Annotated in this window: 118 protein-coding genes and 4 pseudogenes (2 of these 122 running past the window's edge); 71 read left to right on the top strand and 51 right to left on the bottom strand. The window is 62.5% G+C overall.

Features of this window, described 5'->3' with window-relative positions; all coding sequences use genetic code 11:
• The 6 genes from N2603_RS26145 to N2603_RS26120 form a co-directional block, all read left to right on the top strand.
• Positions 1-374: the end of a GMC family oxidoreductase gene (locus tag N2603_RS26145; RefSeq protein ID WP_341850457.1), read on the top strand. Its footprint begins 460 nt before the window's first position; the window shows 374 of its 834 coding nt (coding positions 461-834); its start codon lies off the left edge, out of view; it ends in the stop codon at positions 372-374.
• Positions 320-1,249 (top strand): GMC family oxidoreductase, encoded by a 930-nt coding sequence (locus N2603_RS44880; RefSeq protein WP_341850456.1) that lies wholly within the window; start codon positions 320-322, stop codon positions 1,247-1,249. The genes N2603_RS26145 and N2603_RS44880 overlap by 55 nt, the downstream gene beginning before the upstream one ends.
• A gap of 79 nt (positions 1,250-1,328) precedes the next feature.
• Positions 1,329-2,459: an efflux RND transporter periplasmic adaptor subunit gene (locus N2603_RS26135; RefSeq protein ID WP_260424260.1), complete on the top strand. Its 1,131-nt coding sequence runs from the start codon at positions 1,329-1,331 to the stop codon at positions 2,457-2,459.
• Positions 2,456-5,635, top strand: coding sequence for an efflux RND transporter permease subunit (locus tag N2603_RS26130; RefSeq protein WP_260384394.1), 3,180 nt, complete (start codon positions 2,456-2,458; stop codon positions 5,633-5,635). Before N2603_RS26135 ends, N2603_RS26130 begins: the two co-directional genes overlap by 4 nt.
• Positions 5,636-5,705: 70 nt before the next feature.
• Entirely contained in the window at positions 5,706-6,155 is a 450-nt protein-coding gene (locus tag N2603_RS26125; RefSeq protein ID WP_260384393.1) for a DUF983 domain-containing protein, read from the top strand.
• A 5-nt stretch (positions 6,156-6,160) separates the two neighbouring features.
• The gene (locus tag N2603_RS26120) at positions 6,161-7,885 is read left to right on the top strand and encodes a glutamine--tRNA ligase/YqeY domain fusion protein (protein ID WP_260384392.1); all 1,725 of its coding nucleotides are present in this window, start codon (positions 6,161-6,163) and stop codon (positions 7,883-7,885) included.
• Positions 7,886-7,994: 109 nt separating this feature from the next.
• On the opposite strand, the gene N2603_RS26115 is transcribed toward N2603_RS26120, so the two are convergent.
• The 12 genes from N2603_RS26115 to N2603_RS26060 form a co-directional block, all read right to left on the bottom strand.
• Positions 7,995-10,202: a xanthine dehydrogenase family protein molybdopterin-binding subunit gene (locus N2603_RS26115; protein ID WP_260384391.1), complete on the bottom strand. Its 2,208-nt coding sequence runs from the start codon at positions 10,200-10,202 to the stop codon at positions 7,995-7,997.
• A gap of 4 nt (positions 10,203-10,206) precedes the next feature.
• On the bottom strand, positions 10,207-10,662 hold the full coding sequence (locus N2603_RS26110) for a (2Fe-2S)-binding protein (protein WP_260384390.1): 456 nt from the start codon (positions 10,660-10,662) through the stop codon (positions 10,207-10,209).
• An 89-nt stretch (positions 10,663-10,751) separates the two neighbouring features.
• A complete protein-coding gene (locus N2603_RS26105) occupies positions 10,752-11,669 on the bottom strand; it encodes an NADP-dependent oxidoreductase (RefSeq protein WP_260384389.1) in 918 nt (305 codons plus the stop codon).
• A gap of 65 nt (positions 11,670-11,734) precedes the next feature.
• On the bottom strand, positions 11,735-12,652 hold the full coding sequence (locus tag N2603_RS26100) for an NADP-dependent oxidoreductase (RefSeq protein WP_260384388.1): 918 nt from the start codon (positions 12,650-12,652) through the stop codon (positions 11,735-11,737).
• A gap of 198 nt (positions 12,653-12,850) precedes the next feature.
• On the bottom strand, positions 12,851-13,345 hold the full coding sequence (locus N2603_RS26095) for a DUF3788 domain-containing protein (protein WP_259235066.1): 495 nt from the start codon (positions 13,343-13,345) through the stop codon (positions 12,851-12,853).
• A gap of 77 nt (positions 13,346-13,422) precedes the next feature.
• On the bottom strand, positions 13,423-14,124 hold the full coding sequence (locus N2603_RS26090) for an FMN-dependent NADH-azoreductase (protein ID WP_260384387.1): 702 nt from the start codon (positions 14,122-14,124) through the stop codon (positions 13,423-13,425).
• Positions 14,125-14,168: 44 nt separating this feature from the next.
• Positions 14,169-14,714 carry a carboxymuconolactone decarboxylase family protein gene (locus N2603_RS26085; RefSeq protein WP_260424259.1) on the bottom strand — a complete coding sequence of 182 codons (546 nt, stop codon included), beginning with the start codon at positions 14,712-14,714 and terminating at the stop codon, positions 14,169-14,171.
• 35 nt (positions 14,715-14,749) lie between these two features.
• Entirely contained in the window at positions 14,750-15,385 is a 636-nt protein-coding gene (locus tag N2603_RS26080; RefSeq protein WP_260384386.1) for a nitroreductase family protein, read from the bottom strand.
• A gap of 707 nt (positions 15,386-16,092) precedes the next feature.
• Entirely contained in the window at positions 16,093-16,434 is a 342-nt protein-coding gene (locus tag N2603_RS26075) for a c-type cytochrome (RefSeq protein WP_260384385.1), read from the bottom strand.
• A 60-nt stretch (positions 16,435-16,494) separates the two neighbouring features.
• Positions 16,495-18,255, bottom strand: a complete 1,761-nt coding sequence (locus N2603_RS26070) for a GMC family oxidoreductase (protein WP_260384384.1) — start codon at positions 18,253-18,255, stop codon at positions 16,495-16,497.
• 11 nt (positions 18,256-18,266) lie between these two features.
• The gene (locus N2603_RS26065) at positions 18,267-19,064 is read right to left on the bottom strand and encodes a gluconate 2-dehydrogenase subunit 3 family protein (protein WP_260384383.1); all 798 of its coding nucleotides are present in this window, start codon (positions 19,062-19,064) and stop codon (positions 18,267-18,269) included.
• A 486-nt stretch (positions 19,065-19,550) separates the two neighbouring features.
• Complete coding sequence (locus tag N2603_RS26060) at positions 19,551-19,751, bottom strand: ATP-binding protein (protein ID WP_260384382.1); 201 nt, start codon at positions 19,749-19,751, stop codon at positions 19,551-19,553.
• A gap of 717 nt (positions 19,752-20,468) precedes the next feature.
• Between N2603_RS26060 and N2603_RS26055 the strand changes: the two genes are divergently transcribed.
• Entirely contained in the window at positions 20,469-21,845 is a 1,377-nt protein-coding gene (locus N2603_RS26055) for a helix-turn-helix domain-containing protein (protein WP_260384381.1), read from the top strand.
• 279 nt (positions 21,846-22,124) lie between these two features.
• Here the strand turns inward: N2603_RS26055 and N2603_RS26050 are convergent, their stop codons facing one another.
• The 4 genes from N2603_RS26050 to msrB form a co-directional block, all read right to left on the bottom strand.
• Positions 22,125-23,153, bottom strand: coding sequence for a transaldolase (locus tag N2603_RS26050; protein WP_260384380.1), 1,029 nt, complete (start codon positions 23,151-23,153; stop codon positions 22,125-22,127).
• A gap of 122 nt (positions 23,154-23,275) precedes the next feature.
• Positions 23,276-23,530, bottom strand: a complete 255-nt coding sequence (locus N2603_RS26045; protein WP_212459323.1) for a DUF2171 domain-containing protein — start codon at positions 23,528-23,530, stop codon at positions 23,276-23,278.
• A gap of 163 nt (positions 23,531-23,693) precedes the next feature.
• The gene (gene msrA / locus N2603_RS26040) at positions 23,694-24,206 is read right to left on the bottom strand and encodes a peptide-methionine (S)-S-oxide reductase MsrA (RefSeq protein ID WP_260384379.1); all 513 of its coding nucleotides are present in this window, start codon (positions 24,204-24,206) and stop codon (positions 23,694-23,696) included.
• 2 nt (positions 24,207-24,208) lie between these two features.
• Positions 24,209-24,661, bottom strand: a complete 453-nt coding sequence (gene msrB, locus N2603_RS26035) for a peptide-methionine (R)-S-oxide reductase MsrB (protein ID WP_260384378.1) — start codon at positions 24,659-24,661, stop codon at positions 24,209-24,211.
• A gap of 325 nt (positions 24,662-24,986) precedes the next feature.
• Between msrB and N2603_RS26030 the strand changes: the two genes are divergently transcribed.
• The gene (locus N2603_RS26030) at positions 24,987-25,676 is read left to right on the top strand and encodes a redoxin domain-containing protein (RefSeq protein WP_260384377.1); all 690 of its coding nucleotides are present in this window, start codon (positions 24,987-24,989) and stop codon (positions 25,674-25,676) included.
• Between the two features lie 99 nt (positions 25,677-25,775).
• Here the strand turns inward: N2603_RS26030 and N2603_RS26025 are convergent, their stop codons facing one another.
• Positions 25,776-26,816 carry a LysR family transcriptional regulator gene (locus N2603_RS26025; protein WP_260384376.1) on the bottom strand — a complete coding sequence of 347 codons (1,041 nt, stop codon included), beginning with the start codon at positions 26,814-26,816 and terminating at the stop codon, positions 25,776-25,778.
• A gap of 480 nt (positions 26,817-27,296) precedes the next feature.
• On the opposite strand from N2603_RS26025, the gene N2603_RS26020 reads away from it, so the two are divergent.
• The 3 genes and pseudogenes from N2603_RS26020 to N2603_RS26010 all read left to right on the top strand — a co-directional run bounded on the left by N2603_RS26020 (position 27,297) and on the right by N2603_RS26010 (position 29,451).
• A complete protein-coding gene (locus N2603_RS26020; protein ID WP_260384375.1) occupies positions 27,297-28,301 on the top strand; it encodes a helix-turn-helix domain-containing protein in 1,005 nt (334 codons plus the stop codon).
• A gap of 199 nt (positions 28,302-28,500) precedes the next feature.
• Positions 28,501-29,046 carry a carboxymuconolactone decarboxylase family protein gene (locus N2603_RS26015; protein WP_260384374.1) on the top strand — a complete coding sequence of 182 codons (546 nt, stop codon included), beginning with the start codon at positions 28,501-28,503 and terminating at the stop codon, positions 29,044-29,046.
• Between the two features lie 43 nt (positions 29,047-29,089).
• A pseudogene (locus N2603_RS26010) lies at positions 29,090-29,451 on the top strand (DUF488 domain-containing protein).
• Here N2603_RS26010 and N2603_RS26005 read toward each other — a convergent pair.
• The 8 genes from N2603_RS26005 to N2603_RS25970 form a co-directional block, all read right to left on the bottom strand.
• On the bottom strand, positions 29,448-29,945 hold the full coding sequence (locus N2603_RS26005; RefSeq protein WP_260384373.1) for an OsmC family protein: 498 nt from the start codon (positions 29,943-29,945) through the stop codon (positions 29,448-29,450). The pseudogene N2603_RS26010 and the gene N2603_RS26005 overlap by 4 nt on opposite strands.
• Positions 29,942-30,652: an antibiotic biosynthesis monooxygenase family protein gene (locus N2603_RS26000; RefSeq protein ID WP_260384372.1), complete on the bottom strand. Its 711-nt coding sequence runs from the start codon at positions 30,650-30,652 to the stop codon at positions 29,942-29,944. The genes N2603_RS26005 and N2603_RS26000 overlap by 4 nt, the downstream gene beginning before the upstream one ends.
• Positions 30,653-30,893: 241 nt before the next feature.
• Positions 30,894-31,640, bottom strand: coding sequence for a ferredoxin reductase (locus tag N2603_RS25995; protein WP_260384371.1), 747 nt, complete (start codon positions 31,638-31,640; stop codon positions 30,894-30,896).
• Positions 31,633-32,238 carry a sulfite oxidase-like oxidoreductase gene (locus N2603_RS25990; RefSeq protein WP_260384370.1) on the bottom strand — a complete coding sequence of 202 codons (606 nt, stop codon included), beginning with the start codon at positions 32,236-32,238 and terminating at the stop codon, positions 31,633-31,635. The genes N2603_RS25995 and N2603_RS25990 overlap by 8 nt, the downstream gene beginning before the upstream one ends.
• Positions 32,239-32,351: 113 nt before the next feature.
• A complete protein-coding gene (locus tag N2603_RS25985; RefSeq protein ID WP_260384369.1) occupies positions 32,352-32,765 on the bottom strand; it encodes a cupin domain-containing protein in 414 nt (137 codons plus the stop codon).
• A gap of 410 nt (positions 32,766-33,175) precedes the next feature.
• A complete protein-coding gene (locus N2603_RS25980; RefSeq protein ID WP_260424258.1) occupies positions 33,176-33,235 on the bottom strand; it encodes a hypothetical protein in 60 nt (19 codons plus the stop codon).
• Between the two features lie 383 nt (positions 33,236-33,618).
• Positions 33,619-33,900 carry a DUF427 domain-containing protein gene (locus tag N2603_RS25975; protein WP_260384368.1) on the bottom strand — a complete coding sequence of 94 codons (282 nt, stop codon included), beginning with the start codon at positions 33,898-33,900 and terminating at the stop codon, positions 33,619-33,621.
• Positions 33,901-34,131: 231 nt separating this feature from the next.
• Entirely contained in the window at positions 34,132-35,016 is an 885-nt protein-coding gene (locus tag N2603_RS25970; protein WP_260384367.1) for a LysR family transcriptional regulator, read from the bottom strand.
• A 252-nt stretch (positions 35,017-35,268) separates the two neighbouring features.
• Between N2603_RS25970 and N2603_RS25965 the strand changes: the two genes are divergently transcribed.
• Positions 35,269-41,754 (top strand): AAA family ATPase, encoded by a 6,486-nt coding sequence (locus N2603_RS25965; protein ID WP_260384366.1) that lies wholly within the window; start codon positions 35,269-35,271, stop codon positions 41,752-41,754.
• Here the strand turns inward: N2603_RS25965 and N2603_RS25960 are convergent.
• Entirely contained in the window at positions 41,664-41,987 is a 324-nt protein-coding gene (locus N2603_RS25960; protein WP_260424257.1) for a response regulator transcription factor, read from the bottom strand. The two genes, N2603_RS25965 and N2603_RS25960, sit on opposite strands and share 91 nt — an antisense overlap.
• A 652-nt stretch (positions 41,988-42,639) precedes the next feature.
• On the opposite strand from N2603_RS25960, the gene N2603_RS25955 reads away from it, so the two are divergent.
• Positions 42,640-42,834 (top strand): hypothetical protein, encoded by a 195-nt coding sequence (locus N2603_RS25955; RefSeq protein WP_260384365.1) that lies wholly within the window; start codon positions 42,640-42,642, stop codon positions 42,832-42,834.
• A gap of 262 nt (positions 42,835-43,096) precedes the next feature.
• A complete protein-coding gene (locus tag N2603_RS25950) occupies positions 43,097-43,732 on the top strand; it encodes a response regulator transcription factor (RefSeq protein WP_260424256.1) in 636 nt (211 codons plus the stop codon).
• Between the two features lie 576 nt (positions 43,733-44,308).
• Here N2603_RS25950 and N2603_RS25945 read toward each other — a convergent pair.
• Positions 44,309-44,710 (bottom strand): hypothetical protein, encoded by a 402-nt coding sequence (locus N2603_RS25945; protein WP_260384364.1) that lies wholly within the window; start codon positions 44,708-44,710, stop codon positions 44,309-44,311.
• Here N2603_RS25945 and N2603_RS44970 point away from each other — a divergent pair.
• The 9 genes from N2603_RS44970 to N2603_RS25905 all read left to right on the top strand — a co-directional run bounded on the left by N2603_RS44970 (position 44,615) and on the right by N2603_RS25905 (position 51,674).
• A complete protein-coding gene (locus tag N2603_RS44970; RefSeq protein ID WP_425249007.1) occupies positions 44,615-44,830 on the top strand; it encodes a winged helix-turn-helix domain-containing protein in 216 nt (71 codons plus the stop codon). The two genes, N2603_RS25945 and N2603_RS44970, sit on opposite strands and share 96 nt — an antisense overlap.
• Before the next feature lie 853 nt (positions 44,831-45,683).
• Positions 45,684-45,872, top strand: coding sequence for a hypothetical protein (locus N2603_RS25940; RefSeq protein WP_260384363.1), 189 nt, complete (start codon positions 45,684-45,686; stop codon positions 45,870-45,872).
• On the top strand, positions 45,869-46,078 hold the full coding sequence (locus N2603_RS25935; protein ID WP_260384362.1) for a hypothetical protein: 210 nt from the start codon (positions 45,869-45,871) through the stop codon (positions 46,076-46,078). Before N2603_RS25940 ends, N2603_RS25935 begins: the two co-directional genes overlap by 4 nt.
• A gap of 729 nt (positions 46,079-46,807) precedes the next feature.
• Entirely contained in the window at positions 46,808-47,875 is a 1,068-nt protein-coding gene (locus tag N2603_RS25930; protein WP_260384361.1) for a two-component system sensor histidine kinase NtrB, read from the top strand.
• Between the two features lie 30 nt (positions 47,876-47,905).
• Positions 47,906-49,822 carry a Na+/H+ antiporter NhaA gene (gene nhaA, locus N2603_RS25925; protein WP_260384360.1) on the top strand — a complete coding sequence of 639 codons (1,917 nt, stop codon included), beginning with the start codon at positions 47,906-47,908 and terminating at the stop codon, positions 49,820-49,822.
• Entirely contained in the window at positions 49,819-50,217 is a 399-nt protein-coding gene (locus N2603_RS25920) for a baeRF12 domain-containing protein (RefSeq protein ID WP_260384359.1), read from the top strand. Before nhaA ends, N2603_RS25920 begins: the two co-directional genes overlap by 4 nt.
• A 255-nt stretch (positions 50,218-50,472) precedes the next feature.
• The gene (locus N2603_RS25915) at positions 50,473-50,598 is read left to right on the top strand and encodes a hypothetical protein (protein WP_260384358.1); all 126 of its coding nucleotides are present in this window, start codon (positions 50,473-50,475) and stop codon (positions 50,596-50,598) included.
• Between the two features lie 55 nt (positions 50,599-50,653).
• Complete coding sequence (locus N2603_RS25910) at positions 50,654-51,382, top strand: ATP-binding protein (RefSeq protein WP_260384357.1); 729 nt, start codon at positions 50,654-50,656, stop codon at positions 51,380-51,382.
• 28 nt (positions 51,383-51,410) lie between these two features.
• On the top strand, positions 51,411-51,674 hold the full coding sequence (locus N2603_RS25905; protein WP_260384356.1) for a DUF6894 family protein: 264 nt from the start codon (positions 51,411-51,413) through the stop codon (positions 51,672-51,674).
• A 591-nt stretch (positions 51,675-52,265) separates the two neighbouring features.
• Here the strand turns inward: N2603_RS25905 and N2603_RS25900 are convergent.
• The 3 genes from N2603_RS25900 to N2603_RS25890 form a co-directional block, all read right to left on the bottom strand.
• On the bottom strand, positions 52,266-53,012 hold the full coding sequence (locus tag N2603_RS25900) for an SDR family NAD(P)-dependent oxidoreductase (RefSeq protein WP_260384355.1): 747 nt from the start codon (positions 53,010-53,012) through the stop codon (positions 52,266-52,268).
• Positions 53,013-53,087: 75 nt separating this feature from the next.
• Complete coding sequence (locus tag N2603_RS25895; RefSeq protein WP_260384354.1) at positions 53,088-54,068, bottom strand: quinone oxidoreductase family protein; 981 nt, start codon at positions 54,066-54,068, stop codon at positions 53,088-53,090.
• Positions 54,069-54,080: 12 nt separating this feature from the next.
• Positions 54,081-54,629 (bottom strand): flavodoxin family protein, encoded by a 549-nt coding sequence (locus N2603_RS25890; RefSeq protein ID WP_260384353.1) that lies wholly within the window; start codon positions 54,627-54,629, stop codon positions 54,081-54,083.
• Between the two features lie 197 nt (positions 54,630-54,826).
• On the opposite strand from N2603_RS25890, the gene N2603_RS25885 reads away from it, so the two are divergent.
• The 10 genes and pseudogenes from N2603_RS25885 (at position 54,827) to N2603_RS25845 (ending at position 62,830) form a co-directional block, all read left to right on the top strand.
• The gene (locus N2603_RS25885; protein ID WP_260384352.1) at positions 54,827-55,735 is read left to right on the top strand and encodes a LysR family transcriptional regulator; all 909 of its coding nucleotides are present in this window, start codon (positions 54,827-54,829) and stop codon (positions 55,733-55,735) included.
• Positions 55,736-55,741: 6 nt separating this feature from the next.
• Positions 55,742-55,981, top strand: a pseudogene (locus N2603_RS25880) (HNH endonuclease); the annotation flags it as partial.
• A gap of 165 nt (positions 55,982-56,146) precedes the next feature.
• Positions 56,147-56,443: a hypothetical protein gene (locus N2603_RS25875; protein ID WP_018645797.1), complete on the top strand. Its 297-nt coding sequence runs from the start codon at positions 56,147-56,149 to the stop codon at positions 56,441-56,443.
• Between the two features lie 294 nt (positions 56,444-56,737).
• On the top strand, positions 56,738-58,987 hold the full coding sequence (locus N2603_RS25870; RefSeq protein ID WP_260384351.1) for a hypothetical protein: 2,250 nt from the start codon (positions 56,738-56,740) through the stop codon (positions 58,985-58,987).
• Between the two features lie 77 nt (positions 58,988-59,064).
• Positions 59,065-59,391, top strand: a pseudogene (locus N2603_RS44965) (hypothetical protein); the annotation flags it as partial.
• Positions 59,392-59,811: a hypothetical protein gene (locus tag N2603_RS25865; protein ID WP_260384350.1), complete on the top strand. Its 420-nt coding sequence runs from the start codon at positions 59,392-59,394 to the stop codon at positions 59,809-59,811.
• Between the two features lie 27 nt (positions 59,812-59,838).
• On the top strand, positions 59,839-60,081 hold the full coding sequence (locus tag N2603_RS25860; RefSeq protein WP_018645800.1) for a type II toxin-antitoxin system Phd/YefM family antitoxin: 243 nt from the start codon (positions 59,839-59,841) through the stop codon (positions 60,079-60,081).
• Between the two features lie 4 nt (positions 60,082-60,085).
• Positions 60,086-60,523, top strand: coding sequence for a type II toxin-antitoxin system VapC family toxin (locus tag N2603_RS25855; protein ID WP_260384349.1), 438 nt, complete (start codon positions 60,086-60,088; stop codon positions 60,521-60,523).
• An 86-nt stretch (positions 60,524-60,609) separates the two neighbouring features.
• Entirely contained in the window at positions 60,610-61,866 is a 1,257-nt protein-coding gene (locus N2603_RS25850; RefSeq protein WP_260384348.1) for a serine hydrolase domain-containing protein, read from the top strand.
• Positions 61,867-61,948: 82 nt separating this feature from the next.
• Positions 61,949-62,830, top strand: a complete 882-nt coding sequence (locus N2603_RS25845; RefSeq protein WP_260384347.1) for an AraC family transcriptional regulator — start codon at positions 61,949-61,951, stop codon at positions 62,828-62,830.
• Positions 62,831-62,848: 18 nt separating this feature from the next.
• Here N2603_RS25845 and N2603_RS25840 read toward each other — a convergent pair whose 3' ends face one another.
• A complete protein-coding gene (locus N2603_RS25840) occupies positions 62,849-63,199 on the bottom strand; it encodes a cupin domain-containing protein (protein ID WP_260384346.1) in 351 nt (116 codons plus the stop codon).
• A 182-nt stretch (positions 63,200-63,381) separates the two neighbouring features.
• Between N2603_RS25840 and N2603_RS25835 the strand changes: the two genes are divergently transcribed.
• On the top strand, positions 63,382-64,044 hold the full coding sequence (locus tag N2603_RS25835; protein WP_311741561.1) for an SRPBCC family protein: 663 nt from the start codon (positions 63,382-63,384) through the stop codon (positions 64,042-64,044).
• Positions 64,044-64,406 (top strand): ArsR/SmtB family transcription factor, encoded by a 363-nt coding sequence (locus tag N2603_RS25830; protein WP_260384344.1) that lies wholly within the window; start codon positions 64,044-64,046, stop codon positions 64,404-64,406. Before N2603_RS25835 ends, N2603_RS25830 begins: the two co-directional genes overlap by 1 nt.
• 140 nt (positions 64,407-64,546) lie before the next feature.
• On the opposite strand, the gene N2603_RS25825 is transcribed toward N2603_RS25830, so the two are convergent.
• Positions 64,547-65,689 carry an FAD-dependent oxidoreductase gene (locus N2603_RS25825; protein WP_260384343.1) on the bottom strand — a complete coding sequence of 381 codons (1,143 nt, stop codon included), beginning with the start codon at positions 65,687-65,689 and terminating at the stop codon, positions 64,547-64,549.
• A 79-nt stretch (positions 65,690-65,768) separates the two neighbouring features.
• Between N2603_RS25825 and N2603_RS25820 the strand changes: the two genes are divergently transcribed.
• Positions 65,769-66,452: a TetR/AcrR family transcriptional regulator gene (locus N2603_RS25820; RefSeq protein WP_311740514.1), complete on the top strand. Its 684-nt coding sequence runs from the start codon at positions 65,769-65,771 to the stop codon at positions 66,450-66,452.
• Between the two features lie 121 nt (positions 66,453-66,573).
• Here the strand turns inward: N2603_RS25820 and N2603_RS25815 are convergent, their stop codons facing one another.
• Positions 66,574-67,074 (bottom strand): peptide deformylase, encoded by a 501-nt coding sequence (locus tag N2603_RS25815; protein WP_260384342.1) that lies wholly within the window; start codon positions 67,072-67,074, stop codon positions 66,574-66,576.
• Positions 67,075-67,260: 186 nt separating this feature from the next.
• Between N2603_RS25815 and N2603_RS25810 the strand changes: the two genes are divergently transcribed.
• The 3 genes from N2603_RS25810 (at position 67,261) to N2603_RS25800 (ending at position 69,956) form a co-directional block, all read left to right on the top strand.
• The gene (locus N2603_RS25810; protein WP_260384341.1) at positions 67,261-68,532 is read left to right on the top strand and encodes a hypothetical protein; all 1,272 of its coding nucleotides are present in this window, start codon (positions 67,261-67,263) and stop codon (positions 68,530-68,532) included.
• A 160-nt stretch (positions 68,533-68,692) separates the two neighbouring features.
• Complete coding sequence (locus N2603_RS25805) at positions 68,693-69,277, top strand: TetR/AcrR family transcriptional regulator (protein WP_018645809.1); 585 nt, start codon at positions 68,693-68,695, stop codon at positions 69,275-69,277.
• A 97-nt stretch (positions 69,278-69,374) separates the two neighbouring features.
• Complete coding sequence (locus N2603_RS25800; RefSeq protein ID WP_260384340.1) at positions 69,375-69,956, top strand: DUF308 domain-containing protein; 582 nt, start codon at positions 69,375-69,377, stop codon at positions 69,954-69,956.
• A gap of 337 nt (positions 69,957-70,293) precedes the next feature.
• On the opposite strand, the gene N2603_RS25795 is transcribed toward N2603_RS25800, so the two are convergent.
• Complete coding sequence (locus N2603_RS25795) at positions 70,294-70,890, bottom strand: phasin family protein (RefSeq protein ID WP_260384339.1); 597 nt, start codon at positions 70,888-70,890, stop codon at positions 70,294-70,296.
• A 237-nt stretch (positions 70,891-71,127) separates the two neighbouring features.
• On the opposite strand from N2603_RS25795, the gene N2603_RS25790 reads away from it, so the two are divergent.
• On the top strand, positions 71,128-72,069 hold the full coding sequence (locus N2603_RS25790) for an alpha/beta fold hydrolase (protein WP_260384338.1): 942 nt from the start codon (positions 71,128-71,130) through the stop codon (positions 72,067-72,069).
• A 160-nt stretch (positions 72,070-72,229) separates the two neighbouring features.
• Here N2603_RS25790 and N2603_RS25785 read toward each other — a convergent pair whose 3' ends face one another.
• Positions 72,230-73,051 carry a phosphotransferase gene (locus N2603_RS25785; RefSeq protein WP_260384337.1) on the bottom strand — a complete coding sequence of 274 codons (822 nt, stop codon included), beginning with the start codon at positions 73,049-73,051 and terminating at the stop codon, positions 72,230-72,232.
• 465 nt (positions 73,052-73,516) lie between these two features.
• Here N2603_RS25785 and N2603_RS25780 point away from each other — a divergent pair, with 465 nt between their 5' ends.
• Complete coding sequence (locus N2603_RS25780; protein ID WP_260384336.1) at positions 73,517-75,304, top strand: vanadium-dependent haloperoxidase; 1,788 nt, start codon at positions 73,517-73,519, stop codon at positions 75,302-75,304.
• On the opposite strand, the gene N2603_RS25775 is transcribed toward N2603_RS25780, so the two are convergent.
• The gene (locus N2603_RS25775; protein ID WP_260424254.1) at positions 75,270-75,512 is read right to left on the bottom strand and encodes a YjiS-like domain-containing protein; all 243 of its coding nucleotides are present in this window, start codon (positions 75,510-75,512) and stop codon (positions 75,270-75,272) included. The genes N2603_RS25780 and N2603_RS25775 overlap by 35 nt on opposite strands.
• Before the next feature lie 231 nt (positions 75,513-75,743).
• Here N2603_RS25775 and N2603_RS25770 point away from each other — a divergent pair.
• The 5 genes and pseudogenes from N2603_RS25770 to N2603_RS25750 all read left to right on the top strand — a co-directional run.
• A pseudogene (locus tag N2603_RS25770) lies at positions 75,744-76,165 on the top strand (winged helix-turn-helix domain-containing protein); the annotation flags it as partial.
• A 145-nt stretch (positions 76,166-76,310) separates the two neighbouring features.
• The gene (locus tag N2603_RS25765) at positions 76,311-77,318 is read left to right on the top strand and encodes an acetylserotonin O-methyltransferase (protein ID WP_260384335.1); all 1,008 of its coding nucleotides are present in this window, start codon (positions 76,311-76,313) and stop codon (positions 77,316-77,318) included.
• A 285-nt stretch (positions 77,319-77,603) separates the two neighbouring features.
• Positions 77,604-79,070 (top strand): amidase family protein, encoded by a 1,467-nt coding sequence (locus tag N2603_RS25760; protein ID WP_018645818.1) that lies wholly within the window; start codon positions 77,604-77,606, stop codon positions 79,068-79,070.
• Positions 79,071-79,117: 47 nt separating this feature from the next.
• On the top strand, positions 79,118-79,699 hold the full coding sequence (locus N2603_RS25755; protein ID WP_260384334.1) for a TetR/AcrR family transcriptional regulator: 582 nt from the start codon (positions 79,118-79,120) through the stop codon (positions 79,697-79,699).
• 278 nt (positions 79,700-79,977) lie between these two features.
• Positions 79,978-81,348, top strand: a complete 1,371-nt coding sequence (locus tag N2603_RS25750; protein ID WP_260384333.1) for a heterodisulfide reductase-related iron-sulfur binding cluster — start codon at positions 79,978-79,980, stop codon at positions 81,346-81,348.
• A gap of 102 nt (positions 81,349-81,450) precedes the next feature.
• On the opposite strand, the gene N2603_RS25745 is transcribed toward N2603_RS25750, so the two are convergent.
• Complete coding sequence (locus tag N2603_RS25745; protein ID WP_260384332.1) at positions 81,451-81,909, bottom strand: cupin domain-containing protein; 459 nt, start codon at positions 81,907-81,909, stop codon at positions 81,451-81,453.
• 329 nt (positions 81,910-82,238) lie between these two features.
• On the opposite strand from N2603_RS25745, the gene N2603_RS25740 reads away from it, so the two are divergent.
• Positions 82,239-83,459: an MFS transporter gene (locus N2603_RS25740; protein ID WP_260384331.1), complete on the top strand. Its 1,221-nt coding sequence runs from the start codon at positions 82,239-82,241 to the stop codon at positions 83,457-83,459.
• Positions 83,460-83,480: 21 nt separating this feature from the next.
• On the opposite strand, the gene N2603_RS25735 is transcribed toward N2603_RS25740, so the two are convergent.
• Positions 83,481-83,867, bottom strand: a complete 387-nt coding sequence (locus N2603_RS25735) for an ester cyclase (RefSeq protein WP_260384330.1) — start codon at positions 83,865-83,867, stop codon at positions 83,481-83,483.
• A 16-nt stretch (positions 83,868-83,883) separates the two neighbouring features.
• The gene (locus tag N2603_RS25730) at positions 83,884-84,774 is read right to left on the bottom strand and encodes a LysR family transcriptional regulator (RefSeq protein ID WP_260384329.1); all 891 of its coding nucleotides are present in this window, start codon (positions 84,772-84,774) and stop codon (positions 83,884-83,886) included.
• A 101-nt stretch (positions 84,775-84,875) separates the two neighbouring features.
• Between N2603_RS25730 and N2603_RS25725 the strand changes: the two genes are divergently transcribed.
• Positions 84,876-85,601, top strand: coding sequence for an SDR family oxidoreductase (locus tag N2603_RS25725; protein WP_260384328.1), 726 nt, complete (start codon positions 84,876-84,878; stop codon positions 85,599-85,601).
• Here the strand turns inward: N2603_RS25725 and N2603_RS25720 are convergent.
• The 3 genes from N2603_RS25720 to N2603_RS25710 all read right to left on the bottom strand — a co-directional run bounded on the left by N2603_RS25720 (position 85,598) and on the right by N2603_RS25710 (position 87,414).
• Positions 85,598-86,470 (bottom strand): bifunctional helix-turn-helix transcriptional regulator/GNAT family N-acetyltransferase, encoded by an 873-nt coding sequence (locus N2603_RS25720; protein WP_260384327.1) that lies wholly within the window; start codon positions 86,468-86,470, stop codon positions 85,598-85,600. The two genes, N2603_RS25725 and N2603_RS25720, sit on opposite strands and share 4 nt — an antisense overlap.
• A gap of 51 nt (positions 86,471-86,521) precedes the next feature.
• Positions 86,522-86,935 carry a cupin domain-containing protein gene (locus N2603_RS25715; RefSeq protein ID WP_260384326.1) on the bottom strand — a complete coding sequence of 138 codons (414 nt, stop codon included), beginning with the start codon at positions 86,933-86,935 and terminating at the stop codon, positions 86,522-86,524.
• Between the two features lie 77 nt (positions 86,936-87,012).
• Complete coding sequence (locus N2603_RS25710) at positions 87,013-87,414, bottom strand: Ohr family peroxiredoxin (protein ID WP_211403111.1); 402 nt, start codon at positions 87,412-87,414, stop codon at positions 87,013-87,015.
• Between the two features lie 142 nt (positions 87,415-87,556).
• On the opposite strand from N2603_RS25710, the gene N2603_RS25705 reads away from it, so the two are divergent.
• Positions 87,557-88,015 (top strand): MarR family winged helix-turn-helix transcriptional regulator, encoded by a 459-nt coding sequence (locus N2603_RS25705; RefSeq protein WP_018646116.1) that lies wholly within the window; start codon positions 87,557-87,559, stop codon positions 88,013-88,015.
• 81 nt (positions 88,016-88,096) lie between these two features.
• The gene (locus N2603_RS25700) at positions 88,097-88,840 is read left to right on the top strand and encodes a 2-keto-4-pentenoate hydratase (protein WP_260384325.1); all 744 of its coding nucleotides are present in this window, start codon (positions 88,097-88,099) and stop codon (positions 88,838-88,840) included.
• A gap of 44 nt (positions 88,841-88,884) precedes the next feature.
• On the opposite strand, the gene N2603_RS25695 is transcribed toward N2603_RS25700, so the two are convergent.
• The 4 genes from N2603_RS25695 to N2603_RS25680 are packed head-to-tail and all read right to left on the bottom strand — an operon-like array spanning position 88,885 to position 92,265.
• On the bottom strand, positions 88,885-89,247 hold the full coding sequence (locus N2603_RS25695) for an MmcQ/YjbR family DNA-binding protein (protein WP_260384324.1): 363 nt from the start codon (positions 89,245-89,247) through the stop codon (positions 88,885-88,887).
• 44 nt (positions 89,248-89,291) lie between these two features.
• The gene (locus N2603_RS25690; protein ID WP_260384323.1) at positions 89,292-90,335 is read right to left on the bottom strand and encodes a threonine aldolase family protein; all 1,044 of its coding nucleotides are present in this window, start codon (positions 90,333-90,335) and stop codon (positions 89,292-89,294) included.
• Complete coding sequence (locus N2603_RS25685) at positions 90,335-91,585, bottom strand: dicarboxylate/amino acid:cation symporter (RefSeq protein ID WP_260384322.1); 1,251 nt, start codon at positions 91,583-91,585, stop codon at positions 90,335-90,337. Before N2603_RS25685 ends, N2603_RS25690 begins: the two co-directional genes overlap by 1 nt.
• Entirely contained in the window at positions 91,582-92,265 is a 684-nt protein-coding gene (locus N2603_RS25680; RefSeq protein ID WP_260384321.1) for a GntR family transcriptional regulator, read from the bottom strand. Before N2603_RS25680 ends, N2603_RS25685 begins: the two co-directional genes overlap by 4 nt.
• 153 nt (positions 92,266-92,418) lie before the next feature.
• Here N2603_RS25680 and N2603_RS25675 point away from each other — a divergent pair, with 153 nt between their 5' ends.
• The 12 genes from N2603_RS25675 (at position 92,419) to N2603_RS25620 (ending at position 101,171) form a co-directional block, all read left to right on the top strand.
• Positions 92,419-93,054: a PadR family transcriptional regulator gene (locus N2603_RS25675; RefSeq protein WP_260384320.1), complete on the top strand. Its 636-nt coding sequence runs from the start codon at positions 92,419-92,421 to the stop codon at positions 93,052-93,054.
• 15 nt (positions 93,055-93,069) lie between these two features.
• Positions 93,070-93,432, top strand: coding sequence for an O-methyltransferase (locus tag N2603_RS25670; protein ID WP_260384319.1), 363 nt, complete (start codon positions 93,070-93,072; stop codon positions 93,430-93,432).
• A gap of 373 nt (positions 93,433-93,805) precedes the next feature.
• On the top strand, positions 93,806-95,470 hold the full coding sequence (locus N2603_RS25665) for an acetolactate synthase large subunit (RefSeq protein WP_260384318.1): 1,665 nt from the start codon (positions 93,806-93,808) through the stop codon (positions 95,468-95,470).
• Positions 95,471-95,678: 208 nt separating this feature from the next.
• Complete coding sequence (locus N2603_RS25660; protein ID WP_260384317.1) at positions 95,679-96,026, top strand: Lin0512 family protein; 348 nt, start codon at positions 95,679-95,681, stop codon at positions 96,024-96,026.
• 4 nt (positions 96,027-96,030) lie between these two features.
• A complete protein-coding gene (locus N2603_RS25655; RefSeq protein ID WP_260384316.1) occupies positions 96,031-96,723 on the top strand; it encodes a GNAT family N-acetyltransferase in 693 nt (230 codons plus the stop codon).
• Between the two features lie 73 nt (positions 96,724-96,796).
• Complete coding sequence (locus N2603_RS25650) at positions 96,797-97,981, top strand: serine hydrolase domain-containing protein (RefSeq protein WP_260384315.1); 1,185 nt, start codon at positions 96,797-96,799, stop codon at positions 97,979-97,981.
• Positions 97,982-98,076: 95 nt separating this feature from the next.
• Positions 98,077-98,286: a YgaP family membrane protein gene (locus N2603_RS25645; RefSeq protein WP_026312472.1), complete on the top strand. Its 210-nt coding sequence runs from the start codon at positions 98,077-98,079 to the stop codon at positions 98,284-98,286.
• Complete coding sequence (locus N2603_RS25640; RefSeq protein WP_260384314.1) at positions 98,283-98,804, top strand: RNA polymerase sigma factor; 522 nt, start codon at positions 98,283-98,285, stop codon at positions 98,802-98,804. The genes N2603_RS25645 and N2603_RS25640 overlap by 4 nt, the downstream gene beginning before the upstream one ends.
• 3 nt (positions 98,805-98,807) lie before the next feature.
• Entirely contained in the window at positions 98,808-99,155 is a 348-nt protein-coding gene (locus N2603_RS25635) for a carboxymuconolactone decarboxylase family protein (RefSeq protein WP_260384313.1), read from the top strand.
• 30 nt (positions 99,156-99,185) lie between these two features.
• Entirely contained in the window at positions 99,186-99,851 is a 666-nt protein-coding gene (locus N2603_RS25630) for a DUF429 domain-containing protein (protein ID WP_260424253.1), read from the top strand.
• Between the two features lie 142 nt (positions 99,852-99,993).
• Positions 99,994-100,377, top strand: a complete 384-nt coding sequence (locus N2603_RS25625; protein WP_260384312.1) for a hypothetical protein — start codon at positions 99,994-99,996, stop codon at positions 100,375-100,377.
• A gap of 89 nt (positions 100,378-100,466) precedes the next feature.
• Positions 100,467-101,171, top strand: a complete 705-nt coding sequence (locus N2603_RS25620; RefSeq protein ID WP_260384311.1) for a glutathione S-transferase family protein — start codon at positions 100,467-100,469, stop codon at positions 101,169-101,171.
• A gap of 2 nt (positions 101,172-101,173) precedes the next feature.
• On the opposite strand, the gene N2603_RS25615 is transcribed toward N2603_RS25620, so the two are convergent.
• The 3 genes from N2603_RS25615 to N2603_RS25605 all read right to left on the bottom strand — a co-directional run bounded on the left by N2603_RS25615 (position 101,174) and on the right by N2603_RS25605 (position 103,182).
• Positions 101,174-101,956 carry a sulfite exporter TauE/SafE family protein gene (locus N2603_RS25615; RefSeq protein ID WP_260384310.1) on the bottom strand — a complete coding sequence of 261 codons (783 nt, stop codon included), beginning with the start codon at positions 101,954-101,956 and terminating at the stop codon, positions 101,174-101,176.
• Positions 101,957-101,959: 3 nt separating this feature from the next.
• On the bottom strand, positions 101,960-102,592 hold the full coding sequence (locus tag N2603_RS25610) for a TetR/AcrR family transcriptional regulator (protein ID WP_260384309.1): 633 nt from the start codon (positions 102,590-102,592) through the stop codon (positions 101,960-101,962).
• A gap of 218 nt (positions 102,593-102,810) precedes the next feature.
• Positions 102,811-103,182, bottom strand: coding sequence for a tRNA-binding protein (locus N2603_RS25605; protein WP_026312471.1), 372 nt, complete (start codon positions 103,180-103,182; stop codon positions 102,811-102,813).
• A 105-nt stretch (positions 103,183-103,287) separates the two neighbouring features.
• On the opposite strand from N2603_RS25605, the gene N2603_RS25600 reads away from it, so the two are divergent.
• Entirely contained in the window at positions 103,288-103,641 is a 354-nt protein-coding gene (locus tag N2603_RS25600) for an ArsC family reductase (protein ID WP_260384308.1), read from the top strand.
• Between the two features lie 22 nt (positions 103,642-103,663).
• On the opposite strand, the gene N2603_RS25595 is transcribed toward N2603_RS25600, so the two are convergent.
• Positions 103,664-104,305, bottom strand: coding sequence for a PAS domain-containing protein (locus N2603_RS25595; RefSeq protein ID WP_260384307.1), 642 nt, complete (start codon positions 104,303-104,305; stop codon positions 103,664-103,666).
• Positions 104,306-104,646: 341 nt separating this feature from the next.
• Between N2603_RS25595 and N2603_RS25590 the strand changes: the two genes are divergently transcribed.
• The 7 genes from N2603_RS25590 (at position 104,647) to N2603_RS25560 (ending at position 111,120) form a co-directional block, all read left to right on the top strand.
• Positions 104,647-105,402, top strand: coding sequence for an ABC transporter ATP-binding protein (locus N2603_RS25590; protein ID WP_008551999.1), 756 nt, complete (start codon positions 104,647-104,649; stop codon positions 105,400-105,402).
• Positions 105,395-106,141, top strand: a complete 747-nt coding sequence (locus N2603_RS25585; protein WP_260384306.1) for an ABC transporter ATP-binding protein — start codon at positions 105,395-105,397, stop codon at positions 106,139-106,141. Before N2603_RS25590 ends, N2603_RS25585 begins: the two co-directional genes overlap by 8 nt.
• Before the next feature lie 39 nt (positions 106,142-106,180).
• Positions 106,181-107,398, top strand: a complete 1,218-nt coding sequence (locus tag N2603_RS25580) for an ABC transporter substrate-binding protein (RefSeq protein ID WP_018646092.1) — start codon at positions 106,181-106,183, stop codon at positions 107,396-107,398.
• 67 nt (positions 107,399-107,465) lie between these two features.
• Positions 107,466-108,329 carry a branched-chain amino acid ABC transporter permease gene (locus N2603_RS25575; RefSeq protein ID WP_008551982.1) on the top strand — a complete coding sequence of 288 codons (864 nt, stop codon included), beginning with the start codon at positions 107,466-107,468 and terminating at the stop codon, positions 108,327-108,329.
• Between the two features lies 1 nt (position 108,330).
• Positions 108,331-109,299 (top strand): branched-chain amino acid ABC transporter permease, encoded by a 969-nt coding sequence (locus tag N2603_RS25570; protein ID WP_260384305.1) that lies wholly within the window; start codon positions 108,331-108,333, stop codon positions 109,297-109,299.
• Positions 109,300-109,455: 156 nt separating this feature from the next.
• Positions 109,456-110,100, top strand: a complete 645-nt coding sequence (locus tag N2603_RS25565; protein WP_018646090.1) for a DUF47 domain-containing protein — start codon at positions 109,456-109,458, stop codon at positions 110,098-110,100.
• Positions 110,101-110,112: 12 nt separating this feature from the next.
• Positions 110,113-111,120 carry an inorganic phosphate transporter gene (locus tag N2603_RS25560; protein ID WP_260384304.1) on the top strand — a complete coding sequence of 336 codons (1,008 nt, stop codon included), beginning with the start codon at positions 110,113-110,115 and terminating at the stop codon, positions 111,118-111,120.
• Here the strand turns inward: N2603_RS25560 and sugE are convergent.
• Positions 111,113-111,427: a quaternary ammonium compound efflux SMR transporter SugE gene (sugE, locus tag N2603_RS25555; protein ID WP_260384303.1), complete on the bottom strand. Its 315-nt coding sequence runs from the start codon at positions 111,425-111,427 to the stop codon at positions 111,113-111,115. The genes N2603_RS25560 and sugE overlap by 8 nt on opposite strands.
• A gap of 159 nt (positions 111,428-111,586) precedes the next feature.
• On the opposite strand from sugE, the gene N2603_RS25550 reads away from it, so the two are divergent.
• Positions 111,587-112,157, top strand: partial view of a peptide chain release factor 3 gene (locus N2603_RS25550; RefSeq protein WP_018646087.1) — the 5' end (the start) only. Its footprint extends 1,052 nt past the window's final position; 571 of the gene's 1,623 nt are visible here — the first part of the coding sequence; its start codon is at positions 111,587-111,589; its stop codon lies off the right edge, out of view.

Below are 112,157 nucleotides of genomic sequence, written 5' to 3'. Positions count from 1 at the left end.
AGCTGAACCAGTATTGCCTCAAGGCCTTCCAGGAATATGGGCTTCCCTATAACCCCGACTATAACGGCAAGAGCCAAGTCGGCGTCTCGCCGGTGCAGTCAACGGTCGGAAATCAGCGCCGGTGCAGCGCGGTCGACGCTTATCTGCGTTCGCACCTGGCCTCAGGCCGCATCACTCTTCTCACCGGCAAGACGGTCGCTCGCATCCTCGTCGAGAACAAGCGGGCTGTCGGCGTCGAGCTCATGGACAACGGCCTTGAGACGATCATGGCCGGCGAGGTTGCGCTGTCGGCCGGCACCGTCATAGCCCGAAGATCCTTATGCACTCGGGCATCGGGCCGGCCGAGCAGCTGCGCCAGCACGGTATCGCGGTGATCGTCGATTCTCCGGAGGTGGGCGAAAATCTCCACGACCACGCGATCGTGCCGGTCCGTGCCTACGTAAAGGGCGATCTCGGCTATCAGGCAGCCGCGCAGGGCCTCGGCAGCGTGAAGGCGGGCCTGCGCTATTTCGCCACCAAGGATGGCCCGGCGTCAGGCAACGGCATCGAGACGGTTTCCCACTGGAATCCGTCCGACTTCACTGCCGATCCTACGATCCAATGCTATCACGTGCCTATCATCGCGGCCGATGGAATCAGCCCGACGGGCGATCGATCCGGCATTACTTTCGAACTCGTGGTGCTTCAGCCCAAGAGCCGTGGCTGGGTGCGGCTGGCCGACAGCGACCCGACGTCGATGCCGCTCATCAACCCGAACTTCATGGGTGAGGAAGAAGACCTGAGGGCCGCGGTGGAATCGGTGCGCGCAATCCGCAAGGTCATGGCGCAGGAGTCGCTGGCGCCGGTGATCGCGGAAGAGATCGAGCCCGGCCCGCGCATCCAGTCGGACGCCGAGATCGGCGAATGGGTGAAGCGTGCCGTGACGACGATGTTTCATCCGGTCGGCACGTGCCGGATGGGCCAGGATGCGCGAGCGGTGGTTGACGCAAGGCTCAGGGTCCGCGGGGTCGATGGCCTCCGGGTGATTGACGCCTCGATCATGCCGAACATCACTAGCGGCAACACGAACGCCCCGACCCAGGCGCTCGCGCGCCACGCCGCGGCAATGCTGGTCGAGGATCTGAACCGGACTTGGGGAGCTCCGGCGCAAGCTGGCGACGGCGCTGGCAGCAGTCTCCCAGCCCGTCGATCTCTCCTTGTCAATTGCAACATTCTAGGTCCTTGGGGAGACGGAAGTGAGTGTGCCTGACAGAACGGAGTATCCGGCTCCGGCGACCCGGCTCGATCACGGTTCGTTTCGCCGCCTTGCACGATGCGGCGGCGCACCGATCGGTCTGCTGTTCGCGCTCGCGCTCGCTGGCTGCGACGAGAAGGCGCAATCGCAGGCGGCCGCGCCTCCGCCGCCGTCGGTGACGGTGGCACAACCGGTCAAACGGAGCGTCACCGACTGGGACGAGTTCACCGGCCGCTTCGAGGCGATCCAGGAGGTTCAGGTCCGTGCACGCGTCGGCGGCTTCGTCACCAATGTCGAGTTCAAGGACGGCGACGTGGTTCATGCCGGCGACCTCCTCTACATCATCGATCCGCGGCCGTTTGAGGCGGTGGCGGAGCAAGCCAATGGCCAGCTTGCCGACGCCCGGGCAAAGACGGAGCTTGCTAAGCGCGAGCTCGATCGCGGCCTGAAGCTTGTCCAGACCAGCGCAGTCTCCGAACAGGTCGTCGACCAGCGCCGCCAGGCCCTGCAGGCTGCGAACGCCGCTGACACCATCGCCGAGGGTGCGCTGAAGGCAGCCCAACTCAATGTCGAGTTCACGCATGTGGTGGCGCCGATCACCGGCCGCGTCAGCCGCCATCTCGTCAGTGTCGGCAATCTCGTCAGCGGCAGTGACAATGGCGCATCCACATTGCTGACCACCATCGTCTCAACGGATCCCATCTACATCTATTTCGATGTCGATGAGGCGACCTACCTGAAGAACAACAAACTGTGGTTCGAGGGCAAGAGGCCGAGTTCGCGCGACACGGCCAACCCCGTGCAGGTGACGCTTACCGCCGAGACGAAACCCTCGCATGAGGGCAAGATGGATTTCCTTGACAACCGGCTCGACGTGTCGACCGGCACGCTGCGCAGCCGCGCGATCATCCCCAACCACGATCTGTCCATTCTGCCCGGACAATTTGGTCGCGTGCGGCTGATCGGCTCCTCACCCTATGAAGCGTTGCTGTTGCCCGATACGGCGATCGCGACCGACCAGTCGCGCAAGATCGTATTCGTGGTGAAGGATGACGACACGGTGGAAGCGCGCGCGGTCGAGCTCGGGCCTTTGGATGAAGGCCTGCGCGTTGTCCGCACGGGCCTCAAGCCGAAAGATCGCGTTATCATCGACGGCATCCAGCGGGCCCGCGTCGGCGCCAAGGTCGCACCGAAGAAGGCCGAGAGCGGCGGCAAAAAGTCATGAATCTCGGGCGTCTTTCCATCAATCAGCCCATTTTGGCGATGGTGCTGTCGATCGTGCTCCTGATCGTGGGAGCGATCGCCTACAGAACGTTGCCCGTCGCAGAATATCCGGAAGTGGTGCCGCCGACCGTGGTAGTGACCGCGCAATATCCGGGCGCCTCCGCGCAGACCATCTCGGATACCGTCGCCGCTCCCATCGAGCAGCAGATCAATGGCGTCGAGGACATGCTGTACATGTACAGCCAGGCGACCTCGAATGGCCAGCTTACCATCACCATCACCTTCAAGCTCGGCACTGATCTCGACAAGGCGCAGGTGCTGGTGCAGAACCGCGTAGCAATCGCGCAGCCGCAATTGCCGGAGGAGGTGCAGCGCAATGGCGTCGTCACCAAGAAGGACTCGCCCGACATCCTCATGGTCGTGTTCATGCTGTCGCTCGACGATTCGCTCGACCAGCTATACATCTCCAACTATGCTTTGCTGCAGGTGCGCGACCAGTTGCTGCGGCTTGACGGCATCGGCGACATCCAGATCTTCGGCGCGCGCGATTATTCGATGCGGCTGTGGCTTGATCCCGACAAGATCGCGAATCTCGGCCTGACTTCGAACGATGTGGTTGCGGCGGTCCGCGCCCAGAACCTGCAGATTGCGGGCGGCCAGCTTGCGAGCCCACCGATTGCCGACCGCGCCTTCCAGCCGAACCTAACTTTCGTTGGCCGGCTGAAGGATCCGTCCCAATTCGAGGACATCGTCGTCAAATCGGGCCAGGACGGCCGCATCGTGCGCCTGCGCGACGTGGCGCGGATCGAGCTCGGCGCGCTCGACTATTCCACCAACAGCTTCCTGTTCCGCAAGTCAGCGGTGGCGTTGCGGGTAACGCAGCGGCCAGGATCGAACGCGCTTGCGACCGCCAAGGGCATCAAGGACACGATGGAAAAGCTGAAAGCCGGCTTCCCCAAGGGGCTCGACTACAATATCGGCTACAACCCCACCGAGTTCATCCGGCAGTCCATCAGCGAGCTGATCAAGTCGATCTATGAAGCGATGGCACTGGTTGTCATCGTGGTTCTGGTGTTCCTGCAGGGCTGGCGTCCGGCGATCATCCCGATCGTGGCGATCCCGGTGTCGCTGGTTGGTACCTTTGCGGCCATGGCAGCCCTCGGCTATGGCATCAACAATCTCACGCTGTTCGGACTTGTGCTCGCGGTTGGCGTCGTGGTCGATGACGCCATTGTCGTGGTCGAGAATGTCGAGCGGCATCTCGCGCAAGGCTTGAGCCGGCGCGATGCCGCGCTGAAGACGATGGAGGAGGTCGGCGGTGCGCTGGTGTCGATCGCGCTGGTGTTGTGCGCTGTGTTCGTGCCGACCGCGTTTCTCGGTGGCATTACCGGGCAGTTCTTCCAGCAGTTCGCGGTCACCATAGCGGTCGCGACAGCAATCTCCTGCTTCTGTTCGCTGACCCTGTCACCGGCACTGGCTTCGCAGATCCTCCTTCCGCATGCGGAGAAGCGGCCGCCGGCTGCCTGGAATTTGATCGCGCGCGGCTGGGAATGGTTTACCAGTCTGTTCAACCGCGGCTTTGATTGGCTGTCGTATTTTTATGCTGACGTCGCACGCTTCGTGATCCGGCATCGCGTGGTGATGCTGCTCGTCTATGTGGTCCTGATCGGCAGCGCCGGCTGGCTGCTTGTCACCACGCCGCAGGGCTACATTCCGCCACAGGATCGCGGCTACGTGATCATATCGGCGCAATTGCCAGGCGCGGCATCGCTGGCGCGGACCACCGAGATCGTTCGCAGGATCGAGAGCATCGCGCTCGATACGCCTGGAATTTCGCATATCGCGGTCTTTGCAGGTCTGTCTGGAGCGACCCGCACACAGGCGAGCAACTCGGCAGCATTGTTTCCGGTGTTCGAAGAACCGGAGGTGCGCCTCAAGAAGGGACTGAACGCGCGGGTGATCACGGCGGATCTGCGAAAGCGGCTGTCGGCCATCGAAGGTGCGTTCATCATCGTGATCCCGCCACCGCCGATCCCCGGCATCGGCACCGGCGGCGGCTTCACCATGCGCATCCAGGACCGGCAAGGCCGTGGTCCGAAGCTGCTGGCGGCGGCGACCGACGAACTCGTCGCAGCGGCGCGCAAGTCGCCGCTGCTCCTCGCCCCTACTGTGTTCTCGCCGTTCTCCGCGAACACGCCGCAGGTCTTCGTCAACATCGATCAAGTCAGGGCGCAGAAGCTCGGCGTTCCCATCCAGAACATTACCGACACGATCCAGACCTATTTCGGCTCGACCTATGTCAACGACTTCAACCTGTTCGGCCGCACCTATCACGTCACCGCGCAGGCCGACCTGCCGTTCCGGAAGGAGCGTCCTGATCTTGCGCGGCTGCGGACCCGCAACGCCAATGCCGACACGGTGATGCTCGGCAGCGTCGTAGATTTCAAGGACGTCTCGGGTCCCGATCGCGTCGCCCGCTATAATCTCTATCCGGCGGCCGAGTTGCAGGGCGAAGGCTTGCCGGGGACGAGTTCGGCGAGCGCGATCGCCGCTATGAAGAAGCTCGCCGAGGATAAACTGCCGAGTGGCTTTTCCTTCGAATGGACCGACCTGTCCTATCAGCAGGTCACCGGCGGCAACACCGGATTGTTCGTGTTCCCGATCTGCGTGCTGTTCGTCTATCTGGTTCTGGCCGCGCAATACGGGAGCTGGAGCTTGCCGTTTTCCGTCATCCTGATCGTGCCGATGTGCTTGCTTGCCGCCACTATCGGGGTGCGCATTATGGGCCAGGACGTCAACATCCTCACCCAGATCGGCTTCATTGTGCTGGTGGGATTGGCCGCCAAGAACGCGATCCTGATCGTCGAGTTCGCGCGGGACATCGAGCTCGAGGGCAAACCGCGTCTGGAGGCGGTGATCGAGGCCTGCCGGTTGCGACTGCGGCCGATCCTGATGACTTCGTTTGCCTTCATCCTCGGCGTGCTGCCGCTCGTGATCTCCGCCGGCTCCGGATCGGAGATGCGCCAGGCGGTCGGCGTCGCCGTGTTCTTCGGCATGCTCGGCGTCACGCTGTTCGGCCTGATCTTCACGCCGATCTTCTACATGGTGGTGCGCAACCTCGCGGAAGGCAAGAACGAGCGCAAGCCGACCCGGACGACGGCGGCTGCAGCGGAGTGAGTTGCGGTGACGCCGATGCGCGATGAAGCCGGAATAACTCATGCTGCCATGTGAGGCAGGAGGACGGGCGATGGCCACGACGGTTGAAGGCCCTGTTGGAAGTCACGACAACGACTGGACGTCTGCAGAGACTGCCGCCGGGCGTAATGTTGGCCTCTCCCTCTGGAGAGGCGTTCGAGGAAGGTGCCCTCGCTGCGGGCGCGGCCGCCTGTTTTGTGCGTTTCTCAAAGTCGACGACCACTGCTCTGTCTGCCGCCTCGATTTCACCGGCCACCGAGCCGACGACCTGCCGGCCTACTTAGTGATCGTCATCGTCGGACACGTCTTGGTTCCGGTAATTCTATGGATCGAGGTGGACTATGCACCGTCGCTGACGTTTCAGCTTGGCGTCTACCTTCCGATTACGGCCGTGGCCTCGATAGCTCTCCTGCAGCCGGTCAAGGGCGCCGTCGTGGCGTTGCAGTGGGCGTTCAGGATGCATGGCTTCGGCGCGCACCCGCCCGACGAACTCCAGGCTTGAGGCGGATGGTGCCTCAACAGAACGACGTCGGAGACGCGGGCGCGAGCGCCAGCAATTTCATTCGCGGTATCATAGCGTCTGACGTCGAGACCGGCCGCACGCGCGTCGTGGTCACGCGCTTTCCACCCGAGCCGAACGGCTTGCTTCACCTGGGGCACGCGAAGTCGATCCTGCTGAATTACGAGCTTGCGAAGGAATTCGGCGGCCGCTGCAACTTGCGTCTCGACGATACAAACCCGGCAAAGGAGAGGGTGGAGTACATCGACGCGATCAAGCGCGACGTCCAGTGGCTCGGCTTCGATTGGGCACAGGGATTCCACTTCGCCTCCGACTACTTCGAGCAGCTCTACGCGTGGGCCTGCCACCTCGTTCGCATCGGCAAGGCCTACGTGGACGACCAGTCCGCGCACGATATCAGAGAGGGCAGGGGGACATTGACGAGCCCTGGCCGGAACAGCCCGTTCCGCGACCGCAGCGTGAGGGAAAATGCTGAGTTGTTCGCGCGGATGCGCGCCGGCGAGTTCAGGAACGGCGAGCGGGTTCTCCGCGCGAAAATCGACATGGCGTCAGCGAACCTTAATCTGCGCGACCCCGTCATCTATCGTATTCTCAACGCCAGCCATCCGCGCACCGGCACGGCCTGGCACATCTACCCGAGCTATGACTTCGCACACGGCCAGTGTGACGCCATCGAAGGGGTGAGCCACTCGCTGTGCACCCTCGAGTTTGAGGATCACCGACCTCTTTACGACTGGTTCCTCGACAACCTCCCGGTGCCATCGCGACCCCGACAATATGAGTTCGCTCGCCTGGGTATTACGCATACCGTCCTCTCAAAACGCGCGCTGACGGAGCTAGTGCGCGACGGCCACGTGGCGGGCTGGGATGACCCGAGGATGCCGACGCTTGCAGGACTGCGCCGACGGGGCGTGCCTCCCGAGGCGGTGCGTCGGTTCATACGCGGCATCGGAGTTTCGAAGGCCAACAGCACGGTCGACGACGGTGTCCTGGACGCAGCGATCCGGGATGTCCTTAATGAGCGGGCTCCCCGACGACTAGCGGTGCTCAAGCCGCTCAAGGTGACAATTGAGAACTACTATGTCGGCCGGATAGAGGAGTTAATTGCTCCAAACCACCCGGCGGACCCGGCCTTCGGGACGAGAGTCGTCCGGTTCTCCCGCGAGGTGTACATCGAGCAAGACGACTTCCACGAGGCACCACCACATGGTTTCCGGCGCCTCGCGCCGGGCCGCGAGGTGAGGCTCCGGTACGCCTACCTCGTCACTTGCCGTGATGTCGTGAAGGACGCAGCAGGCCGTGTGGTCGAGCTACGCTGCACCAACGACCCCGACAGCAGGGGTGGCGCCGGCGGGCGAAAAGTCGGGGCGACAATCCACTGGATCAGCGCCGTTGATGCTTTGCCAGCAGAGGTCAGGCTCTACGGCCGGCTCTTCTCAGCAGCAAGGCCGAGCCCGACGGACCTCGCGGCCGACCTCGACCCACATTCCATGCATACGCTACGCGGCTGCCTCGTCGAGCGCGCAACCGCCTCCGATCCCCATGGCGAGGCGTTGCAGTTCGAGCGCCAAGGCTATTTCAGCCACGACGATGATTCCCGACCCGAACGGCTGGTCTTCAATCGAACCGCCTCGTTGCGCGAGAGCCCGGGAAAGCCACAGCACCCCCGGAGCAACTCCTTGCTACAACCCAGGCGGCGCCGTACTGTCTGAGGCCACTCCCTCGAGTGGTGCATCTCGCGGAATCGTCCCATTCGGGGCCAGTCGGCTCCGGACAGTCATCCCGTGCGCGCTGCGACGCGCACTGGATGACGGGCAAGGACTATGACGACGACTTCAGCAAATCCGTGTCGAACGGCAGCCTGCGCAAGCGCTTCCCGGTGGCGGCGAAGATCGCATTGTTTACCGCAGCACTGACAATGGCCGTCGGAGCTTCACCAATGCCACCTGGAGCCTCTGCGTTCTTGATCAAGTGCGTCTCCACCACCGGCACCTCGTCGATACGCATCGGCAGATAGCTGTCGAAATTGCTCTGCTCGACGCGTCCATCCTTGAAAGTGATTGACCCATGGAGCGCAGCGGTCAGCCCGAAAAGCGTTCCACCTTCAACCTGTGCTTCGATCGTATCGGGATTGACGTACATGCCGCAATCAACCGCACAGACGATCCGCTTTACCTTGACAGAGCCGTCGGCCGCCACTTCGACCTCGGCGACCTGCGACAGGTAACTTCCAAATGCGAATTGTACCGAAATCCCGCGGCCATGCCGTGCGGGAAGTGGTGATCCCCACCTTGCTTTTTCCGCGGCAAGGGACAGAACACCAAGCGCTCGTGGATTGTGACCGAGCAATCCCTTGCGATAAGCGACAGGATCCTGCTTTGCGGCATGCGCGAGCTCATCCATGAAGCTTTCGACCACAAAAACATTGTGAGTCGGTCCGACGCCGCGCCAGAAAGCCGTCCGGACACCAGGGGGCTCGACCCGGACATAGTCGACGTGGATATTGGGCAGCGCATATGGCGGCTTGGCCGCCGCTTCTACGACATCGAGATCCAATCCGTCCTTGAACCAATAGGGAATATAGCGAGCGGCGATTGAGGAGCCGGCGATCCGATGCGTCCAGGCAACCGGCTCGCCGACCGCATCAAGTCCGGCCGACAGTCGATCGAAGTAGTACGGCCGATACATATCGTGCTGGATGTCTTCCTCGCGGCTCCAGATCACCTTCACCGGGCCATCGACGTGCTCGGCGATCTTGACGGCCAGCACCGTGCCATCGGCCTCCAGCCTCCGGCCGAAGCCACCGCCAATCAGATGATTGTGAATTTTGATCGCATCCCTTGGCAGACCGCTGAGTTCGGCGACCAGAGACTGCGTGAGCGATATCGCCTGCGTCCCGACCCAAACGTCGCAACGATCCTTCTGCAGATGAACGGTGCAGTTCATCGGCTCCATCGCAGCATGGGCCAGGAAAGGCACCTGATAGACGGCTTCGAGCCGTTGCGCCGCTTGAGCAAGAGCCTTCCCTGCATCGCCATCTCTACGGGCAACTGCGCCCGGCTTTTTGGAGTCCTCCTCCAATTGCTTGACGATATCGGCGTTGTTAACCTTGCCATTCGGCCCATCGTCCCACGTGATGGCGGCAGCCTCGAGCCCCTTCTTCGCCGCACCCATGTGATCCGCCACGACTGCAACAGCTTCATCGATATTGACCACCTGCCGGACGCCCTTCACTGCCAGCGCGGCCTTCTCGTCCACCGTTTTCGCCTTGCCACCGAGCACAGGCGAAATAGCAACCGCGGCAACCTTCATACCCGGCAATCGTGCGTCGATGCCGTAGAGTGCGCGCCCATCGACCTTTATCGATGAATCTACGCGCCTGGCACGCGTGCCGATCAGGGTGAAATCCTTCGGATCCTTCAACCTAACACTTGCTGCGGGTGGCACCGGCAATTTCGCTGCAGCCTTCGCAAGTTCACCATAGCTCAGATGCTTCGAGCCGGATGCATTGAACACGACGCCGTTCTTGGCATGGCAAGTCGCTGGATCGACATTCCACCGCTTGGCAGCAGCCGCAATCAGCAGATTACGACCCACTGCGCCTGCCTGACGCAGCGGCGTCCAGAAGGCACGTACGGAGGAGGAAGCACCTGTAGTTTGAATGTGCAGGAACGTGTTGGCGTAAAGTGCATCATTTGCCGGCGCATGCTGAACCTGAATCTGGTCAAGCCCCACTTCCAGCTCTTCGGCCAGAAGCATCGAGAGCGCCGTGTACACCCCCTGTCCCATCTCGGCCATCGGCATGACCAAGGTCACGGTGTCGGTTGGATTGATCCGTATAAATCCATTTAGCGCGAAAGTATCCGTGACCTCGTTTTCGACCACCCGCGAAGCAGGCGCCGCGAAGACGGACGCCGTGCTTGCACCGGTCAGCGCAAAACCAAGCAGCAAACCTGTGCCGTGAAGAAAGGCGCGCCTCGACACCGCTGTTTCATCGGCAATCCGCTCTCTCAGAATAGGCCCATTCATGATCTCAAACTCCCGCGGCGTGCTTGATCGCAGCGCGGATGCGCTGATACGTGCCGCAACGGCACACATTGCCCGACATGGCGGCGTCGATGTCGTGATCCGTCGGCTTCGGCGTGTCCTTCAGCAGCGCCGCCGCCGACATGATCTGGCCGGACTGGCAGTAGCCGCACTGCACCACCTCCAGCTCCAGCCACGCCTTCTGCAAGGCCGCGCCCTGCGGCGTCTGGCCGATCGCCTCGATCGTGGTGACCGCGCTCTCGCCGACGCTGTCGACCGTGGTGATGCAGGACCGCGTCGCCGCGCCGTCGACATGCACGGTGCAGGCGCCGCACAGCGCCTTGCCGCAACCGAACTTGGTCCCGGTCATGCCGAGCACGTCGCGCAGCGCCCACAGCAGCGGGGTGTCGCCGTCGACGTCAACCTCATGGGGTGTGCCGTTAATCTTCAACATGAAAGCCATGACGGCCTCTTGGTGGCTGCGACTGATAGGATGCCGCCCGCCGACTGGACAGCGCCGGCCGGCCGCGTGCATCGATGGACGCGTGTCGCTCAAGGACGAACGCGGATGACTGTCTTCCCGCTGCGTCGCTCGGTCGCGTTGAAGGTGGCGACCGCATCGTCGAGGCTCGAGACGGTGCCGATGTTCGTCCGCAATCGGCCGTTCCGCACTCGCTGGACGATCTCAGTTAGCTGCGCACGATCGGACTCGACAACGAAGTCGACCGCCAGGCCGTCGGCGGGCCGCGCCTCGGTCGGACCGACGATGGACACCAGCGTTCCTCCGCCTCGAATCAGGCCTGCGGACCGCTTCTGGATGTCGCCGCCGATGACATCAAACACCAGATCGACTCTGCCGACGTCTTCCAGGGCGTCGTTCTCGAGGTCGACGAACTCTTTCGCGCCGAAGTCGAGCGCCTTCTGACGGTCGGCGGCGCGTCCGGTGCCGATGACGTGGGCGCCGGCCTCTCGTGCGAGTTGCGTCACCATCGACCCGACTGCGCCGGCCGCGCCGTGCGCGAGGACGCTCTGCCCCGCCCGGAGACGGCCGTGCTCGAACAGTCCCTGCCACGCGGTTAGGCCTGAGATCGGCAGGCTCGCGCCCACCGTGAAGTCGACGTCGCCCGGCAGCGGCGCGAGGTTGCGTGCCTCGATGGCTACATACTCCGCCAGGGAGCCGTCGCGATACCAGTCGGCGAGGCCGAACACCCGCTGACCTACCGACAATCCCGTCGTGCCGTAGCCGAGAGAGGTAACCACTCCGGCCAGCTCGTGGCCGGGGATCGACGGTGTTCGGTCACGGTCGCGGCGATCGGTCCAGGTCGGGGGCCACGTCAGCTCAGTCGGGACGAACCCCGACGCATGAATCTGAACGACGACGTCATTTATCGCTGCCTGCGGCTCGGGCCGCTCCGCCAGCTTCATCCCGGCCGTTCCCGCAGCCTGGTCCGTTACAACGATCGCCTTCATGTGAATTGTCTCCTCGGTCATTTGTCTCTTTGGTGGAAGTGTCGCAATGACAAGCGCATGTCGCCTCACGGACGAACGCGGATGATCGTCTTCCCGCTGATCCGCTTGGTCGGATTGAAAGCGGCGACGGCATCGTCGAGGGTCGCGATGTTGCCGATGTTCGTCCGCAGTCGTCCGTCCCGCACCCGCTGGACGATCTCACTCAGTTGGGCGCGATCGGACACGAGAACAAAGTCGATCGTCAGGCCATCGGCCGGCCGCGCCTCGGTTGGCCCGGCGATAGTCACCAGTGTTCCTCCGGCTCGAATCAAGCCTGCGGACCGCTTCTGGATGTCGCCGCCGATGACATCGAACACCAGATCGACGCCGCCGACGTCTTCCAGCGCGTCGTTGTTGAGGTCGACGAACTCCTGCGCGCCGAAGTCGAGCGCCTTCTGACGATCGGGGGCGCGTCCGGTGCCGATGACGTAAGCGCCGGCCTCGCGTGCGAGCTGCGTCACCATCGAACCGACTGCACCGGCCGCGCCGTGCACGAGGACGCTCTGCCCCGCCTGAAGACGGCCATGCTGGAACAGCCCTTGCCATGCGGTCAGTCCCGGCATCGCCATGCTGGCGCCCACTGTGAAGTCGACGTCGCTCGGCAGTGGCGCGAGGTTGCGTGCCTCGACCGCTACGTATTCCGCCAGGGTGCCGCCGCGATATGAGTCCGAGAGGCCGAACACCCGCTGTCCGGCCGACAGCCCCGTCGTACCGTAGCCGAGAGCGGTGACCACTCCGGCCAGCTCCTGCCCGGGGATCGACGGTGTTCGGTCACGGTCGAGGCGATCCGTCCAGGTCGAGGGCCATGTCAGCTCACCCGAGGTGAATCCCGACGCATGAACCTGAATGACGACGTCGTTTATCGCTGCATGCGGCTCGGGCCGCTCCGCCAGCTTCATCCCGGACGTTCCCGCAGCCTGGTCCGTTACCACGATTGCTTTCATGGGAATTGTCTCCTCAGAGATTTATTGGTTCGGGGTAAATTGCAGGCGTGGAAGGTCTTTTCGATCTCTCACGCAACTGGTTATCGGCTCGACGCCTTCCGCGACGACCTTGATGTCGAATTGCTGTGTGATGTCGGCGCGACCGCTGCTCGCGTTCCTCGTAGCCATCGCGCGGCGAACCCAGCATTTTTGCGAACTTCAACCGCGCGACGGTGGCGGGCGCTTCAAAGTGAGAAGCTCCGCCACATCGTGCAGATCATCCGCCGATGAGATGGCAACTGTCAGCCATTTTCCGTCGATGTATGTTTTGGCTTCGTCATAGAGCTTGACCAAGTGCGGACGCCAGACATAACGCCGCTCCTCAAACTTCTCTCGTTCAGCTCCACCCATGACCACCACGGTCGAAAACAGCCGATATTCCGGCACCAAGGTGCAGAACGCCCTGGTCTTCTTGTAGCGCAAGGACCAACCGCGGTTTCTGCCACCGTAGAGCCAGTCCGGCGCGAAAACTCCAGGGTAGAATTCGACGATCCAGTTCCGCAGCTCGGTCCAATACCCGAACGCCTTTGGTCCGATCCACTCGCGGACGGCACCATCATCGGGCGGTGCTGATTTGTCGGTGATCCTGTCGCCGATTTTGGGAAGCGTCACGCCATCGGCGGCTGTTACTCTCGTTCCGATAGGTAAAATCATCAAAAGACCTCGTGCTCATAGTCCGGCGGAGGCCGGAGGATTATGATGCGGGCGTGCCAAGCGCTTGCGGCGCGCCCTTAGTACGACGCTCTCCGGAGCATGGGGGGGGCCTCGCGATGCGGTTTGCCGGTGCCTGAGAGCACTGCAGGGCAGCCATCGACGCCTCGAAGCTCTCCCATGACAGTCAGATCGAGAGCGGCAAGCGCTTTCTCCCTCGCCAATGGAGCTTGCTCTCGGTCGAGGAACGCGGTGGCCTCGAGAGGGATAAATTGCTGGGTCTTCAGCCCAATGGAACTAAGTGCCAGCGACAGATATGGCGTGAGGAAGTCCGGCTGGTTGGCTCGGTCGCCGGTAAAGACGCCGCCAGAGGCGACGCCGATGAACACCGGACGATCCCGGAGCATTCCCACCTTTCCGGCGGGCGTCGACATCATCGTGCGACCGACGCGCAAGATTTGATCGATCCACGCTTTGAGGACCGAGGGAATAGCGAAGTTGTGCATGGGCGTTCCGATGACAACAACATCGGCCGCTTCGACTTCCCGGATAAGCGCTTCGGAAATATCCAGAGAACCCTTCGGCGGGGCGGCTAACGTGGCGGGCGACGCCAACGCGGCGGCATAGTTAGCCACGGTGTGGGGCAAGGGTTCGAACCCTAAATCACGCCGGGTAATGCTCGCCCCGGGCGCAACCTCGAGAAGCTTTTCGGCGATCGCGGCCGAAAGCTCACGGCTATGCGATTCTCGACGCGGACTGCTATCAATATGGAGAATGTGCATGTGATCGATCCCAATGGCTTCGACAAATTGCGAGGGGACAAAGCTCAGATCGAGCCGGCCGGCGCAACGGCAGGAAAGTCCTTCTCGGGATCGAACACGTTGTTGAAAAAATTCGTCAGGGAGTACATAGCCACCAGCGCGACGATCTCCATGACGTTCGCATCCGTGTAGCCTGCATTGCGCACGGCTTTCAGATCGGCGTCACTGACCTTGCCGCGGGTCTCGATGACTTTGCGCGCAAACTGGACGGCGGCGTCCCGCTTCGGGTCGCTTGCATGGCCCTTCCGAGCGAGAATGATTTCATCGGCCGGCAGCTTGGCCATATGGTCGGCCGTAAAGCTGTGAACTGTCAGGCAATAGTTGCAGCCATTCACTTCGGAGACAGCAAGGCCGATGCTGTCACGCGTCTTCACGTCCAGCGCCTTGCTCAAGGAGCCGAGCAGGGCGGCCCACGCGTTGAACGCGATCGGGCTATGCGCGAAGGTCGCCAGCATATTTGGGGTAAACCCGATGTTCCTGGTGAACGTATCAAGGGTCGGTTTTGAATCGGCCGGCACCTGTTCCGGCTTTAGAGCTGCACTTCTTGGCATCGTAGTCTTCCGTAAGTTGTGGGCTTTACTAATACTCAAACGAGATCCAGCACGTCGGCGACCGGACGGCGCGGCTTCTGCGCCCAGTTTCCCGGACGCTCCGGCCCCACGGACAACAGCATGACCGGTACTTCGTCCTCGGCCAGTCCGAACTCGCGGTGCACCGCTTCGGCGTCGAAGCCGATCATCGGCGTCGAACCCAGGCCCAGCGAGCGGGCCGCATAGATCATCGCAGCCGCGCCGAACGTGCCGCTGCGTACTGCCTCGTCGCGCTGGCGCTGCGGGTATTCCATGTACAGATCGCGTGCGGGGATTTCCCATTCCGGCACCATCTTTGCCGGCATGATGCCCGCTTCCACCAGCGGTGCCAGACGCTCTGGTACAACGCTGGAATCGGCCAACTGGCCGCAGACGATGAAGGTAACGGCTGCTTCGGTGATCGCGGGCTGATCCCAAGCGAGCGGACGCAACCGAGCCTTGGCTTCGGGCGTGCGTACGGCGATGAAGCGCCAGTTCTGCAAGTGGAAGGACGTCGGCGCGGTGGTACCGATTCTCACCAGCTCGCGGATTTGTTCGTCGCTCAAGGTGGCGGCAGGATCGAAGTACTTCGTGGCGCTGCGGCTCAGGATGCATTCGATGACGCCGTTGGTCATGGTGATTCCGTCAGTCATGGTGATTCCTATGGGTGAAGGGATAGGTTGAGGTACGAGAGTGCTTTCGCTTTCTCTGTTGAAAATGCTGCGGCGATGGGTCCGTTCGACATCTAGTGCCGGGAGCCATGGGTAGTTTCCGAAAGCGAAGGCAGAACAGTGTGACCTCGCTTCCAGAACTGCTTGGTGTCGGGCGGCGGCTTGACCAGTGACACATCAGCGTCCACTACGTTCGCGGTCGTACCGGCTGAAACCGCTTCGCTCATCTACGCGAGCGCCGCCACGGTGGCCGCGACCAGGGAGACCGCAACAACTGGACCGACGGTCCTAGGTGATTTCATGGGGGGCTCCTTTGTTGCCCGCGCGCGGCACGGTGGCTCGACGCAATGGCTTCATGCGATGTCGAGGCGGCCGCGTGTCCGGCCGACCCGGTGGCCCCAAGATCGGACGCAGCCGGCGAAATTAGAAATTCCGTTTGGTCATGCATTCGATAAGCGCGGGGTATCGTTCCTAAAAGCGCTGTGCGCGTGCGCCCCTTCTAGGAAGGGAACCGCATCGCGTAATCGCCGCTGCTTTCGAAGCGCGCAGGCAGCACGCTCGTAACGCATGGCGGTGAGGATGTCAGACACAGCATCACGCAATTCCGACGCCTGCACACATTGGTCGGCGGCATCGATGTTTTGCGTGCGAATGCATGGCGTCTTGCTGACGCCTCGCTCAACGAGCCGTTACTTCAACGTAGCGAGATAGGCAACGAGGTCCGTCCGGTCCGTCGGGTTCTTCAGCCCTGCGTAGGGCATCCTGTTTCCGGGAACCACTTGCTGTGGCGATTCCAGATACGCATCGAGGATCTTCGTATCCCAGACAATGTCGGACTTCTTCATCGCGCTACTATAGCTGAAGCCGGGAACCGTACCCGCCTTCCTGCCGTTGATTCCCCCAAGGCCCGGCCCGGCGCGACTGGCATGATCTGTCGCATGGCAAGCTGCGCAAGCTTTGAAGATGGTTTTTCCGTGCTCGGCGTCCTGTGCGTAGCCGAGATTCGCGGTTGGTCCCGCAAGTACGAGCACCGCGATAAACGCGCCAATCTTTCCCGCGCTTTCATAGGGAACGTCCTTTTCAGGTCGGGATCAGAGGTGGCGCGGCCGCGCCACATAATCGTTGAGGTCGTCGCCGAGTCGAAGCGCGAGAGCCCCTAGCGGGCCTGTCGGGTTGTAGCCTGCATTGAAGGGGTAGACGGATGCACCGACGACAAACAGGTTTTGCGCATCCCAGTGCTGCAGGTGAGGGGAGACGACGCTCGTCGCAGGATCGCTTCCCATAATCGTGCCACCAGTGACGTGGGTGGTCTGATACACGCGACTATCGTACGGCCCCTTGCGGGGGGCTGTCGGCGGTGCGATGTCGGCACCGGTCGCTTTGGCGATCTCGTCGATCTTTTTCGACAGATATACCGACATCTTGCGCTCGTTCTCGCGAACGTCGAACGTCATGCGCAAGAGCGGTTGCCCATAGGCGTCGACATAGGTCGGATCGAGGTCGACATAATTCTCCCGATGCGGATACCAGCTGCCATGGGCAGTTATGCTGAAATTATGTGCGTACCAATCGGCGTTGGCTTTTTTCCACTCCGCGCCCCATTTCGGCGTGCCGGGCGGCACAGCCCGGCTCGTAATCGGCCGTCCGTTCGTCACGTTGGCGTAGATGTAGCCGCCTCCGAAGAAGCCAAGACCGCTGTGGTCGAAATTGTCCCCGTTGAACTCGTCGATCACGGTCTGTGACGCACCGGACGCCAGGAACGGGTTGATCCAGCGGTCCTTGAAAAAGACACGCGTGCCGAACATCGTCTGGTGGCAGAAATTCTTGCCGACCAGCCCGTGACCAGTCTTGGGATTGTAAGGCGTCCCAATCCCCGCCATCAGCAGAAACTTGGTATTCGACATCGTGAAGGAAGAAAGTACGACGACGTCGGCCGGCTGTTCGTACTCCTCGCCGGTTACGCGATCGATGTAACGAACGCCTCTCACGCGTTTTGCCTTACGATCATAAAGAATATCGAGAACATGCGTTTCCAGACGCAATTCGAAGCTCTCGCGCGTTCTCAGCATCGGATAGAGCAGAACTTCGGGGCTCGCCTTGGCGTTGGCTTCGCAGATGAAGCGCTCGCAATGGCCGCAGAACTGGCACTGACCAAGCTGCATACCATCGGGATTGGTGTAGGCCTCCGGCGAATTTGCTGCCGGCAAGGGAAAAGGTTTGTAGCCTAGCTTCTTGGTTGCCTCGCTGAAGATCACGCCCGCTTCAGTGATAGGCAGAGGGTTTTGCGGAAACTCGTTCTGCCGTGGTGCCTCGAACGGATTTCCGCCCTCCTGCACCTTGCCACGCAGATTTCCTGCCTTGCCGGCAATGCCGAACAGCTTTTCGAACTGATCGTGATAGGGCTCCATCTCTGCATAGGTGACGCCCCAATCCTGGATCGCCATTTCAGCTGGAATGGCCTTCTTTCCATACCGGTTCTCAAGGTGGGTACGCAAAACAGGGTCAGACTCGCTCCAGCGCCAGGTCTGCCCGTTCCAGTGATTGGCCGCACCGCCCATTCCCTCGCCGGGTTTGAACGCCTGGAGACGTCGTATCGGCAGCGCCGTTTCGCCGCCATTATGGCGAAGCGTGTAGGTCTGGACGGACCAATCCTGAAAGAGATCACCATGCACGTCCCAGCGCAGTTCGTCGCGCTGCGACGGCAGGCTTGTTGCGGCGGTATGGGTGCGGTCGATTCCCCGTTCAAGGACGACGACATCGACGCCCTTGGCCGTCAGCTGGCGAGCAGCCAGCGCCGCCGTGAATCCTCCGCCAACGAAAACGACGGTGCGATGTTTCAAGCGTGTAGCCATGATTGCTTCCCTTAGGCGAAGTCGGCGATGGATTTCGGATCGGCGGCACCCGGGAAGGGCTTGCCACGGAAATCGACCATGTCTTGGGAATGAACCGCGGGGAGACCTGGATAGCCGATCGCCTTCCAAAACACCTTGCCGACATTGCCGCCGTAAACGGGATCGGCGAAACAAGCTTGCTCAAATAGCGGATAGACGAGTTCGTTGAACCACGAGGCGAGCTGGACGCGCTCGTCCGTCACCTTGCCGTCCGCGATTTCATGGAGAAATCGGTCGACGCCACTCTCATCCAATTCACTAAAGGCCTTGCCATTGCGTTTCCGGCAGGCCGCATTCGCGGCAGCGAGGCCCGCCTTGAAAAACTGCTCGGGTGTGAGCGGCAATTGATAGCCCAGTTCAGGCTTACCCTCTCGCCAGGGTCCGCGCATATAGAGGCGCGCGCCCTTACCGAAACCGCCTGCCAGTTGTCGGTCGATGTAGGCTGCAAGCCCGCAATCGACGCCGCCGGGTGTCAGCGCATCCGCAGGACACATGACGTTGACCATCACCTCGACGAAGCCGGCTTCGTCCGGGCCGAATGACAGATAGCCGGGCACTGGCGACGGCAACTTGGCAGTGACAGTACTCGCGGAAGCACCCACGGATTGGGAGGAGGAGGCCGGTTCGGATGCTTCCGCGAGCGCCGCGGTTGTCGCGACGGTTCCTGTCAGGACACCCGGAGCCAGCGAAGCGGCGCCGGTGGCAGCGGCAACGCCGAGAAAGCCTCGACGATTCGGACGGAAAGTTTTGTCGCTTTGGTCATTGGTCATCGGAGTTGCAGTCCACTTTTTTATCGCGGCATAATCGCGTGATCATCCATCTGCGAGGCGTCTCTCTGTGCGGCGGAAGCGTGGGTCGCCTCATGCCCACGCAGCAAGGTGACTCGCCGCAACGGCTTCGATCACTGTTTCAATCGTTTTGGAGGCGACCGCTTGTGCTCGGCCGGCCCAGCAGATCCAAAGATCGGACGCAGCCGACGAAATCGGAAATTACCTTTGGTCATGCATTCGATAGGCGGAGGTGTCGTCGTCCAAAAGCGCTGTGCGCGCGTGCGTCCCGTCCGTCTTCGATCAGCCATCGAGGAGTGTGCCGAACTCGAGGTGTCGGGCGGCGTAGGAAGACATGAAGGGGTACTTCGCGATCACCTTTTTTCCATCGCGTCGCAACGCTTGGAAAACACCATGTGCCAGCCGCGATCCGTACCTTGGCCGGACAGCTCTTGCGGCACCTCCGTGTGGAGCAGGGCGGGGCGGCTTTTAGTAGGCGACTGCGAGCGCGCCGTCGCCGAAGGGCATTTCAAGCCGGTTCATTGCCGGATTGTCCAGGATACCGCCGCGGCAAGCGGGGCGAGCCGTGTGTCTGGACGAACGGCAACGGATGCGTGCTTCTTCGCGCATGCCGCTCATCGCCTCCACAGCGTTGATAATCAAATTGAAGATTGCTTGCTGTAGTTGCACCCGATCTGCTTGGACAGTCAGCTAGGGCCCCGCGAAGTGCGTCAGTACTGATGCGCCGTTTTTCGTCACCTCACTACGCGTCAGCTTGAGCACGTCGCGGATCGTCCCATTGATCTCCACGCGCTCCTTCTTCGGTGGCGCCTCCTTGAAGAGGCCACAGCCCGCGGATCCGGTAGATCACGTCACTGGCTCGATAAGCGTCCCTCACGATGCAATCGAGCGCTTGTCGTACCTCGTCTAGGTCTGGCGGCCGATGAGCCAGAAAGTGCCGAGCGGCCTGAGCGTTAGCGACTATCGTCGCAATGCGCTGCGTCGCTTCAGCAATATTGTCTGACTCGGCGCCCACATGTCCACTGTCGATCATGGCGTTCTCCTTTGGATGTTCGGAGCGGAACACAAGACCGCGAAGGTCTGTCTCACGGCTGAGCATCCAACAAATGATCCAGCCACTCTTGGAGGGATTTGATCCGGACCGGAGGCCCTTGCTTTTTTACTAGGAAGTTTGATCTATTGTTGCGGGGGTCCACCTTGCTAATAGGGTTCCGTCGCGGCGATTGCGGGGGCACTCCGCGCGGTATACCTTGATGCTGGTGCGATAATGCTTTTTGGCATCGCGGTGCTTTGAGGGCGCCGTTCGCCACGGCAGCGCGTTTCGCCACAGTTTGAAACTGGTCGGCGCGCGCCAGTGCTATAAGCTACCATCGCGAACCGGGTGCGATGATGGGACTCTCGGAGCGCTCTGCAAGCTCTCTCGGCACTATCGTGGGACACGCTGAACACGTTTGTTCGGTTGCCGAGGGGGCGACGCCTCCGCCGGGGATAGAAGCGGTATCAAGTTCTTGGCAAAGATCAGCAAATAAATACGGCCTCGATCCAATCGATACCAAGGCGCCACGCATTCTGACGCCTGCTGAACTGAAACATTGTTGCGAACCGCTCGATAAGCTCATCTTCAGCGCCCAGGAAGAGATAGATCAATTATACGGGGTTGTCCGCGAAGCTGGATATACCGTCTTGCTCTGTGATAACTCCGGCGTCGCAGTCGCGCATCGCGGCGAACAAATGCGGGCAAGGGAGTTCCAATATTGGGGAACTTGGCTCGGCGGCGTGTGGTCCGAGGAGGTGGAGGGCACAAACGGCATCGGCACCTGCATCATAGAAGAGCGGCCTGTCACTGTTCACAGAAGCCAGCATTTTAGGTCCAGACACATCAACTTGAGCTGCTCTGGTGCGCCGATCTTCGGGGTTGACGGGGGATTGATAGCAGTGTTGGACGTCTCTGCTGTCGATCCTGAACTCTCGGAACGAGCGCACGCGCTCACTGGTGCGCTCACACTACGATCGGCGTGCGCGATAGAAGAGAGATTTTTTCGTGAGCACTTCCGTCGAGAGTGGATCGTCGCGGTAGCGCCGCCGGGGGGAGGCGCTCCAGGCATGCTGCTGGCGATTGACGGCAACCAACGCATCATGGGCGCAAACCGGCTCGCGCGCATGTCGCTCATGCTCGATGATCGTGGCCTCCGGGCGGGTACCAGCTTGTGGTCGATCTTTGAGCGAAACGTCGACATTTTCCGGCACCGGGACCGGACCGATTTCCCTGTGCGGTTACTGATCGCCGGCAGCAATGATACTCGGCCCGCGCTTGTCACTCCACCGGATCGCCCCGTGACTGCCTCAGACAATCCAACGAGCCATGACCTGCACACGCGGCCGCGCCTGGGCTCGATTGATGTTTCGACCCTGCCGCCAGCACCGCAAGCATGGGGCGGATTGTCGCCGGGCGCAATGCGTCGGGTGCGGGAATACGTGGAAGTGCATTTGGGCGAAACGATCGATCTGTCGATGCTGGCTGGAGTTGCCGGACTATCAGTACATCATTTTGCACGACAGTTTAGGCAATCCGCCGGGGTGACGCCGCATGTCTACCTCACGCAAAGGCGCGTTGAGCGCGCTCAGGAGATGTTGGTTCGGACGGATCTTCCGTTAGCGGAAATTGCGTTCGCCGTGGGCTTTTTCGACCAGGGTCATCTAGCACGTCATTTCCGTCATTTGCTCGGTAAGACCCCTCGAGAGTTTCGGTGGTCGCAACGCTAGAAGCAAAGAGCGTTTGCATCGCCGAAGATTTGCTGAGGAGTAGGTCTGCCGTATGGCCACGACGCTACCTGAGACGCGATCGAGGAATCCGATGCAGCCTGACGCCGGCCTTCACTCCGCGAGAGCGACGCGCGCGACTGCGGCGAGATACGCTGGACGCACCTGCAGCCCAAGATCCGCGAGCAGCCATAGGAGGCTTTGAGGCCTCGAGTTGTTCAGGTGGTGCATCACGATCATCACGGCTCTGCGTTCGCTGTCGGCTGCGGCGACGTCGCGGGCTCACAGGAGGCGTTCTGCGGTCCTGCGGCGGAGCGTCTTCAGATCGTTCGCGAGCTCGCGAATGCCCTCGGACAGCTTCTCGGTCGCCATCGCGTCCTCGTTCATGATCCACCGGAAGGTTGTTTCGTCCATCGGACCCGCGGGGTCCAGGTGTTTTATGTCGACGGCGTCTTCGCTCACGAACCAGTGGCAGATCCCGTCTTCCGCCGTACGAAGGGAGCGTGGCTCTGCGGCGGTGGGCGCCAAGACGCGTTTGAGCTCGCCCCCCTCGGACGCAAGCGCGTCCATGAGGGCTGGCGTGATCGCCAGCCGATCGCATCCGGCCAGCGCCTCGATCTGGCCGGTGTTGCGAAATGACGCCCCCATGACGATCGTCTCGATGCCGTTCGACTTGTAGTATCCGTAGATGTCCCGCACGGACCGGACTCCTGGATCCTCCGCGGCGTCGAAGTCCTTTCCACCAGACTTCTTGTGCCAGTCGTAGATGCGGCCCACGTACGGCGAGATCAGGAAGGCGCCAGCTTCGGCGCTGGCAATCCCCTGCGCCCGATTCAACAGCAAGGTCATGTTGCACTTGACACCCTCGCTTTGGAGGATCTCTGTAGCGCGTATTCCCTCCCACGTCGATGCGAGCTTGATCAGCAGGCGATCGGGTCCGACGCCGCGCTGCTTGTAGGCGTCGATAATCTGGCGCGCCCTCGCGACCAATGCTCCGATATTGAACGACAGGTTGGCGTCCACCTCGGTGGACACAAAGCCTGGCACGAGTCGCAAGAGCTCGACGCCGACGGAGACTGCGAGCCGGTCGGCAGTCGCGGCGGCGACGCGTGCAGCGTCGCCGCTCCGTTTTCGTCCCCATGTCAACGCTTCTTCGACAATATTCGTGTACTCGGGATTGTCGATAGCTTTCAGGACGATCGTTGGATTCGTCGTGCAGTCTGCCGGCTTGAGACGCGCCACCGCACGAAGATCGCCCGTGTCGGCGACCACCGTTGTCATTGCGCGTAGTTGATCCAGCTTCGACGCCAAGGCCTCTTCCTCTCGATGTCGGCTCAAGCCGTGCATGCACCATGCCTGCGAATCGGTTTCCTGTCGTCGGTTCGCGCTTTTTTATGCCTCGCGCGTGGCCAGGGTCGTCGGGTCTTCTTTCGTCAGACGGGCTTTCCCGATTGCTCCTCTTCGAACGTCACCGCTACCGCCGCGTTTGCCGAGAGGCGAACCCTTTGTCCCTCGACGTCGGCGATCAGCCCGAGGTCGATGAAATGCGCGTGGCCCTTGTGCTGGCCCTCGCCGCTGTCGCGCTTGGCGAGCCTGATGCGACCGTTGGCGACACCGTCGACAGTGCCGACGTGAACACCGTCCGCGCCGATCACTTCCATGTTCTGGACGATCTTGTTCGTGGTCATCCCGTCTCTCCTTGTGGTTTCGCCGGCTATGGCGAAGTTAAGCGTGCTCCGCCAGACGGAGACCCGCGGAAGCGCGGGTATTGGCGAGGGTGCGTCGCACCCCTCGTTTCACGAAGCGAAGTAAGGCTGCATCCGGCACCGTCCACACGTCCCTGCGCCGCACTCAGGCGGCGCTTCTGCGCGGAAGCTTCCACTGCGGGCGGACGAAGTGGCAGGTGTAGCCATTCGGGTAGCGTTCCAGGTAGTCCTGGTGCTCGGGCTCGGCCACCCAGAAGTCGCCAGCGGGCGAAACCTCCGTCACCACCTTGTCCGGCCACAGCCCTGAGGCCTCCACGTCGGCGATGGTGTCCTCGGCGACGCGGCGTTGTTCCTCGCTCGTGTAGAAAATCGCCGACCTGTAGCTCGCGCCTCGGTCGTTTCCCTGCCGGTTGGGCGTCGTCGGGTCGTGGATCTGGAAGAAGAATTCCAGCAGGTCGCGGAAGCTCGTCTGACCCGGGTCGAACGTGATCTCGATCGCTTCCGCGTGCTTGCCGTGATTGCTGTACGTGGCGTTCTTGACGTCGCCGCCCGAGTATCCAACCTGCGTTGAGACGACACCGGGCAGGCGTCGCACCAGTTGCTGCATTCCCCAAAAGCAACCCCCTGCCAGGATTGCGCGTTCTGTAGTCGCTGCCATCGTCAGGCCTCCTGCTTTGCGAAGAGCTTTGCGTACGCGCCGTAGCCCTCGCTCTCCAATTGGTCGCGGTGGATGAATCTCAAGGAGGCCGAGTTCATGCAGTACCTCAACCCGCCCTTGTCGCGCGGCCCATCCGGGAAAACGTGGCCAAGGTGGCTGTCGCCGTGCCTGGAGCGAACCTCCGTCCGTGCCATGCCGTGCGAGCTGTCAACGTTCTCGACGACGTTTGCAGCCTCCAGGGGCCGCGTGAAACTCGGCCATCCCGTCCCGCTGTCGAATTTGTCGAAGGATGCGAAGAGCGGCTCGCCGGAAACCACGTCGACGTAGAGGCCAGGCTCCTTGTTGTTCCAGTATTCGTTGGCGAAGGGGCGCTCGGTCCCGGCGGTCTGCGTGACGCGGTACTGCTCGGGAGTCAACTTCGAGACGGCTTCGGGGTTTTTCCTATAGATCGCCATTCGCCGTACTCCTCTTTGTTCAGCATTGAGGATAGGCACCGGGTGGTCGACCGTCCAATCACCTCCGGCTATCGAAACGATGCCATGCGGATCGACACCCGGAGGTGTTTCAATCTGCTGGGACCGATTTTATCGGCCCAGGCGACGGGTCTGAGAAATGCGGGAACAGGACTTCGAATCGGCGCTCGCCCGACTATTCCTAAAGATAATTCGTCAACGACTTCCATTCCAAAGTTGAATTTTAGTTTCCTGGAACGCACGGTCACCATGCAAGAAACATACGCGGACAGGTGCTGCGAGGGGCCCCGTTGGGCGGAGAACCAGAATGGACGACGAAGTTTCGAAGGGGCGCCCGGTTAGTACGACGATCGAACCCTCCGCGGAGACCTTGAGCGGTTTTCGCACGCTGGATATCCGAACCGACCGGTTGATTTCATCATGGCTGAGAGAGGCGGGGGTTCCTGACGGCGCCCTGAAGGTGAACGAATCTGCGCCCGATTTCCTTCTCCCCGAGGCAAATGGCAAGCTCGTTTTATCTTTGGAATTGCGACAAACTGCACCGTTGATCGTCACCTTCGTTTACGGGACCTGGTCCCCATTGTGCGCAGCTGGACTACGGGTTCTTCACGGGGCCACCCCCAGAATCCGCGCTGCCGGCGCCAGAGCAATTGCCATAACGCCCGAGACTGGAGACTTGGCACGCAATCTCAAATGCGATCACCGATTGGATCTGGAAATCCTCTCCGACCTGGATCTTGGGGTGAGCCTTTCGTTCGGCCTGTTGTCCGTGGTGCCGGCCGAGATAAGGAGCCGTCTCTTGCAGCGCGGCCTTGATCTCTCCGCTCCCCATGGCTTCTCCTTTTGGATGTTGCCAATGCCGGCCACCTATGTCCTCGATCAACGAGGGATCGTCCGTCGAGCGTGTGTTGGGCCGGACTCCATCACGGGAGCGACGACCGAAACCGTGCTTGCTGCCCTGTCCGAATTGGATAGGCCGCCTAAGCCTCGCCCTTAGGCTAACCGGAAACGAGACGAGTCAATTCAAGAGGTTACGGTGGGTGACTGCAACTGCGTCGTGGGCTTGTCCCTCGGCCATCAACGACTTCGGGCCACTTTAGCAACGACGGTTGGATGCCCGCGACAAGCTTGGGCGTGAGGAGGCGGGACCGGGACCTGTGATCTGGATCAAGGAGCCTGCACCTTGTGCGTCAACCTTGCGAACATTGACCTTGCTCGAGGCAGGGGCAGACGCGCAGCGGAGTTTGTCCAGTGCACTCGTCCAGTCACGAACACGAGCGACCTTGATAAAGGCGTCAAGCGCGGGCGAATACTGCCTCCCCGCCACGGCCAGAAGGTGCACCTCGCGCCGGACGGGGGCGCCCTCAATTGGAATCGTGGCGAGCGACGGCAGCCTTGGAGCGTGCTCTGGCGCCAGGATGGCCCCAAAACCGGCGGACGCCATTTCCTGAAGATGGCTTTCCTGATCGCTCCTGTGCACAACCTTAGGGCCTGGCTGGTCGGAAAAACAAGCCTGTTTGAATCGGCCGGCGACTTCGCATCCGACCCTCTCGAGAAATTCCACCTCATGCAAGTCTTTGAGTGGGATAACGGTTTGCCTCGCCATCGGATGCTTCAGAGACAAGACGAGCACGTACCGCTCCTCGAACAGCCGCCAGCGATCGATACGCTCAGGTAGCTCCACGGCGTCACCGACGAGTGCGGCATTGATCTCGCCATCCAAAAGCATCGCAATGAGCCCGTTGGCATCCGCCTCGCGCAGATCGACTCGCAGGTCAGGGATAATCCTGGCGACTTCCAGGAGCAATTCCGTAACGAGTGCGGCGGAGACTGACGGCACCAGCCCGATCTTGAGCGGGGCGATTGTCTTCTTTTGATAGCTTCGCGCCTGAAGCCGTACCGCCTCGGCGGCGGCAAATATCTTCTCCAGTGTGGGCAAAACCATCTTGCCCAGCTCGGTGAGCTGGGTGAGGTGACGCTCACGGTGAATCAACGCGCCACCGAGTTCTTGCTCTAACTTTTGTACTGCCTTTGTCAGCGCCGGCTGCGTCACATTGCATTGCTCTGCAGCCCGCGTAAAATTGAGCGTCCTTGCTAGAGCTAAGAAATATCGCACCTGATAAAACTGCAGCTGCATACTCATACTCGAAAGACTTGCCCTCGTTCGGACCGTTCCAGTTCGTTGCCGTAGCAGGCAGAGCCGATGGCCAAGCGGTTTGTCGCGGAGTTTCCACGGAACCCGATATTGTGCGCCGGCTCGGAATTGCCGATCCGCGTCTTGCGCAAAGTGTTCTCACCGACGCTGTTTCCTATTAGCGCCGCGGTTGCGTACAACATCATAGGCGAGTCCAGTCATATGTCAGGGTTTGCGTCGGGATCGGCTCGGTCGTCTTTTCATCAAGTGCTTTTTGCTCATTAGGATCTCCTAAGGTCTCAGTTCTGAAACGTCGGAATGAGGGCGCGGCAAGCCCACGTTCGTCAAAGAGGTTCCCAGCTTCCGCCCAGGCCGCCGGTCAGGGCGCAGACGCGCACCGTCTTAGCCATAAAGCAGTACCAGAATTTGCAATTGTCCTGTCCCAAGAATAGGACATCAGCTCACCCCGAGAGTCCGAAACAAATGTCCGATCGTCCAAATCTTGTATTGCCTCGATCCGATCTCGATGTGCTGATGGCAACCTTGGATGTCGACGTCATTGGGCTCATCGAGTGTTTGGTCAGTCCAGGTTGGCGCCTGTCGTTCGGGAGCGCGGACGCGCCGGCTATCCACTACAACCTTTCCGGAACCGGACGAATGGTCGTGGGTGGTCTCTCCGCATTTCCTCTGGAACCTCACACCCTGGTCATAACGCCGGCCAAGAAGCCGTTTCACATCGAGGTCGATGATCGCACAGCGGCCAGGACAGTGAATGTGGTCGAAGCGCAATGGGATCCGCGCTTAGGCGAGCGTATCCAGCGATTCGTCGCCGGGGACGTCGACCCGACGGTGATGCTGATCTGCGGGTACTTTCGCGCCACCTACGGCTTGTCGATCGACCTCTTTGCTGACCTTTCCACGCCGATTGTCGAGCGCTTCGAACCCGGCGATGAACTGGGGTCAAAGTTGCAGGCTGCGTTGGCAGAAATCAGCGGCCGACAGGTTGGAATGCAGGCGATGACGACCGCCATCCTGAAGCAGGTGCTCGTCACGCTCGTCCGCCGGAGTTTGAATTCGACCAGCGTTTGGCTCGAACGCTTTTCTATCCTGAGTGACCGTCAAATCGCCCACGCGTTTGCCGATATGGTGGCGCGGCCATCGGCCGATCACTCTGTCATGGCCTTGGCGCAGAAGGCCGGCTTGAGCCGATCCGCATTCATGGCGCGCTTTGTGCGTGCAATCGGATGTTCGCCGATGGTCGCGCTCCGGCAAATGCGGATGAAGCGTGCAGCCGATATGCTCGCCGCGAAAACATTTTCAGTTGAGCAGATCGCGCGGTCGGTCGGTTATAGGAGCTGTAGCAGCTTTCTCCGTGCATTTCGCCAAGTGCATGGGTACGCCCCGGCAGAATCCGAGGGTAAGGGGCGCTCCGCGCATGGTCAGCGCGGCGGGTCGGGCGCAGCTGAGGACGAAGGCCGGGACAGGTGACATTGGTGCGCCGGTCGGTGCTCAGTCGATGACCTGCTGTTATCGATTGCATGATCAAGAAACATGCCCGCCGCGGCGTGACGCGCGCTAGCTTTCGAGGCACTCCAGTGGCCACCACTGGCTGAGACGGTCGGAGTCAGTGACGGCCTGCATCGTCACGAACCGAATAATCGTTCGCGGTCTACGGTAGGAGGATCAAATGCCGCGTATTGCCATTCCGAAACGTGAGGACGCCCCCGCGGAGTCCAAGCCTATCCTCGACAACGTTGACAAGATGCTGGGCTTCGTGCCCAACCTGCACCGCCTCATGTCGATCAGCCCTAACGCGCTCTCCGGCTGGGCTACCCTCATGGGATCGCTCGCGAAGACCCTGGACGTCAAGACGAGAGACGGGATCTCGCTGGCGGTGTCGGAGGCGGACGGGTGCGACTACTGCCTGGCCGCGCACAGCTTCATCGCGGGCAACCTGGCCAAAATCCCGGCGGACGAAATCGGGCTGAACAGGGAGGGCCGCTCGAGCGATCCCAAGCGCCAGGCTGCGGTCGCCTTCGCGAAGGCGCTCATCGAGACGCGCGGCAAAGTTTCCGACGCCCAGTTTGCGGCGGTCAGGGATGCTGGGTGGACAGACGCCAACATCGTCGAGATGATCGCGCTGACTGCCCAGTTCCTTTTGACCAACTTCATGAACAATGCGGTGCAGACCCCGATCGATTTTCCCAAGGTCAGTCCCGCAAAGGCAGCCTGACGCGAGGTGCCTTCCTTTGGAGAGGGGAGGGCTGCAGAATCCAATGTCTCGACGGTCCCCGCGGCCTGGTGTCAAGCGCGTCTACGAGCGCCCGAGGCCTCGGACGGCACGAGGGTGCTCGTCGACCGCATCTGGCCGCGCGGGCTCACGAAGGAGCATGCCAGCGTCGACGTGTGGCTGAAGGACATCGCCCCGAGCGCCGGCCTCAGGACCTGGTTTGGCCATGACCCGAACCGGTGGCGCGAGTTTCACAAGCGATACTTCGAGGAGCTCCGCGCCAATCACGCCGCAGTTGAGCACCTGACGGATCTTGTATCGACGGGGAAAGTCACGCTGCTCTTCGGCGCGCACGACACCGAGCGCAACAACGCCGTGGCGCTCGCGGACTATCTCGCGGCACACTAGTCGGGGTCGATGTACGGGATCGAAAGCTCGCTCAAGTCGTCGTCATAGCTTGCCGCTTGCCCGACGTCGACGTTATCGTTCGTGCGGATGTCGGCGCTTAGGCCGAGCGTCCGCCCGACGGGACACATGTTCGCAGCCTGCATCAGTTGGGCGCGCTCTTCGTCGCCAAGGTTTCCTTCGAGCCTGATGGAGCGATCGAAGGAGTCGCGGCCGCCATCCCCGCCATGGTGGTACGACACGGCTACCTCGACGTGGGAGAGCGGGATTTTCCGCCTTCGCGCCTGCAGCCGTATCGTCATCGCCGTGCACGCGGCGAGCGAAGCGCTTAGCAACTCGTAGGGGTTCGCCCCCGCTGCCGTGCCGCCGCTGCCGTCGAAGCCGCCGATCGAAAACACCGATGCGCCGGCACGGCCGTTAAGGGTGCCAGCGCCGTCAAGGTCGCCGGCCACCTCAGCCTGTGGGCGAGGGGCTCTATCGTCGTTCGAATTCGTCATCGTGCTTTCCGGAGCGGTGTCAAGGCGTGGAGGGTCTCGCCGCCGTTGGCGTGTGCGTAGTACTGAGGCGCCTCGCGACGGTCGTATTTCCCGTAGTCGCGCACGATCCGCACTCTCCGGACCCTTGCCTTGTCATTCGGTTCGGAAGCGTCCTCGTAGGCCTGCGCTGCTGCGGCGTCCTTCCAGGATATGAGGAGAATCAGCTCGCCGGGCGTGAGTATGGCGTCGAAGATGTCCCAGGACGTGCAGTCGGCGGCCCACGGGTTCAGGCCGAGCCACTCGGCGCAGTCGTACGGGTTGTTAGTCTGCTTCCACTCCGCGGGGCGCGTCGCGTTGATCAGCGTGACCGTCGTTCCTTCCCCGACTTCGGTCTCGTCGAGCCGCTGCTCCGTGAGGGCGTACCCCGCGGGCACCCCATTATCAGCAGTGATCTGGCCGACGCGGAGGTGGTAGTCTGCGAGGATTTCGTCGCGGCCCTTCCGCTGGACCTCGTGATGGCGCCTGTGGGTGCGCCATCGGACGAGCGATTTCTCGTCCCGCCAGTTCGAAAACGAAAGGATCCAGCCCTCGCGGGTCAGGCTCCTGTAGCGGATGTTGTCGATGAAGCCCTCGACCTGCTCCAGCTCGGGGCGCAGCATCTTGGCGTTATCAAGGTAATCATCCCAGTTCTCTTTATTGGGGAGGGCCTCGAAAATCACTGAAAACATGTTCGTATCCCGCTCTTAGAGTGTGCGACGCAGTCGATTTCGATGTCGAATTGCCCAGGCTAGGCGCGCTCTTCACGGCAGAAGACCTTCATCATCGATCGTTTTGGACAGTATCCACGCGGCTCCCGTTTCGTTGACTGTTGCGTCTTCTTGCATTCGGCGCGACCATAATCGCCACAGGCCGCGCGGATAATCTGGCATTTGCGAAACTATCCTCTCGCAAAGCGATAGGAGTCGTCTCTCAAGTGCCGTAGCGTTCGGTCTTGATCGCCCTCGCTTCCAGTCCCAAGGCTAGGGCGGCGTCCGCCGCGATGTCGACGAAGGCGTTCGACCCGCACACGAAAGCGCAGCCGGGAGACATAGGCAGCCGTGCCGCGACGTCAGCGACCATCCTGGCGTCGATCCGCCTGCTGAAGTCGGTGCGGCGCTTCGCAGGCTCGCGTGTCAGCGCCAAGGCGAGCGCGAAATCGGGAAGCGAGCTCTCGAGCTCGAGGAGCTCGTCCCTGAACAGCACGTCACCCCAGGTCCTGGAGGAGAGCGACAGCGCGACAGGCACCGGCTCGCCGCTGGCCTTCCGATACCGGATCATGGCCATGAGCGGCACGACGCCGGAGCCGGCGCCGATCAAAAGCACTGGTTTGTTGGAAGGCCCGGGCCAGAGAAAGTGTCCGCCAAGCGGCCCGCGAAGCTCGATCATGTCGCCTACTTGGGCGACGTCGTGGAAGAACGGGGAGACCTCGCCGTCCGGGAGGCGCTCGATCGCCAGCTCGATCAGCCTGGAATCGCTCGGGGCCGAGGCGATCGAGTAGCTGCGCATGGCAGTGTAGCCGTTGGGCGCGGTCAGCCGCACGTCAACGTGCTGTCCGGCCGTATGGTCAAACGTTTCGGGGAGGCGGAGAAAGAAGCTTTTGATAGCCGGCGTCCTCGTCGCAATCTCGACAATCGCGCAGCTCTGCCATTGCGCGGTTGCGGCAATCGCTTCAGTCATTCGTGTATCGCTGCTCACGCCACGGATCGCCGTACATGTGGTACCCTCGCAACTCCCAGAAGCCGGCCTCGTCACGCTCCGTGAACTGAAGCCCGTTCACCCACTTCGCCGACTTCCAGAAGTAGAGATGTGGCACGAGCAGGCGCGCCGGTCCCCCGTGGTCGCGCGGCAGCGGCTGGCCTTCGTACCTGAGCGCGACCATGGCCTTCCCCGTCGTGAGGTCCGCGAGTGGCACGTTGGTGGAGTATCCGTCGTAGCAATGTGCGAGCGCAAACGGAGTGGGTGCGGTAAGGCCAGCGTCGGCGAGGATGTCGTCGACGGCCACGCCCTCCCAGGCCGTGTTGAGCTTCGACCACGAGGTCACACAGTGGATGTCTCGCGTCATCCTGGTTCGAGGGAGCGCGTTGAACTCCGACCAGCTCCACGCTTTGACCGGACGAGGGCCGACCTTTAGCGTGAAAGTCCAGTCCGCGGGCTCGATCTGCGGCGTGGGGCCGGCCGTAAGCACCGGGAAATTGTCGACGAGGTGCTGCCCCGGGGGAATCCGGTCCGATGGTTCGGATCCGGATTGGCGGCTTGTGAAACCGCGAGTGACCATGGTGGATTTCCTCCGTGCCGGCGCGTGGCATCAATCATCTGGCGGTCGCGAGCGGCCGGCGCCCGGACCCGCGCGCGTGCGGTCACGAACGCCGCGCGCCGCGGTCGCCGCCCCTAGGGGAACGTCAGGCCGAAAGCGGCCGGATCGGGCTTCTCGCCTTTCCGTGGGACCAAGAAACGCTCCAGCCCACCCGGCACGAAGCTGAGCAGCAGGGTCGCCTGGTCGCCGACCACCTCGATCGTATGCGGCACACCGCGGGGAAGAGCTGCGTAGGCGCCCGGTCCCACCTCGACACGGGCATCGCCGACCCGCGCGATGAGCTTGCCCTGCACCACGTAGAGCAGCTCGTCCTCGCGCGAGTGGGTGTGCAGCGGCGGCTCCTCTCCGGCCCGCACCGTCCACATGACAGCGCCATATTCGCCTCCGGACTGGCTGCTCTCCACTTTCATCTCGATGCTCGAGCCTCCGCTCGAGGTCACCGTCTCGCCGCCGTGGGGCGGCGTGAGAATCGGCTGCTGGACTGACATTTCGTAGCCTCCTATGTTGGACCTTTGTTCGACTTCGCAGTGGCGGAGAAAGGTTGCCGCTCACAACGTACCGAGAAGCATGGAATTTCGCGGGGCGAATGGGAAATGACGTCACGCCATGAAGTCGATAGCCGTGCGTTATAACGGCCCTCCGCCTCTGAATCGGATTGACGTGCGCGCGAGGCCGACTGCTGCTGCAGCTCGGTCAGCACCCTGACGGCCTCGGTGAGTTCAGGGCTTCCTGTTGGCTGAGTTGACCAATCTTCTCATGCAGCCACTCTATCTCGAGTTCCGCCTTAACGTTGATGCGGTAGTCCTTCTCCCCGGCTTCGCGATCGATGTCCTGCTACCGGTTCTGGCTCATCATGATGACCGGCGCCGCGAGGCGGCCTGGAACGAAAGCGCGAGATTTAGAGAATGAACGGGCAGGGATCCCAGCCCCTGATCGCGCCCACCAGGTTGGCGGTTATCCCGACGATCAGGATCGCGCTCTGGACAATGACGAAGCTCCAGGATCCATGACGGGGCGACCACGTCCGCGATCCGTTGGTCCGGCGTCAGGCGCGCAACGGCCGGGGCTCATGAAGCCGAAGCGAACGCGCTCGCCTGAGCTCGGCGAGCAGGTCGTGCTCCGCCTGTTCCATGCTGTCCTGGTTTTCCGCCTTCTCTTCCACGCACCCGTTCCGCTCGCTGGCGGGGCCGACGCGGCCTGGTCCGTGCCGCGTTCTGATCGCGTCGTTCAGCCGTGGAGTTTCGCGGCGGTCTCCGCGATGGAGCGCCCGCGGTACCAAGCGCCGGCGAGCTCGTCTCGCTCGGTTGCTGCCGCGCGTCGTGCCTGGCGGTCGTCGTCGCACTACCTGACGTCAACCCCGTTCCAGAAAGCCACGTAGTTCTTGATGTTCGCGGCCGCCGTCGACGGCTCCGGGTAATACCACGCAGCGTCCGCGTTGGTCTGTCCGTCGACCACTAACGAGTAGTACCTCGCCATACCCTTCCACGGACAGCGGCTCGTCCTCGAACTCCGCTGTAGGAATTCCTCGCGGACACTCCCGGGCGGGAAATAGTGATTTCCCTCAACGACGATCGTCTTATCCGACTCTGCGATCGTCGCACCGTTCCAAGTCGCTGTCTTCATTCTCTGTTCCTCGTCCTGCTGTTGTTGCGATGAATCCGACGCTATCGCACGCCGCGGCCGCCGCGAAATAACGATCGGGAATGGACTACATAGCGTTACGTTTCGCGGGCCAAGCCACTGTGACGCAGTGTCTGGGCGATCGATTGGCTGGAAACGGTTGGGCGCCGGCGTGCATGTCGTGGTCATGCGGGCGCGCTCGCCAACTCCGGGAGCGGCGTGCAGCATGCCGTGCTAAGGGATTTCGACCGACCAATCGCGAAGCCGGGCGACCTTGACGAAAGCGTCCAGCGCGGGCGAGTAGCGGCGCCCCTGCACAGCCAGCAGCCGCACCTCCCGCGAAACCGGGGCGCCTTCGAGCGGAATGGTCTTGAGCGTCGGAAGGTGCGGCATGTGCTCGGGCGCGAGTATCACGCCGAAGCCGGCCGCGGCCATGTGCTGCAGGTGCAAGTCGTGACCGCTGCAATAGCCGAGCCGGAGCGGTTCCTCGGGGAAATACGACCGTTGGATCTTCGGGGCGATTTCGCATCCGGCGCGTTCCAGCAAGACGGTCTCGCGGAGGTCGTCGATGCCGATCGAGGGACGGTTTGCGAGCCGGTGTGTCGGCGCGAGAACCACGACGTAGCGCTCCTCGAACAGTAACCAGTCATCGATGCGGGCAGGCATGTCCTGCACGTCCCCGACCATTGCGGCGTTGATGTCCCCCTCAAGCAAGAGGTCGACGAGCTTCTCCGCTGCGCCCTCACGCAGCTCGACGTGAAGCCCAGGGACTAACTTTGCGATCTCCGCGATCGGATCGAGGACGAGCGACGCCGAGATGGAGGGGGCGAGGCCGATCTTCAGTGGCGCGACCTCCTTGCGTTGGAACTCCTGGGCTCTGCGACGCACCGCCTCTTCCGAGGCCAATGTGCGCTCCAGCATCGGAAGGACTTCCTTCCCAAGGTCCGTGAGCTGCGTCAACTGGCGCTCGCGGTAGATCAACTGGCCGCCTAGCTCCTGCTCGAGCTTCTGAACCCCCTTGGTCAGGGCGGGCTGCGTGACATTGCACTGCTCGGCTGCGCGGGTGAAATTGAGTGTGGACGCGACGGCGAGGAAGTAGCGAACTTGATGAAGCTCCATGGATTGTTCTCTTTCCTTCCGGGTCGCAGTTGCGCTCCGAGTTCCCTTGGAACCAGCGGGCAGGGCACTTATTGACTCGTGTGCGCCGCCGCAGCGAGTAAAGCCCGGCAAATCGCTCCAAATTGCTGCTAAGAGAAGGAAGATCTCCGTCCGCGCATCCGGCAAAACTAAGGGACGGGAGGCCGCGCGTGTGGCGCACGAAGAGCTTGATCAGCCGACTTCAAGCCGAAGCCCGACGTCGGAGTCTGACAGATGGTGCAGCAGTCGCTGAACGTCGCGTACTCGGACGGTAGCTCTCAGGTGTTGTGGGAGGACGGCGAGCGCGTGTTGAGCCGTGGCTGGCGACTGGACGACAATGGCAACCGGCTCGCCGTGCTGCTTGATGCCCGTGCCATCGACCAACCGTCCCGCTCAAGACTCGATCGCCTCGCTCACGAATTGAGCTTGAAGGATGAGCTGGACGCAGCCTGGGCTGTGCGACCGCTCAGGGTGGAGCGCGGCAGCGGCCGCACCATGCTGCTGGTGCTCGAGGATCCGGGCGGCGAGCCGCTCGCTAGGCTGCTCGGCTCACCGATGGATGTGGGAGGCTTCTTGGCCCTCGCGATCGGTGCTGCAATAGCTATAGGCAAGCTCCACCAGCGCGGCCTCATCCACAAGGACATCAAGCCAGCTAACATTGTGGTGCACTGCGCCGATGGACACGTGCGGCTCACCGGATTTGGCATCGCATCGCGCCTGTCCCGCGAGCGGCAGGCGCCCGAGCCGCCCGAGACCATCGCCGGTACGCTTGCCTACATGGCACCCGAACAAACCGGGCGGATGAACCGCTCGATCGACGCCCGCAGCGATCTCTACGCCCTCGGCGTCACGCTGTACCAGATGCTCACGGGCGTTCTGCCCTTAACGGCGGGCGATCCCATGGAGTGGGTGCACTGCCATATTGCCAGAAAGCCGGTGCCGCCAGGGGAGCGGTTAGAGAGTGTCCCAGCGCCCGTCTCGGCGATCATCATGAAACTGCTCGCCAAGACACCCGAGGATCGCTACCAGACCGCCGGCGGCGTCGAGCGCGATCTGCGACGCTGCCTGGCGGAATGGGAAGCGCGCCGCCGCATCGATGACTTTCCGCTCGGCCTGCAGGACACGCCGAACCAGCTGCTGATCCCCGAAAGGCTGTACGGACGAGATCGTGAGATCGCGACGTTGCTTTCCAGCTTCGATCGCATCATCAAGACCCGTAAGCCAGAGTTGGTGCTTGTCTCAGGATATTCCGGCATCGGCAAGTCCTCAGTCGTCGACGAACTACACAAGGTGCTGGTCCCGCGGCGCGGCCTGTTCGCGTCCGGCAAGTTCGACCAGTACAAGCACGATATCCCCTACGCGACACTAGTGCAGGCTTTTCAAAGTCTCGTCCGGCTTCTCCTCAGCAAGAGCGACACCGAGTTGGCAAGCTGGCGCCACGCGCTTCTAGAGGCGCTGGGATCGAACGGGCGGCTAATCATCGACCTCATACCCGAACTCAAGCTAATCATCGGAGACCAGCCACCGGTTCCTGAGTTGCCGCCACAGCAGGCACGAAGCCGTTTTCAAATTGTATTTCGACGCTTCATTGGCGCACTTGCCCGACCGAACCAGCCACTGGCGCTCTTCCTCGACGACCTGCAGTGGCTCGACGCGGCGACGCTTGATCTGCTGGAGGATCTGTTGCAGCCAGATCTGGAGCACCTCATGCTGATCGGTGCCTATCGCGACACCGAAGTCGCTGCGGCCCATCCGCTAATGAGAAAGCTCGACGCTATCAAGGCCGCTGGCGGAAAGGTCGTGGAGATCAAACTGTCGCCGCTCGCCCAAGAGCACCTTGAGCAGTTGGTCGCGGACGCTCTTCGCTGCGAGTTAGAGCACGCTGCGCCGCTTGCGAAGCTGGTGCACGTGAAGACCGGCGGCAATCCGTTTTTCGCCATTCAGTTCCTGTCTTCGCTCGTCGAGGAAGGATTACTCAAATTCGATCATGATGGCGCGCGCTGGTCCTGGGATATCGACCGCATTCACGCCAAGGACTACACCGATAACGTCGCTGATCTTATGGTCGGGAAGCTAACCCGCCTGCCGACCGAGGCGCAGAATGCATTGCAGGAGCTGGCTTGTCTTGGAAACATTGCCGAGAGCACAGTACTTTCGATGGTACTTGGGATTTCGGAGGAGAAACTCGATACGATTCTGTGGCCGGCCCGCCATCAGGAGTTGGTCGAGCGTGTGGCAGGCGCTTACCGGTTCGTCCACGATCGCGTTCAGGAAGCCGCCTATGGGCTAATCCCGGAGCAACTGCGCGGCGAGGCGCACCTTCGAATAGGGAGACTGCTCGCGGCGCAGACATCTCCGGATAAACGGGACGCGGCGACCTTTGAAATCGTTAATCAGCTCAACCGAGGTCTTGGTTTGATCACATCGGTCGATGAACGCGCGCAGGCCGCGGAATGGAACTTGGCAGCAGGTCGGCGCGCCAAAGCATCGGCTGCCTACGTTTCGGCGCTCAGTTACTTTATCACCGGTCGAGGCCTATTGGCGGAGGGTTGCTGGGAGCACCGGTGGGAGCTCATCTTCGCACTCGACCTCCATCGCGCCGAATGCGAGCTCTTGACTGGCGCGCTCTCGGACGCAGAAAACCACTTGGCTGCATTATCTGCTCGCGTCACGGATATGGCTGATCGGGCGGGTGTGGCGCGCCTCGGAATCGACCTTTACCTCACGCTCAATCAGCCCAGCCGCTCGGTCGCCGTCGGTCTCGAGTACCTAAGGTACCTCGGCATCAGCTGGTCGCCGCATCCGACGGATGAGGAGGCGCGCCAAGCGTATCAGCGTGTCTGGTCGGAGCTCGGCCAGCGCGCGACCGAGGAGCTGATCGCCCTTCCCTTGATGACCGAGCCGGCATCCCTCGCCGAGCTAGATGTCCTGAACCGGCTCTCTTCGCCGGCGCAATACACCGACCTCAACCTCTACACGCTCGTCGTCTGCCAAATGCTGCGTCTTACCTTGGATCGTGGCAACAGCGACGCGTCTGCCGTCGCCTATGGTCGGCTTGGAATGATCGCCGGGCTGTGGTTCGGCGAGTACGAGGGCGCGTACCGCGTTGGGCAACTCGCTTGTGAGCTCGTCGAGCAGCGTGGACTATGGCGTTTCCAGGCGGGTGTGTATCTGAACTTCGGAAATATGGTCATGCCTTGGACAAGGCATATCAGAACATGCTGCGAACTCATCGGCAGCGCATTTGATGCGGCGCAGAAAACCGGCGACCTCGTGTATGCAGGGATCTGCTCCGGGCTGAGGGTCCTGAATCTTCTTGCGGTCGGTGATGCGCTTGCCGACATCGAACGTGAAGCTGAAAGGGTACACTCAGGCCACATACAGCTTGGCACAAACCTTGAAATCGTCGGTGTGGCACTCGCTATCGTGCGAATGCTGCGCGGCACAACGGCAAGATTCGGCTCCTTGGATGCCGGGCAGTTTGATGAGCAGCGAATCGAACGCGATTTCGCGAACACTTCGGACGTGACGGCCGCCCAATGCTTGTATTGGATCTGCAAGTTGCAGGCCCGCTTTTTGGCTGGTGACTATGCGACGGCGGTTGATGCTGCATCGAAGGCGCAGCCGCTTCTGAGCATGTCCCTCACGATCATGGAGGCGGCCGACTATCACTTCTACGGCGCCTTGTCGTACGCGGCGTTTTGCGATTCGATGCCCGCCAGCCAGCGGACGCCGACTCTGGAGGCCTTGGTCCCTCATCACCGTCAGCTCGCCAGCTGGGCCGCAGCCTGTCCGGAAAACTTCGAGAACCGCGCTGCGTTGGTTGGTGCGGAGATTGCCCGGATTGATGGCCGCGCGTTCGATGCCATGAACTTTTACGAACAAGCCATCCTTTCGTCACGGGCAAACGGCTTTGTCCACAACGAGGCGCTCGCCAATGAGTTGGCGGCGCGCTTTTACACCGCGTGCGGCTTCGAGCAAATCGCGCACCTGTATCTGCGAAATGCCCGCGACTGCTATCTGCGCTGGGGCGCGGACGGCAAGGTGCGCCAACTGGATGCGATGTATCCGCGCCTCAGGATGGAAGAGCCCGCACCTGCTTCGACAAGCACGATCGCAGCGTGTGTCGAGCAACTCGACCTCGCAACGGTGATCAAGGTGTCGCAGGCCATCTCGGCCGAGATCGTGCTGGAGAAGCTGCTCGAAATGCTTATGCGCACGGCGCTTGAACAGGCTGGCGCCGAACGAGGCTTGTTGATTCTTTCACGCGGAGCTGAGCAACGGATCGCCGCCGAAGCCACGACGGACGGCGATTCGGTGACCGTGCATCTGCGCGACGAGGAGGTGGCTGCGACAGTGCTGCCGGAGTCGGTGCTCCACTATGTCCTGCGCACCCGGGAAAGCGTTATTCTCGACGACGCGTCGTCTCGCAATCTATATTCTGACGATCCCTACATCGTTGAGAATCATCTCCGTTCTATTCTCTGTTTTCCGTTAATCAACCAGGGAAGGCTTACAGGCATCCTCTACCTGGAGAACAATCTGACGCCCATGGCCTTTACGCCCGATCGCGTCGCCCTGTTGACGGTGCTTGCGTCGCAGGCGGCGATCTCACTCGAAAATTCGCGGCTTTATCGCGACGTCGCAGACCGCGAAGGGAAGATTCGGCGTTTGGTCGACGCGAACATCATTGGGATCATCATTGCCGACCGCGAAGGTCGAATTCTTGAAGCCAATGACGCGTTTCTCCGTATCGTGGGATATAACCGTGAAGACCTCGTTTCGGGCCGCGTGCGCTGGACCGAGCTGTCGCCGCCGGAATGGCGCGAGCGCGACATGTTGACTCGGGCGGAACTGAACTCAACCGGGATAGTTCAGCCCTTCGAGAAGGAGTATATTCGGAAAGACGGCAGCCGCGTTCCTGTGCTTATTGGCGTCGCTCTGTTCAGAGAAGGAGGCGACGAGGGCCTAGCATTCGTGCTCGATTTGACAGAGCGCAAGCGCGCGGAGGACCGCCTCCGCGTGCAGCACACCGTCGCGCAGGTCTTGGCGGAAGCGGCCACGATCGAGGAGGTCACTCCGAGAATACTGCGGGCCATGGGCGAGTGTCTGGGATGGGACGTAGGCGCGCTCTGGCGTGTGGACCGGGAGGCCGAGGCGCTGCGCTGTGTCGAGCTTTGGCATAAAGCGTCGATAGAAATCCCCGAATTTGAAAGAGAAAATTGGCAGTTCACCTTCAATCCGGGGGTGGGACTACCGGGCCGGGTGTGGTCCAGCCTTAAGCCCGTATACATTCCGGATGTCGTTCCTGATAAAAATTTGCCGCGCGGACCCATCGCCGAACGCGAAGGACTACACGCGGCCATCGGCTTTCCTATCCTGCTCGGGAGCGAAGTCTTGGGCGTGATCGAGTTTTTCAGCTGCGAGATCAAGCAACCCGATCAAGAGCTGCTCGACATGGTGGCCACTATCGGCAGCCAGATCGGTCAGTTCATTGAACGCAAGCGCGCCGAGGAAGCTCTGATGCGAAGTAAGGATTATTTGGCCGAAGCGCAGAAGCTGACGCATACAGGCAGTTGGGCTTGGGATCCCCGCACGGAACAGGTGCTGTATTGTTCCGAGGAAATGTTCCACATTTACGGCCTGGATCCACGGTCGAGCCGACCTTCTCGAGAAAATTTTCGACTGCAGATCCACCCCGAGGATCGCGAGTGGGTAAAGGAAAGATTTGAGGAGTCACTTCGCAAAAAAATTGACACCTATGCCGAGTACAGGGTTGTGCTGCCAGACGGAATAGTTAGGCACATCAGTGCCTCAGGTCATCCGGTTCTCAACGAAGACGGCGAGCTCATCCAGTTTGTCGGTACCGCTGTAGATGTGACAAAGCGCAAACAAGCTGAGGAATCATTGCGGGAAAGCGAGGCAAATCTCGCCCACATGAACCGCGTGAGCACGATGGGAGAGTTAGCAGCCTCGCTGTCGCACGAAATCGCGCAACCGATCGCCAGCGCACGCAACAACGCGCGGGCGGCCCAGAATTTTCTGAAGATGCTGCCGCCGGACCTGGGCGAGGTCAGGGAAGCGCTTTCCTGTGTCGTCGGAGATGCTGATCGGGCAGGAGAAATCATCGATCGCATCCGAGAGCAAATCAAGAAAGCGCCGCCGCGGAAAGAGTGCTTTGACCTCAACGTGGCAATCAACGAAGTGATCGTATTGGCTCGAAGCGTGACCCTCAGGAATGGCGTTTCGGTCCAGACCCGGCTTGCAGAGGGACTAGTTTCGGTTCTGGGGGATCGCGTTCAGCTGCAACAGGTCTTGCTGAATCTGATTCTGAATGCGGCTGAAGCAATGGGTTCGATGGAGGAGGGGGCGAGAGAGTTGTTGATCAGCACAGAGGACGGCCAAGCAGGCGCCGTCGTGGCCGTGCGCGATTCTGGGCCGGGCATTGATCCGGAACATCTCGACCAGGTCTTTGACGCCTTCTACACCACGAAGCCCAATGGAACGGGCATGGGGCTTTCGATCTGCCGGTCTATCATCCGCGCTCATGGCGGCAAGCTATGGGCGCAGGCGAACGAACCCCGCGGCGCCGTGTTCCAGTTCACACTACCCGGGGGCGGAACGGGAGCTCACGACCCCTTCTCAGGCGAGCCTGCCGACCTGAGTGCCGCGCAAACACATCGTGTGAGATGGTCCTCATCCACCGGCTTACGCAGGTAACACAAGACCCCATCGTTCAGGGCGCAAGCCCGATCAGCATCATTGGGAAAGGCCGTCACGAGGATTGTCGGTATCGCGTTGCCCGTGTCGATAAGATGCCGGTAGAGTTCGAGCCCGGTCATAGCAGGCATATGGATGTCGGCGATCAGGCAAGCTGTTTCGGCAAGCCGCGGGGAGGCGAGAAAATCCGCTGCAGACGCGAAAATTTCGACCGTATAACCCAGCGATCTCATGAGCCTGTACATGGACTCACGAAGGAACCGATCATCTTCGACGACCGAAACTAGTACTTTTTTCATCATACCGCCCATGGCCGTTCGCTAGACGCGTCTGCGGGCAGATAACTATCCAATTATAGTGACACTCACATTGCTTGATATCTGAGAGAATGCCACCAGTGTGCCGCCTGCGCCCCGTAAACTTTGGTTTATCTGGACGATGATTGCGAGCCAATCCGGCATGGCTGTGCTCGAGGCTTCCGCTGGACGAAAGCAGTCGCGGGATCGCAGCGGGCCAACTCTAAGACTCGTCCGAGCGCCCTAAGCCTTCGTATCATCGTCCGCCCCCTTTGGATGCCTGAGCTCAACCTGCGCTCAATTGAGCCGTTGGTGACAATCCTCTTAGTTTTAGTCCATCTGAAATGCGCACTTGCCAAGAGGAGAAAACAATGCCGTACAACTTGGAAAGTCACGGGTCTGACAAGGCCATGCGATGCGCGGTCTGTGAGGGCAAGTTTGGTCTCGTCCGGCATTATTCGTGGCGAACGCCGCTTTGCTCCAGGAAATGCGTCGATCGCTTCAAGGCGCGCCGCCAAGGTGACCGCAATTGGATGGGCTGGTTCCAATTCGCTTTCGACCAGTCGCCCAAAAGCCGCGCGAGGGCGTCGTGACGCTTCAGATCTCACAGCGAGGCAAGGAATATTTGAAGACAGCGCAGACTTTGCTTCGCACTGCCAAATCCATGACGGACCAAGCCATTGCGGCTCAGCTTAAGGCCCTTGCCGACGACTACGAGCGGCGAGCCGAGAGGGCTACGCACGACGATGCAGCCAAGGCGTTGGCTAGATCCGCCGAGCGCTGAATACGCGTGGCATACAGGTGGCGATGGATAGCTTCCGTCAGCAGCTCGGTCCGACCAGAGATCGAACTTCAACCGAAAGTCGACCCGTGCGTCGGAAGGGAACGAGTTGTGTCAGCGCTCCTAAGCTTTGGTGTTCCCGGCGCGCATCCTGCAAAAAAGGGGCTGTTCAGGTTTCGGGATTGGGACTAGAAATGCCCGGTGTTGCCGGACCTGCAAAAGCAAGATGCAGGCTGATTTTCGCGATCTCTTTCGAGTGGCAGCGATGTCTGACGCAACCTCCACCGTGTTGGTCATCGACGACGATCCGGATCTCCGCGCGTCGGTCGGGCGACTGCTGCGATCGCTCGGCATCAACGTTCAGCTATTTGCCTCCATTTCCGACTTCCTCAAATCCGATCCACCGGATTGCCCCACCTGCCTGGTGCTCGATGTCAGATTGCCCGGCCAAAGCGGCCTCGATTTCCAGCGCGAGCTGGCTGCGGCGAACAGGGAGATCCCGATCATCTTCGTCACGGGCCACGGCGACATACCGATGTCTGTGCAGGCAATGAAGCGGGGTGCGATCGAGTTCCTGACCAAGCCGTACCGCGATCAGGATCTTCTCGAGGCCATTCAGCTTGGCTTGGCCCGCGATCGAGCGCGGCGGGAGAATGACAAGGATTTGGTCTCTCTACGGCAGCGTTTCGCCTCCCTAAGCCCGCGGGAGCGCGAGATCGTAATTCAGGTGGCGCGCGGTCGCCTGAGCAAACAGATTGCCCACGATATCGGCATCACCGAATCCACGGTGAAGGTGCATCGCAGCAGGGCGATGCAGAAGATGCAGGCCGGTTCGCTTCCAGAACTCGGTCGGATGGCTGACAAGCTCAAGCTGGTGCCTAACACGCCGCAACGCGCTTAAGGTGTGTTTTTGCGCGATCTAGTATTCGCGCGGCCGGATGAGCTAAGCAGCCGCGCAATCTCCAAAGCCAGGAGAAAAAGGCCGGCGGGCGCTACGCCGCCGACCGTTTCTTGCAACTGCCGGCTCGCGGGTCCGGTTCCGCTGCGATTCTCATCTCTGAACGCCAGAGCAAACTAAGAGCGGGCTGCTATGCACTGGCGGTCAGCATCGATTGAATCACTACCGCAGAGGGGCCGCCGACTCTATCGTACGTCAGTATTGTGCGATCGTACGAAGGGACGTTCGCATACCGACTTTAGCTACTGCCTATTATACGCCGATTTATCGATCACGAAGTGCCGTGCAGATGCGCGGTGGCCGCAAGCTATCCTCTTGGGTGAGCATTGTGATTTGCACCAAGCGCTGTTTTCGCCAAATGATTCCAATCTGCGATATCCCCGCGACTTGATCCCGCCATAGCGCATACAATCTTCGAAGCCGTCTCCCGGCTTGTAAATCTTGGTTTAGGCAACGCAACCAAATCTGTCGTTGTGTGCCACCCGCGTCGAATAGCTCGTAGCACTCCAAATCGCCAGATTATTGCGGATCAGTAGCATCTTTGCGGGGATTAGCCCTGGCAAAGCAAGCGAGGTCATTATGCAATCGAGTGCAGCTTTCGAACGGGTGGAGCAGTGTCATCTCGAACCGGAGCTTGATGTCGGACGCGCCCTTCAGCGTCCGAATGCGGCCAGGCCACGCTTTGAGAAACGAACCGAACCAGCTGGCACAAGGCCAACAGAAGTTTCGTTCGGACCGTTTCGCCTTCTTCGAGCGCAGTTCCTTTTGCTGGAAGGCGACAAGCCCGTGCCTCTCGGAAGTCGCGCTCTGGAAATTCTGATTGCTTTGCTCGAACGCCACGGAGAGTTGGTCAGCAAGCAGGATCTGATGGCTCGCGTTTGGCCCAACGTTTTCGTTGAGGCCGCCAACCTCACGGTTCATATGTCAGCGCTACGTCGCGCATTGCGTGACGGTCAGGGTGGGAATCGCTTCATCGTTAACATCCCCGGACGCGGCTACTGTTTCGTCGCCTCAGTCGCTATATCCGCTCACGAGAATTGAGCGCGACTGGCGAAGCACCGGGAAATTCGGGTGAGGCATTCACTGTAGCGAACATTCCCGTCAACTCCTGGCCCGTCAAATCGCTAGGAGGGTGAGGGCGGCCTTTGCCGGCATCCGAAACCGTCACTCGCCTTTTCTAAGCAAAGGTTTATGTGGCGGCAACTACAGCCGCGCCCTGAACAACCCGCGTGCAATAGAAGACGGACCGGCAGAAATGTAAGTCTCCTCGCAACAACTCGCGTTCTGGAGTCCGCTCATGAGGAGAGTCACTGTTTTCATCGTGTCTGCGCTGATCAATGCATCGACAATTCCCGGGCTTGCGGCGGAGTCCACGTTAAACAAGGATGTTAACGCCGCTCGCGGTCTCGGCGACTATACACAACAAACCCGATAATGCGACCGACAACGAGAAGACTTGTCGCACCTACGCCGCCTCATCGTATGAGACCGTGATGCGGCAGCAAGTCGCTGCGGGCCGCGTCGACGGCGCGCGGGTACTAACTGCGATCGATTCCGTGATTGACGCTTTCAAACACCTGTCCGCGACGAAATGCGTCAGCTGACCCTCACTATTCTCTGACAATGCGATGCACGAGGTCTGCAGATGATTATCTTCCCGCTCATAACCACCTGGATGTGGTTTCAAATCATCACCGCGTCACCGCTCCCATCTTCGGGCCGTCCGGTTGAGGACAGCTCTGATGCTAACACCTCGCTGAGTCCCGTCGGAGTGTTATTGAACGAGGTTGAACCATGACCCACGTCGATTTCACCGCTCCAACACGAAGAAGGTTTTCGCAGATCGCTGCGGTGCCGGATGAAATCAGTAGCGTAATATAAGAGGAGTGAAAACGTGGGTGAGGTTATTCGATTTGTCTCAAAGTCCGAGCGGGAGGGAGCTCGACTTATTCGAGAAGCCCGAGCGATCTACGACAGCGTCTTTCCGCCATCTGATCCCGTCCGCGAGCAGCGGGACAAGGTATCCGCAAGCCATATGCGCATCGGCGCAGACGTTCATCACGGCGAGGGGGGCCCATCATGATCGCGATCATCGCCGTGCTCTGCAGTTTGTCTTCTCCGGCAAATTGCCGCGAGCAGACCGTCACCACCTCGGACTTTGCTGACGTCTCGATGCAGTCCTGCCTGATGGGCGCACCGCAGCTCGCCGACTGGATGAATCAGCATCCGACAGAGCGTCTTGCGGCATGGCGCTGCGTGATCGGTCAAAAGGATGGCCGGGGTACTTAGGGTGAAATGTCGACCAGCTCGCAAACTCGGAGCGTAATGTATCATGGCGTCGAGTTTCGGAAGATCGTTTCGTGGGTTTGTCCTTGCGGCTCGTCCGGTTGTTCGTCCGCTGGACTCGAGCTCGAAGACCTTGCGGACCGTTGGCAGTGGCGTGTTCAATTGGCGCGCCGCAACTGAAAGGCTGCCGGTCTCGATCGACATCAGCGATGTCGTGTTCTCTTGGCCGCTCGTAGGCAGCCTCTCATAGCGAATGTGGTCGACCCAATGGCATACGCATTCGGCACGATTTGCTGAGATTTGGATTGCTTTACTCGCACTGACGTTCCTCGTCAGATACCAATTTGCCTCACGGAGGCGGACAGCTTCCCAAGTGTTCGGCGCGCGGCGATCCCCCTTCGCCGCGGTTCGCCCGCGGCCGGTCCTTCCCTCCCGGGGACCGGCCGCTCCTCCTCAGGGGTCGTCGGGCAACGGCGCTGGATCGGATAGGCATGGGCACTTGAATCGAGGAGTGTGGGAAGTCCAGTCGTCGAGCGTAAGACGGATGGAGATTCACCGCAGCGCGCCAGGCGTCTCTCAGCAATTCCGATAACGCTCGGCTATCGACTCCATGGCGAGAGGTGATTTTCCTTTAGACCGTCATAGACTCAAACTTCGAGCTGTCGTCGCCCGCTCTCGTGTACGGGCCGAAGTCGGCGTTCCGTTGAACGATCGCAAACCAGGAGGTCCGACATGCAGATCAAAGAGACGCCCGACGTTTCCTTCCCCGGCGTGGTCGAGAGCTCCGGGCTGGAGGATGTCGTCGTGCTCGCGGACAGCGCCGGCGTCTCGCTTGGAGCGCAGCGCGCATTCAGCGCGAGGGTGCGGAGCGTCCGCGATGATGGCAGCGGCCTCATGGCGTCCAGGTGCGTGGAGATCCCGCTCGTTGGCAGCGACGGCGAGATCTCCGGGGTCTTGTGTCTGACCGCCCCACAGCCCGACAGGCGCGGCGTGTTCTCCTCCCGCAGGCCGCAGGGGACGAGGGCGATCGAGGACGTGGCGCAGTTCGTGGTCCACGACATCAACAACCTTCTCGCTGTGATTGGCGGCGGCCTGCGGCTGCTCGAGTGCCAGAGCGATGCCGCACACCGAAAGGCCATCATCAGCAAGATGCAGCACGCGATCGCGCGAGGAGCGCTGCTCAGTCGTCAGCTCCTCGACGTTGCGCGACCATACCCCGAGTCGATCGGCGGGTTCGTCGCAGGCAGCCGCCTCGCAGCACTGGCGGGTTCGCTGGACCAGGCGTTGCGTTCCGACATCACGGTCCGCACCGATATCGCCCCTGATTTGTGGGACTTCGACGCTGACCCGGAGGAGCTGTACTTCGCGCTGCTGAACCTCTGCCGAAACTCGGCCGATGCCATGCCTGGGGGCGGCGCGATCACCGTCGCGGCGCGGAACGTCGAACCTTCCGGTGGCGCGGCCCGGGGATTCGTCGAGATCGTCGTCGGCGACGACGGGGAGGGCATGCCCGACGAGGTTCTCTCGCAGGTATTCACCCCGTACTTCACGACAAAGGCCGCGGGCAGCGGCACCGGCCTTGGGCTTCTCCAGGTCAAGCGCTTCGCCGAGGGACGAGGCGGCGCGGTCTGTATTGAGAGCGAGCGGGGCGGCGGCACGCTGGTGCGCCTCTTCCTCCCGCGCGTGCACGCAGCTGGGCTCCCCGGCCGTATCGTCGGCGCGGAGATTGCGTACACGCCGTCACCCAACGGCGGCGTATTCCACGTCGTGAACCCAGCGGCGGCTGCGCCGACCTCGTAGCCTGCGCTAACACCTGAGATCGGTTCAGCGATGCAGCTCATGATCCCGCCCGGCCGCCTCGACCGTCCGGTCGACCACGAGAGGGACCACGTGCTCGGTCCCACCGATGCCGAGATCACGCTCGTCGAGTACGGCAGCTACGCGTGCCCGCACTGCAGGGCTGCCAACGAGCGCATCGCGCAAGCACGCGACCAACTTGGTGACCGCGTCTGCTACGCCTTCCGCCACAGGCCGCTCACGGACAACAGCCTTTCGTTTCGGGCCGCCGAGCTCGCCGAGCTTGCCCGGACGCCCGAGGCGTTCTGGTCCGCGCACATCAAGCTGATGACGAGGTCGATGCAGCTCACAGAGGATGACCTCGTCGCGGTGGCCGCCGATCTTGGCGTGAACGCCAACTTCGCGCTCGGCGACAGCGACGCCGTGCGGCGCGCGAGAGCGAGGGTTGAGGCGGACGTCGCAAGCTCACGCGCAAGCGGGGTGAGATTCACGCCGACCTTCTACATCAACCGCCGGCGCTACGACGGACCGTGGGACGAGAGCTCTCTCGTCGACGCGATGCTTGGCACGCTCGGCCACCGCGTCCGTACGGCAGCCCTGGATTTCGCGAGCTGGGGCCCGTCCGCCGGCATTTTGCTGGTCCTCGCGACCGTGGCGGCGGTGGTCTTGACGAACTCGCCGATCGGGCCGTCGTTCGAGGCGCTCTGGCGCCAGGAGCTCGGCGTGAGCTTGGGTGACGCAGCCTTTCAGATGTCCATCCTCCATTGGGTCAACGACGGCCTACTGACGGTGTTCTTCCTCGTCGTGGGATTGGAAGTGAAGCGCGAGATGACAGTTGGTCATCTCGCAAGCCGCCGTTCCGCAGCGCTTCCGATCGCTGCCGCGCTCGGCGGCATGGTCGTGCCGGCGCTTCTGTACGCGCTGGTCATCCCTGCGGGGCCGTGGTCGCACGGGTGGGGCGTTCCGATGGCGACTGACACTGCGTTCGCGATTGCCTTGATCGCCGCGATGGGCGCCCGCGTTCCCGTCGAGCTGCGCATCTTCCTCACTGCGGCGGCCATCGTCGACGACATCGGTGCGATCGTCGTTGTCGCTGTGTTCTACTCCGGCGATATCCATCCGGCATACCTGGCCGCCGCCGCGGCGGTCGTCGTCGCGCTGGCGCTGCTGAGCCGGTCGAGAGTCTACCTTCTCTCGCCTTACATCCTGTTGGGCATCGCGTTGTGGACATTCGTCTACGCGGGCGGTCTCCACGCGACGCTGGCCGGCGTGGTACTGGCGCTGTTCGTTCCCACGCGCCCGCCCGCCAACCTGCCTGCCCTGATGACGCAGGCCAGCACCATCATCGCCTCCGAGGCCCGGCACGAGGGTGAGGTTCTCAGGCACGGCCCCTCCACTCCGGCGCTGCACGCGCTTGATGCAATCTTCGACAGACTTGAATCGCCGGCTGACCGGCTGCTGCGGCACGCCGGCGCGCGTTCGAGCTACGCTGTCCTCCCGATCTTCGCACTGGCGAATGCGGGGGTGGCGATCAATCCGGGCGTCTTTGTTGGGCATGGCTGGCTCATGGCCGCGATCGTTGCTGGCCTCGCCATAGGAAAGCCGCTCGGCGTCTTCCTCATGGCTGCTGCGGCCGTGCGCGCAGGCATAGCCGTCAAGCCGGCGGAGTACACGTGGCGGCAGTTGGCCGGGGCGGGAGCCCTCGCTGGTATCGGCTTCACGATGTCGCTCTTTATCGCCGGGCAAGCGTTTCCAAGCGCTTCCGACTTCTCGGCCGCCAAGATCGCTGTGTTCGCTGCGTCGATTCTTTCGGCCGTCGTTGGGACAGCCCTGCTCTGGGGAGCTTCGCGTCAGGAGCTTGTCGAAGAGGCGCCGCGGTGCGCCAGCATGCAAGTATCGCAGTCCGCGGGGGCGTTTATGCAGGATCGTGAACAGGAGATCTTTGAATGATTCTACCTGCCGGTACGACAGTTGCAGTCGCTGATGGCGCGACGGTCCGTCTATTCCGCAATACGGGTGTGAAACCTGGGGTGCATCTGGTCGAGATCACGGCGGCTCTGCCTGCGCCCGCCCACTCGGGTGCGCGCCATCACGCCGGCTCCGTCAACCCCGATGGTAGGCGGCTTGACGAGGACGACTTCGCGGCAGCTACGGCTTCGTTCCTTAACAAGCTCAGCCTGGACGGGACCATAAAACACCTGGTCGTCGTATCCGACCCCAGGACCCTGGGGGAGATGCGCAAGCATTTCCACCGCGACCTGAGAGGCAAGATCATGGGCGAGTTCGCGAAGGACTTCAGCCGGCGTCCGCTCGAGGACATCGCCTCATTGATCGCTGACGCCTGAGCGCCTCTGTAAGCGGCTGCTGGCGCAAACCTGTCCAGTCATAACCCGCGCGAATAACTCAAAGTTTCGGCGACGACTACTGGTCTCGACCAATCTCAACCAAATTAACCGTCTAAATGGATCAGCAATGGACAAGATAGTCAAAGTGCCTCTGGCATTCCAAGCAGCATCAAGAGAAAGCAAGGTTCTGCTGACCTCGGTGTCACGTTCCAATCTCTCGACTAACCGGAATCTCGCATTAGGAGGAGCCTCCGCATGACCTATTATCTAATCGCCTCACGCGCCGCGATCATCTTCTGGACGAGCCTTGCAATGGTGCCAACCGAGATCCTCTTTGACGCGTTAAAGACCGAATTGGAGCGCCGCGGCGAGGAGCCATAGGGGCCCTGCTTGGTCCTGCGGCACGTGCCAGAGAGAAAGATCGTTGGAGCCCGAAATGACAAAGCACATTGCACCGTTACCGAATCCCGATGGATCGTTGCTTCTTCGTGAGTTGAACCACAGAGTAAATAACGAGCTCACTAGCACTATCTGCACGATTTCAGCCAAAGCGGTGGCGTCGGATGACATGGCAGTCAAGGCGGCGCTCCTCGATGTGGTAGACCTCCTCCATGATTACGCTGATGTTCACAAGGCACTACGCATGCCGGATCCTGGGCACCTGACCGACGCCGCAAGGTACCTCCAGCATCTTTGCTTCTCCTTCACGAAATACCGACTGGACCGGCTGAGTATACGTCTCTTGTGTTCGGCGGATGATTTGCGGCTTGAGGGCGAACGCTGCTGGAAGCTTGGGTTGATCGTATCCGAGCTGCTCACCAATGTGGCACGACATGCTCGATTCGACGATAGACAGCCGGAAGCGAAAGTAAAGTTGCTGCTTGCAGGTAACGTCGTAAGGTGCGCGGTCTCTGACAATGGCTCGGCATCTGATCTCAGTGTGCGCGGTCGCGGGCTAACGATCGTCGGCGAGTTGGTCAGCAGTTTGGGTGGCCGCGTTCATCCGTCTTGCGCTGCCGAAGGGGCTTCCTTCCTTCTCACCTTCCCATTGACTGAATCCGAGCAACGTGCCGCCGGCGCAACTCATGTTGTCTTGAAGCGAAGGAAGGTGCGTCGTTCTCGCGGCTTGCAGGTCCGAGGAGCGGAAGATGCAGCGGCTGGCTAGGGCATCGTCCCACTGAAGAAGGCCGAAAATGCCCCAGGTCCATTTCCATTGCTCCGACACCAGGAAAGATTTCGTCGACTATTGCGGCGCCGTAGTGGACGATCTCGCTGAGGCGGGGGATCATGCGACGCGCGTCGTGGAATGCTTCATCTGCGAGCGCCGCTTCGATGATTGGCGTGACCGGGTTCTGCACGTCAGTGACGACCGAGGTGATGAGCTCTTTATTGTCCCCTTCACTTTCGTGCTCGGCAAGGCGCACTTACGTCAACATGCTCAGAACTCAGCCAGATGAGTGATCGCCCGCGTCGCAGAAGCGGCCCTGGCAGGTCTTGGCGCAAAGCGGACCTGTTTCGATAGAGCGCAGTAGTGGGGTGAGCGGTGTAGGGAACCATCGGACGACCAAACCAGCGCCTTTCTGATCTCTGACGGTATATGAAGCTACGTCGTGCCATTACGAGCAGTGGCGATTTCCGCGACGTATGCAGAGCTATTGAGTCGATTGACTCCGATAGGTAGCGGAATCGCCAGTATTCCGAGCGGCACAAATTATTCTGTGAATTCAAGACCGAAAAAATACGGCAGGTATACCGTCGGGATTTGTCCGTCAAACTTGAAGATTTGTGCTTGTAGATCAACGACGAAACGTCGTCCTAAATGATTGAGTGGGAGTGATTTCTACCCCTTCGGCAGCATCCGAATTGCGCTAGGGTACGCCATAACGCATGGATAAAGGTATAAATTCAGCTGCACCTATCGGCAGCTGTCTAGCGCGCTTCGGGGACTGACCACCGGGGCGGCAGGCATCATCGTGTGCCGCCCACCTTTCTCGATCTCTCCGGCCGCGACGGGCTGAGTTCGTCAGCAAGATGATGAACGTACGTTCCTAGGCCGCGAAGCCGCCATCAACGGCGTAATCGGCCCCTGTCACGTAGCTCGCCCGAGCCGAAGCGAGGAACAGGACGACCTCAGCGACCTCGTCCACGGTGCCGAAGCGGCCCAAGGGGACAATGCTCTTTACGCGGTCGATGTGCTGTTGCGCCTCTTCTGGCGATAGGTTGGTCTTTTCGTAGATCGGGGTTTCGATGGGGCCGACGCCGACGGAGTTCACGCGAATGCCGTCCGCAGCCAGTTCCTTGGCCCAGACCCGCGTAAACATGTTCACCGCAGCCTTGCTGGCTGCATAGACCGCCATGTTCGCCATCGGTTTATCGACTATCGAGGTCGAGATATTGACGATATTGCCCTTGCGCTCCTTCAGCATCGGCAACGCCTTGTGGGTCAGTTCGACAAGTCCGCGAACATTTGATTGAAAGACTTTGTCGAATTCGGCCATGTCGAGATCGACGAACGGCGTCACTGGCGCAACACCGGCATTGTTCACCAGAATGTCGAGCTTACCGTAACGGGCTTCGATTGCATCCATAATCCGATTGAGGTCTTCAGAGCGTCCAATATCAGCTACCAGCCAGGATATCCGTTCATGCTGGTTGGCGGCCTCCTGAAGCGTTGATTCCGTGCGGCCGATGACGATTACGTTAGCTCCTTCCTCGGCGAGCCGAATGGCGATGGCGCGTCCGATGCCGGTCCCGGCTCCCGTGACGAGGGCGGTTTGTCCTGCGACTTCATTCATGATCTTTTCCCAGTGAAAAAGTGGATTTTCGTCGATAGCAGTTGCTACCAGACAGCTTGTTTGCCTACGCCGATCTCAGGGCCTCAGATACAGCTTGCCCTTCGCACGACGGTTTTCGACGTCGGCATGGGCATCGGCTGCCCTTTCCAGCGGATAGGCGGTGGCGTTTTCCAGCTGCAGCCAGCCTTCGCGAATTCCTTCCACCACGTCGGCTGCACGTTTGCGCAGTTCGGCGGGCTCGGTAACGTATGTGAAGACCGAGCCACCCGCGAGGCGCAGGCCACGCGGCGTCAGTACGGGAGGTTGGATGGCCGGGATCGGCCCCGAAGCCGCGCCGATTGCGACGACGGTGCCGCCCCGGCCAAGCGTCGCGATCGTGTTGAGCAGGGTCTTCTCGCCCAGACCGTCGATGGCGAGGTCGACGCCCTTTCCTTCGGTCAGCGCCGTGACCTCATCATTGAAGGCATAGTCGCCGCCATAAACGACGGCGGCATCGGCGCCGAGCGCGCGAACAATTTGGGCCTTTGCCTCGGTCGAAACCGTGCCGACTACCCAGGCGCCCAGATGCTTGAACCACTGGACGAGCAACTGTCCAAGCCCTCCCGAGGCGGCGTGCACCAGCACACGGTCGCCGGGCTTCACGTCCCGATACTCATGGACCAGGTAGTGGGCGGTGAGTGGCTGGAAGATGAGGCACTGGCTGACCGTGAAGTCCTCGGGAATGAGTACCACCCGGTCGATCGGAATGACGGCCTGGCTCGCGTAGGAACCTCGCGCGTCCATCCACGCGACCCGCGTGCCGATCTTGACCCCACTGCCTTCGCTGACGCCTTGGCCGAGTTCGCGAACGCGTCCCACACCTTCAAGGCCGAGAACCAGGGGCAACTTCACCAGATGCACGGCTGAAGCGCCGCTTCGCTGGGTTACGTCCAGAAAATTAATCCCGGCGGCCTCGATCTCGACCAGAACCTCGCCGGGACCTGCCTTCGGGTCTTTCGCGGTTTCGACGGTCAGGTTTTCCGGCCCCCCGAACTCCTTCAGAACGACTTGGCGCATCTTAGTATTCCTTCAGCCAACATACTGCCGGGTGACCTCGGCGACACGCTGGCCGAGATGGGCCGCCGTATCGAGATCGCTCCGGATCGGAGAAAGTTCGGGGGATTCGTCGTTGGACTGAGCCATCGCTCCAAGCCAGCCGCCGACGCGGTTCAATTCCGCCGACGACTTACCCGGGAAGACATCAAGGCCGACCCAGATCATGGCGCTCTGCGCGGCGAACAGCATCATCGTCATCAGCGAGTTCAGCTTGTCGCCGTGCATGGCGCCGGAATTGGTGAAACCTGCAGCGATCTTGTTGCGCCACCTCTGCTCGACGTAGGCCGGCTTCGTCGAGTCTTCCATGAACTTCTTCAGTCGTGATGAAATCGCGCCATTGTACGTCGGCGAGCCGAAGATGATGGCGTCGCTCGCTTCCAGGGTTTCCCAGGGCGCCTCGTTCTCGGCGACCGGGAGCAGCACGGCTTCGGCGCCCTCGACCCGCGCCACGCCTTCAGCCACGGCTGCGGCTTGCTTGGCGGTGTGGCCGTAGCCGCTGTCATAGACGATTGCGATCTTCATGCATGTAGTCCCTTTGAGTTGGTTGCGTTGGTCCCACCCGGCCAAGGCCGACTTCGTCCCGGCTTCTTTTAGGTCTGCATAAGCGTTGCTGAGAGCGCTCAAAGCTTCCCTGTGCGGCCAAGCTGCGTCATGCTACTGTAGAGCCGACGTAGACGGTGTGGATATCTTGTCTGCACAGAGTAGCTGTGAGTTCTACAATGAGCGGAACTGTGAGGGACAATTTGGACGGTGTCGCCGTCTTCGTCGAAGCAGTTCATGCGGGCGGTTTTGCGCGAGCGGCCGAGCGACTGGCGCTTACGCGTTCGGCTGTCGGCAAAACGATCGCCCGCATGGAGGCGCGACTGGGCGTCCGGCTCTTCCACCGCACAACACGCAGCCAGAGCCTCACGGAGGACGGCCAAATCTACTACGAGCACTGCCTGCGCGCGCTGGAAGACCTGAGGGCTGGCGCTGCGATCATCGAATCCGGTCGTCACGAGGTCAGCGGACGGCTCAAGATCTCGATGCCATTGTTGTTCGGTCGCTATCGCGCGGAGCCAATTTTACTGGAGCTGGCCGCACAACATCCCAAGCTCGAACTGGACCTTCGCTTCAGCGACCATCTGGTCGATTTAGTTGGCGAAGGCTTTGATCTCGTGATCCGTAATCACGCTCCCGGTGCAGGTAGCGCCTTGCACGTGAAAAAGATCGCCAGTCAACGAAGAGTCGTGTGCGCAACCCCAGACTACCTCGCAACCCATGGCAGACCAATCGATCCTGCAAGTCTGGTTGAGCACGAGGCGCTCGTTTATTGGCACAAGGACCATGTTTTCCCGTGGACATTCCGCGATGCGGATGGCCGCCAGATCGAGCCCCAACTGCGGTGGCGTTTGCAGTTCGACAGTCACGAAGCGATCATGGCTGCCGCGCTCAAGAATATGGGCGTAGCTTGCCTTTTGGATTGGATGGTCCGCGATCATTTTGAAGCGAAACGGCTCGTCCCCTTGCTTGAGGACTTTGCGTCGCCTCCGGTCGAGACTTATGCAGTCTGGCCTGCCGCGAAATTCATTCCACCGCGTTTGCGGGTGACAATCGACGCACTTGAAAAATTACGATCCGCGCGGTGAGGATAGATCCGGCCTATGGAGGCAAATGGACCGGACATCGTGAGCAATGGGATCGCTCTATCGGGTACCGCTCATTGGATGTTTGATCGTGGTTTGATCAGCTTGTCCGATGATCTGGAAATATTGATTTCGCGCCAGACAAACGACCTGGAAGGAGTTCGATCAGTCATCAATAAAACCGGTCGTGCGCTTGAGCCAACCCTTTCATCTCTCGCCCGGTGCCCAATTGTCGCACCCTCGCTGTGAACCGCTTCACACACACGCTCACATCAATCATGTCACAAAATACCTGCTGTGATTGTGGCGGTAAATCGCCACCACATCGCTTGAAATGAGCTGCACACGCCAGAACGACATGTTGAAATAGCCTCCAATCGGCCATTCGGCCGATGGAAGCTATGGAGACACGCTATGGCTGACAAACTCGGACAGAGCATGGTTGGTACGTGGACCAAAACCACGGCGGCTGCGTGCGCAGACAAATATCCCGCCACCCTCACATTCTCCACCGGCACCTACCGCGGCATGCGCGGCGAGGGGCAGGGCATGGTGTGGTGGGATGCGGGTATCTACCGTCTCGAAGACGCCAAGACACTCGTCGTCGGGACGGCGAACGATGAGCTTGTGACCTATCACATTTCACTCGAGGCCGACCGATTTGAGTTCACGGATTCAGAGGGCTGTCTTGTGACGTACCGGCGCGCCTGAAGCGCGATGAGATTTGGATGAATCGTCATCGCGCTTTAGGTCGTTGTTGACGCATGATCTTTCCGGAAAACCGCTTCGCACTTTGCGCTAACGCGGCCCTCCGGGTCCGGATCATGCTCTAGGATTGCGCGCCGGATTTTTTTCACGCCCGATTTTTTACGCCCTGGCCAACAAGAAACTCGCTTCAACCGCCACCGAGCCCGCTGCTCATGTCGATCGCCTCCACGTTTTCAACGAGGAGATTACGACATGTGCAATTGCTCAGAGCATGAATCGAGCGGAAGCCTTTCGAAGATGACCGCGGCTTCGGTCGCGCCGGCCATGAAGCCGCGCGTTCCCCTGTCGCGCCAGATCAGTTTTGACGACGATGCCGGCGATCATGCGGCCCCGACCGACCTGCAGCCCATTCCGCCGTTCAGGCTCTGCAGGCTCGACTTCCGCGAAGGCTGCTACCAGATCAATTTCAGGCCGACGGCGAGCCTGGTGTCGTTCGAAGGCACGCTGCGCGTCGATCGATCTGCGCCCGACGGCGGCGCGGACCATCTGATCGTCAGCGGCGATCTCTACTCGCGCCTGCCGGTGATCAAGCCGCCGATCCCGCCGCTACCGCCGATCCCGTCGATCCCGATCCCGCCGGTGCCGCCTGTGGGTAACAAGGACGAAGATGAAGCAGCGGCGGCCTCGGGGCTGACGAGCCTCGCCGGTTCGCTCAGCGCGGTCGACGAACCCGTCATTCCGTCTCCGATCCTGCGGCCGAGGATCCCCATATTTCCCCGCGCGCGCTATCATTCCTATCTCAGGGTGACCAGCGTGTCCGCGCCGGTCGCGGTTCCGGTGCCGAAGAAGTGCGAGCTGACAATCGTCGCCGAGCAGTTCAATTACACGCAGCCGCCGGCCGGCCAGTTCAAGGGCACGTTTCCGTCGACGCCGTCGCGCACCGTGACGATGAAGCTTTCGAAGATGCCGGCGCCGTTTCCGTTCTCCCTGACCGGCGGGCCGTTCTACCAGGGCCGGCTGTTCGAGGGCGGCGTGGACAAGGGCAGCGTCACGCTCGCCTGGGTGTCGAAATTCTTCCGCCGCTGCAAGCTGGAAATCGACACGCTGGCCGGCGCCGTGCGGCCCGCACCCGTGCCAGATGGAGCGGGCGGCACGGAGTTCTTCGACACGGTCTTTGCGAAGACCGGCTGGCAGCTGACGGTCGTGCAGGACCAGCAAAACGTTCCGGTGCCGGCAGGCGTGGTGCCGACCAATTGCTGGAGCTCGGCGGATCTGCACGCGCTGATGACGAGTGTGCGCAACCCGGCGACGAACCTCGACACCGAATGGCGCGTGCACATGATCGTCGTGCCCGCCAAGCTCGGCTGCTCGCGCGGCATCATGTACGATACGATCGGCGTGCCCCGCGAAGGCTGCGCCAGCTTCTCCGACGACGGCTATCCCGTCTCGGACTCCTCGAACTTCGGCCTCGCCGCCAACAAGAAGCAGCGCGACGTGCCGCGTGCGTTCCTGCGCAGCGCGACCCACGAGCTGACGCACACGCTGAACCAGATCCATCAGGAGCAGGAGACGGCGGCCGACAACTCGATCATGACCACGACGCCGAGCGTCGCGGACGTGCTCGGCGGTCCCGCGACCGGTGCGCCGGGCGTGTTCCCCGACCAGATCAAGCTCGCGCACAACACCAACGTCCGGCATCACCTCAATCACATGCCCGATCCCGTCATCCGTCCGGGCGGATGGCCGTTCGCAAGCTGGTTCCCGACCGGCGCGCCGCAGGCCGCCGACCGGCACGATTTCGAACCTTCCGAGCTGGCGCTGACGGTGACGGCCGCAACCGACCGCGTCGCGCTCGGCCAGCCGCTGGACCTGACCTGGACGATGACGAACACCAGCGGCGTGTCGCTGCGCGCGCCGAACGACGTCAGCATCGAGGCCCTGTTCGCAGCGATTACCGTCACCGACGGGGAAGGGCACGAGCGCCCCGTGCGGCCCTTCGTGATCCTGTGCGAGCACGCGAAGGTGGCTGAGCTCGAGCCCGGCAAGAGCGTGACGGCCTCGGCGAAGGTGTTTTGGAGCACGTCCGGTTTTGCGTTCGAGAAGCCGGGCCGCTACCGCGTCGAGGTCGCCGTGTCGTGGTCGGCCCAGGGCGTGATGGTGGGCGTGCAGTCGGGCATCGACGTGTTCGTCGATTATCCGACCAGCTCAGCCGACAACCATTCGGCCAATCTCGTGCTGCATCCCGAGGTCGGCAAATGGGTGGCGCTCGGCGGCGATGCCTATCATCTCGGTGAAGCGTGCCGGCGGCTGCAGGCCCTGAGCCAGACCGAGGCGCCCGCAGCGATGGACGCCGGTGACGGGGCGCCCACGCCAAGCGTGCTCGCCGGCTTTGCCGACCTGCTGCCCGACCGTGCCAAGCTCGCCAGGCTCCGTCCCGAGCTCACTGCCGACAGCGGCGGCCGCACGCCACGCGGACCGGCGCGAGCAGCGGCTCCGGGACGCAAACGTGCGACGAAGGCCAAGAAGCGCACGGGGCGAAAGGGGTAGGGCGGCCTCGCTGGCCCTCTGGCCCAACAGTCGGTGTCATAGGCGACGGCCGCGGCTACGACCAAGTCGTCGTAAGCATGGCCGTCGCTTTCTCCGTCGCTATGTTCGCGGCCTATCGACCGACGTTCATCGCATGCCGGAGGATTGCTATGGCAAGAGCGCGATACGACGACCAACTTCCGTCGAGAGCCCGGATATTCGAGTTCTGGAAGGATCGCATTGAAGGATTGGTGCGGCCGATTTATTGGGGCGAGCCCGCTTGTTGGGCCTGCAGATTTCACTACGGGTTCAAATACGACGTCAAACGTTCCGACGCGAGCTGGGACCAAATTCTCCGATGTTGGGACCGCATCCCCCTCCAACGTTGTCACATCGTAGGGCGCTCACTTGGCGGCAGCGATGACGTGTCAAATCTGTTCTTGTTGTGCCGTGAATGTCATGATCGCATGCCAAATACAAACATTCCCGAAATATTCTACGAGTGGGCGCGGGCGCAGAGCTGGTCGAGAAGGGAAGATGAAAAAATACTGGATGCGATGAAGGCATTCGGAGTCGAGGACGCGATGGCACCTGATTTGGAGCAGGTGCTGGAGTCCGAAGACTATAAGGTTTGGTCGGAAGATCGGCGCGGCTTGCATTGGCCCCAGTCGAACTATGCGTCAATCTCGTCGCGTTTGACGCCTGCGACCACATTGGGGCTTGCAGTCTATTATCTTCGTCTAGTCAAGAATCATCCATCGGGAAACGAAGCAAAGGCCGCGCAGGAAAGCACCCCAAGGGAAGTGCAGTCGGGTTATCTTGAACTTTGGCCCGTTTCCTATTAAGACTACAGTAGTCATATAGGTAGAACCATGCGCGAAATTCAGCTTCGTGATGCCAAGGCCAATCTCTCGGCGGTCGTGGATGAGGCGATCGATGGCAAGCCAGCCGTGATCACGCGTCACGGCAAGAAGCAAGCGGTCGTGTTGAGCTATCAGGAGTGGCGGCGACTGTCGCAGGTTCCGAGCTTCGGGCGCCTGCTCATGGCGGCTCCCGTGCAAGCAGAGGACCTGCCGGCGCGGAATCGTTCCAAATTGCGCAAAGCCGGCTTCTGACGCCGTGTATCTCGTCGACACCAATGTACTGTCGGCGTCCTCGCCGAACCGCCCGGTGTCTCCCGCGCTCGTCGAATGGATGGATGCGCAATCCGCATACCTGTTTCTGTCTGTCGTGACGATTGCGGAGATCGAGGACGGGATAGCCAAGCTGCGACGTGAGAAGGCCACGCGCAGGAGCAGAGACCTTGCCCAATGGTTGGAAGCCGTGCTGCACCTGTACGGGGATCGTGTTTTGGGGCTCGATACGCCGACGGCGCGGATCGCTGGGCAGCTATCGGACAGGGCACGTGGGCAGGGGCATGCGCCTGGACTTGCCGACATCATCATTGCCGCCACCGCCCGTCAGCACGGGCTGACAATCCTGTCGCGCAACGCCAGGCACTTTGCGCCTCTGGGCATTTCTGTGCTCGACCCCTTTAGAGGTCTGCCGCGATCATGATCCGCGCAGGTGCCCAGCACAAATGCTGGATGTCCGTCATTTCATCCGATGCTACGACATCGGCATCCTCACCGGAGCCCGTGTTCATGCCTGCTGCGACTCAAGCGCCCGCCACCGCCACCGCGACCGAGACCGATCCTGAAACATTCGGCTGGATGAAGGGTTTTCCGCCGGCGCCGGATCGCACCATCAGCTTCCAGAACGGCTCGTTCCGCAGCTTCCCCGAGCTGCGCTGGGCCTGGAGCAATGTCCGCCAGCTGGTGCCGACCGTGAATGTCTGGCGTGGGGCAGGGCCCGCATCGGTGTTGCCGCGCGAGGACCGTGACATCGGCGCGGTCGCCTCGACGACGATGGACGGCCGCCCCATGACCTTCGCAAACATGCTGGAGGAGACCTACACCGACGGCATCGCGGTGCTGCATCGGGGCAGGCTGATCTACGAGCGCTACTTCGGCGCCTTGAAGCCGCACAAGCCGCATATCGCGATGTCGGTGACGAAGTCGTTTACCGGCGTGCTCGCGGGCATTCTGGTCACCGGGGGCAGGATCGATCCGCAGGCGCCGGTCACGGACTATGTACCGGAGCTGAAGGCCGGCGCCTTCGGCGACGCACGCGTGCATGAGGTCATGGATATGACCACGGGGCTCGAATACACCGAAGTCTACACCGACAAGAACTCGCATGTCTGGGGCCTCAGGCGCGCCAACGGCATGGCGCCGATCCCGCCCGACTATGACGGCCCGACCAATATTTTCGATTTCCTCGTCGCGCAGAAGAAGCAGGGCGAGCACGGGAAGGCCTTCGCCTACAAAACCGTCAACACCGACGTGCTCGCCTGGATCATCAGGCGCGCCAGCGGCATGACGCTGTCCGATCTGCTCTCCGAGCGCATCTGGCAGCCGATGGGCGCGGAGGAGGACGCGCATTATCACGTCGACCGCATCGGCACCGAGAGCGGCGGTGGCGGCCTCTCCACCACGTTGCGCGATCTCGCCCGCTTCGGCGAGACCATGCGCAATCACGGCCGCTTCAACGGCCGCCAGATCGTGCCGTCACAAGTTGTCGAGGACATCGCGCGCGGCGGCGATCCCGAAAAGTTCAAGCCGGCCGGCTATACGACGCTGCCAGGGGCCTCCTACCGCAATCAATGGTGGGTCACGCACAATGCGCACGGCGCCTACATGGCGCGCGGCGTCTACGGCCAGGGCATCTATGTCGATCCCAAAGCCGAGATGGTGATCGCGCGCTACGCCTCGCACCCCGTCGCGGGCAACGCCGCCAACGATCCCGTGACGCTGCCGGCCTACATGGCGCTGGCGAAGCAGTTGGTAGCGGGCGGGTAGGGAGGTTGCGGCCAAACCGCAAGATCGGTCGAGCGAACCACGGCCGTCTGCCGCAAACTGCAGCCGCCACGGAGGAGGGACCATGAAGGCGGCGCTGCCAAACTATCAGGGGCGGATGCGGCGGGTGCTGGAGCATATCGACCGGCATCTCGACGATGATCTGGACCTGGAACGCTTGAGCGCTGTCGCAGCCTTCTCGAAATTCCATTTCCACCGGCAGTTCACGGCGACCTTCGGTCTATCAGTGCATCGCTATGTCCAGCTCGCCCGCATGAAGCGCGCGTCGCGTCAGCTGGCCTACAGTGACGCCCTTGATGTCACCGACATCGCGATGGAGGCCGGCTACGACGCACCGGATGCCTTCGCCCGCGCCTTTCGGCAACGGTTCGGGCAATCGCCGTCGTCGTTCCGGAAATCGCCGGACTGGGAACCGTGGCTTGCGGCCTTCGGGCCTCTCGATATCGCGAGGAGCAAGCTCATGCAGAAGACGTTTACGACCGACGACGTGACCATCCGCGATGTGCCCACCACGAAGGTGGCGATCATGGAGCATCGCGGCGACCCGGCAAACCTTCCCGCCACCATCCAGCGCTTCATTGCCTGGCGCAGGAAAGCCGGCCTGCACCCCAGCACGAGCCCGACCTTCAACGTCTGGCGCTCCGAGCGGCGCCCATTGACGCCCGCAGATTACAGCGTGGACCTCTGCGTCGGCACCGACCAGCCGATCGCGGCGAATGGCGAAAGGATCAAGGCCGGCGAGATCCCCGGCGGTCGCTGCGCCGTGCTGCGCGTGGTCGGCTACACCGACAATCTGGAGCCCGCCGCGCTCTACCTCTATCGCGACTGGCTTCCTGCCAGCGGCGAGGAGGCCCGCGACTTCCCGATCTATTGCCAGCGGCTGAGCTTCTTTCCGGAGGTGCCGGAGCACGAGACGGTCGCGGAGCTGTTCTTGCCGCTGAAATAGCGCGCTCGGACAGGCGCCTCACTCATACGCCTCCTGCCAGTGCGGGTAGGTGACGTAGGCCGTGACGGCGCCTTGCTCGTGCGAGCGGATGGTGACCGTCTCGCCCTTCGGCATGTAGACGATCTCGCCGGGACCGGCGGTGACGGTGCTGCCATCGCTCGTGACCGAGAGCTTCCCCTCCAGGACAATCATGACGTCGTCGACTCTCATCGTCTCGTCCAGAGTCTGGTTCGGCGCGTAGCGACCGTAGCCGATCGTGACCGGTCCGCCGTGACGCTGGTCGACCATATTGCTGGCGAAGATATCGCCGTCCTGTCCCGGCGAGCGTTCGAGCGAAGCATCGGCGATGGCGAATTTGCGAAGTTTCATGGGTTCCTTCCGTTTAGGCGGGTTTGGCGGGATGAGGCACCGATAGACGCCTGGACAGGTGTTTGGTTCGCGTCGGCTCGCGAGGCGGTTTGACGCAGCAGCGTGGTATAATATAAGGATTGACTTATATTAGTGGTGATCGATATTCGGTGCCTCGCATGAAGCGACAGGGAGAAGCGCAGATGGAGATCGACGTCGCCAGGGTCCTGGGGCTTGTCACGCGTTCGGTGACGAATTTCGAGAAGGATGGAAAAGCGGCCAGTACGGTGACGCTGGCGCGGCTCTACGACACGAGCGTCGACGATCTCTGGGACGCGGTCACCAGCCCGCAGCGCATTCCGCGCTGGTTCCTGCCGGTCGAGGGAGACCTCCAGCTCGGCGGACGCTACCAGCTCAAGGGCAACGCGGGCGGCACCATCACGGCGTGCACGCCGCCGACCCATTTCGCGGCGACGTGGGAATTCGGCGGCGCGGTCAGCTGGATCGACGTCAAGCTGGCAGCAGAACGAAGCCGGGCGCGTTTGACGCTTGAGCACACCGCGATCATCGAGGATCATTGGAATCAGTTCGGTCCGGGCGCGGTGGGTATCGGCTGGGACCTCGCGCTTGCGGGACTCGAGCGATATGTTGCAACCGGAGCATCGGTCGACCACGAGACGGCCGAGGCATGGATGGGCTCGCCTGAGGGCAAGGACTTCATGACGATGAGCGGCGAATATTGGCGCGCGGCGCACGTCGCAAGCGGGGTGGACCCGGCTACGGCCAAGCAGCGATCAGATCGCACCATCGCGTTCTATCGCGGCGAGATGCCGCCCGACATCGCACATCCGGGCACGGGAAGCTGATGCACGTCTTCGAAGTCCTTGCCGACCCCGTGCGCCGTCGCATCCTCGAGCTGCTTGCGCCGGGGGAGATGGCGTCCGGCGAGGTCGTCGAGGTGATCGGAGCCGAGTTCGGGATCACCCAGGCGGCCGTGTCGCAGCACCTCAAGGTGCTGCGCGAGAGCGGCTTTGCAACGGTTCGGGCGGAGGCGCAAAGGCGCCTCTATTCGGTCGACGTCGCCGGGCTTCGGGCGGTGGACGCGTGGATCGGCCGGTTCAGGACATTCTGGGAGCCGAAGCTCGACGCGCTGGCAACCGAGATCGCGCGCGGCAAACGGGAGCGCCGCAACGCGCCGATCACCAAGCGGGGCGGGAAGAGGGCGTGAAAGGTGCGTAGGGTGGATTAGCCGAAGGCTGCGCGAAGCGCAGTCCGCCGGCGTAATCCACCTCTTTTGTCTCCGCGGAAGCTGAAGAGGTGGGTTACGCCGAGCAGATGCGCTGTGCGCATCTGCAGGGCTAACCGACCCTACAAGTCCCACGCCGGCTGCCGCATGCCGGTGAAGAACTCCACCAGGCTGAACGGCGCACGCTCGCCGAGGCAAAGCTCCAGCATCCCGTGCGCGCCCACGGCGGCTAGTCCGCTGCGGGAGAACATCGCATCCTCGTAGATCGCGAGCGCCGATTCGATGTCGTCGGGGCGCGCGGCGATGGTCTTGCCGAGCTCGGCGCCGTCGAGCATTGCGAGGTTCGCGCCGTCGCCGGCCGGCGGCATCAGGTGCGCGGCATCGCCGAGCAGCGTCACCCCGGCGACACGGTCCCAGCGATGACCGTTCGGCAGTGTGTGGATCATGCGCAGGACCGGTGGCGTATCGGCGTCGGTGATCAGCGCGGTGAGGGCGGGCGCCCAGCCGCCGAACTCGGCTGCGATGCGCGCGGCCGCTGCGGGGACGTCGCTGAAGTCGACGGCAGCGATCCATTCGGCAGAACGGTTCAGTGCGATGTAGGCGTGGAGCACGCCGTCTGGCTCGCGGTGCGCGAAGATGCCCTTGCCAGGTGCGTTTGCAAACATTGCGCCGCCACCGACGGCCTCGGCTGACGCAGCGTGCTCTGCATCGGCATCGCGCAGATAGGTCTCGATGAACGACGTGCCGACATAGTCTGGTGTCGCGCTCGACAACAGCGGCCGCACCTTGGACCAGGCGCCATCGGCGCCGACGAGCAGCTCTGTATCCACGCTGCTGCCGTCGGCGAATGTCAGCTCATGCTGCCCGTTGCCGCGCGCTGCGACGCTCGCGAGCTTCTTGGCCCATTGGACCGTCCCGGTGGCCAGCGAGTCCAGCAGCGTGCGGCGCAGGGCGCCCCGTTGCACTTCGGGCCGTCCGCCGGTGCCGTTATCGGGCTCGTCGAGCAGCACGTTGGCGTGCCGGTCGAGCACGCGCGAAGCCTGGCCGCCTTCGTGGATCAGCCCGACGAATTCATCGAACAGGCCTGCGGCCTTCAGGGCGAGCTGTCCGCTGTCGTCATGGATGTCGAGCAGCCCGCCCTGCGTCCGCGCTTCTGCTGAGGCCTCCGCCTCATAGACGATGGCGGGGATACCCTTGAGGTGGAGGACACGGGCGAGGGTGAGGCCGCCGAGGCCTGCACCGATGATTGTGACTGGTGGTGTCATCGGGAACCCCTTTTCTTGTGCAATGGAACATCGTTCCAGTCTATTGGAACATCGTTCCATTCATGTCAAGATGACGCGGATGGCGATCAAAACCCCCACGAAGATTCAGCGCGCCGAACGGCGCACCGATGCACTCTCCCGCGAGCGGATCATCACCGCCGCGATCGAGATTTTGGACAGCGGCGGCGAGGCCGCTTTGACCGTCCGCGCGCTCGCGGCGCGTCTTGCGACAGGAAGCGGCGCGATCTACTGGCGCGTCGCCGACAAGAACGAGCTGTTGGCCGCTGCGACCGACGAGGTCGTCGCCCGCGTCATGTCGGACGTGGTCGGTGACCTGACGCCGCGCGAGGCGATCCGCGCCGTCGCCCTCGGCGTTTTCGACGCGATCGATGTCCATCCCTGGGTAGGCGCGCAGCTCTTCCGCGAGCCGTGGCGGCCCGCGATGCTGGCGATCATCGAAAGCATCGGCGGCCGGCTCGAGGCGCTCGGCGTGCCCCACATCGCGCAGTTCGACTCCGCGTCTGCGCTCTTGCACTATATCCTCGGTGTTGCCGGACAGAATGCCGCGAACGCCCGCGTTCATGCCCCCGATACCGATCGATCGGCCTTCCTTGCATCCGTCGCGGACCAGTGGGCGGCGCTCGATCCCGCGCGATATCCGTTCGTGCGACAGATGGCGACGCAGTTGCGCGACCACGACGACCGCGCTCAATTCCTTGCCGGTGTCGACCTCATCCTAGCCGGCATCGAAACCGTTCGATAGACAGACGCTAGCGTATGGTAGATTAGCCGAAGGCCGCGCAAAGCGCAGTCCGCCGGCGTAATCCACCATTCTTTCGTCGCGCCGCGCTCAAGTTGGTGGATTACGCTCTCGCTAATCCACCCTACGCCCCCCGCGACATCTTCTCGAACTTCTTCACCAGCCGATCCCGCTTCAGCCGCGACAGCCGCTGGATCCAGAACAGGCCGTCGAGCTGGTCGATCTCGTGCTGATGGCAGACGGCGCGCAAGGCTTCGGACTCTTCGGTCTGCAGATTGCCGTCGAGATCCTGATAGCTGATGCGCATGCGGGCGTGGCGCTGCACCTCGTCGTTGACGCCGGGCATCGAGACGCTGCCCTCGCGGTGCATGATCATCTCGGCCGAAGCCCATGTGATCTCGGGATTGACGTAGGTCCGCGCGCCGTCCTTCGCGTCAAGCTCGAGCACGACGACGCGCAAGGGCACGCCGACATGCGGCGCCGTGATGCCGATGCCGGGCGCGGCGCGCATTGTGTCCAGCAGGTCTGCCGCAAGCTCGCGCAGGCTCCCGTCGAAGGCGGTGACGGGGCGGGCCGGCATTGCGAGGCGGCGGTCGGGGTAGCGGATGATGGGGCGGATGGTCATGCCCGGACCGGCGGGTGCGGGCGGGCCCCGGAAGTGATGACTGGCGATTCCGGAGGCGGCCAGACACAGTTCGTCATTGTGTGCATGATTGCTCTGTCATAACCTTGAGTTGTGTCCGGAATTTTCATGGACGGACACGGGATACACTTTTCTTCATTTTTGCACCTGGTTTTTTGGGGGAAGAACATGAGCGTAGTCGATTCGACCAGCTGGGAAGACCAGTTGCGGCTGGGGCTGGATGCCGTGACCAAGTACGCCTTGGCGATCTGCTGTGTGGTTGGACCATTGTTGCTGGGCTATCTGGCGCCCAATCAGGTTGCCGACAGTCTCATGCCTCTGCTGGCTGACAAGGCTGTCGTCAGTTTCGTCCTCCCAAATCCTGACGCCGAGTCCGTTGCAAAAATCGACAAGCTGAAGGCCACCCTAGCCGAGAAGCAAAAGACGCTGAGCGAGAAGCAGGGGGCGTTGGATCGGCTGGCGGCGGGTGCTGCCGACGACAAGCAGAAGGATGCGAGGGCCGCGGTCGAGAGCGCGCAGACCGCCGAGGCGGCCGCCAAGGCCGAGATCGAGAAGGCGGAGCGGAGCCGGGATGCGGATCGGACGATCGCCCAGTCGAGGCAGATTTCCGATACGCTGACGGCGCGATACAATTACGCGGCGGTGAGCGGTCTGCTGTACCTGGTCAGCGCAGCGACCCTGCTGCTGGGTGGAGCGATCGTTTTCCGCCGCAGCAGGACGTTGTTTTTCGTGGGACTTGGGCTTTCCCTCATTCTCGCGTGGGGAGTGACGAAAGCTCCGACGGCTTATGCCAACGCGGGCCAGACGTTCCTCAAGGTCCTGCTGGATCGGGCAGATGAGAACGCCGGCGTCTTCGATCCGCTGTTCGCTGCTTACAAGAACGCGGCCTCCTTCAAGGTCAGCGACGCCATTAGGCTGATCATCGATGTCAACACATTCGTCGGACTCCTGGCCGTCGGTGTCGCGCTACTGGCGTTCGCGGTGCTTTCCGGCCCCGAGGAGAAGCCCTCACTCGCAAGTCTCGAGGAGCGAAAGTCAAATCTTCAGCGGATGATCATGCTCAGCTCGGCCATCCTGGTGGTTGCGACGCTCGCGAGCAAGGTGGTGATGGATTGGCCGCTCGGTCTGATCGTCGCGCCGCAAGCTGATGCTCTAAGGCCTTTGGCAAATGCCCTGACCAGTCACCTCGGCATGACCGGAACGATAGCCCTGTTCGCCGCGGCGACGCCTGCGCTGGCCGGCTGGTACCAGGACGTGAAGCGTTATCGTCTCGATACGCCACCGGCTGCAGCAGGTCAAAAGCAGGACACGCTGGACTTCGGCGTTCCCGCTGCGGTGACGAGTATCCTCGCCATTCTGGGGCCGGCATTGACCTCACCGGTCTTCGTCACTTTCAAGGCGATCGTCGAGATGCTTGTGGGCGGCAAGGGCGGCGGGTGAAGCGCGCCGCCTGACGCACCAACACGTTGCATGCTGTCGCATTGACGCCTCTGTCTGGTGGCGGCCGATCGGCCGAACGGTCACGCGGGGTCCCGTCATTCACGGATCATTGAAGCGGGGTCGGTTGACTGTCTACCAACTGGAAGGTAGTTGATCCGCCATGACCAATGTTTCCTCGACCGCCGACGACATCCTGGCCTGCGCGCGCAGCCTGATCATCGCGGGCGGCTATAACGGCTTCAGCTATGCCGACATCGCCGACGTCGTCGGCATCCGCAAGCCGAGCATCCACCATCATTTCGCCAGCAAGGTCGATCTGGTCCGCACCCTCGTGTCGCGTTATCGCGAAGAAGCGGAGGCGGGACTGGCTGCCCTCGAGCGCAATGTCCCTGATCCGCGTGACCAGCTCAAAAGCTACGTCGGGTATTGGGAGGCGTGCATCACCGATGCGACGGCGCCATTCTGCGTCTGTGCGCTGCTCGCCAGCGAGCTTCCGATCCTGCCGGAGGAGGTGGCGCTCGAAGTCCGTGCGCATTTTCGCGCGCTGGCGTCCTGGCTCACCTCGGTGATGGAGCGCGGCAAGCGGAAGGGGCGGCTTCACCTCTCCAGCTCAGCCAAGGTCGAAGCTGAAGGATTCATGGCAACCATTCACGGTGCGATGCTGTCGGCGCGCGCTTATGGCGATCCAAAAATGTTCGGCGTGATCACCAGCCCGCTGTTGGACCGGCTGTCCACCAGGCACTGAAAATATCGGCGAGACGACACGCCCGCAGGCGAGCTGGGGGACGGGAGTGATTTGCTGCGTATGAAAACTACCAACTAGTAGGTAAAGGAGGGGTGCAGTGACGTATCATCAACAGGATCTCGTTCGTGCCGATCGCGAGCGATGGCTGAAGCAATACTACTTCATCCGGGCGGCGTTCTCCGTCGCCTGGGTCGTTGCCGCGTTTGCCATCGGGCCGTCGTCTGTGATCGCAGGCGTCTTGCTCGTCCTCTATCCCGCATGGGATGCGGCGGCGAATGTCGTGGACGCGCTCCGCAGCGGCGGCTTGAAACAAAACCGCACGCAGGCACTCAACGTTCTGGTCAGCCTCGCGACGTCAGTCGCGGTCCTCGTCGCCCTGCAGATGAGCATGAACGTTGTGCTCGCGGTGTTCGGAGCCTGGGCGATCCTGTCCGGATTGCTCCAGCTCGGGACGGCAATCCGTCGCTGGAAGAGTTTTGGCGCGCAATGGGCCATGGTGCTCAGCGGCGGCCAGTCGGCGCTGGCCGGCGGCTTCTTTCAAGCCTCGACACCCGCGGTGCCGTCGATCGCGACCGTCACAGGCTATGCTGCCGTTGGCGCGGTCTACTTCCTGGTCTCCGCCGTCTGGCTCACCGTCAGCGAATGGCGCCAGCGCGCGAGGCAAGCTCAATTGGGATGATCGTGCTGTGTCCCATGCCTTGCACCGAGCGATAGCGCGGGCCCGGATGTCGTCATTGCGAGGAGCCCTTGCGACGAAGCAATCCAGACTGTCTCGGCGGAAAGACTCTGGATTGCTTCGCGGAGCCTGTCATCGGGCCGCGCTTTGCGCGGACCCGGTGGCTCGCAATGACGAGGTTGATGCAGCGCGCGCTCATATCTGTCACCGTCACCCTGAGGTGCGCGCGCTGCGCCGCATGCGCTGCAGGCCAGGCATTTGGATCCGTTTCGCGGGCGTCACAGGTACAAGCGCGGCTGAGAGTCCGCCGCGCACTTGCGCCATGATTGCGTAGCCGCGCCTAAGCAGCCTGCCGCATGCGTTCGATGCTTTGAGTTATATGATTTCCCGCATCGTCGGCCATCTTCAGGGACAAGTCCGAGATCCGGCGGCTGGTATCCAAGGCGCTGCTGATCGTTTCGCGCATCAGATCGGTTTGCACAGCCGCCCAATCGTGGGGAGTTCGGCAGCGCAAGAGTTCATTCATGCGGTCCATGGTCCTCTCGGTCTGCTGTCGAATGAAATCGAAGTACTCGCGCGACGCACCGTTCATTCCTTTGGCGACTGCGGTCGTAGAGTACATGATTGCTTCGGCATTGCGGACCGAGCGTTCCGCTGCCCGCTGCGCTTCATTGCCGGTCAAACCGAATGTGCGACCTAGCTGATCAGTCGAGCGGCCCATCATTGCCGCGGCCATGTCGACGCCGAAGCGCCAAGCGTTTTGCAACATCTCGGTATTTTGTCGCAGGAGATGGCCGCTGGCTTGCGACACCTCCTCTCCGGCCTCGGCGGTAGCCAAGCCGATCCGTCTGGTCTGCTCAGCGGTCCTCTCGCCGGCGCGGCGGATTGTGTCCTCAGGGCGTTGGGTGGACTTTTCCTCTTGGCGTGGATTGGCCATTCGTTGCTCCATCATTATTGTTGGTGAGGTCGGATCCTGTGCCCTCCGTCACAGGTACGATCCTTAGCGAGCAAACGTGGGCATTTCCGGACCGTTCCGGGGGCGGGCGATCTTTTAATCAATCCTCCTCCATTGCGCGCAGGAACGAGCGCTTCAACTTCCAATTATTCCTTGGTTGGCCCGTCTGCTCCGCGCTGAGGGGCAGATGTTTTTGGCCCTATATCTCCAGGCTCAGTAATGACCACCGCTGAAACCTTACTGCTCATCGCTGCCTTGTTATTGGCAATTCTCGTCATCGGTAACATCGGCTTCTCCAAACTGGCGGAGCGACGGAATCCACCTATTGGCAAGTTTATCGAATGCGACCGCGTAAGACTCCACTATATCGATCGGGGCGATCCCGCGGCTCCTTGCGTCGTGCTGCTCCATGGCAACGGATCCATGATCCAGGACTTCATAATCAGTGGGATGGTCGATCTTCTTGCCCGCAGCAATCGCGTGGTCTGCTTCGACCGTCCGGGCTTTGGCTATAGTCAGCGGCCGCGGCTCCGAGTATGGAGCGCAGCAGCTCAAGCGGCTCTGTTGGTGAAGGCGCTCGAGCAACTCGGGATCGGCGATCCTGTGGTGCTGGGACATTCTTGGGGCGCCTTGGTCGCTATCGCTCTCGGCGTGCGGAAGGATTATCCGATCCGGGGCCTTGTGCTTGCGTCCGGCTACTACTTCCCGACCGGCCGATTGGACGTGTGGTTGATGTCAGGTCCAGCCATACCGGTCTTGGGCGACTTGGTCAGCTACACTGTCGCGCCCATCATTTCGTGGGCCGTGTTGCCGGGTGCTCTCCGCAAAATCTTCGCGCCCCGGTCTGTACCGCTGGCGTTCAAGGATGGATTTCCAGCATCTCTGGTTCTCAGGCCCACACAGTTGAGGGCGGCCGCAGAGGAAAGTGCACTCCTAATTTCAACCGCAGCACAATTCCAAGCCCATTATTCGACCTTGGGCCACCAGGTGCGAATATTCCACGGAGTAGAGGACCAGGTGATCGAATTCAAACAAGCGCGAGATTTACATAAAGCGCTGCCTCGGTCCGATCTTCACCTTGTGCCCAATGCCGGACATATGGTCACACACGCAGACCCGGCTGCCATTGTGGAAGCAGTCAATTCAATAGCGAACTCTTAAGGCCGGCAGCGTGTCTGTATCGGCCGATCTTCCGGTTCAGCGGCTCGTCGCATTCGAGCTCGCGGGGAACGTCAAAACGGTGCTGTCTTGGAGTCTGATGCCGTCTGACCCGAAGCCAACACCGCGCAGCCGCATCGACGGTCGCGCGCGCTGGAAGGAGTCAGGCCAGCGAGCGCAGGGCCGCTTCGGCGCGCTGCATCATCCGCCGCCATCGCTCGCTTGTCGGCCCGCCCATAATAAGGAAGTAGCGGACGATCGCGATCGGCAGCCAGGGCTCCATCGCTTGCCTCAGCGCCGCGACCGGCTTGCCGGACAGCCGCGCGTATTCGGATTGCGCGGCTGCATTGACCGCAAGCGGCCGCTGCGGATTGTCGGTGACGTCGAGGGCAAGCTCGGTCAGGCCGATGTGAGTGAGCCCATGATCGAGGGCCGCAGGCGCACGGATCGCAAATGTCCAGTCGATCAGCCGCGGACCGTCCGCCGTCATGATCACGTTGTTAGGATGGATGTCGCCATGGCACAGCCCGTCCCCCGGCTGCTGCAGGCGGTCGATCAGCGCGAGGATGCCGGAGGCGATGTGCTTGGGCACGATGTCGCCCGCGCGCCTGAGGGCGCTGTCCATCCAGCCGCGCAGATGGAAGGCCTCCGGCGGCGGCGACATCCTGTGAACGCACAGGCCGAGGGACGCAAGGATTGCACCCGCCTGAGCGAACGTCACGGCGCCGCTGCGCGTGACCTGCAGCAGTGTCGGCCCGTCGAGGCGGCCGAGCACGATGCCGAAGCGTCCGTCGAGCGTCACCTCGCCGAACACCTCCGGCGCAGGCAAGCCGGCGGCAAAGACTGTCTGGGTCATCCGCGCCTCTCGCTGGCCGAGGCGCGGGGGGAAACCTTCCCTGAACAGTTTTACGACCTGACCTGGCGCCCAGGCGTGGATGTCCGCCGTGCCGCCCTGGTTGATCTTCTCCCCGAGGGATCCCCGCATCGCCCGTCCTCCCGCCGGTCGCAATCAAACGCCGACGGCGGGCAAAAGAGAACGCTCCCGCAATCCTGGCTGCCAGCCATGATCGTGGCTTGTCCCCGGCCGCAGCGCTTGCCACAATCGCGAAGCGACGCGCGGTTTGAGACAAGCCCGGCTCTAGCCCTAAGGCGAAGATCGACAACGCGTCCGGCACATCGGCAATTGGGATCAGACCGGACATGGCGGCGATGCGGCCAAATCGACGCGGTTGACCCACAGGCGTTGCTCCAGTGGGCACTTGCGTTGTTCAAAGGCACTGCGGACAGCGGTGGTCCCCGCCGGTGCACAATTGGTCTGCTCGACTCACCATTGATCTGCGTCAATCTCCTCAGTGTCCTCCTGGTGAGACGATTTCGACTGCAGCATGCAAGTAATCGGACGGCTCCGGCGCAATCCTGCCGACATTTTCCCGCGAGGGAGGAGGCCTCCATGGCTGATCATTTCACCGTTCCAACTGAATCCTGCCTGGCGTCGCCGGGCTCGTCGACCGCGATCACTCGCCGCTCGCTGCTTGGCGGGACCGGCATTGCGGTTGGCGCCGCCGTGCTTGCGTCTCCGCCGAGCATGTCCGGGTTCGCCCCGGCGCTGGCGCAGCCTGTGAGCGCGGACCCGCGACCGCTCGACGCAGCGTTCAAGAGTCGCGCCTTCGAGGTCCGCGGGGTCTGTGCGGGCAACAACGAGAAAATTCCGATCGCGCCCCATCCGACGAATGGCGATGAGGCGCGCTACACAAACAAGATCGGTTCCGATTCGCGGGGCCTGCCGCACGACAAGCGCGGCGAAGTTGAACCAGAGGCATGGCAAACGCTTTATGCCGCTTGCCAGTCGGGCGAGCCCGCGGATTTCGAGAAAATCCGGCTCGGCGGCACTCGCAAGCTGGTCAATCCCTTGGGCACACTGGCCGTCAGTCTCAGCGGCATAAACCCTACTCAGATTGCGATACCGCCGACGCCGGCCCTTGCAAGTGCGGAGCGCGCCGGCGAGGCGGTCGAGGTCTATTGGCAAGCCCTGCTTCGTGATGTTCCGATGACCGAGTTGCGCGACGACACCTCCAATCGCGACGTGATCGCAGCAACCGAGGAACTCAGCAAGCTTGCCGATTTCCGAGGGCCGAAGTCCGGTGGGCGGGTCACGCCCGGCACACTGTTCCGCGCCAATGCGCTTTATTTCGATGCAAGCGACCCGAAGGGCCGCTCCGTCACGCCTCCAGGCGTTTTGGACGGTCCGCTGATCTCGCAGTTCCTGCTCAGGGACGCGCCCTATGCCTCACAGTGGATCAGTGCTCAAATTCGTACCGTGTCGCCCTCCAATGAATTCCTGACCGAATACGAGGAGTGGCTGGCGATCCAGAACGGCGCCGCACCGAAGCGCCAGTTGCAGTTCGACGCGACACCGCGATACATCACGACAGGAAGAGATCTCGCAGAGTATATCCACACGGGTCCTGCACTTGGGTGGGCGGCAGCATTGATCCTTGCGACACCCGGTGGTGGGGCGGACAAACGCTACTCCGGGATCTATCCGCCGGCAGAGCCCGTGTCCTATCCCTCGAACCCGTATCGGAAATCGAAAACCCAGGTCCCTGCGGGTGCCACCTTCGGGTTGCAACACGTGCAGGCACTGCTCGCCACGGGGATCAGTAACTCCGTCCGCGCGTCTTATTGGCAGAAGTATTTCGTGCATCGGGCTGTGCGACCGGAAGCCTACGGCGCTCTGGCGCACCATCGCCTCGCCAATGGCGTGAGCGACTACCCGCTGCATGATGATTTCCTGAAATCGGAAGCCCTCGCTCGCAGCAAGGCCAAATACGGCACTTACCTGTTGTCGCAAACCTATCCGGAGGGCGCGCCCTTCCACTCCACCTATCCCGGCGGGGCCACGAGCGTTGGGGCCGTCACGGCTACCATATTGAAGGCGTTCTTCGACGAGAGCCGCGTTATCGCCAATCCCGTGCAGCCCGATCCGGCTGACCCGACAAGACTCGTGCCCTATGACGGCTCACCGCTCACGGTCGGCGGAGAGTTGAACAAGCTCGCCGTGAATTTCGGTTTCGGACGGAATTGGGCGGGCATCCACTGGCGTTCCGACGCCTCCGCCTCAATGGCGATCGGTGAGGAAGTGGCTATCTGCATGTTGCGGGACGAGCGCGCTACCCTTCGCGAGCCGTTCGACGGCTTCTCCTTCACGCGTTTCGACGGCAGCCGCGTGACGATCTGACGGCAGACGGGCGGCGTGCCTGCCGCGAGGCGTTTGTCGTACCGAACATCAGGGACTCATTGGACCTGGACCGGATGCCTCGTGGATCGACAGAGCGGTGCGAGGCGACGTAGTCAATCTCACCGCGCGTCGTCCCGATATCCATTAGCTCCCTGTCACTTAAGTCGAGCAACGCGGCTCGTAATCTCTGACGTTTGCGCCGTTCCACAAACGCACCCAATATCTCTTGAAGAAGCTGGAGGCGCGCCACGTTGATCCGGTCTGCCCAATCCTGTTAGGTCATAGGTCGTGCTCACCGCGCCATCTCCTGGTTATTTCCGAACGAGGGTGCCAAGGCAGGAGAGAGGACGCTTGACATTCGGTTTACATTTTCCTCACCGGCGGCTTATTCTTTGCGGCGCACAACCGATGCTAGAGCCTCGAACCGAGGGAATGGCAATTGCGCTACATGTTCGAGAACGCAATCGACACCGATCGGCGCGAGCTGCATCGCGGAGCGGACGTCGTCTCCGTCGGGCCAAAGGTATTCGATTTACTTGATTACCTGATCCGGAACAGGGAGCGCGTGGTCGGCAAAGACGATCTCATTAGAGTCGTCTGGAACGGCCGTAGCGTGTCCGATGATCTCTCGTTTCAAGGCGTTGTTCGTTATCGCCCGCAATTCGAGTTTCACATACGGGGGGCGCGCCGTCGACGTGAAGCAGGTCGGGCGCGAGCTTCGGGGTGCGCTACGTGTTGGAAGGGAGCGTTCGCAAAACGACAAACCGAGTGCGCATCACGGGACAGCTCCTCGATGCTGCCACTGGGATACATCTTTGGGTCGACCGGTTTGATGGTGGTCTTGGCGACATCTTCGATTTGCCTGCCTGACCAACTGCCGGCTTGTGACCCGAAGCGGGGCTCGAATCTGATGCGCCTTCGTTGTGATACAGCGTGCGCACCACAACGAAAAGCCCGCACTCGATGCATCTTTAATGTGTGCTTGGCAACGGAAGGAGATGAGACCATGGCCGTAAATGCTTTGTCGGACCTTACGCGGCTGATTAACGGTTATCAGGTTTCGCAGTCCATTCACGTGGCGGCCCGGCTTGGCATAGCGGACCGCCTTAGTCGCGGGCCCCTAAGCAGCAACGAACTGGCTCAGCTCAGCGGATCGCATCCGAGGACACTTTATCGGCTCCTGCGGGCGCTGGCTTCAGTCGGTGTTTTCCATGAGGCCGAGAACAACACGTTCTCGCTCACCTCGATGGGCGAGTGTCTTCGTTCCGACTCGCCGACCCCACTCGACGGCTGGGCTGCATATGTCGGCCGACCTTATGCTTGGCAGGCCTGGGGCCATCTTGAACACAGCGTCCGCACCGGCGAGAGTGCCTTTCGGCATCTCAATGGTCAGAGCGTATGGGAGTATCGCAGCACCCGTCCAAATGAGAACGCGATCTTCAACCGAGCCATGACGGCCAATTCTCGCGGCGCCATCGAAGCTATTATCGCCGCCTGCGATTTCAGCAGCTTTCGTCACGTCGCGGATATCGGGGGAGGTGAAGGCCAACTGCTGGCGGGAATTCTCGCCGCAAACAAGGGCCTGCGCGGAACGCTGTTCGACCAGCCGCACGTGGTTGGCAAGGCCGCCGAAGTTTTGAACCAACATGGTGTCGCTGACAGATGCGAAATCGTCGGAGGCAGTTTCTTTGAAACCATCCCGGAGGGGGCTGACGCCTATGTTATGCGAGCGATTATCCACGATTGGGACGATAACGAAGCGATCGCTATCCTGAAGGCCTGCCGCCGCGCTATGACGGCTGATGCCAGATTACTCCTCATTGAACGTGTGGTAGAGCCCCCGAACGAGGGGCCGATCTCGAAGTTCAGTGACCTCAACATGCTCGTCATGCTCGGGGCGCTTGAACGGAGCTACGACGAGTATTCCGCGCTATGTCGAACGGCCGGATTTGAGATGCGCGGCACAGCTCGCGCAGGCTCGCACTTCCAGGTCATGGAGGCAGTTCCCACTTAGGCTGACCGGTGCGGGACCTTGCTTCACGGCCGCAGGGGCACGCATCCGATGTGCTTTCATACCTGATGTCTGATTAAGGCCCGTTGCTGACCTACGCTCAGAGGGCCGTCTTCTTCTGACTGGCCGCTCAATCCGTCCCGTACCTCACGCTCATGTGTCCAGAGAAGGCCGCCGCCATTATTGAAGTACGATCGTAATTTGATATTATGAGCGTAATGGCATTGAAGCTGAGCCTCTGGTCTACGGCAACAGCGAACTGCCGCACACGCTTTTCGCGAGGACTCTATGAACGACCTTACCGCCGCTTCACGGCGCATGGCAGCGCAAGAACTTACGGATGACTCGCTGGGGGTCGTGTCCGCGGCCGCAGCCATTCGCAATGGCGAAATCACTTCAGAAGCTTACACCACAGGACTTCTGCAGCGTTCGCGAGCGCTTGCCGAACTCAATGCCTTTATCACCATCGACGAGGACGCGGTGCTGGCGGCCGCGAGGGATGCGGACAAAGCACGTGCGGCCGGATCGGCGGCTCCGCTGCTGGGCGTGCCGTTCGGGGTAAAAGACAGTTATTTGACGAAGGGGCTACCTACGAGCCTAGGCCTCGATAGCCTCGCCCATTTCGTGCCGCGCGAAGATGCGGACGCTGTCCGTGCCATCAAGCGCGCGGGCGCTCTGTTATTCGGGAAGAATAACCTCGTCGAGATGTCCTACGGCTTGACCGGTCATAATGCACGTTACGGGCAGGTGAAGAATCCGTACGCACGCGATCGTGTGTCGGGCGGCTCGTCGAGCGGCTCCGCCGCAGCGGTAGCCGCCGGCCTCGTTCCGGCGTCGCTGGGCGGTGACACCGTTGGGTCAATCCGGGTGCCCGCATCGTTCTGTGGTGTCGTGGGGTTCAAGCCGACGACCGGACGTTGGCCGCGCGATGGTGTTGCTCCGATCTCCCATACGCTCGACACGACGGGCGCATTCGCGCGAAGCGTCGAGGACTGCATTTTGCTCGATCAGGTCATGACGGGTGAACAAGCGGCCGCCCAGTCCTCCAATGGCGGCTACGATCTCAAGGGAGCTCGACTGGCTTTCGCGCCCCGACAGTTCCTCGAACTGGTGGACACGGATGTCGAGATCCGGTTCCGCGAGGTGATCCGGCGGCTAGCGGACGCTGGCGCCGAAGTGGTTGAGGTCGACCTTGGCGACGATTTCAACGCTCTGATCCAAACCGCGACATGGGGAATCTTCGCTCACGAGACGATGGGCGCGATTTCGGAATTCCTTCGCCGCCATGACATTCCGACCACGTTCGAGGCGATCTATGACGGGCTCAAACCTCAACTTCGGCAGGCGTGGGGACACATCGCCTTACCGGGCGGTGCGGGTGCTATCTCGACAGAAGCCTATCAGACTGCGCTCAACGTGAGCCGGCCTGAAATCCAGCGCCGTCTCGACAGGGCGTTCGTCGCTCATGGAGCGGACGTCATTCTGCAGCCGACGACGCCATGCACCGCGCCCTTAATCGAGGAGCAAGCGACCGTCCATATCGCGGGGCAGGAGGTCAGCTATCTTGCCTTGGCAAACCACACCGTGTCGGCGAGCAGCGTGGGGTTGCCGGGTGTCAGTCTTCCCGTCGGCCTTTCTCGCGCCGGACTGCCAATTGGCCTGGAGCTTGATGCTTCGCTAGGTAGCGACCGGACGCTTCTGGCCCTTGCACGCAAGATCGAAGGCGTTTTTGGTAACGGGCCGATCGCGATCTAGCGGCGTGATCCATAGTGGCTGCGGGATATTGGTGGAGTTGCGAGAAAATGCGCTTCGAGAAAGGTCACAAGGCGGAGACACGACGGCACATCGTCGACGTGGCATCGAAGTGCATGCGCCGGGACGGCATCTCCGCAACGGGAATTGCGGGGATCATGGGCGAAGCCGGCCTCACCAAAGGAGCCTTCTCTCCGCACTTCGAGTCCAAGGACGAGCTTGTTCGCGAAGCGCTGGGCAGGGCGCTGGGTGAACAGCAGCATTGCCTTGAGCAAGATCAGCTTAAGGGCAGCGATCTCGAAGGCACGATACGCCGGTATCTGAACCGCGCCCACCTTGAAGGCGCCGCGGACGGGTGCCCTTCCGCGGCATTGCTTCCGGAAATCGCCCGTCAACCCCTGTCCACCAGGCGAGATTACGAGAAAGCACTGCATAGCTACGTCACGGCACTGGCCGCACTGCTTCCCGGCGAAGATTCCGTCAAAAAGAACCGGCGCGCGACGACCATCTTCGGCCTCATGGTGGGCACCTTGCAGTTTGCGCGCGTAGTGCCTGACGCTGCCAAAGCGCGGCAGATCATGGAAGGTGGCGTGGAGGCCGCGTTGCACTTGGCGCGGGCTCCATCACCCTAACGTCAGGAACCGCGCGGAGGGGCTCAAGCCGGCATGCCGCGTGTCCAAAATACCTAAGTCCGCTTCTGGCCCATCGCGGCCCAGAGGATGCTCGTCTCGGTGCCGGCTGTCGAGTGTAGACCGGAAGCGGGTCGCGTCGCTCTGGACCGCCGATTTTGACCCAAAGGCGACAAACCCCGATTGCTGGCCTGCTCGTATACAGCTCGCCATTTGTGGGTTAGGTTCCGAAGTTGTCATGTGCCGCACGTAGCTGATCCGTCAGCGGTCTGGAGCTGGTCATGCAGCCGATAAACGAGGTCCCATTCGAGACGACCCTGGCTGAATGTGTCGAAGAAATGCTCGACGCCTGTACGCGATGCGGGAAATGCGTCGAGGCATGTCCGAGTGTCGAGCCGGCCGGCATCTTGGGGACAAAGTCCGAAGACATCATCGGTGGCATCCTCGAACTGGTACGGACCGGCAACGGCCCGGAAGCGTCGCGCAAATGGGCGCAGTCCTGCATGCGGAGCGGGGCATGCATCAAGGCGTGCGACTATGGCGTCAATCCGCGTTTCTTGCTGAGCATGGCGCGGCTTGGCATCGCGAAGTCGGACAATGAGCTTGCCGAACGACGCCGACTGGGTGTCGAGAAGTACCGCGAGGGAAGTCGTGGAGTGAGCGTGCTTTCGCGCCTGCAACTCGATACGGACGTGCTCGAACGACTGGGTCAGAAATCGGCGTCGGTCTCCACGCCCGTTGAGGCGCCGGATTTCGTGTTTTACACCGGCTGCAATGTGCTCAAGACGCCGCACATCGCCTTGCTTGCCCTCGATATCATGGATGCGCTCGGCGTCAATTATCAGGTGATGGGCGGACCAAGCCACTGTTGCGGCATCCTCCAACTCAAGTCTGGGGACGCAGAGATGGCCGGTCGTATGGGCTCGAGCACCATGGAAAAGCTGTCGCACTCCAACTCGGGACAGGTGATCTCCTGGTGCCCGTCGTGCTACGTCCAGTACACGGAAACCATCCTGCCAACGGTGGAACGGCAGCGTGGCTCCCGCCCGTTCGAGATCAGCCCGTTCATGCGCTTTCTCGGTGACCGGCTGGCGCAGCTAAAGCCGCTCCTTCAGCGCAGGGTCGAAATGCGGGTCGCGTTGCACAAGCATCCCGGCGTGGCCGGCGTCGTGGAAGCCGCCGCTGAAATCTTGACGGCGGTCCCCGGTATCGAACTCGTCGATCTGAACCAGCCGGCGGTGGGCTTGCAGAGCGTAGATGTCGGCGCACTTCCAAAGTTCAAGCGCGAATTGCAGCTTATGGAACTTGAGGCGGCGCGCGATGCAGGTGTCGATGCACTGGTCGCGGTCTATCATTCCGATCATCGCGAATTGTGCGCGCACGAGCGCGACTGGCCATTCCGCATCATAAATATCCTTGAAGTGGTTGGCGAAAGCATGGGCCTGCATCGGCACGATCGCTACAAAGAGCTCAAGATCATGCAGGACGCCGACCAGATCGTCGCCGACTGTAGCGACCTGATCGCAAAGCACTCGCTTGATCCCAACAATGCGCGTGACGTCGTGGTGAAGGTGCTGCTTGGCGACCAGCCGCTTCCCCTGAGGGGCGCGGAGCTCCCAGAACCGCGCGCGGGGGGGGTGGCGCCGTCGTAGCAGCTTGACGTCGCTTATTGGCCCATCGCGACATACTGCGCTGCCGCACGAACTTGGTCGCTATGGGAGCAAAGCGGACGTAGCCGGGTTTAGGTGCACGGCCTAGTCCGAATAGGGCGTACCGTCCTTGTGCACGAACCGGCCGTCGGAATTGGCGCTCATCATGTCGATGTCCGAGCAGGTCGTGAGATCGTCGGGCGAGCGTGAGCCGACTTCGAGATAGACCGCCGTCACATCCGAGCGGTTGATCATGTGATGCCCGTTGCCGCTGCCCTTCGGGAAGGCGGCGCAGTCGCCGGCGCGCAGCACGGTTTCGCCCTCGTCCTCGATCAGCACCACTTCGCCCTCGAGCACGTAGACGAACTCGTCCTCATGCGAATGCCAGTGCCGCTGGCTCGACCAGTTGCCCGGCGGCAGGCGCATCAGGTTGACGCCGAAATCGGCAAGGCCGCCGGCATTGCCGAGCCGCTTGCGGATGCGCTCGGCGCACGGGGCATCGAAGGGAGCTGGATAGCCCGAGCCCTTGCGGGCCGGGACAGTGGCGATGTCGATCTTGGGCATGGGAGCGTTCCGTTCGAAATCCGAGCATCGAAAGCGCACCGGATCGGCAGCCTGCGCCATGATCGGCGGGCGTCCGAACAGATGCGGTCAAGCTCGTGGGATGATGCCATTCTGCCAGTGTTTTGCCCGACGGAGCAACCGTTTCCCGGCAACGCAAGCCGCGGGCCTCGTAAGTCATTGATCCCACAGCGGCCGGCTACTGTGCATGGGGTTGTTTTCGCTTTTTGCTGGCAGGTCACAAAAGCGTGCGGCAAAAATGATGTGCCGCTGTCGGCCGGCGCAGTTCCCATTCGTCTTCCACCCAGACAAATCTGACGGGAGACCAAGAGATGCTTCGTTCCCACTATCGCTGGGTGATCGTCGCCGCAGGCGGCCTGCTCGGCTGCGTCGCGATCGGCGGCATGTTCTCGCTGCCGGTGTTCCTGCAGCCGATTGCCAAGGACACCGGCTGGTCGGTGACCGGCATCTCCAGCGCGATGACGATCGGCTTCCTGGCGATGGCGTTCACCAGCATGGCCTGGGGCACGGCAACCGACAGGTTCGGGCCGCTGCCGGTGGTGCTGACCGGATCGGCCGTGCTGGCGCTGAGCCTGTTCGCGGCGAGCCATGCGACCTCGCTGATCGCGTTCCAGTTCGTGTTCGGCCTCTTGGTCGGTGCGTCCTGCGCGGCGATCTTCGCGCCGATGATGGCGACGGTCACCGGCTGGTTCGACACGAATCGCGGCCTCGCGGTGTCACTGGTCTCCGCGGGCATGGGCATGGCACCGATGACGATGGCGCCGCTCGCGGCCTGGCTCGTCTCCGGTCATGACTGGCGCACCTCGATGCAGATCATCGCGCTGGTGGTTGCCGCCATCATGATCCCAGTCTCGTTCCTGGTGCGCCGTCCACCCGCGCTCGCGCAGGCCGCGGCAGCACCAATGGCGGAGGGGGCTGCGCAGAGCGAGATGTCGATGGGCGAGGCGCTGCGCTCGCCGCAATTCTTCATTCTGCTTGCCACCAACTTCTTCTGCTGCGCCACCCATTCCGGCCCGATCATCCATACCGTGTCCTATGCCATCAGCTGCGGTATCCCGCTGGTCGCGGCGGTGACGATCTACAGCATCGAGGGGTTTGCCGGCATGGGTGGCCGCATCGCCTTCGGGCTTCTCGGCGATCGCTTCGGCGCCAAACGCGTGCTGGTCTCGGGGCTGCTGCTGCAGGCGTTCGGCGCGCTGGCCTACGTCTTCGCCCAACAGCTCGCGACGTTCTACGCGGTCGGCGCCATCTTCGGCTTCATCTATGCCGGCACCATGCCGCTCTATGCGGTGTTGGTGCGCGAGAACTTTCCGCTGCGGATGATGGGGACGGTGATCGGCGGCACGGCGATGGCCGGCAGCCTCGGCATGGCGACGGGCCCGCTCGCCGGCGGCCTGATCTATGACGCGTTCTCCAGCTACGCCTGGCTCTACATCGCCTCCTGGGCGATGGGCTTAGGGGCCTTCCTGATGGCGATGACGTTCCGGCCTTTCGCGAAGCCGCAAGGGGAGGTGGCGCCGGCGGCGGCATGAACGTGAGATCGAGGCGCGGCGTCAGAGCTGCGTCTCGATCGCTGTCTTGTCGATGATCGACCACACCTGCCGGATCTTTCCCTCGCGGAATTCGTAGAACACGTTTTCGCAGAAGGACACGCGCCGCCCGTTGACGGCAAGTCCAAGGAAAGTCCCCACGGGCGTGCAATCGAATCTCAGCCGCGCCGCGATCCCGGGTGGGTCCGACGCCAGCAGTTCGACGTTGAAGTGCAGGTCCGGGATTTCGCGAAAATCCTGCTCCAGCATCGCGCGATAACCGGACAGCCCGAGCGGCCGCGCGTTGTGGACGACGTCGTCGTGCACGAACTGTCCGAGCGCCGGCCAATCCTGCCGGTTCAGGCAGGCGATGTAGCCGTGATAAATGGCGGCAAGCTCGTTCCTGGTCACGGCGGGTTCCTTCGGCTCAGCCGCGCCGCTGCACGTGCTCGATCAGTGCGCGCAATTTTGGCGCCACGTTGCGGCGGCTCGGATAGTAGAGATAGAAGCCGGCGAAGGAGGCGCAATAGTCCTCCAGGATCGGCACCAGCTCGCCGCGTGCGATCGCGGGCCGGAAGCTCGCCTCCATGCCGAAGGTGATGCCGGCGCCGGCGACGGCGAGCTTGATCATCAGCGCCATGTCATTGGTCGTGATCTCGGGCGCGACCGCGACGCTGAACTCCTTGCCGCCGTCGGAAAACTCCCAGCGATAGGGCGTGACGTTCGGCGCCGGGCGCCAGCCGATGCAGCGAAACGCTGCGAGCTCGGACGGGTGCGAGGGCACACCGAAGCGATCGCGAAAGGCCGGCGCGCAGACCGCGAGCTGGCGTTCGTCGCCGGCGATCGGCAGCGCGATCATATCCTGCTCGATCACCTCGCCGAGCCGCACGCCGGCATCATAGCCGGCCGCGACGATGTCGAACTCCGCGTCGGTCACGGTGACGTCGAGCTGCACCTGCGGATTGGCTTCGGCAAAGCCGGCAAGAAACGGACCGGACAGGAAATGCTCGGCGATCGAGGAGACCGCGAGCCGCAACAGCCCGCGCGGCCGTCCACGCAGCGCCTCGGTGTTGCCGAGCGCGGCGCGCATGTCCGCAATGGCAGGGGCGATCTCCGCATGCAGCCGCTCGCCGGCCTCGGTCAGGCTGACGCTGCGCGTCGTGCGCTGGACCAGCGCGATGCCGAGCGTTTCCTCCAGTCGCCGGACGGTCTGGCTCACAGCCGAGCGCGTCACGCCGAGACGGTCCGCGGCGGCGCGAAAATTCCGCTCTTCGGCGACCAGCGCAAAGACGGCGAGGGCGTTGAGGTCGGTTTCCATCGGTTAGCGCAGCTTGCCAGCGTGGTTAGATATGATCGTCTTATCACAGCAAAGGCGTCGGTCCATGTTCCCGCAATCATTCCGAAAGAACGGGAAGTCTCATGGCAATCGACAAAGTCATTCTCATCACCGGCGCCTCCAGCGGCATCGGTGCAGGCATCGCGCGCGAGCTGGCCGCGGCCGGCGCCAAGGTCCTGCTGGGCGCGCGGCGCGCCGACCGCCTGAAGGATCTCGCGTCCGAGCTGAACGCGGCCGGCGGCACGGTACTCGCCCATCCGCTCGACGTCACCGACCGCGCCAACGTCGCCGCCTTCGCCGATGCCGCGCGCGGCGTCTGGGGCCGGGTCGACGTCATCGTCAACAATGCCGGCGTGATGCCGCTGTCGCTGATGGCTTCGCTGAAGGTCGAGGAATGGGACCGGATGGTCGATGTCAACATCAAGGGCGTGCTCTACGGCATCGCCGCGGTGCTGCCGGAGATGGCGGCGCGCGGCTCCGGCCATGTGATCAACATCGCCTCGATCGGCGCCTTGGGCGTGTCGCCGACGGCGGCTGTCTACTGCGCGACCAAATATGCGGTGCGGGCGATCTCCGACGGCCTGCGCCAGGAGCATGACAATATCCGCGTCACCTGCATCCATCCCGGGGTGGTCGAGAGCGAGCTGGCCGATACCATCACCGACCCCGTGGCCGCAGCGGCGATGAAGACCTATCGTGCCATCGCGCTTCAGCCCGACGCGATCGCCCGCGCCGTGCGCTTCGCCATCGAGCAGCCCGACTATGTCGATGTCAACGAGATCGTCGTGCGTCCGACGCGAACGACCTAGAGCCGCTTTTCGAAGAACAGGTCCGGGTAGGGATCGTCATTGAAGCGCGGAATCTCGCGCCAGCCGGTGTTGCGGTAAAGCTGGGCGGCCTCGGGCAGCGCGCTGTTGGTGTCGAGCCGCAACAGGGCGATACCGAGCTCGCGCGCCGCGGCCTCAGTCGCGTCCATCAGGCGCCGGCCGAGCCGCAGCCCGCGCGCGGCGGGGGCGACCCAGAGCCGCTTGATCTCGGCGTAGCCGTGGTCGGTTCCCTTCAAGCCCACGCACCCGATCGGCAGCGTGTCCGACATCGCGACGATGAAGGTGCCGCGCGGCCGGCGCATGTCCTTGGCGTCAGGATCGCGCGACAGGGACACGTCAAAGCCCTGCTTGAAGCGGCGGCCGAGCTCGGCATAGTACTCAGCGAGGCAATAGCGTGCCTGTTCGGATTGAGGATCGATCTCATCGAGCGAAACGCGCTCTCGCGTCAATGCGGATGCGATCAGGTCCATCGCCGCCAGCAAGGCCTCGCGCTGCGCATGCTGCGCTAGGAATCCCTCGGCCTGGGCGTTCGAGAGCGCCTCGTAGGCCGCGAACTCGCGCCGGCCAGTGCGCGTCAGCTTTGCCACGCGACGGCGGGCGTCGTCCGCATGCGTACTGGTCTCGACCACTCCCTCGTCCTCGAGGCTGCGCAGCAGCCGGCTCATCAGGCCGGAATCGAGCCCGAGATAGTCGCGGATCTCGGCGACGTCCGAACGCCCGTGCCCGATCGCATTGAGCACGCGCGCGGCCCCCAGCGGCCGCCCGCGCCCGAGGAACGAGTTATCGAGTGCGCCGACGGCAGAAGTGACGGCACGGTTGAAGCGGCGGACGCGGGAAACTGGGTTTAGCATGATGTCTGACTTTAGTCAGATATCATGCGCGGGTCAATCGGAACGGCCGGCTCACTGCGCCAGCGTCAGCAGCGGCTTGTCCTTGGCGACGATATAGGTCGCAAGCTCGCTGGCGGTGTCAACGCCGACATTCTTCGCCGCATGCACTGTGCCGGCGGGGATGAACAGCACGTCGCTAGCTTTCAGCGTGACCGGCGGCTTGCCCTCGACGTCGTATTCGATGGCACCTGCCAGCACATAGATGATCTCCTCGCCCGGATGGGTGTGCCGGCCGAATGCCACGCCCGGGGCGAGATCGACGCGCACTTGCACTGCCTCGCGCCCGGGCGAGCTGAGATCGTGGCGCTGCAGGTCAGTGCGCGTGACGCCGGCCTGCGCCGCCGCGGCCGGCAGGGTGAACAGGTTTGCCGCGAGCAGGACCGCGCTCGACAGCGCGCGCAGGGTTCGCAGACGACGATGGCTCATGGTCGGCTCCTTGTGGTGAGTACGTTGTCCGCGCCGCGCGGGCCCGGCCGATGCCGGCCGGTCCGCGTCGTGGCGCTTCAGACGAGGGTGGTTGTCACCTCGATGTTGCCGTGCACCGCCTTGGAGTAGGGGCAGATCCCATGTGCGGCCTCGATCAGTTCCTGCGCGACCGCGCGATCGACGCCGGGGACGCTGACGTCGAGACGGGCGCGCAGGAAGAAGGCGCCGCCGGCGTTGTTCAGGTCGATCGCGGTGTCGACCGACGGCTCGCTCGGCAGCTTGACCTTGCGCTGGGCAGCCGCGAGCCCGAGCGCGCCGAGATAGCAGGCCGACCACGCGGCGGCGAACAGGTTTTCGGCGGCCGGGTGCGGCTGGGCCAGCTTGACGTTCAGGAAGCCGTCGCTGGAGTGCGCAGCCCCATCGGCGCCCGAGGTGACGTGGGTCTTGCCCGTGAAGAGAACCTTTGCAGCGGATGTCATGGTCGTATCCTTTGTGATTAATCGTATCCGATCTAATCGGATACGTGTCGAAATAGTCCCACTGCATTCCGTGGTCAAGCTCTTCCGATTTAATCGGATGCGATTTATATAGGTCCGCAGATCACGAATTGCGGAGGTTCCCGTGGCCCGTTCCCCCAAAACTGCCGGCAAAGGCCGAAAACTCTCGAATTTCCTGTGCTTTGCCGTCTATTCGGCCAATCTCGCCTTCGGCCGGGCCTATAAGCCCCTGCTGGACAAGGTCGGGCTCACCTACACCCAGTACATCGCCCTGGTGGCGCTGTCGGACGAGGACGAGCAGACCGTCAGCGCGCTCGGCGAGAAGCTGTTCCTGGAATCCAACACGCTGACGCCGATCCTGAAGAAGCTCGAGCAGATGGGGCTGATCAAGCGCCACCGCGATCCCGCCGACGAGCGGCAGGTGCGCCTGAGCCTGACGCCTGCGGGGCGCAAGCTGATCGAGCAGGATCTCGGCGGGTCGCTGATTGAGGCGACGGGTCTTGGCGACGATTTTCCGGTGGTGCAGAAGACGGTGAGCGAATTGCGCGACAATCTGCTGCGTGCGACCAAGGCCGATGACTAGCGCATCGAGACATTACAAAAGGGGAGTTTCCGCCACGGCACGCCTCGTCGCCGAGGCCGGGCCCCATTACGGGAGAACATCGTGACCAATGCGAGTGAAGCGGCAGACCGGTTGGTCGCAGCGAGAGGCAGCGGGCGGGCGGTCGCCTGGCGCGACATTCTTCCGCCGGATCGTGCCGGCGCCTACGCGATCCAGGATGCCACGCTCGCCCGGATCGGTCCGGTCGGCGGGTGGAAGGTCGGCGCGTCGAGCCCGGACGCCGAGCCCGTCTGCGCGCCGCTGCCGGCGTCGGGCCTGCTTGCCTCAGGCGCGCGGCTCGGCCCGGAATTCCGCCTGCGCGGTGTCGAAGTGGAAGTCGCGCTCCGGGTCGGGCGCGCGCTCACGGCTGACGACGCCGCGTTGCCCGATCCCGAACTGGCACGCGCCTTCGACGCGGTCTATCCCGCCATCGAGGTGGTCGAGACTCGTCTCGAGGATTGGACGAACAGTGTTGCCCTGGCCCAGCTTGCGGATTTGCAGAGCCACGGCGCGTTGCTGATCGGAGCAGCCGCGACAGTCAGCCCGGCTTCCATCGATCTCAGAAGCGTCGAGGCGCATCTCTCCATCGGCGAAGACATCAGCCGTCGAACCATTGGAGGCAATCCCGCAGGCGACATCTGGCGTCTGCTGCGCTGGCTCATCCGCCATTGTGCGGACCGGGGTGTGCCTCTCTTGCCGGGCCAGATCGTCACGACAGGCTCGTGTACCGGCATGGTCTTCGCAGAAGCGGGGACCAGCGCCCGGGCGCGCCTTGCGGGTTTCGGCGAGGTTGCCGTCGACTTCTGAGCTGGAAGAATGAAGGTTCAGCATCGTCGCGACCGCGGGGATGATCACGCCGGCGGGGCGAGCCCCAGCGTCTTGCGGGCCTTGCGCGTCAGCCTCGCCACGATCAGCGCATGGGCCTGCACCAGATAGGCCGTGAGCTCGGCGTCTGGCAGCGCGTTGTTGCTGACGAGCTGTACCCATTTGGCGCGGGCGAGATACGGTGCCGGCCGCGCCAGGCCGTGCTCGATCAGCATCCCGTAGGCCATGTCCGAGACCTTGAACATGTAGCCGCCGGAGCCTGCGGCAAAGCCGCCGCCGAGCGCGAACATCATGCCGCCGACCTTGAATACCGAAGTGCCTTCCCACTGCACCACCTTGGTGGCAGCGGGCAGGCGCAGGCAGCGCGCTTCGAAGGTTTTCGGAGTCATGGCGCGAGCGATAGCACGCCAAACCCGGCTTGCAAGGCCGCCAGCTAGCGGCCGAGCGCCGCGAAGGCGGCGATGGTGCGGTCGACTGCGCTGTCGCCAATGTGGCGATGGGTGACGAGCCGGAGCTGCGAGGGGCCGCTCGCCTGCACCAGGATGCCGTGCCGTTTCACGCCCTCGGCCCATGCGGCGGCGTCGCGCGCGCTTGCGGAGGCGTCGACGCGGAGGATGTTGGTCTGCACCTGGTCGGGATCGGCGAGCGCCGGGTCGAGCCAGCTCAAAGCCGCGGCGAGCCGCTTTGCGGCCGCATGATCCTCGGAGAGGCGGTCGATCATCGTCTCCAGCGCGACGAGGCCCGCGGCCGCGACGATTCCGGACTGGCGCATGGTGCCGCCGACGAGTTTTCGCAAGGCTCTTGCCCTTGTGATGACATCGTTGGAACCGCAGAGCAGGCTGCCGACCGGGGCGCTCAGTCCCTTGGACAGGCAGACCATCACGCTGTCGGCGTGCGCGGCGATCCCCGCCGCGGGCACGCCGAGCGCGACCGCGGCATTGAACAGGCGCGCGCCGTCCAGATGCACGGGAATCCCGCGTGCCTGCCCGAGCGCATGAATGCGCGTCATGTGCGCCAGGGGCAGCACTGCGCCGCCGGCGCCGTTATGCGTCGTCTCCATCGCGATCAGGCCGGGGCGCTGCGACGAGCGGATCGCGTCCGCGAGCGCCGTCTCGTCCATTGCGCCGCGGCGGCCCGGCATCGGTTTGGGCAGGAGCCCTGCGATCGTCGCGACGCTGCCGAGTTCCGAGTTGAGCAGATGCGCACCGCCATCTGCGAACACGTCCGCGCCGCGCTCGGCATGGGCGAGCATCGCCAGCAGATTGCCCATCGTGCCGCTCGGCACGAACAGGGCCGCTTCCTTGCCGATCAAGGCGGCGCCGCGCACCTCGAGCGCGCGGACCGTCGGATCGCCCTCGCGGCCGTCGTCGCCGAGCGGGGCGCGCTGCATGTGCTCCAGCATCGCCGCGGTCGGCAGCGTGACGGTGTCGCTGCGCAGGTCGACGATGCCGTCGCTGCCGCCCTGTTGCGTCGTCATCAGGCGTCCTGCACTTGCAGGCCGGCGGCCACGGGTTGAGCCTCGTCCGAGACGACGTCGCCGGCAAAGCGTTCCACCAGCTTCACCGCAACCGTGTTGCCGAACACATTGATCGCGGTGCGGCCCATGTCGAGGAAGGCGTCGACGCCGGCGATGATCGCCAGTGCCTCGATCGGCAGCCCGATCGCCGACAGCACCATGGCAATCGCAACCAGCCCGCCGGAGGGAACGTTGGCGCTGCCCTTGCTCGCGATGGTCGTGACCATGAGGATGGTGAACAGCGTCGACCAGGTCAGCGTCACGCCATAGGCCTCCGCGAGGAAGGTGACGGCGAGCGCGAAATACATGATGGCGCCGTCGCGGTTGAAGGCGTAGCCGAGCGGCAGCACCACCGAGACGATGCGCTCCGAGGCGCCCATCGCCCGCAGCTTCTCCATGTGCAGCGGCAGCGTCACTTCCGAGGAGCGGGTGGAGAAGGCGAGGATCATCGGCTCCATCACCGCTTTGGTGACGGCAATCGGCCTCTCGCCGATCGCAAGCAGCATCAGCCAGAAGATCGCGACCATGATGGCAAGGCCGAGATACATGACGCCGACGAGCTTTGCGAGCGCGACCACGGTGGCGAGGCCTTGCGTCGCAAACAGCCAAGCCATCACCGCGAAGATGGCGATCGGCGCCAGCGAGGTGATCCATTTGGTGATCTTGAACATCGCCGCCATCACTGCTTCGAGCACCGCAACCATGGGCTCGCCGACCTTGCCGATCGAGGCGAGGGCCAGGCCGAACAGAATGGCGAAGACGAGCGTCGGCAGGATCTTCTGCTCGGCCATCGCCGCCACGATGTTGGAGGGGATCATGTCCATGAAGAACTTGATCCAGTCGACCGACACCGCGAGGTTCTGCGGCACCTTGCCGGTTGCGGCCAGCGGCGCGCCGGCGCCCGGATGGAAGGCGGCGTTGAGGAGAAGTCCGATCAGGATCGAGATCACGGTCGCGAGGTAGAAATAGCCGAGGCTGATCGCGGCGACGCGGCCCAGGACCTTCAGCTCGCTGCCCATCCGGTAGAGGCCGAGCGTGACCGCCGCGAACACCACTGGAATGACGATCATCTTCACAGCCTCGACGAAGGCGGTGCCGATCGGCCGCAGGCTCGCGCCGACATCGGGCCAGAGCAGGCCGACGCAAAGACCCAGCACCAGGCCGAGCAGCATCTGGACCACGAGGGGCAATCTGAGCAGCGGCCGGATCATGCGTGATGGTCTCCTTGTCCCGGATATTGCGTGCGGATGGCGCCGAGCGCGGTGAGGCGCGCCTCGAAGGCGGACGACAGATGCCGCCACATGCGCTGCTGCGCGGCGTCGGGGTCGTGCGCTTCGATGGCCGCGTAGATGTCGAGATGCTCGCTGACAGCCTGGCGCGTACGATCGACGCTGTATTGCCGCATCTTCTGCAGGGCGAGGCCGCTCTGCGCGCGCAGATTGTCGTAGGACTGCGCCAGCCGGCCGTTGCCGGTGGCGCGAAACAATTCGTCGTGGAAGGCCCAGCCGACCTGCTGCGCTTCCTCCACATCGAGATTCTCGCGCGACTGAATCCTGCGGAGCTCCTCGGCGCATCGGCGCAGCGGCTCCGTCGGCCCGCGCGTCGCGGCCAGATAGGCGGCCATGCCTTCGAGCGCGAGCCGCAATTCGTGGATCTCGCGGAGATCGTCGAACGACATCTGGCGCACGAAGGTGCCGCGCATCGGATGGATGGTGAGAAGGCCGTCCCTGGCGAGAGCCTTCAGAGCCTCGCGGATCGGTGTGCGGCCGAGCGCGAGCCGGCTCGACAGGCTGCGCTCGGAAAGAGGCTCGTCGGGCCCGAACTCGCCTGACGTGACGAGGTCGCGGAGCAGCGAATAGGCGCGATCGCGCTCGAGGGAGGTCATGGGCATAACTGGCATACCAGCGGTATGTCATGGGTATGTCAAGCTTGGCGACTGATTTTGCTGGTGAAACCGACCCAAAGCCAAAATCACGGGCTTGTGCCTTGCGTCTATCATCTCAAAACATATCTTACGATATATCTAACAACGGAGACGCAAGATATGTTTCGAGGCAAGCATTATGACAGGCACGGCCGAGAGGAGCACGAGTTTCGCTTCGCGTTCGCCATGGGTCGGCACGGCGGCGGGCGGCATCGCTTCGGCCGCGGCGGCCACGGCTTCTTCGGGCGCGGTGGCGACGACTTTCCCGGCGCACGTCGGCTGTCCTCGCAGGACCTTCAGCTCGTGATCCTGGCGCTGCTCGCCGAAAACCCGGCACACGGCTATGAGCTGATCAAGATCATCGAGGAGCGCTCCGACGGCTTCTACACGCCGAGCCCCGGCGTGATCTATCCGGCGCTGACCTATCTCGAAGAGGTCGGCCACAGCAGCGTCCAGCAGGACGGCGGGCGCAAGCTCTACAGCATCACACCGCAGGGCGAGGCGCATTTGGCCGAGAACCGTTCGACCGCGGATGCGATCCTTCAGGCGCTGTCGCGGATCGGGCGCCGCATGGACGAGGTGCGCGAAGCTTTTGCCGGCGTCAGCGATCTCGACGCTGGTGCCTCCGATGAACTGCACCGTGCCCGCCATAACCTCAAGCGCGCGCTGCGCAGCAAGCACGGCAGCGACGCGGCCGAGGCCCGCCGCATCGCTGCGATCCTGGATCGCGCCGCTGCGGAAATCCTCGGCAAGTGATGGAGGACGCCACGCATGAATGATCGGCCCCCCTCGGAGATCGTGCCGGCCAAGGTCGAGACCGCCAGGCGCAATCTCGCGGAGGCGGGCCTTGCCGACTACGCCGAGATCCGCGAGGGCGATGCGCGACAGACGTTGCGCGATCTCGGCGGTCCCGTCGACTTCGTTCTGATCGATGGCTGGCCGGGCGAGGGAGGTCCTTCGCTGGCACGCGAGGTGATCGAGATCGTCGCGCCGCAGCTACTGATCGGCGGCTACGGCATGAACGACAATGCCGAGCCCGACTACCTCGACTTCATCCGCGATCCCCGAAACAGCTTCGTCTCGATGACGCTGCCGCTTAAGGGCGGCACCGAGCTCAGCCTGAAGGTGAAGTGAGATATTGTAGCCCGGGTGAGCGAAGCGATACCCGGGACCGCTGCGTCCGGTGGCACGATTCCCAGATGTCGCTTTGCTCATCCGGGCTACAAGACCTTGCGAGCTACAGAAACAGGCCGGTGCCCCTTGCTCCGTCATTGCGAGCGTAGCGAAGCAATCCAGACTGCCACGGCGGAAAGATTCTGGATTGCTTCGCTGCGCTCGCAATGACGGTGCTGAAGCAGTAGGGCGCGATTTTTCCCCGCCTTCGCCGGGACGACCCCGTTGAGAGAGTAGAGCGCCGCTTTGTGAGTTGTACCTGAGCCGCAGGCGGGTACGATGCGCGCGAGGTTCCCGCCGAAGGCGGAAGCCGGAGCTGCGACAGGGAGGCGACATGAGCGGGCAGGACCACAAAGTGAAGGGATCGGACCTGTTTGTTGCGGCCCTGGAGAACGAAGGCGTCGATCGCATTTTTGGCGTTCCCGGCGAGGAGAACCTCGATCTGGTCGAATCGCTGCGCAACTCCAGGATCGAGCTGGTCCTGACCCGCCACGAGCAGGCCGCTGCCTTCATGGCCGCTACGCATGGAAGACTGACCGGCAAGCCCGGTGTTTGTCTCTCCACACTCGGCCCCGGCGCGCTCAACCTGTCCACCGGTGCTGCCTATGCGCATCTCGGCGCGATGCCGATGATCCTGATCACCGGGCAGAAGGCGATCATGAGCAGCCGGCAGGCGCGTTTCCAGATCGTGGACGTGGTCGCCACCATGAAGCCGCTGACGAAGCTGTCGCGGCAGATCGTCAGCGCCTCCAGCATTCCGACCGTGGTGCGCGATGCCTTTCGCGTGGCGATGGAGGAGCGCCCGGGACCGGTGCATCTCGAGCTGCCCGAGGACATCGCGGGCGACGAGGTGTCCGCCGTCCCCGTGATCCCGATCCATCCGATCGAGATACCCGTCGCCCATCGCGCCGCGCTCGACCGCGCTGCCGAGATGATTTTGGCCGCGAAGCGCCCGCTGGTGATGATGGGCGCGGCGACCAGCCGACCGCGCTCGACGCACGGCATCGCGAGCTTCGTGCGGCGCACCGGCATTCCCTTCTTCACCACGCAGATGGGGAAGGGCACCGTGCCCGGCGGCACCAATCTCTATATGGGGACTGCCGCGCTGTCCGAGCGCGACTATGTTCATGATGCCATCGACGCCGCCGATCTGATCGTGGCGATCGGTCACGACCCGATCGAGAAGCCGCCCTTCATCATGGGGCCGTCGGGGCCGAAGGTGATTCACGTCAGCTACACCTCGGCCAGCGTCGAGCAGGTCTATTTCCCCGATGCCGAGGTCGTCGGCGATGTCGGCCCGAGCCTGGAGCTGCTCGCCGACCGCCTCGAGGGCAAGTTGCCGCAGGCCGCGGCGCTGTTGCCGCTGCGCGAAGAAATTCTCAGCCACATCGCCGACCGCGCCACCGAGGCACGCTGGCCGCCGACGCCGCAGCGCATCGTGCACGACATCCGCCAGGTGATCCCGGAGAACGGCATCGTCGCGCTCGACAACGGCATGTACAAGATCTGGTTCGCGCGCAACTACCGCACCCGCGTCGCCAACACGCTGCTGCTCGACAATGCGCTGGCGACCATGGGCGCAGGCCTGCCGTCGGCGATGATGGCCGCGATGCTCTATCCCGATCGCCGCGTGCTCGCGGTCGCCGGCGACGGCGGCTTCATGATGAACAGCCAGGAGATGGAGACCGCGGTCCGCCTCAAGCTCAACCTCGTCGTGCTGGTGCTGGAGGATAACGCCTACGGCATGATCCGCTGGAAGCAGGCCGTCGATCACTTTGCCGATTATGGCATGACCTTTGGCAATCCGGATTTTGCGCTGTACGCAAAATCCTACGGGGCCAAGGGGCACCGCATCGCAAGCATCGACAGCTTTGGCCCGACGCTCGAGGCGGCGTTCAAAGAAGGCGGCGTGCACCTGGTCTCGATCCCGATCGACTACTCCGAGAACGTGCGGGTGCTCGTCGACGAGCTCCGCGCGCACGAGAAATCGAAGGCGTGATTGACGGCGCAAAGCTATCTCCACACCGTCATTGCGAGCGCAGCGAAGCAATCCAGACTGTCTCCGCGGAAAGATTCTGGATTGCTTCGCTGCGCTCGCAATGACGGAGGTCTCGGCAAAGATCTCCTGCTAACATGAGAACCACACTTGTGCCGCAGCCACTGATCTCCGACACTCTCATTCACCCAATCAACCACAGGACTATGAAATGACTCGCGTTCGTTGTGTCACCGAGATGGGGATGGGCGTCGACGTCCATGGCAGGGACGCCACCAAGGCGGCGAAGCGGGCGGTGTCGGATGCCATCAGGCATTCGAGTCTCGGCTTCTTCCGCATGATCGGCAAAACCGCGAACGATATGTTCGTCGACGTCACGATCGGCGTGCCCAACCCGGAGGCGGTGGACGAGGAAGCCGTTGCGAAGGAGCTGCCTTACGGCACCGTGACCGTGACTGCGGTCAAGGGCGGGCTGGAGATCCCCTCGGCTACGGAAGTTGCCAACGACCCGATCCTCATCGCCAACGCCGCCGTCATCGTCAGCTTCGACAAGGACTAGGCCGGTGTCCGACAGTGATGTGGCGCTGCTGGATCGTCCGATCTGGAGCGCGTTGACGACGAGCCAGAAGCACCTGGCTGAGGGCGGCCCGCAAGCGCTGCGCTATCCTGTGGATATGACGCCCTTTGCCGACATGGTCGACATGTCCGCGGCAAGCTTTGCCGCGCTCGGTGATTTGCTGTCGCCCTCGCAGGTCGCCGCGCTGTTCACGCCGGAGCCGGTCGACGTTCCCGTCGGCTTCAAGGTGGTGCTCGCCGACACCGGGGAGCAGATGATCGGCTCGCCCGCCGACAGTCCGCTGCGTGACGCCGAGATCGTCACGCTGGGAGCGGCCGACGTGCCCGCGATGATGGCGCTGACGGAGCTGACCAAGCCCGGGCCGTTTGCCGCGCGGACGCATCAACTCGGCACATTCCTCGGCATCCGCGCCGGCGGCGAACTGGTCGCGATGACCGGTGAGCGGATGAAGCCCGGAAAGTTCGTGGAGATGACGGCCGTCTGCGTCCACCCGGACTATCGCGGGCGCGGCTATGCGCAGGCGCTGCTCGCGGCGGTCGCGCGCCGGATCGAGGCGCGCGGCGAAATTCCGTTCCTGCATGTATTCTCGAACAACACCTCCGCGATTGGGCTGTACCAGCGGCAGGGCATGCGGATCCGGCGTCGCCTGCACGTTACCGCGCTGATGAAGCAGGGATGAGCGTTTCTCGGCGGGGCTTCATATCCGCCGAATTCGCGCTATATCGATCCCAACCATAATTTGGGGGAAACAGGTGGACGCCAGAACGACAGATTTTTCCGCCGCACGGACGGCAATGCAGCGCTACGTCGATCAGGAGATCATTCCGGGCGTATCCTGGGCGGTGCTGCGGGGCCGCGAGGTCGTCGATCAGCAATGCGTCGGCTTTGCCGACCGCGAAGCGAAGACGGCACTCCGGCCCGACCATATCTTCCGTGCGTTCTCGAACACCAAGATCTTCGTCACCTGCGCGATCATGCTGCTGGTCGAGGAAGGCCGCATCGGGCTCGATGATCCGGTCGAGAAAGTCCTGCCGCAGCTCGGCAATCGCAAGGTCTTGAAGCAGGGCGCAACAAGCCTTGCCGATGTCGAGCCGGCGAAGGGCCCGATCACGATCCGGCAACTCCTGACCCACACCTCCGGCCTCAGCTACGGCATCTTCGATCCCGGCACGGTGCTGTTCAAAGGCTACAACGAGGCGCGCGTGCTCAATCCGCTGACGCCGCTCTCCGACATGATCGACAAGCTCGCCGAACTACCGCTGTCCTATCATCCCGGTGCGGGCTGGGAGTATTCAGTGGCCACCGACGTGCTCGGACGCATCGTGGAGGTCGTCTCGGGCAAGCCGCTCGATGCCTTCCTCAAGGCGCGCATCTTCGATCCCCTCGGCATGACCGACACCGGATTTTACATCCCCGAGGCGCAGCAAGGCAGGCTGGTCGCGCTCTACAATGGTGCCGACGTGCTCGACCCGATGAAGCCGGGCCTCACGCGCGCCGACAATCTTCCTTTTCCGCAGGCCTATCGGCGGCCGTTCCCGCGGCTGTCGGGCGGCGGCGGTCTGGTCTCGACCTTGCCGGACATGCTCGCGCTGGTGCGTGCATTGTTGCCCGGGTCGGATGCGCTGCTGAAGCCGGACACGTTGCGGCAGATGATGACGAACCAGCTGCCCGCAGGCCAGACCATCCGCTTTGCCAATCTCGGCCCGATCCCCGGCAAGGGTTTTGGTCTCGGCGGCGCCGTTACCTTCGCGCCGACGCCGTTCGATCCGCCGAACTCCACCGGCGAATTCCAGTGGGGCGGGCTTGCCGGCACCCATTGGTGGATCTGCCCACAGGCCAATACCGCGGGTGTCCTGATGGCCCAGCGCTACATGGGCTTCTGGAATCCGTTCTTCTTCGAATTCAAGCGCCTGGCCTATCAGGCCGTCGGAGGCTGATCGCGAAAAAATTGCCGGCTGCCGCGAATCCTTTCGGGGCGTCGCGCCCTCTTGATGATCGAGGCATTTTGCTTCGGCTCATCTCGGAGGATGCGATGGCATTTTACAGGAAGAACATCGGCGGCCTGCACCAGGCGGTGCGGATCGCCTTGGGCGTGGCGGTCGCGGGCGCGGCATTGGTTTACCTGGCCGGCGCGACGGCGTGGCTGGTTGCGCTCGGCGGTGCCGGCTTCGCGCTGACGGGGCTCGTCGGTTATTGCCCGATGTGCGCGATGGCGGGGATCGGACGAGGAGGCTTGTCGTGAGTGCGGCCGCGATCTCGCCGGACCTGTTCGAGGCCGCGCGGCTCGGCGATCCCGAGGCGATCGCGCGCCTGCTCGAGACGGCTCAGCCGGATATCCGCCGCTATGCGCGGGCGACCTGCCGCAGCTCGGCGGATGCCGAGGATGCGACGCAGGAGGCGCTGTGGATCCTGTTCCGCCATGTCGGCACGATCCGCTCGCTGCTGGCGTTCTCGGCCTGGGTGTTCAGCGTGGTCCGCCGTGAATGCCTGCGGCTTGCGCGCAAGGCGGGCCTCGCGCCGGCTGTCGAAGAGAGCGAGGCGAAAGCCGCATTGCTGTTGCGGCCCGAGGCCGATCTGCGGCTCGACGTGGCCGCGGCCTTCGAGGCGCTGCCGCCGCACTATCGCGATGTCGCGCTGATGCGCGACGTCAAGGAGATGACGATCGATGAAATCGCCGCCGCGCTCGGTGCGACCAGGCAGACCGTGAAGGCGCGGCTGCATCGCGCCCGCGCCTTGATGCGCGAATATCTGACGAGATGAGACATGACCGATTATCAAAGCCCCGACGATCTGAAATCGATTCCGGCGTTCGTTGCGCTCGCGCCGGTCGAGGCCAACGCGTTCCTGGCGTTCAATCATGCGGTCGAACGCAAGGACGGAGCGATCCCGCCGAAATATCGCGAGCTGATCTCGCTCGCGGTCGCGCTGACGACGCAATGCGCCTATTGTCTCGACGTGCATACGGCGCAGGCGGCCAAGGCCGGCGCAACGCGCGAGGAGGTCGCCGAAGCCGCATTGATCGCGGCCGCCGTGCGCGCCGGCGGCACGCTCGGTCACGCGCTGCTCGCGCAGCGGCTGTTCGAACGGCATCGAGACGGCAGCACGGGATGAACGAGCGTCGTCAGGGGCTGATTCGTGCGCGTGAATAGCTATCTCGGCCTCGACGGATTTCGCTTCGGCTGGGTCGCAGCCTGGATCGATGATCTCGGCGATCACGGCTTCGATTATTCACCGGGCTTGATGCGCCTGCTCGCGATCCCGCACCTACGCGCGATGATCGACATGCCGATCGGATTGCCCCTGAGCGGCTATCGCGCTTGCGATCTGCGTGCGCGCGAACTTGTCGGGCCCGCCGTGTTTCTCGGCGCGCGCAGGGACCTCTGGACCTTCCCGGACATGGCCGCGGCCAATCGCCATTACTGGGAGCACGAAGGCAAGGGCAGGGGCGTGTCGGCGCAGCTCTGGAATATCAGGGACAAGATGAGAGAGGTCGACGAGATCATGACGTCAGCCCGGCAGGCGACGATCGGCGAAGCGCATCCGGAGTTGATCTTCTGGAATCTCGCAGGGCGAATCCGTCTCGCAAGGAAGACGTCGGCGCACGGTCGCGAACAGCGCATCGCGCTGCTGGAGCAGCGCGGCTTCACGCGGCTGCCGAAATGGTTGACGCTGCGCCATGGCACAGGCATCGGCCGCGACGATCTCATCGATGCCTGCGCCTGCGCGGTCGCGGCACGCGACAGTACGCAGCGTATCGGTGGGGAGGAGATCGATCCGCGCGGATTGCGGATGGAGATCAATTTTTGAGGCCAATCGGCCCTCCCGATCGCCTTCGCGGTGGCAGCGACTATTGCGAACCGGATTCGAGCGAGGCGCCCTCGGCGTCCAGTCTTGTTGCTCGCGCTTCATACTCGTCGGCCATCGCTCGCAACCGTTGTGCGGCTGCGTCATGAGCGAGTTCGTTCGCGACGCGGCGACAGCGTTCAGCGTGGTCGAGCAGGGCGCGCTTCTCGATGTTCATCCAGCGACAACGCTCGAAGGCGCCATTGGTCCCTGCGTAGGCCGCCGGAACCGCGCGATGGACTCGTGGCGAGTGTCGGGAAAAACTGGCAATATTTTCATGCCGCCTCGGAACGTGGCGCTTGAGCCGACGTTTACACCAAAGGCTGTTGAGGGACAAAATACCATGTACGACGTGTGCCAATTGGCGACCGCGATTCTCGCGATTGCCTTTACGGCCCTGCTGTTGGTCACGGGGCAACGGTTCATCGAGTATCGACTGCAGCATGAAGCAATGACCCCGATCGTGGCGATGGCAACGCTGCCGCGATAGCTGTGGGTTCGCCGGGACGAATCGTGACTTGCGCGGTGCGGCATCTCGCCTAGATTGAGCGCGCCTCAGTCCATGCACCAAAGGTCCCGATGTCCGATCTCTCCGACTTTCCCGTCACCAAGCGCTGGCCGGCCAAGAATCCCGAATTGCTTCAGCTCTATTCGTTGCCGACGCCGAACGGCGTCAAGGTTTCGATCATGCTGGAAGAGATCGGACTGTCATACGAAGTCCACCTCGTCGATTTCGGCAAGGACGACCAGAAGACGCCGGAATTCCTCTCGCTCAATCCGAACGGCAAGATCCCGGCGATGCTCGATCCCAACGGTCCCGGCGGCAGGCCGCTGGCGCTGTTCGAATCCGGAGCGATCCTGCAATACCTGGCGGAGAAGACCGGCAAGCTGCTGCCGCAGGACGCCGCACGGCGCTACCAAACCATCCAGTGGCTGCATTTCCAGATGGGCGGCATCGGGCCGATGTTCGGCCAGGTCGGATTCTTCCACAAATTCGCCGGCAAGGACTTTGAGGACAAGCGGCCGCTGCAGCGCTACGTCGACGAGTCAAAGCGGTTGCTCGGCGTGATGGAGACGCATCTTTCCGGCCGCCAATGGTTCATGGATGACGACTACACCATCGCCGATATCTCCATGCTCGGCTGGGTGCGTAACCTCATCGGCTTTTACGGCGCGGGCGAGCTCGTCGCGTTCAGCCAGTTCAAGTCCGTCGGTGCCTGGCTCGAGCGGGGACTTGCGCGGCCGGCGGTGCAGCGCGGCCTGAACATTCCGAAGCGGCCGTAAGATCAGCTCAGCGCTTTGTAGGTCATGTAGAGCGCCATCAGCGAGACGAGGGCGATCATGGCTCGGCGCAGCGCGGCTTTGCTGACGCCGTTGGCCGCGCGTGCGCCGAGATCGGTGCCGACCCACAGGCCCGCCAGGATGCCGAGGATCGCCGGCCAGCCGACCATGAGCCCCTTGCTCCAGTAGATCGAGGCGGCGGGAATGTTGGTCGGGATTACCGAGAAGATCAGGCTGACGAGTTGCGCCTGATGCTGCGGCACGCGCAGGCCCGCGGCGAGGCCGACGGTGATCGCGAGCCCGCCGCCGATGCCCATGAAGCCGGAGGAGAATCCGGCCAGCGTGCCGATGAGGAGCAGAGGCAGCCAGGGCAGTTCGTCTTGTGCGCCAGGCTCGCTGCCGGCGTCCTTACGGTCGCCGCGCAGAAGCAACATTGCGATCAGCGCGACGAGATAGACGACGTAGGTCCATTGCAGCGCTGCGTCGGACACCGCCGCCGCGGCGTAGCCGCCGCCCGCGCCGCCGACGAGAAATCCGAGACCGATCCAGGCGATCCACGCCAGAGGACTACGATTGCCGCTCTGCCAATAGCGACGCGCACCGGCAAGGCCCGTCGGAGGGATCTGCGTGATCAAAGACGTTCCCTGCGCGACGTGTTGTTCGGCCCCGAGCAACAGCACGGAGAAGATGACGAGGCCGCCACCCGGACTCGTGCCCGTGAAGCCCGATGCCAATCCCGCGACGAGACCGACGCTGCCGCCGGCAAGGAGTTCAGGGATCCAGCTCATCGCTCATGTCCTGGTCCGTCGCTTGACGTCCGGCCTGGTCGTGCGCAGACCGTCGATCACGCCATCGACCGCCGCCATGCAGGCTGCGACGTCAAAATCCTCGCCCCAGCTTTTCTGCAGCACGAAGCCCTGGAAGATCGCGATCAGCATGCGCGCGATCGCTTCGGCGCCGAGGTCGCGCTTGATGAGGCCGTCATGCTGACCACGTTCGACGAGTGCCACGATCAGGGCGCGCGGCATGTCGATGCCTTCGACGACGCTGCTGCGGACGCGGCGGTTGCGCAAGGCCTCGGCCCAGCCATGGATGCCGACGCAGCGGCGGGCTTCGCCGGCGGGATCGGTGAGCCATTGCGCGTAGACGCGAACCAGCGCGTGCAGTCCTTCAATCGGGTCGCCCGATCCCTGCGCGACCGAGTTGAGCACGGCCTCGCGCCGATGCCGGTCGTCGGCCAGCGCCTCGATCAGATCGTCCTTGCTCTGGAAGTAGAGATAGACGGCGCCGTGGCTGAGTCCCGATCGTTTGACGATGTCGGCCATGCCGGTCTGGTGAAAGCCGTCTTCCGCGAAGCAGGCGAGGGCGGCCTCGAGGATCTGCTGCCGCCGGCCTTCGCGCTGCTTGTCGCTGATCTTGGGCATTGGGCTGTCCCTCAATAGCTGACCGGTCGATCGTTTTAGTTGTTGGCGAGTTTTGGCCGACTTCTCTGCCATAGAAATAAAAAACGATCAGTCAGTTATTTTTATTGCCAAAGAGAGTTTTGGTCAAGTCCTGGCCGTCGGGGGACGAGAAACAGGGGGATTATGCCGTTGCGACCGCGCGGGGCAGGAGCGGAGCTGCGGTCCGTGGTTCGTTGCGGCTAGAACAGCCGTCCGCCGTTCGGCACCGGCTTGCTCGGCTGCACCAGGACGACCTTGCCGTCGGCGTCGGGAAAGCCGAGCGTCAGCACCTCCGAGACAACGGGTCCGATCTGGCGCGGCGGAAAGTTGACGACCGCCGCGACCTGTTGTCCCACCAGCGTCTCGAGCGGATGGTTCTCGGTGATCTGCGCCGAGCTCTTGCGCACGCCGATCGCGGGTCCGAAGTCGATCCAGAGACGCCAGGCCGGCTTGCGCGCCTCCGGGAACGGCTTGGCGTCGACGATGGTGCCGACGCGGATATCGACCGCGAGGAAGCTGTTGAAATCGATGGTCGGCGAGGCGGCGGCCGCGGGATCGTGGGTGACGTGCATCATGTGTCCGTTTTGCAGAGCGGGCTTCGTTTGCAATATTGTCGCGCGAAGTGGAGTTTCGTACAACGCCGCTGCCGAAGCATCACGCATGCGCGAGGAGTTGTCTTGCCCAACATCATCTACGGCATCAAGAACTGCGACACCATGAAGAAGGCGCGCACCTGGCTCGACAGTCATGGCGTGGCTTACGACTTCCACGACTACAAGGCCGTGGGCGTCGAGAAGGACAAGCTCAAGCAGTGGAGCGACAAGGTCGGCTGGGAGATGCTGCTCAATCGCGCCGGCACGACATTCAAGAAGCTCCCCGATTCCGACAAGGAAGGCCTCACCGAGAAGAAGGCGCTGGCGTTGATGCTGGCGCAGCCGTCGATGATCAAGCGGCCGGTGCTGGAAGTCGGCGGCAAGCTGCTGGTCGGCTTCAAGCCCGACATCTATGCCAAGGAAGTCAAGGCCAAGTAAGTCAGGGGCAAGTAAGCCGGCTCTAGTTCAGCTCGATGATCTCGGTGGCCTCGCCAGCCTGATCGGCGAACTCGACGACGTCCGCGGCCGCGATGCGGCCGGGGGTGCGATGAAAGAGATCGCGGTCGATCACGGCGCACAATTTGGGACGCGGCAGCGCGTCATTTCCGCGCATCAGATTCCTGATTTCGAAGCCGCCGTCCTCGCAAAAGGTCTTGAGCGAGGCGATGACGTGACAGACCTTGTCGTCGGTCAGGAACGGCAGCAGCAGGCGCTCATAGGCGACGACGCGCCCATAGATGTCGTCGACGTCGGCAACGCTGTAGACCGGAAGCCCGCGCGCGACGCATTCATGATAGACGGGCATCACTGAGGGCACGAGCCGCGGCCCGATATATTCATCCAGCGGCACGCCCTTGCCGGTGTGCCCGTAGGCGTGCGAGATGCGCGTGCCTTCGCTCTGGATGATGAGGCGCGGGTGGGCAGCCGAATTGTCCACCGTATAATAGATGAGATCGGACAGCTCTTCCTCGAGCCGTGCCGGCTGGTACTCCCAGATCGCCGGTGCGATCTCTTGGCGCGCATAAAGTCGCAGCCACGTGTTCAGCAGATCTCTCTGCCTGATCGACTTGACGACGGAGGGAGCGGCGCTTGCGAAATCCAAAACAATATTCCCGGCAGATATACCCGCAGCATGATGCCGCTTGCGGGAAAATATTCTATGAAGGCTGGCGCGCGGGGCGAAAGACCGTTAACGACGGCTTGATGGCCGGTGCTTTTGCGAACCGGGAGGCCGGGCAGGCACGACATCGAACATCTCCGACTAAGGGAGCATTTGTATCCCAGCCGGAGGCCTGATCTGCTCAGCTTTCCACCTTGCCTAACCCCCGTCACCTCCGGCATATTCCGCGCCCGGAGGCGGCGTTCCGGACGGGCTCCAAGACCTCCGGAATGCCGAAGCAACAAGGACAGCCACGCGCGTTGCGCGGGCAGGGGGAAATCTGTTTGGCCGATGAGTTCATTCTCGAAACGGAAGGCTTGACCAAGGAGTTCGCGGGCTTCTTCGCCGTCCGCGACGTTGCGCTCAAGGTTCGCCGTGGGAGCATTCATGCGTTGATCGGCCCGAACGGCGCCGGCAAGACGACATGTTTCAATCTTCTGACCAAGTTCCTCAAACCATCTGCCGGAAAGATCCTGTACAAGGGGCAGGACATCACCGCGATGGCGCCGGCCGACGTCGCCCGCATGGGACTTGTCCGTTCATTCCAGATCTCGGCGGTATTTCCGCATCTCACCGCGCTTGAAAACGTCCGTGTCGCGCTTCAGCGCCAGCACGGCAGTTCCTTCGATTTCTGGCGCTCGAAGTCGGTGCTCAACCGTTTCAACGATCGCGCGCGCGAGCTGCTGAACGATGTCGGCCTCAGCGAGTTTGCCAACACGCCCGCGGTCGAGATGCCCTATGGGCGCAAGCGTGCACTGGAGATCGCAACCACGCTCGCGCTCGACCCCGAGATGATGCTGCTGGACGAGCCGATGGCCGGCATGGGCCACGAGGACATCGACAAGATCGCGGCGCTGATCAAGCGCATCTCCGCGAAATACACCATCCTGATGGTCGAGCATAACTTAAGCGTCGTGGCCAATCTCTCCGACATCATCACCGTGCTGACGCGCGGGCAGGTGCTCGCGCAAGGCCATTACAGCGAGCTCACCAAGGACGAGCGCGTCAAGGAAGCTTACCTGGGAGCCGGTCATGCCTGACACTGCGATCGCCGAGGCTCCGGCAAGGACTGCGACCGGCGGAAACATCCTCCAGGTCCGCAACCTGGAAGCATGGTACGGCGAGTCCCACATCCTGCACGGGATCAACTTCGACGTGAATGCGGGCGAGGTCGTCACCCTGCTCGGGCGTAACGGCGCCGGCAAGACCACCACGCTGAAGTCGATCATGGGCATCATCGGCAAGCGTGCCGGGTCGGTGAAGTTCAACAACCAGGAGATCATTCGCGCCACCTCCGACAGGATCGCGCGGATGGGCATCGCGTTCTGCCCGGAAGAGCGGGGGATATTCGCCAGCCTCGACGTCCGCGAGAATCTGATGCTGCCGCCGGTGGTGCGCGAAGGCGGACTGCCGCTGGAGCAGATCTTCGATCTGTTTCCGAACCTGAAGGAACGGCTCAACAGCCAGGGCACGAAGCTGTCCGGCGGCGAGCAGCAGATGCTCGCGATCGCACGCATTCTGCGCACGGGCGCGAGCTTCCTGATGCTGGACGAGCCGACCGAGGGCCTCGCGCCCGTCATCATCCAGCAGATCGGCCATACCATTGCGCGGCTCAAGAAGGAGGGCTTTACGATCCTCCTCGTCGAGCAGAACTTCCGCTTCGCATCCACCGTCGCCGATCGCTACTACATCGTCGAGCACGGCAAGGTGATCGACGGTTTTGCGAACTCGGAACTGTCTGCGAACATGAACAAGCTGCATACTTATCTCGGCGTCTGACGCCCCGAGTCATTCAATAGAGGATTTCCCGGAGGGAATATGAAACAGCATTTTTCTGCACTTCTTCTCGGCATGGCGTTGGGATTCGTCGCAAGCGGCGCGTCGGCACAGGACAAGACCGTCAAGATCGGCGTCCTGACCGATAATTCCGGTCTCTATTCCGACCTCGGTGGCGCGGGCTCCACGCTGGCTGCCCAGATGGCGATCGAGGATTCCGGGCTTGCCGCCAAGGGCTGGAAGATCGACTTGATCTCCGCCGATCATCAGAACAAGCCCGATATCGCCACCACCATCGCGCGCCAATGGATCGACGTCGAGAAGGTCGACATCTTCATGGATGTGCTGAACTCCGGTGTCGCACTCGCGGTCAACAATGTCGTCAAGGAGAAGAATTCGATCCTGATCGACACCGGTGCGGCGACGTCGGATCTCACCAACGCCCAATGTTCGCCGAACACGATCCATTGGGTCTATGACACCTACATGCTCGCCAACAGCACCGGTCAGGCGCTGGTGAAGGCTGGCGGCGATTCCTGGTTCTTCCTGACGGCCGACTATGCGTTCGGCGCGGCGCTGGAGCGCGACACCGCGGCGGTGGTGCAGAAGGCGGGCGGCAAGGTGCTCGGCAGCGTCAAGCATCCGCTCAATTCCTCGGACTTCTCCTCGTTCCTTTTGCAGGCACAGGCCTCGAAGGCGAAGATCGTCGGTCTTGCGAATGCCGGCGGCGATACCACCAATTCGATCAAACAGGCCGCCGAGTTCGGCATCGTTGCCGGCGGGCAGAAGCTTGCCGGGCTGCTGTTGTTCATCACCGACGTTCACTCGCTCGGCTTGAACGTGGCGCAGGGGCTCAATTTCACAGAAACCTTCTATTGGGATCTCAACGACGGAACGCGTGCCTTCTCCAAGCGCTTTTCGGAGCGCATGAAGAACAAGGCGATGCCTTCGATGGTGCAGGCCGGCGTCTATTCGGGCTTGGTCCACTACTTCAAGGCGCTCGAGGCGATGGGCGGCAATCCGCATGACGGCGCCAAGGCGGTCGAGAAGATGAAGTCGATGCCGACCGACGATCCGCTGTTCGGTCAGGGCAGTATCCGGGTCGATGGCCGCAAGATTCACCCGGCCTACCTGTTCGAGGTCAAGAAGCCCTCGGAATCGAAGGGGCCGTGGGACTACTACAAGCTGGTGGGCACCGTCCCCGCTGACCAGGCGTTCCGGCCGCTCTCCGAGAGCGTCTGTCCGCTGGTGAAGAAATAACTCTCGTGGCCCGCCGGGCGGTCGTGCCGCCGGCGGGCTTTCATTTTGGTGGCGGAAGCTAATCCCGATGCAGGCTCTCTACGCACAGCTACTGGTGGGACTGATCAACGGCTCGTTCTACGCGTTGCTCAGTCTCGGGCTTGCCGTGATCTTCGGCATGCTCAACATCATCAACTTCGCCCATGGCGCGCTCTACATGATGGGCGCCTTCGTCGCCTATTTCCTGCTGAACCTCGGCGGCATCAATTACTGGTGGGCGTTGCTGCTGGCGCCGATCATCGTCGGCATCTTCGGCATGATCCTGGAGCGGACCATGCTGCAATGGCTGACCGGGCTCGACCATCTCTACGGCCTGCTCTTGACCTTCGGCATCGCGCTGATCGTGCAGGGCGTGTTCCAGAACTATTTCGGCTCCTCCGGCCTGCCTTACGCCATTCCGGACCAGCTCAAGGGCGGCATGAATCTCGGCTTCATGTTCCTGCCGATCTATCGCGGCTGGGTCGTCGTGTTCTCGCTGGTGGTGTGTCTTGCCACCTGGTTCCTGATCGAGAAGACGCAACTCGGCGCTTACCTGCGCGCCGCCACCGAAAACCCGACGCTGGTCCGCGCCTTCGGCATCAACGTGCCGCGCATGATCACGCTGACCTACGGTCTCGGCGTCGGCCTTGCGGCGCTCGCCGGCGTGCTCTCGGCGCCGATCAACCAGGTGCGCCCGCTGATGGGCGCCGACCTCATCATCGTCGTGTTCGCCGTGGTGGTGATCGGCGGCATGGGATCGATCATGGGCTCCATCATCACCGGCTTCGCGCTCGGTGTGATCGAGGGCCTGACCAAGTATTTCTACCCCGAGGCCTCCAACACCGTCGTGTTCGTGCTGATGGTGCTGGTGCTGCTGGTGAAGCCAACGGGATTGACGGGAAGGGCGGCCTGATATGACAACCCTGACGGACGATACGCTGCGTGCGACACCGCGTGCGATGCGCGACGAGATGATCGTATTCGCAGTGATGGCGCTGCTGCTGGCGGCGGTGCCATTCACCGGGGTCTATCCGTTCTTCGTGATGCAGGCGCTGTGCTTTGCGCTGCTTGCCTGCGCCTTCAATCTTCTGATCGGCTATGGCGGCCTGTTGTCGTTCGGCCACGCGATGTTCCTGGGGACCGCCGGCTACTGCAGCGCGCATGCGCTGAAGGCGTGGGGGCTGCCGCCGGAGCTCGGCATCCTCGTCGGGGTCGCCGCGGCTTTCGCGCTCTCGATCGTGACCGGCTACATCTCGATCCGCCGCCAGGGCATCTATTTCTCGATGATCACGCTGGCGCTGTCCCAGCTGCTGTACTTCATCTACCTCCAGGCCCCGTTCACCCATGGTGAGGACGGCATCCAGGGCATTCCGCAGGGACACATGTTCGGCGTCCTCGATCTGTCCAAGCCGACGGTCCTGTACTATGTCGTGCTGGCTGGCTTCCTCGCCGGGTTCCTGCTGATCTTCCGCATCATCAACTCGCCGTTTGGCGAGGTGCTGAAGTCGATCCGCGAGAACGAGCAGCGCGCCATCTCGCTGGGCTACCGGACCGACCAGTACAAGTTTCTGGCCTTCGTCCTGTCCGGCACGCTGGCGGGCTTCGCCGGATCGCTGAAGGTGTTCGTGGCCCAGAATGCCTCGCTCACCGACGTGCATTGGTCGATGTCGGGCGAGGTCGTGCTGATGACGCTGGTCGGCGGGCTCGGTACCATCTTCGGCCCCGTGGTCGGCGCCTTCGTAATCATCGCCATGCAGCAATATCTGGCGAGCTTCGGCCAGTGGGTGACGGTGATCCAGGGCTCGATCTTCGTGATCTGCGTTCTCACCTTCCGCCGCGGCGTCATCGGTGAAATCGCGCATTACTTCCGGCGGTCGCTCTAAGTAATTGATTTGACGGAATATTGTCTGCTTCTTGAAAGCGGTGGATGATCCGGCTCCGCGGGCGTGAGGTGGCACGCGCGCGGATCGAAAATGGTCTATGACAGTTTTGTGACGGCCCATCCGGGCCGGGCCATTTCCAACCGGTAGCCTGTCCCCATGATGCGATGGTTTCGCGCGTTCCTGCCCAAGGAAGAACGGTTCTTCGACCTGTTCGACCGCCATGCCCAGACCGTGATTCAGGGCGCGATCGCGCTCCAGGGCGTGCTCAACGGGGGCGAGGAGACGCCGGTCTATTGCCAGCGCGTCAACCAGTTCGAGAACGATGCCGACAACATCACCCGCGAGGTGCTGACGGCGGTGCGCCGCACCTTCATCACCCCGTTCGATCGCGGCGACATCAAGAACCTCATTACCTCGATGGACGATGCCATCGACCAGATGCAGCAGACGGCCAAGGCCGTGATGCTGTTCGAGGTCCGCGCCTTCGAGCCGCCGATGCGGGAGATCGGCGCGCTTCTGATCGAGTGCGCCAATCTGGTCGGCCGCGCGCTGCCGCTGATGCAGTCGATCGGCCCGAACGTCGCCATGCTGACCGCGATCACGGAAGAGCTGACCAAGCTCGAGGGCCGGGTCGACGATCTCCACGACATCGGGCTGAAGGAGCTGTTCCTGAAGCATCGCGACGGCAACGCGATGGATTTCATCGTCGGCGCCGAGATCTACGACCACCTCGAGAAGGTGGCCGACCGCTTCGATGACGTCGCGAACGAGATCAACAGCATCGTCATCGAGCAAGTGTAGGGCAGGGCTGCTGTGGATGCTGCGTTGGGTGTTCCCGTCCTGGTCGGACTGATCGCCGTCGCGCTGCTGTTCGACTTCCTGAACGGCCTGCACGACGCCGCCAATTCGATCGCGACCATCGTGTCGACCCGCGTGTTGCGGCCGCAATTCGCGGTGTTCTGGGCCGCGTTCTTCAATTTCGTCGCCTTCATGGTGTTCGGCCTGCACGTCGCCCAGACCATCGGCACAGGCATCATCGATCCCTCGATCGTCGATGCCCAGGTGATCTTCGCGGCCCTGGTCGGCGCCATCGTCTGGAACCTCGTGACCTGGGCGCTCGGCATCCCGTCCTCGTCCTCGCACGCGCTGATCGGCGGCCTCGTCGGCGGCGGCATGGCCAAGGCGGGGATTTCGGCGGCGGTGTGGAGCGGATTGTCCAAGACTGTGCTGGCGATCGTGCTGTCGCCGCTGGTCGGCTTCCTGCTCGCGATGATGCTGGTTGCGATCGTGTCCTGGGCCTCGGTGCGTTCGACGCCCTTTGCCGTGGATCGCGCCTTCCGCATCCTGCAATTCGCCTCCGCCTCGCTCTATTCGCTCGGCCATGGCGGCAATGACGCGCAGAAGACCATGGGCATCATCGCCGTGCTGCTCTATTCGCAAGGCCATCTCGGCAGCGAGTTCTCGGTGCCGTTCTGGGTGGTGCTGTCCTGCCAGGCGGCGATGGCGCTGGGCACGCTGATGGGCGGCTGGCGCATCGTCCGCACCATGGGCCTGCGCATCACCAAGCTGACGCCGATGCAGGGTTTTTGCGCCGAAACGGGCGGCGCGGTGACCCTGTTCATGGCGACCTTCCTCGGGGTTCCCGTCTCGACCACCCACACCATCACCGGCGCCATCGTCGGTGTCGGCGCGGCCCGCCGCGTCTCGGCGGTGCGCTGGAACGTCGCAAGCTCGATCGTCTATGCCTGGGTGATCACGATCCCGGCCTCGGCCATCGTGGCCGCGCTGACCTGGTGGGCGGTCAAGATCTTCGTCAGGTGACGAGCTTCAACCCGACGATCCCGGCGACGATCAATCCGATGCTGGCGAGGCGGAAGGCCGTGGCCGGCTCCCCGAAGAGGACGATGCCGAGCGTCGCGGTGCCGACCGCGCCGATCCCGGTCCAGACCGCGTAGGCGGTCCCGACCGGCAGCGATTTGAGCGCGACCCCGAGCAGGATGACGCTGCCGGCCATCGCCGCGAGCGTGATGACGGAGGGAACAAGCCTGGAAAAACCCTCGGTGTATTTCAGGCCGATCGCCCAGGTGATCTCGAGAAGACCGGCGACGAACAGGATGCTCCAGGCCATGACGACCCTCCATTCACGGCAGGGTCGTCCCCGCGGCTGATATGCTGGTGGGAAAGGAGGGCCGTCCCTCCCAAACGGCGATATGGGGCTGGCCGGAGGGCTCCGCAATCACCAAATGAGGCTTGATCAGGCCCATTTTCCCTGCCAAACGCTCCCGCCATGTCCGACATCGCCACCACCACAGCCGAATCGCCGGCCCGTTCCCCGCTTGCCACCGAGGTGGCGCGGCGGCGGACCTTCGCGATCATCTCCCACCCCGACGCCGGCAAGACCACGCTGACCGAGAAGCTGCTGCTGTTCGGCGGCGCCATCAATCTCGCCGGTCAGGTCAAGGCCAAGGGCGAGCGGCGCAACACGCGATCGGACTGGATGAAGATCGAGCGCGAGCGCGGCATCTCGGTCGTGACCTCGGTCATGACCTTCGAGTTCGAGGGCCTCGTCTTCAACCTCCTGGACACGCCGGGCCACGAGGACTTTTCGGAAGACACCTATCGCACGCTCACCGCGGTTGACTCCGCCGTGATGGTGATCGACGCCGCCAAGGGCATCGAGGCGCGCACGCGAAAGCTGTTCGAGGTGTGCCGTCTGCGCGACATCCCGATCATCACCTTCATCAACAAGATGGACCGCGAGAGCCGCGACGTGTTCGAGCTGCTCGACGAGATCGAGAAGACGCTGGCGCTCGACACCACGCCGATGACCTGGCCGGTCGGCCGCGGCCGCGACTTCC

It is taken from the genome of Bradyrhizobium huanghuaihaiense (assembly GCF_025200885.1).
GTDB classification, from domain to species: Bacteria; Pseudomonadota; Alphaproteobacteria; order Rhizobiales; family Xanthobacteraceae; genus Bradyrhizobium; species Bradyrhizobium huanghuaihaiense.
The sequence above is the reverse complement of the archived record's forward strand: the minus strand, read 5'-3'. Positions and strand labels throughout refer to the sequence as shown.

Coding starts and splice junctions, on each gene's coding strand:
- N2603_RS25680 (WP_260384321.1), bottom strand. CDS start 92,265: ATGCCCATGACCTCCCTCGAGCGCGATCGCGCCTATTCGCTGCTCCGC.
- N2603_RS25785 (WP_260384337.1), bottom strand. CDS start 73,051: ATGCGGGGATCCCTCGGGGAGAAGATCAACCAGGGCGGCACGGCGGAC.
- N2603_RS25820 (WP_311740514.1), top strand. CDS start 65,769: ATGGCGATCAAAACCCCCACGAAGATTCAGCGCGCCGAACGGCGCACC.
- N2603_RS25910 (WP_260384357.1), top strand. CDS start 50,654: ATGACAAAGCACATTGCACCGTTACCGAATCCCGATGGATCGTTGCTT.
- N2603_RS26125 (WP_260384393.1), top strand. CDS start 5,706: ATGGCCACGACGGTTGAAGGCCCTGTTGGAAGTCACGACAACGACTGG.
- N2603_RS25830 (WP_260384344.1), top strand. CDS start 64,044: ATGCACGTCTTCGAAGTCCTTGCCGACCCCGTGCGCCGTCGCATCCTC.
- N2603_RS25970 (WP_260384367.1), bottom strand. CDS start 35,016: ATGGAGCTTCATCAAGTTCGCTACTTCCTCGCCGTCGCGTCCACACTC.
- N2603_RS25570 (WP_260384305.1), top strand. CDS start 108,331: ATGACAACCCTGACGGACGATACGCTGCGTGCGACACCGCGTGCGATG.
- msrA (WP_260384379.1), bottom strand. CDS start 24,206: ATGGCAGCGACTACAGAACGCGCAATCCTGGCAGGGGGTTGCTTTTGG.
- N2603_RS26085 (WP_260424259.1), bottom strand. CDS start 14,714: ATGCCAAGAAGTGCAGCTCTAAAGCCGGAACAGGTGCCGGCCGATTCA.
- N2603_RS25935 (WP_260384362.1), top strand. CDS start 45,869: ATGATCGCGATCATCGCCGTGCTCTGCAGTTTGTCTTCTCCGGCAAAT.
- N2603_RS25790 (WP_260384338.1), top strand. CDS start 71,128: ATGACCACCGCTGAAACCTTACTGCTCATCGCTGCCTTGTTATTGGCA.
- N2603_RS25945 (WP_260384364.1), bottom strand. CDS start 44,710: ATGAACCGTGAGGTTGGCGGCCTCAACGAAAACGTTGGGCCAAACGCG.
- N2603_RS26020 (WP_260384375.1), top strand. CDS start 27,297: ATGTCCGATCGTCCAAATCTTGTATTGCCTCGATCCGATCTCGATGTG.
- N2603_RS25835 (WP_311741561.1), top strand. CDS start 63,382: ATGGAGATCGACGTCGCCAGGGTCCTGGGGCTTGTCACGCGTTCGGTG.
- N2603_RS25755 (WP_260384334.1), top strand. CDS start 79,118: ATGCGCTTCGAGAAAGGTCACAAGGCGGAGACACGACGGCACATCGTC.
- N2603_RS25710 (WP_211403111.1), bottom strand. CDS start 87,414: ATGACATCCGCTGCAAAGGTTCTCTTCACGGGCAAGACCCACGTCACC.
- N2603_RS25840 (WP_260384346.1), bottom strand. CDS start 63,199: ATGAAACTTCGCAAATTCGCCATCGCCGATGCTTCGCTCGAACGCTCG.
- N2603_RS25645 (WP_026312472.1), top strand. CDS start 98,077: ATGGCATTTTACAGGAAGAACATCGGCGGCCTGCACCAGGCGGTGCGG.
- N2603_RS26045 (WP_212459323.1), bottom strand. CDS start 23,530: ATGACCACGAACAAGATCGTCCAGAACATGGAAGTGATCGGCGCGGAC.
- N2603_RS26070 (WP_260384384.1), bottom strand. CDS start 18,255: ATGGCTACACGCTTGAAACATCGCACCGTCGTTTTCGTTGGCGGAGGA.
- N2603_RS25575 (WP_008551982.1), top strand. CDS start 107,466: ATGCAGGCTCTCTACGCACAGCTACTGGTGGGACTGATCAACGGCTCG.
- N2603_RS25995 (WP_260384371.1), bottom strand. CDS start 31,640: ATGACTGAAGCGATTGCCGCAACCGCGCAATGGCAGAGCTGCGCGATT.
- N2603_RS25585 (WP_260384306.1), top strand. CDS start 105,395: ATGCCTGACACTGCGATCGCCGAGGCTCCGGCAAGGACTGCGACCGGC.
- N2603_RS25740 (WP_260384331.1), top strand. CDS start 82,239: ATGCTTCGTTCCCACTATCGCTGGGTGATCGTCGCCGCAGGCGGCCTG.
- N2603_RS25960 (WP_260424257.1), bottom strand. CDS start 41,987: ATGAGATCGCTGGGTTATACGGTCGAAATTTTCGCGTCTGCAGCGGAT.
- N2603_RS25850 (WP_260384348.1), top strand. CDS start 60,610: ATGCCTGCTGCGACTCAAGCGCCCGCCACCGCCACCGCGACCGAGACC.
- N2603_RS26090 (WP_260384387.1), bottom strand. CDS start 14,124: ATGCACATTCTCCATATTGATAGCAGTCCGCGTCGAGAATCGCATAGC.
- N2603_RS26025 (WP_260384376.1), bottom strand. CDS start 26,816: ATGCAGCTGCAGTTTTATCAGGTGCGATATTTCTTAGCTCTAGCAAGG.
- N2603_RS25780 (WP_260384336.1), top strand. CDS start 73,517: ATGGCTGATCATTTCACCGTTCCAACTGAATCCTGCCTGGCGTCGCCG.
- N2603_RS25580 (WP_018646092.1), top strand. CDS start 106,181: ATGAAACAGCATTTTTCTGCACTTCTTCTCGGCATGGCGTTGGGATTC.
- N2603_RS25610 (WP_260384309.1), bottom strand. CDS start 102,592: ATGCCCAAGATCAGCGACAAGCAGCGCGAAGGCCGGCGGCAGCAGATC.
- N2603_RS25875 (WP_018645797.1), top strand. CDS start 56,147: ATGGCTGACAAACTCGGACAGAGCATGGTTGGTACGTGGACCAAAACC.
- N2603_RS25625 (WP_260384312.1), top strand. CDS start 99,994: ATGAGCGAGTTCGTTCGCGACGCGGCGACAGCGTTCAGCGTGGTCGAG.
- N2603_RS25950 (WP_260424256.1), top strand. CDS start 43,097: ATGTCTGACGCAACCTCCACCGTGTTGGTCATCGACGACGATCCGGAT.
- N2603_RS25690 (WP_260384323.1), bottom strand. CDS start 90,335: ATGACGACGCAACAGGGCGGCAGCGACGGCATCGTCGACCTGCGCAGC.
- N2603_RS26100 (WP_260384388.1), bottom strand. CDS start 12,652: ATGAAAGCAATCGTGGTAACGGACCAGGCTGCGGGAACGTCCGGGATG.
- N2603_RS26065 (WP_260384383.1), bottom strand. CDS start 19,064: ATGACCAATGACCAAAGCGACAAAACTTTCCGTCCGAATCGTCGAGGC.
- N2603_RS25805 (WP_018645809.1), top strand. CDS start 68,693: ATGACCAATGTTTCCTCGACCGCCGACGACATCCTGGCCTGCGCGCGC.
- N2603_RS25885 (WP_260384352.1), top strand. CDS start 54,827: ATGAGCGGAACTGTGAGGGACAATTTGGACGGTGTCGCCGTCTTCGTC.
- N2603_RS25965 (WP_260384366.1), top strand. CDS start 35,269: ATGGTGCAGCAGTCGCTGAACGTCGCGTACTCGGACGGTAGCTCTCAG.
- N2603_RS26000 (WP_260384372.1), bottom strand. CDS start 30,652: ATGTTTTCAGTGATTTTCGAGGCCCTCCCCAATAAAGAGAACTGGGAT.
- nhaA (WP_260384360.1), top strand. CDS start 47,906: ATGCAGCTCATGATCCCGCCCGGCCGCCTCGACCGTCCGGTCGACCAC.
- N2603_RS25765 (WP_260384335.1), top strand. CDS start 76,311: ATGGCCGTAAATGCTTTGTCGGACCTTACGCGGCTGATTAACGGTTAT.
- N2603_RS26055 (WP_260384381.1), top strand. CDS start 20,469: ATGATGGGACTCTCGGAGCGCTCTGCAAGCTCTCTCGGCACTATCGTG.
- N2603_RS25895 (WP_260384354.1), bottom strand. CDS start 54,068: ATGCGCCAAGTCGTTCTGAAGGAGTTCGGGGGGCCGGAAAACCTGACC.
- N2603_RS25825 (WP_260384343.1), bottom strand. CDS start 65,689: ATGACACCACCAGTCACAATCATCGGTGCAGGCCTCGGCGGCCTCACC.
- N2603_RS25715 (WP_260384326.1), bottom strand. CDS start 86,935: ATGAGCCATCGTCGTCTGCGAACCCTGCGCGCGCTGTCGAGCGCGGTC.
- N2603_RS25750 (WP_260384333.1), top strand. CDS start 79,978: ATGCAGCCGATAAACGAGGTCCCATTCGAGACGACCCTGGCTGAATGT.
- msrB (WP_260384378.1), bottom strand. CDS start 24,661: ATGGCGATCTATAGGAAAAACCCCGAAGCCGTCTCGAAGTTGACTCCC.
- N2603_RS26120 (WP_260384392.1), top strand. CDS start 6,161: ATGGTGCCTCAACAGAACGACGTCGGAGACGCGGGCGCGAGCGCCAGC.
- N2603_RS25870 (WP_260384351.1), top strand. CDS start 56,738: ATGACCGCGGCTTCGGTCGCGCCGGCCATGAAGCCGCGCGTTCCCCTG.
- N2603_RS25730 (WP_260384329.1), bottom strand. CDS start 84,774: ATGGAAACCGACCTCAACGCCCTCGCCGTCTTTGCGCTGGTCGCCGAA.
- N2603_RS25660 (WP_260384317.1), top strand. CDS start 95,679: ATGACTCGCGTTCGTTGTGTCACCGAGATGGGGATGGGCGTCGACGTC.
- N2603_RS25675 (WP_260384320.1), top strand. CDS start 92,419: ATGTTTCGAGGCAAGCATTATGACAGGCACGGCCGAGAGGAGCACGAG.
- N2603_RS25685 (WP_260384322.1), bottom strand. CDS start 91,585: ATGATCCGGCCGCTGCTCAGATTGCCCCTCGTGGTCCAGATGCTGCTC.
- N2603_RS26005 (WP_260384373.1), bottom strand. CDS start 29,945: ATGACGAATTCGAACGACGATAGAGCCCCTCGCCCACAGGCTGAGGTG.
- N2603_RS26015 (WP_260384374.1), top strand. CDS start 28,501: ATGCCGCGTATTGCCATTCCGAAACGTGAGGACGCCCCCGCGGAGTCC.
- N2603_RS25760 (WP_018645818.1), top strand. CDS start 77,604: ATGAACGACCTTACCGCCGCTTCACGGCGCATGGCAGCGCAAGAACTT.
- N2603_RS26095 (WP_259235066.1), bottom strand. CDS start 13,345: ATGATTTTACCTATCGGAACGAGAGTAACAGCCGCCGATGGCGTGACG.
- N2603_RS25860 (WP_018645800.1), top strand. CDS start 59,839: ATGCGCGAAATTCAGCTTCGTGATGCCAAGGCCAATCTCTCGGCGGTC.
- N2603_RS25905 (WP_260384356.1), top strand. CDS start 51,411: ATGCCCCAGGTCCATTTCCATTGCTCCGACACCAGGAAAGATTTCGTC.
- N2603_RS25670 (WP_260384319.1), top strand. CDS start 93,070: ATGAATGATCGGCCCCCCTCGGAGATCGTGCCGGCCAAGGTCGAGACC.
- N2603_RS26080 (WP_260384386.1), bottom strand. CDS start 15,385: ATGACTGACGGAATCACCATGACCAACGGCGTCATCGAATGCATCCTG.
- N2603_RS25920 (WP_260384359.1), top strand. CDS start 49,819: ATGATTCTACCTGCCGGTACGACAGTTGCAGTCGCTGATGGCGCGACG.
- N2603_RS26130 (WP_260384394.1), top strand. CDS start 2,456: ATGAATCTCGGGCGTCTTTCCATCAATCAGCCCATTTTGGCGATGGTG.
- sugE (WP_260384303.1), bottom strand. CDS start 111,427: ATGGCCTGGAGCATCCTGTTCGTCGCCGGTCTTCTCGAGATCACCTGG.
- N2603_RS25795 (WP_260384339.1), bottom strand. CDS start 70,890: ATGGCCAATCCACGCCAAGAGGAAAAGTCCACCCAACGCCCTGAGGAC.
- N2603_RS25930 (WP_260384361.1), top strand. CDS start 46,808: ATGCAGATCAAAGAGACGCCCGACGTTTCCTTCCCCGGCGTGGTCGAG.
- N2603_RS25915 (WP_260384358.1), top strand. CDS start 50,473: ATGACCTATTATCTAATCGCCTCACGCGCCGCGATCATCTTCTGGACG.
- N2603_RS25620 (WP_260384311.1), top strand. CDS start 100,467: ATGTCCGATCTCTCCGACTTTCCCGTCACCAAGCGCTGGCCGGCCAAG.
- N2603_RS25635 (WP_260384313.1), top strand. CDS start 98,808: ATGACCGATTATCAAAGCCCCGACGATCTGAAATCGATTCCGGCGTTC.
- N2603_RS26030 (WP_260384377.1), top strand. CDS start 24,987: ATGGACGACGAAGTTTCGAAGGGGCGCCCGGTTAGTACGACGATCGAA.
- N2603_RS26105 (WP_260384389.1), bottom strand. CDS start 11,669: ATGAAGGCGATCGTTGTAACGGACCAGGCTGCGGGAACGGCCGGGATG.
- N2603_RS25605 (WP_026312471.1), bottom strand. CDS start 103,182: ATGCACGTCACCCACGATCCCGCGGCCGCCGCCTCGCCGACCATCGAT.
- N2603_RS25745 (WP_260384332.1), bottom strand. CDS start 81,909: ATGCCCAAGATCGACATCGCCACTGTCCCGGCCCGCAAGGGCTCGGGC.
- N2603_RS25720 (WP_260384327.1), bottom strand. CDS start 86,470: ATGCTAAACCCAGTTTCCCGCGTCCGCCGCTTCAACCGTGCCGTCACT.
- N2603_RS26115 (WP_260384391.1), bottom strand. CDS start 10,202: ATGAATGGGCCTATTCTGAGAGAGCGGATTGCCGATGAAACAGCGGTG.
- N2603_RS25725 (WP_260384328.1), top strand. CDS start 84,876: ATGGCAATCGACAAAGTCATTCTCATCACCGGCGCCTCCAGCGGCATC.
- N2603_RS25890 (WP_260384353.1), bottom strand. CDS start 54,629: ATGAAGATCGCAATCGTCTATGACAGCGGCTACGGCCACACCGCCAAG.
- N2603_RS26110 (WP_260384390.1), bottom strand. CDS start 10,662: ATGGCTTTCATGTTGAAGATTAACGGCACACCCCATGAGGTTGACGTC.
- N2603_RS25810 (WP_260384341.1), top strand. CDS start 67,261: ATGAGCGTAGTCGATTCGACCAGCTGGGAAGACCAGTTGCGGCTGGGG.
- N2603_RS25985 (WP_260384369.1), bottom strand. CDS start 32,765: ATGTCAGTCCAGCAGCCGATTCTCACGCCGCCCCACGGCGGCGAGACG.
- N2603_RS25975 (WP_260384368.1), bottom strand. CDS start 33,900: ATGAAGACAGCGACTTGGAACGGTGCGACGATCGCAGAGTCGGATAAG.
- N2603_RS25615 (WP_260384310.1), bottom strand. CDS start 101,956: ATGAGCTGGATCCCTGAACTCCTTGCCGGCGGCAGCGTCGGTCTCGTC.
- N2603_RS25665 (WP_260384318.1), top strand. CDS start 93,806: ATGAGCGGGCAGGACCACAAAGTGAAGGGATCGGACCTGTTTGTTGCG.
- N2603_RS25565 (WP_018646090.1), top strand. CDS start 109,456: ATGATGCGATGGTTTCGCGCGTTCCTGCCCAAGGAAGAACGGTTCTTC.
- N2603_RS44880 (WP_341850456.1), top strand. CDS start 320: ATGCACTCGGGCATCGGGCCGGCCGAGCAGCTGCGCCAGCACGGTATC.
- N2603_RS25815 (WP_260384342.1), bottom strand. CDS start 67,074: ATGACCATCCGCCCCATCATCCGCTACCCCGACCGCCGCCTCGCAATG.
- N2603_RS25900 (WP_260384355.1), bottom strand. CDS start 53,012: ATGAATGAAGTCGCAGGACAAACCGCCCTCGTCACGGGAGCCGGGACC.
- N2603_RS25845 (WP_260384347.1), top strand. CDS start 61,949: ATGAAGGCGGCGCTGCCAAACTATCAGGGGCGGATGCGGCGGGTGCTG.
- N2603_RS25695 (WP_260384324.1), bottom strand. CDS start 89,247: ATGACTCCGAAAACCTTCGAAGCGCGCTGCCTGCGCCTGCCCGCTGCC.
- N2603_RS25990 (WP_260384370.1), bottom strand. CDS start 32,238: ATGGTCACTCGCGGTTTCACAAGCCGCCAATCCGGATCCGAACCATCG.